The 87,231-nt window shown below is 70.9% G+C and carries 72 protein-coding genes, 8 tRNA genes and 1 other RNA gene (1 of these 81 only partly in view); 39 read left to right on the forward strand and 42 right to left on the reverse strand.

Translation table 11 applies throughout. The features are described 5' to 3' along the window. Positions 1-549, forward strand: partial view of an erythromycin esterase family protein gene (locus ACFVGS_RS15935; protein ID WP_385692746.1) — the 3' portion only. It extends 507 nt beyond the left edge of the window; the window shows 549 of its 1,056 coding nt (coding positions 508-1,056); its start codon lies beyond the left edge, outside the window; it ends in the stop codon at positions 547-549. Here ACFVGS_RS15935 and ACFVGS_RS15940 read toward each other — a convergent pair. Then, the gene (locus ACFVGS_RS15940) at positions 546-1,211 is read right to left on the reverse strand and encodes a TetR/AcrR family transcriptional regulator (protein ID WP_384407428.1); all 666 of its coding nucleotides are present in this window, start codon (positions 1,209-1,211) and stop codon (positions 546-548) included. The two genes, ACFVGS_RS15935 and ACFVGS_RS15940, sit on opposite strands and share 4 nt — an antisense overlap. 155 nt (positions 1,212-1,366) lie before the next feature. Here ACFVGS_RS15940 and wrbA point away from each other — a divergent pair, with 155 nt between their 5' ends. From wrbA to ACFVGS_RS15955, 3 genes are all read left to right on the forward strand, one after another. Continuing rightward, complete coding sequence (wrbA, locus tag ACFVGS_RS15945; RefSeq protein ID WP_384407426.1) at positions 1,367-1,978, forward strand: NAD(P)H:quinone oxidoreductase; 612 nt, start codon at positions 1,367-1,369, stop codon at positions 1,976-1,978. A 186-nt stretch (positions 1,979-2,164) separates the two neighbouring features. Then, entirely contained in the window at positions 2,165-3,616 is a 1,452-nt protein-coding gene (locus tag ACFVGS_RS15950; protein ID WP_385692747.1) for a rhodanese-like domain-containing protein, read from the forward strand. Continuing rightward, on the forward strand, positions 3,613-4,377 hold the full coding sequence (locus ACFVGS_RS15955; RefSeq protein ID WP_385692748.1) for a sulfite exporter TauE/SafE family protein: 765 nt from the start codon (positions 3,613-3,615) through the stop codon (positions 4,375-4,377). The genes ACFVGS_RS15950 and ACFVGS_RS15955 overlap by 4 nt, the downstream gene beginning before the upstream one ends. 29 nt (positions 4,378-4,406) lie before the next feature. Here ACFVGS_RS15955 and ACFVGS_RS15960 read toward each other — a convergent pair whose 3' ends face one another. Continuing rightward, complete coding sequence (locus ACFVGS_RS15960; RefSeq protein ID WP_384407421.1) at positions 4,407-4,694, reverse strand: metal-sensitive transcriptional regulator; 288 nt, start codon at positions 4,692-4,694, stop codon at positions 4,407-4,409. Between the two features lie 81 nt (positions 4,695-4,775). Between ACFVGS_RS15960 and ACFVGS_RS15965 the strand changes: the two genes are divergently transcribed. Continuing rightward, positions 4,776-5,372: a rhodanese-like domain-containing protein gene (locus tag ACFVGS_RS15965; RefSeq protein ID WP_385692749.1), complete on the forward strand. Its 597-nt coding sequence runs from the start codon at positions 4,776-4,778 to the stop codon at positions 5,370-5,372. A 23-nt stretch (positions 5,373-5,395) separates the two neighbouring features. Here the strand turns inward: ACFVGS_RS15965 and ACFVGS_RS15970 are convergent, their stop codons facing one another. The 7 genes from ACFVGS_RS15970 to ACFVGS_RS16000 form a co-directional block, all read right to left on the reverse strand. Then, complete coding sequence (locus tag ACFVGS_RS15970; protein WP_385692750.1) at positions 5,396-6,796, reverse strand: RNA polymerase sigma factor; 1,401 nt, start codon at positions 6,794-6,796, stop codon at positions 5,396-5,398. Beyond that, positions 6,793-7,239, reverse strand: coding sequence for a YciI family protein (locus ACFVGS_RS15975; protein WP_384407415.1), 447 nt, complete (start codon positions 7,237-7,239; stop codon positions 6,793-6,795). The genes ACFVGS_RS15970 and ACFVGS_RS15975 overlap by 4 nt, the downstream gene beginning before the upstream one ends. Positions 7,240-7,333: 94 nt before the next feature. Next, a complete protein-coding gene (locus tag ACFVGS_RS15980; protein WP_384407413.1) occupies positions 7,334-8,185 on the reverse strand; it encodes an ATP-grasp domain-containing protein in 852 nt (283 codons plus the stop codon). After that, the gene (locus ACFVGS_RS15985) at positions 8,182-9,381 is read right to left on the reverse strand and encodes a winged helix DNA-binding domain-containing protein (protein ID WP_384407411.1); all 1,200 of its coding nucleotides are present in this window, start codon (positions 9,379-9,381) and stop codon (positions 8,182-8,184) included. The genes ACFVGS_RS15980 and ACFVGS_RS15985 overlap by 4 nt, the downstream gene beginning before the upstream one ends. A 162-nt stretch (positions 9,382-9,543) precedes the next feature. Further along, positions 9,544-10,605: an aldo/keto reductase gene (locus ACFVGS_RS15990; RefSeq protein WP_384407409.1), complete on the reverse strand. Its 1,062-nt coding sequence runs from the start codon at positions 10,603-10,605 to the stop codon at positions 9,544-9,546. Positions 10,606-10,615: 10 nt separating this feature from the next. Continuing rightward, positions 10,616-11,674, reverse strand: coding sequence for an alpha/beta fold hydrolase (locus ACFVGS_RS15995; protein WP_385692751.1), 1,059 nt, complete (start codon positions 11,672-11,674; stop codon positions 10,616-10,618). 5 nt (positions 11,675-11,679) lie between these two features. Next, entirely contained in the window at positions 11,680-12,657 is a 978-nt protein-coding gene (locus ACFVGS_RS16000) for a DUF5937 family protein (protein WP_385692752.1), read from the reverse strand. A gap of 84 nt (positions 12,658-12,741) precedes the next feature. On the opposite strand from ACFVGS_RS16000, the gene ACFVGS_RS16005 reads away from it, so the two are divergent. Then, on the forward strand, positions 12,742-14,385 hold the full coding sequence (locus ACFVGS_RS16005) for an MFS transporter (protein WP_385692753.1): 1,644 nt from the start codon (positions 12,742-12,744) through the stop codon (positions 14,383-14,385). Here ACFVGS_RS16005 and ACFVGS_RS16010 read toward each other — a convergent pair. Further along, positions 14,327-14,977 carry a GNAT family N-acetyltransferase gene (locus ACFVGS_RS16010; RefSeq protein WP_385692754.1) on the reverse strand — a complete coding sequence of 217 codons (651 nt, stop codon included), beginning with the start codon at positions 14,975-14,977 and terminating at the stop codon, positions 14,327-14,329. The genes ACFVGS_RS16005 and ACFVGS_RS16010 overlap by 59 nt on opposite strands. Before the next feature lie 179 nt (positions 14,978-15,156). Between ACFVGS_RS16010 and ACFVGS_RS16015 the strand changes: the two genes are divergently transcribed. The 3 genes from ACFVGS_RS16015 to ACFVGS_RS16025 all read left to right on the forward strand — a co-directional run bounded on the left by ACFVGS_RS16015 (position 15,157) and on the right by ACFVGS_RS16025 (position 18,255). After that, on the forward strand, positions 15,157-15,474 hold the full coding sequence (locus ACFVGS_RS16015) for a hypothetical protein (RefSeq protein ID WP_384407397.1): 318 nt from the start codon (positions 15,157-15,159) through the stop codon (positions 15,472-15,474). A 158-nt stretch (positions 15,475-15,632) separates the two neighbouring features. Beyond that, positions 15,633-17,408: a hypothetical protein gene (locus ACFVGS_RS16020; RefSeq protein WP_385692755.1), complete on the forward strand. Its 1,776-nt coding sequence runs from the start codon at positions 15,633-15,635 to the stop codon at positions 17,406-17,408. Between the two features lie 286 nt (positions 17,409-17,694). Next, a complete protein-coding gene (locus ACFVGS_RS16025; protein ID WP_384407393.1) occupies positions 17,695-18,255 on the forward strand; it encodes a hypothetical protein in 561 nt (186 codons plus the stop codon). 240 nt (positions 18,256-18,495) lie between these two features. Here the strand turns inward: ACFVGS_RS16025 and ACFVGS_RS16030 are convergent, their stop codons facing one another. From ACFVGS_RS16030 to ACFVGS_RS16075, 10 genes are all read right to left on the reverse strand, one after another. Continuing rightward, entirely contained in the window at positions 18,496-21,699 is a 3,204-nt protein-coding gene (locus tag ACFVGS_RS16030) for a type I restriction endonuclease subunit R (protein WP_385692756.1), read from the reverse strand. A gap of 8 nt (positions 21,700-21,707) precedes the next feature. Further along, positions 21,708-22,940 carry a restriction endonuclease subunit S gene (locus ACFVGS_RS16035; protein ID WP_385692757.1) on the reverse strand — a complete coding sequence of 411 codons (1,233 nt, stop codon included), beginning with the start codon at positions 22,938-22,940 and terminating at the stop codon, positions 21,708-21,710. Next, positions 22,937-24,925, reverse strand: a complete 1,989-nt coding sequence (locus ACFVGS_RS16040; RefSeq protein ID WP_385692758.1) for an N-6 DNA methylase — start codon at positions 24,923-24,925, stop codon at positions 22,937-22,939. Before ACFVGS_RS16040 ends, ACFVGS_RS16035 begins: the two co-directional genes overlap by 4 nt. A 185-nt stretch (positions 24,926-25,110) precedes the next feature. Next, entirely contained in the window at positions 25,111-25,638 is a 528-nt protein-coding gene (locus ACFVGS_RS16045; RefSeq protein WP_385692759.1) for an ATP-binding protein, read from the reverse strand. Between the two features lie 119 nt (positions 25,639-25,757). Beyond that, positions 25,758-26,495 carry a class I SAM-dependent methyltransferase gene (locus ACFVGS_RS16050; RefSeq protein ID WP_385692760.1) on the reverse strand — a complete coding sequence of 246 codons (738 nt, stop codon included), beginning with the start codon at positions 26,493-26,495 and terminating at the stop codon, positions 25,758-25,760. 63 nt (positions 26,496-26,558) lie between these two features. Continuing rightward, positions 26,559-27,953: a hypothetical protein gene (locus ACFVGS_RS16055; protein ID WP_385692761.1), complete on the reverse strand. Its 1,395-nt coding sequence runs from the start codon at positions 27,951-27,953 to the stop codon at positions 26,559-26,561. 2 nt (positions 27,954-27,955) lie between these two features. Continuing rightward, positions 27,956-28,720: a hypothetical protein gene (locus ACFVGS_RS16060; RefSeq protein ID WP_385692762.1), complete on the reverse strand. Its 765-nt coding sequence runs from the start codon at positions 28,718-28,720 to the stop codon at positions 27,956-27,958. Positions 28,721-28,759: 39 nt separating this feature from the next. Next, a complete protein-coding gene (locus tag ACFVGS_RS16065) occupies positions 28,760-29,344 on the reverse strand; it encodes a hypothetical protein (protein ID WP_385692763.1) in 585 nt (194 codons plus the stop codon). A 158-nt stretch (positions 29,345-29,502) separates the two neighbouring features. Continuing rightward, positions 29,503-29,802, reverse strand: coding sequence for a hypothetical protein (locus tag ACFVGS_RS16070; RefSeq protein WP_385692764.1), 300 nt, complete (start codon positions 29,800-29,802; stop codon positions 29,503-29,505). A gap of 80 nt (positions 29,803-29,882) precedes the next feature. After that, the gene (locus ACFVGS_RS16075; RefSeq protein ID WP_071268218.1) at positions 29,883-30,392 is read right to left on the reverse strand and encodes a nucleoside-diphosphate kinase; all 510 of its coding nucleotides are present in this window, start codon (positions 30,390-30,392) and stop codon (positions 29,883-29,885) included. Between the two features lie 407 nt (positions 30,393-30,799). Between ACFVGS_RS16075 and ACFVGS_RS16080 the strand changes: the two genes are divergently transcribed. The 3 genes from ACFVGS_RS16080 to ACFVGS_RS16090 are packed head-to-tail and all read left to right on the forward strand — an operon-like array spanning position 30,800 to position 32,857. Beyond that, on the forward strand, positions 30,800-31,459 hold the full coding sequence (locus ACFVGS_RS16080; RefSeq protein ID WP_385692765.1) for an NUDIX hydrolase: 660 nt from the start codon (positions 30,800-30,802) through the stop codon (positions 31,457-31,459). After that, positions 31,456-31,869 (forward strand): NUDIX hydrolase, encoded by a 414-nt coding sequence (locus ACFVGS_RS16085; protein ID WP_385692766.1) that lies wholly within the window; start codon positions 31,456-31,458, stop codon positions 31,867-31,869. Before ACFVGS_RS16080 ends, ACFVGS_RS16085 begins: the two co-directional genes overlap by 4 nt. A gap of 19 nt (positions 31,870-31,888) precedes the next feature. Further along, entirely contained in the window at positions 31,889-32,857 is a 969-nt protein-coding gene (locus ACFVGS_RS16090) for an FAD-dependent oxidoreductase (RefSeq protein ID WP_385692767.1), read from the forward strand. Positions 32,858-33,138: 281 nt separating this feature from the next. Here ACFVGS_RS16090 and ACFVGS_RS16095 read toward each other — a convergent pair whose 3' ends face one another. The 5 genes from ACFVGS_RS16095 to ACFVGS_RS16115 form a co-directional block, all read right to left on the reverse strand. After that, on the reverse strand, positions 33,139-33,534 hold the full coding sequence (locus tag ACFVGS_RS16095) for a hypothetical protein (RefSeq protein WP_385692768.1): 396 nt from the start codon (positions 33,532-33,534) through the stop codon (positions 33,139-33,141). A gap of 221 nt (positions 33,535-33,755) precedes the next feature. Beyond that, positions 33,756-35,462, reverse strand: coding sequence for a relaxase/mobilization nuclease domain-containing protein (locus ACFVGS_RS16100; RefSeq protein WP_385692769.1), 1,707 nt, complete (start codon positions 35,460-35,462; stop codon positions 33,756-33,758). Next, entirely contained in the window at positions 35,459-36,073 is a 615-nt protein-coding gene (locus tag ACFVGS_RS16105; RefSeq protein ID WP_385692770.1) for a plasmid mobilization protein, read from the reverse strand. The genes ACFVGS_RS16100 and ACFVGS_RS16105 overlap by 4 nt, the downstream gene beginning before the upstream one ends. A gap of 202 nt (positions 36,074-36,275) precedes the next feature. Continuing rightward, a complete protein-coding gene (locus ACFVGS_RS16110) occupies positions 36,276-37,565 on the reverse strand; it encodes a hypothetical protein (protein ID WP_385692771.1) in 1,290 nt (429 codons plus the stop codon). A 250-nt stretch (positions 37,566-37,815) separates the two neighbouring features. Beyond that, positions 37,816-39,273 carry a DnaB-like helicase N-terminal domain-containing protein gene (locus ACFVGS_RS16115; RefSeq protein ID WP_385692772.1) on the reverse strand — a complete coding sequence of 486 codons (1,458 nt, stop codon included), beginning with the start codon at positions 39,271-39,273 and terminating at the stop codon, positions 37,816-37,818. Positions 39,274-39,652: 379 nt separating this feature from the next. Here ACFVGS_RS16115 and ACFVGS_RS16120 point away from each other — a divergent pair, with 379 nt between their 5' ends. From ACFVGS_RS16120 to ACFVGS_RS16130, 3 genes are all read left to right on the forward strand, one after another. Beyond that, positions 39,653-40,273 carry a helix-turn-helix domain-containing protein gene (locus tag ACFVGS_RS16120; protein ID WP_385692773.1) on the forward strand — a complete coding sequence of 207 codons (621 nt, stop codon included), beginning with the start codon at positions 39,653-39,655 and terminating at the stop codon, positions 40,271-40,273. Positions 40,274-40,397: 124 nt separating this feature from the next. Then, positions 40,398-40,694, forward strand: a complete 297-nt coding sequence (locus ACFVGS_RS16125; protein WP_385692774.1) for a helix-turn-helix domain-containing protein — start codon at positions 40,398-40,400, stop codon at positions 40,692-40,694. Next, complete coding sequence (locus ACFVGS_RS16130; protein ID WP_385692775.1) at positions 40,691-42,457, forward strand: tyrosine-type recombinase/integrase; 1,767 nt, start codon at positions 40,691-40,693, stop codon at positions 42,455-42,457. The genes ACFVGS_RS16125 and ACFVGS_RS16130 overlap by 4 nt, the downstream gene beginning before the upstream one ends. A gap of 165 nt (positions 42,458-42,622) precedes the next feature. On the opposite strand, the gene ACFVGS_RS16135 is transcribed toward ACFVGS_RS16130, so the two are convergent. Together ACFVGS_RS16135 and ACFVGS_RS16140 are read right to left on the reverse strand one after the other, a co-directional pair. After that, complete coding sequence (locus tag ACFVGS_RS16135; RefSeq protein WP_385692776.1) at positions 42,623-44,254, reverse strand: hypothetical protein; 1,632 nt, start codon at positions 44,252-44,254, stop codon at positions 42,623-42,625. A gap of 20 nt (positions 44,255-44,274) precedes the next feature. Beyond that, a complete protein-coding gene (locus tag ACFVGS_RS16140) occupies positions 44,275-47,892 on the reverse strand; it encodes an AAA domain-containing protein (protein WP_385692777.1) in 3,618 nt (1,205 codons plus the stop codon). A gap of 281 nt (positions 47,893-48,173) precedes the next feature. Here ACFVGS_RS16140 and ACFVGS_RS16145 point away from each other — a divergent pair, with 281 nt between their 5' ends. Both ACFVGS_RS16145 and ACFVGS_RS16150 read left to right on the forward strand, forming a co-directional pair. Further along, positions 48,174-48,605, forward strand: coding sequence for a hypothetical protein (locus ACFVGS_RS16145; RefSeq protein ID WP_385692778.1), 432 nt, complete (start codon positions 48,174-48,176; stop codon positions 48,603-48,605). Between the two features lie 33 nt (positions 48,606-48,638). Beyond that, positions 48,639-49,436: a hypothetical protein gene (locus tag ACFVGS_RS16150; RefSeq protein WP_385692779.1), complete on the forward strand. Its 798-nt coding sequence runs from the start codon at positions 48,639-48,641 to the stop codon at positions 49,434-49,436. Positions 49,437-49,524: 88 nt separating this feature from the next. Here ACFVGS_RS16150 and ACFVGS_RS16155 read toward each other — a convergent pair. Further along, a tRNA-Ser gene (locus tag ACFVGS_RS16155) sits at positions 49,525-49,612 on the reverse strand. Between the two features lie 130 nt (positions 49,613-49,742). On the opposite strand from ACFVGS_RS16155, the gene ffs reads away from it, so the two are divergent. The 6 genes from ffs to ACFVGS_RS16185 all read left to right on the forward strand — a co-directional run bounded on the left by ffs (position 49,743) and on the right by ACFVGS_RS16185 (position 58,350). Beyond that, positions 49,743-49,841: signal recognition particle sRNA small type (ffs, locus tag ACFVGS_RS16160), an RNA gene on the forward strand. A gap of 107 nt (positions 49,842-49,948) precedes the next feature. Further along, the gene (locus ACFVGS_RS16165) at positions 49,949-52,075 is read left to right on the forward strand and encodes a DNA polymerase III subunit gamma and tau (RefSeq protein WP_385692780.1); all 2,127 of its coding nucleotides are present in this window, start codon (positions 49,949-49,951) and stop codon (positions 52,073-52,075) included. Between the two features lie 61 nt (positions 52,076-52,136). After that, positions 52,137-53,387: a phosphoribosylamine--glycine ligase gene (gene purD, locus ACFVGS_RS16170; protein ID WP_385692781.1), complete on the forward strand. Its 1,251-nt coding sequence runs from the start codon at positions 52,137-52,139 to the stop codon at positions 53,385-53,387. A 248-nt stretch (positions 53,388-53,635) separates the two neighbouring features. Next, a complete protein-coding gene (locus ACFVGS_RS16175; protein ID WP_385692782.1) occupies positions 53,636-55,621 on the forward strand; it encodes a hypothetical protein in 1,986 nt (661 codons plus the stop codon). A gap of 222 nt (positions 55,622-55,843) precedes the next feature. Then, positions 55,844-57,304, forward strand: a complete 1,461-nt coding sequence (locus tag ACFVGS_RS16180) for a N,N-dimethylformamidase beta subunit family domain-containing protein (RefSeq protein ID WP_385692783.1) — start codon at positions 55,844-55,846, stop codon at positions 57,302-57,304. 134 nt (positions 57,305-57,438) lie between these two features. Beyond that, complete coding sequence (locus ACFVGS_RS16185; RefSeq protein ID WP_384407383.1) at positions 57,439-58,350, forward strand: phosphoribosylaminoimidazolesuccinocarboxamide synthase; 912 nt, start codon at positions 57,439-57,441, stop codon at positions 58,348-58,350. Positions 58,351-58,394: 44 nt separating this feature from the next. On the opposite strand, the gene ACFVGS_RS16190 is transcribed toward ACFVGS_RS16185, so the two are convergent. The 4 genes from ACFVGS_RS16190 to ACFVGS_RS16205 form a co-directional block, all read right to left on the reverse strand. Further along, positions 58,395-58,470: transfer RNA gene (locus tag ACFVGS_RS16190), tRNA-Gly, on the reverse strand. 185 nt (positions 58,471-58,655) lie between these two features. Continuing rightward, a tRNA-Gly gene (locus ACFVGS_RS16195) sits at positions 58,656-58,728 on the reverse strand. A gap of 80 nt (positions 58,729-58,808) precedes the next feature. Further along, positions 58,809-58,880: transfer RNA gene (locus ACFVGS_RS16200), tRNA-Gly, on the reverse strand. 86 nt (positions 58,881-58,966) lie between these two features. Further along, positions 58,967-59,311, reverse strand: a complete 345-nt coding sequence (locus ACFVGS_RS16205; protein WP_384407381.1) for an Lsr2 family protein — start codon at positions 59,309-59,311, stop codon at positions 58,967-58,969. A gap of 327 nt (positions 59,312-59,638) precedes the next feature. Between ACFVGS_RS16205 and purS the strand changes: the two genes are divergently transcribed. From purS to purL, 3 genes are read left to right on the forward strand one after another with little or no spacing between them, the layout of a single operon-like run. Then, complete coding sequence (gene purS / locus ACFVGS_RS16210) at positions 59,639-59,884, forward strand: phosphoribosylformylglycinamidine synthase subunit PurS (RefSeq protein ID WP_009996980.1); 246 nt, start codon at positions 59,639-59,641, stop codon at positions 59,882-59,884. After that, positions 59,881-60,561, forward strand: a complete 681-nt coding sequence (purQ, locus tag ACFVGS_RS16215) for a phosphoribosylformylglycinamidine synthase subunit PurQ (RefSeq protein WP_384407379.1) — start codon at positions 59,881-59,883, stop codon at positions 60,559-60,561. The genes purS and purQ overlap by 4 nt, the downstream gene beginning before the upstream one ends. After that, entirely contained in the window at positions 60,561-62,834 is a 2,274-nt protein-coding gene (gene purL, locus ACFVGS_RS16220; RefSeq protein ID WP_384407377.1) for a phosphoribosylformylglycinamidine synthase subunit PurL, read from the forward strand. The genes purQ and purL overlap by 1 nt, the downstream gene beginning before the upstream one ends. 83 nt (positions 62,835-62,917) lie before the next feature. On the opposite strand, the gene ACFVGS_RS16225 is transcribed toward purL, so the two are convergent. Beyond that, positions 62,918-63,328 (reverse strand): nuclear transport factor 2 family protein, encoded by a 411-nt coding sequence (locus ACFVGS_RS16225; RefSeq protein WP_384407375.1) that lies wholly within the window; start codon positions 63,326-63,328, stop codon positions 62,918-62,920. A gap of 66 nt (positions 63,329-63,394) precedes the next feature. Here ACFVGS_RS16225 and ACFVGS_RS16230 point away from each other — a divergent pair, with 66 nt between their 5' ends. Together ACFVGS_RS16230 and ACFVGS_RS16235 are read left to right on the forward strand one after the other, a co-directional pair. Then, on the forward strand, positions 63,395-64,186 hold the full coding sequence (locus ACFVGS_RS16230; protein WP_384407374.1) for a sterol carrier family protein: 792 nt from the start codon (positions 63,395-63,397) through the stop codon (positions 64,184-64,186). 180 nt (positions 64,187-64,366) lie between these two features. Further along, the gene (locus ACFVGS_RS16235; protein WP_385692784.1) at positions 64,367-65,191 is read left to right on the forward strand and encodes an META domain-containing protein; all 825 of its coding nucleotides are present in this window, start codon (positions 64,367-64,369) and stop codon (positions 65,189-65,191) included. Between the two features lie 53 nt (positions 65,192-65,244). Here ACFVGS_RS16235 and ACFVGS_RS16240 read toward each other — a convergent pair whose 3' ends face one another. Both ACFVGS_RS16240 and ACFVGS_RS16245 read right to left on the reverse strand, forming a co-directional pair. Beyond that, entirely contained in the window at positions 65,245-66,687 is a 1,443-nt protein-coding gene (locus tag ACFVGS_RS16240) for a sulfatase (RefSeq protein WP_385692785.1), read from the reverse strand. A gap of 120 nt (positions 66,688-66,807) precedes the next feature. Continuing rightward, positions 66,808-66,906 (reverse strand): putative leader peptide, encoded by a 99-nt coding sequence (locus ACFVGS_RS16245; protein ID WP_385692786.1) that lies wholly within the window; start codon positions 66,904-66,906, stop codon positions 66,808-66,810. Between the two features lie 276 nt (positions 66,907-67,182). Here ACFVGS_RS16245 and purF point away from each other — a divergent pair, with 276 nt between their 5' ends. Together purF and purM are read left to right on the forward strand one after the other, a co-directional pair. Beyond that, positions 67,183-68,709 carry an amidophosphoribosyltransferase gene (gene purF / locus ACFVGS_RS16250; RefSeq protein ID WP_385692787.1) on the forward strand — a complete coding sequence of 509 codons (1,527 nt, stop codon included), beginning with the start codon at positions 67,183-67,185 and terminating at the stop codon, positions 68,707-68,709. 74 nt (positions 68,710-68,783) lie between these two features. Further along, positions 68,784-69,863, forward strand: coding sequence for a phosphoribosylformylglycinamidine cyclo-ligase (gene purM, locus ACFVGS_RS16255; RefSeq protein WP_385692788.1), 1,080 nt, complete (start codon positions 68,784-68,786; stop codon positions 69,861-69,863). Between the two features lie 147 nt (positions 69,864-70,010). Here purM and ACFVGS_RS16260 read toward each other — a convergent pair whose 3' ends face one another. Together ACFVGS_RS16260 and ACFVGS_RS16265 are read right to left on the reverse strand one after the other, a co-directional pair. Beyond that, complete coding sequence (locus tag ACFVGS_RS16260; RefSeq protein WP_384407362.1) at positions 70,011-70,265, reverse strand: DUF3073 domain-containing protein; 255 nt, start codon at positions 70,263-70,265, stop codon at positions 70,011-70,013. Between the two features lie 288 nt (positions 70,266-70,553). Continuing rightward, a complete protein-coding gene (locus tag ACFVGS_RS16265) occupies positions 70,554-71,642 on the reverse strand; it encodes a Leu/Phe/Val dehydrogenase (RefSeq protein WP_384407360.1) in 1,089 nt (362 codons plus the stop codon). A gap of 153 nt (positions 71,643-71,795) precedes the next feature. Between ACFVGS_RS16265 and ACFVGS_RS16270 the strand changes: the two genes are divergently transcribed. Together ACFVGS_RS16270 and bldC are read left to right on the forward strand one after the other, a co-directional pair. After that, positions 71,796-72,647, forward strand: a complete 852-nt coding sequence (locus ACFVGS_RS16270; protein ID WP_384407358.1) for a hypothetical protein — start codon at positions 71,796-71,798, stop codon at positions 72,645-72,647. Between the two features lie 545 nt (positions 72,648-73,192). Continuing rightward, positions 73,193-73,399 carry a developmental transcriptional regulator BldC gene (gene bldC / locus ACFVGS_RS16275; protein WP_003949541.1) on the forward strand — a complete coding sequence of 69 codons (207 nt, stop codon included), beginning with the start codon at positions 73,193-73,195 and terminating at the stop codon, positions 73,397-73,399. A gap of 490 nt (positions 73,400-73,889) precedes the next feature. On the opposite strand, the gene ACFVGS_RS16280 is transcribed toward bldC, so the two are convergent. Together ACFVGS_RS16280 and hrpA are read right to left on the reverse strand one after the other, a co-directional pair. Continuing rightward, positions 73,890-73,966, reverse strand: a tRNA-Asp gene (locus ACFVGS_RS16280). A gap of 71 nt (positions 73,967-74,037) precedes the next feature. Next, complete coding sequence (hrpA, locus tag ACFVGS_RS16285) at positions 74,038-78,024, reverse strand: ATP-dependent RNA helicase HrpA (protein ID WP_384407356.1); 3,987 nt, start codon at positions 78,022-78,024, stop codon at positions 74,038-74,040. Between the two features lie 129 nt (positions 78,025-78,153). Between hrpA and ACFVGS_RS16290 the strand changes: the two genes are divergently transcribed. From ACFVGS_RS16290 to ACFVGS_RS16300, 3 genes are read left to right on the forward strand one after another with little or no spacing between them, the layout of a single operon-like run. After that, positions 78,154-78,597, forward strand: a complete 444-nt coding sequence (locus tag ACFVGS_RS16290) for a hypothetical protein (RefSeq protein ID WP_385692789.1) — start codon at positions 78,154-78,156, stop codon at positions 78,595-78,597. Between the two features lie 58 nt (positions 78,598-78,655). Further along, on the forward strand, positions 78,656-79,549 hold the full coding sequence (locus ACFVGS_RS16295; protein WP_385692790.1) for a DsbA family protein: 894 nt from the start codon (positions 78,656-78,658) through the stop codon (positions 79,547-79,549). Beyond that, positions 79,546-80,376 carry a cytochrome c biogenesis CcdA family protein gene (locus tag ACFVGS_RS16300; RefSeq protein ID WP_385692791.1) on the forward strand — a complete coding sequence of 277 codons (831 nt, stop codon included), beginning with the start codon at positions 79,546-79,548 and terminating at the stop codon, positions 80,374-80,376. Before ACFVGS_RS16295 ends, ACFVGS_RS16300 begins: the two co-directional genes overlap by 4 nt. A 124-nt stretch (positions 80,377-80,500) precedes the next feature. On the opposite strand, the gene ACFVGS_RS16305 is transcribed toward ACFVGS_RS16300, so the two are convergent. From ACFVGS_RS16305 to ACFVGS_RS16315, 3 genes are all read right to left on the reverse strand, one after another. Further along, positions 80,501-80,574, reverse strand: a tRNA-Phe gene (locus ACFVGS_RS16305). Between the two features lie 22 nt (positions 80,575-80,596). Further along, positions 80,597-80,670, reverse strand: a tRNA-Asp gene (locus tag ACFVGS_RS16310). 39 nt (positions 80,671-80,709) lie between these two features. After that, positions 80,710-80,782 (reverse strand) — tRNA-Glu (locus tag ACFVGS_RS16315). Between the two features lie 105 nt (positions 80,783-80,887). Here ACFVGS_RS16315 and ACFVGS_RS16320 point away from each other — a divergent pair. From ACFVGS_RS16320 to ACFVGS_RS16335, 4 genes are all read left to right on the forward strand, one after another. Continuing rightward, complete coding sequence (locus ACFVGS_RS16320) at positions 80,888-81,238, forward strand: metallopeptidase family protein (protein ID WP_267245427.1); 351 nt, start codon at positions 80,888-80,890, stop codon at positions 81,236-81,238. A 261-nt stretch (positions 81,239-81,499) separates the two neighbouring features. Continuing rightward, positions 81,500-82,024 (forward strand): hypothetical protein, encoded by a 525-nt coding sequence (locus ACFVGS_RS16325; RefSeq protein WP_384407348.1) that lies wholly within the window; start codon positions 81,500-81,502, stop codon positions 82,022-82,024. Between the two features lie 200 nt (positions 82,025-82,224). Then, positions 82,225-84,522, forward strand: coding sequence for a DEAD/DEAH box helicase (locus ACFVGS_RS16330; protein ID WP_385692792.1), 2,298 nt, complete (start codon positions 82,225-82,227; stop codon positions 84,520-84,522). A gap of 127 nt (positions 84,523-84,649) precedes the next feature. Continuing rightward, positions 84,650-87,231, forward strand: a 2,582-nt coding sequence (locus ACFVGS_RS16335) for a hypothetical protein (protein ID WP_385692793.1), incomplete at its 3' end; no start/stop codon positions are given.

Below are 87,231 nucleotides of genomic sequence, written 5' to 3' on the forward strand. Positions count from 1 at the left end.
CGGATCCTGGCGCGCGCGGTGGACGTGGTCAGCGCGCCCCGGCCGGAGCTGTTCCGGGTCAGGGACGGCCACATGGCGGACGCGGTCGGCGAGCTGATCGCCGCCGATCCCGGTGCGCGGATCGCGCTGTGGGCCCACAACGGCCATGTGGCCGTACGGGGCCGGTCGCTCGGTGCCCAGCTGCGCGAGCGGTACGGCTCCGCGTACTACGCACTCGGCCTGTTCTTCGGCGAGGGCGCCTTCCGAGCCCGCCGGATGTGGCCCGGCCCGTGGGGGCCGCGTCTGAAGCGGCCCTCGCCGGTGGCCGTCAACCGGATCGGCCCCCCGCCGCCCGGCTCCTTGGAGGCCCTGCTCGCGGAGCGCGGCGCCCACGTGCGGGACCTGCGGAGCGCGGCCGAGCTCTGGTTGTGGGAGCCCCTGCCGTCCCGCTCGTACGGCGCGTACGTCTCCCGTGGTGTCTACCGTCGCAACGTCACGCCGACGGTGCCGGCGGAGGAGTACGACGGCCTGGCGTACGTCCCGGTGTCGACGCCGTCCGTGCCGTACTAGTGCGTCTGCAGGCTCAGCAACTGCCGTATGCCCGCCTTCAGTTCGTCCGCCGAGATGCGCTGCTCCTGGGAGAGGTGGTGCATCAGGCTGGGGGAGAACGGGGCCAGGAGGAGGTGGGCGAGGAGGGGGGCGTTGGCGGTGGGGCGGGTCTGGGAGACGAGGAGGGTGAGGTGGGTGTGCATCGCGAGGTACGCGCCGCTGGTGTAGCGCGCGCTGGGGGCCGCCGTCTGCGCGGCGAGCAGGATCTCGCGCTGCTCGACCACCCGGTCGACGAGCGCGTCCAGGAACGCGTCGAGCCGCTGCGCGGCGGGCGCGCCGGGGCCGAGCGGCGGCGGGCCGCTCAGATACGCCTCCTGGAACTGCCGCTCCCGGTCGTCGAGCAGCGCCCACAGCAGCTGCGAGACGTCACCGAAGCGCCGGTACACCGTGCCGACGCCGATGCCGCTGGCGTGGGCGACCTGGTTCATGGTGACGGCCTCGGGGCCCCGCTCGGCGACGATCCGGGCGGCGGCGTCGAGGATCTTGCGCCGGTTGCGGGCGGCGTCGGCGCGCTCGGGCGCGGGACCGCCGACGGTCGGCAGGAGGTTGAGCAGCGGCGAGGGCGCGGCGGGCGTCGCCGGTGTCGGGCCGCCGCTCTCGGCCTGCCGTTTCGTCGTGCTCATCCGTCGCTCCCTGCCTTCCTCGCGCGTCCCCCTCGCATCGGTCCCTGACCTGAGCATACCTGCACCCCTTGCGAACCGGATAGCTGTCCGTTTAGCCTGGGGAACGTTGAAGCGGAAAGTAATCCGGTTACAGGACGCCTTCAGGAGGGCTCGTCATGTCCGTCAAGGTCGCCGTCATCTACTACTCGGCCACGGGGAACGTCCACCAGCTCGCCCAGGCCGTCGCCGAGGGCGCCGAGAAGGCCGGCGCCGAGGTGCGGCTCCGCCGGGTGCCCGAGCTCGCTCCCGACACCGCCATCGACTCCAACCCCGCCTGGCGCGCCCACGTCGACGCCACCGCCGAGACCGTCGAGGTCGCGACCCTGGACGACCTGGAGTGGGCGGACGCCTACGCGCTCGGCTCGCCGACCCGTTTCGGCAACGTCGCCGCCCAGCTGAAGCAGTTCATCGACACCTCCGGCGGCCTCTGGAACCAGGGCGTCATGGCCGACAAGCCCGCCACCGCCTTCACCAGCGCGTACAACACCCACGGCGGCAACGAGTCCACCCTGCTCGCGCTCTACAACACCTTCCACCACTGGGGTTCGGTCATCGTCTCGCCCGGCTTCACCGACCAGTCCGTCTACGCGGCCGGCGGCAACCCCTACGGCACCGCCCACCCCGGCGCCAACGGCGAGCCGGACGAGAAGGTCCTCGCCGCCGCCCGCTACCAGGGCGAGCGCCTGACGAAGATCGCCAAGCGCCTGAAGGGCCTCGCGGTCGACTGACGTCGGCGATTCCGATCGGCCGGCTGCCTGAGTACCCCCGGGGAAGATACCCCCGGGGGTACTTCTGTTAGGGTCGTCCGTATACCCCGGGGGGTAAATTCCCGAGGCCGGAGGTTCCTGAGGTCCCGAGGTTTTCGGGGTTCCTGGAGTTCTCGGTGCCTCGGAGTTCCTGGAAGGAGTACGGGCGTGTTCTTCGTGGACACCGTCGAAGTGCCGGGCCTCGGCAACCGCAGCTACCTCGCGGGCGGCCCCACGACCGCCGTCGTCGTGGACCCGCCGCGCGACATCGACCGGGTGATCGCCGCCGCCGCGCTGCGCGGAGTGCGGATCTCCCACGTCGTCGAGACACACGTGCACAACGACTACGTGAGCGGCGGCCACGAGCTCGCCAGGATCACCGGCGCCGTGTACGTCGTGCCGGCCGCCGCGCCCGTCTCGTACGAGCGGCTGCCCGTGGCCGACGGCGACACCCTCGCCGTCGGCGAAGGCCTCGTCCTGCGGGCCGTCGCCACGCCCGGCCACACGCCGCACCACACCGCGTACGTCCTGGAGGAGGGCGGCGAACCCGTCGCCGTCTTCACCGGTGGCTCCCTGCTCGTCGGCACCGTCGGCCGCCCCGACCTGGTCGAACCCCGGCTCACCGCCTCCCTGGCGCGCGCCCAGCACGCCTCCGCGCACCGGCTCGCGGCCGAACTGCCCGACGCCACCACCGTCCTGCCCACCCACGGCTTCGGCAGCATGTGCGCCGCCGCCAGGTCCGGGAACGGAGCGGGCAGCCCAGGAGGCGCTGGCGGTCCGGGCGGTCCGGGCAGCACTGGAGGCACGGGCGGCCCGGGCGGTTCAGGCAGCCCGGGCGGCGCGACCACGATCGGCGAGCAGGCGGCCGTCAACGAGGCCTTCGCCAAGGACGTCGACACCTTCGTCGCCGACCTGCTCGCCGGCCTCGACGACATCCCCGCCTACTACGCCCACATGGGCCCGCTCAACTCCGAGGGCCCCGCGCCCGTCGACCTCACGCCGCCCGCCGTCGCGGACGCGGACGAGATCGCCGCGCGCCTCGCGGCCGGCGAGTGGGTGGTCGACCTGCGCAGCCGGGTCGCCTTCGCGGAGGGCCACGTGGCCGGCTCGTACAACATCGAGGCCGGCGAAGGACCCGGCGGGCAGCTCGCCGTGCTCCTCGCCTGGCTGATTCCCTGGGGCAGGCCCGTCACCCTGCTCGCCGACTCGCCCGAGCGACTGGCCAGGGCCCAGCGCGAACTGGTCCGGGTCGGCATCGACCGGCCCGCCGCGGCGGCGACCGGCACGCCGGAGGAGTGGGTACCGGAGGGCGAGCGGCCGGCGAGCTTCCGCCGCGCGGTCTTCGCGGACCTCGCCTCCGAACTGCCGCACAGAGCTGTGTTGTTGGACGTGCGGCGCGCCTCCGAGCGGGCCTCGGCCGGTCACGTCGAGGGTTCCCGGCACATCCCGCTGCACGAACTGCGTTCCCGGATGCGGGAGATACCGTCCGGCGTTCCGGTCTGGGTGCACTGCGCGGGCGGTCTGCGCGCGTCCGTCGCCGCGTCGCTGCTGGCCGCGGCCGGTCGCGAGGTCGTCGCCGTCGACGACTCCTTCGCGAACGCGCCGGTCACCGGCCGATGACCCTCGCCCTCGCCCTCGCCGCCGGTGCCGGGGCGGTGGTCGGGCTCGCGCTGGGCGCGCTCGGTGGCGGCGGCAGTGTGCTCGCCGTGCCCGCGCTGGTCTGTCTGCTCGGACTCACCCCGGCCGCCGCCACGACGGCGAGCCTGCTGATCGTGCTCGGCACGTCCGCGACCGCGCTGTACGGGCATGCCCGCGACGGCCAGGTCCGGTGGCGTACGGGAGCGCTGTTCGCCGCGGCCGGTGTCCTGCCGGCCGCGGCGGGCGGGCTGCTCTCGGCCCGGCTGCCGGAACCGCTGCTCACCCTCGGGTTCGCGGCGGTGGCGGCGGTCGCGGCGGTACGGATGGTCCGCCGGGCCCCGGCAGGGGAGGGCGAGCGGCGGGTACGTCGCTCGGGTCCTGCGGTCGCGGGCGCCGGGGCCGGGCTGGGTGCCGTGACCGGGGTGCTCGGCGTGGGCGGCGGGTTCCTGACCGTGCCGGCGCTCGTCCAGGTCGTCGGACTGCGGATGCGCCCGGCGGTCGGGACCAGCCTGCTGGTCGTCGCCGTCAACGCGCTGGTCGCGCTGCTGGCCCGCGCCGGCGCCGCGGGAAGCGCCGTACCGGTGGACTGGGCGGTCGTCGCCCCGTTCGCGGGAGCGGCGGTCCTCGCCGCCTGGGACGGCCGCCGCCTGGCCTCCCGCGTCCCGGGGGACACCCTGCGCCGGGCCTTCGGTCTCGTCCTTCTCGCGACCACGGCCGCGATGCTGGCCGACCTGGCGGTCTGAGGGCGGCGACCCCTGTGGGCGGAGGGGGATCAGGCCAGCGAGAGGAAGAGCTTCTCGAGCCGGGCCCGCATCTGCTCCGTGTCCTCGCCGCTCTTGCGCCCGTTCTCCACATCCGTGAGGCACTGCTGGAGACCGGTCGCGATGATCGCGAACCCGGCCCGGTCGAGGGCGCGGGAAGCGGCGGCCAGCTGGGTCACGACCTCCTCGCAGTCGCGGCCCTCCTCGATCATCCGGATGACGCCGGAGATCTGCCCCTGGGCCCGGCGCAGCCGGTTCAGCACGGCCTTCAGCTCGGCGCCCGCGAGATCCAGTTCCACAACCACTCCTCAGCAGATACCCCAGGGGGTAATTTACTCCCCGTCGTGGGGTCCCGTCGAAGACCAAGGATGACACCTGCCATGACCGCGCCCGCCTCCCTCGACGCCGCCCAGACCCTCGCCCGCCTGGGCGAACTCACCGTCGTCGACGTCCGCAGCCCCGCCGAGTACGCGGGCGGCCACCTGCCCGGCGCCCTCAACGTGCCCCTCGACCGCCTGGACCGGGCCGTGCCCGCGCTCAAGGAGGCGGCGGCCCGCGGCGAGCTCCTTCTCGTGTGCCAGTCCGGCAACCGCTCCCGCACCGCCTGCGAGCGGCTCGCCGCCCACGGCATTCCGGCGCTCGACCTGGCCGGCGGCACCAGCGGCTGGGCGGCCCAGGGCCACGCCCTCGACCGCCCGGCCGGTGCCCCGGCCCGCCCGCCCTGGGCCATGGACCGCCAGGTCCGCCTCGCCGCCGGCTCCCTCGTCCTCCTCGGCCTGCTCCTCGCCCTCCTCGTCCACCCCGCCTTCCAGCTCCTCTCCGCCGCCGTCGCCGCGGGCCTCGTCTTCTCGGCCCTCACCAACACCTGCGGCATGGCCGCCGTCCTCGCGAGGCTCCCGCACAACCGCACGACCTCGTGCCCGACGGACGAGGAATCCACCCTGAACGCGACGCTGGCCCGACTCCGGCAGGGCTGACCGCCGTCACACGAGGGCCGGCGTCACGGATCGAGCCCCGCCGCGCGCGTCTGGAGGTAGCGGCGTTCCGGGAGGCTGCGGGTCGTGCGGGCGGCGGTGCGGTAGGCGTCGGCGGCGGCCTTGCGGGCGCCGGTGCGTTCGAGGAGGTGGGCGCGGACGGCGGGGAGGCGGTGGGAGTCGGGGAAGCGGGGCTCCAGGGCCGCCAGGGCGGCCAGGCCCGCCTCCGGGCCCTCGGTCATCGCGAGGGCGACGACCCGGCCCAGCTCCGCCATCGGGTCCTGGGTCTTCGTCAGGAGGACGTCGTAGAGGGCGAGGATCTGGGGCCAGTCGGTGGTGTCCGGGCCCGAGGCCTCGTCGTGGAGGGCCGCGATCGCCGCCTGGAGCTGGTACGGGCCGGGCGGGCCCTCCGTCAGGGCCTCCTCCACCAGCGCGGTGCCCTCGGCGATCGCCGTCCGGTCCCAGAGCGTGCGGTCCTGCCGGTCGAGCGGGACCAGCTCGCCGTCCGGTCCCGTACGGGCCGCGCTGCGGGCCTCCGTCAGCAGCATGAGCGCGAGCAGGCCCGTCACCGCGCCCTCGCGCGGCAGCAGCCGGCGGGCCGCCCGGGTCAGCCGGATCGCCTCGCGGGCCAGCTCGGCGCGGTGGAGCGCGGGCCCGGAACTGGCGGTGTAGCCCTCGTTGAAGATCAGGTAGAGGACCTGGAGGACGGAGACGAGCCGGGCATCACGGTCCTCCGGGCCGGGAGGACGCAAGCCGGGGGGACGCAAGCCGGGAGGGTGGCCGCTGGGAGGGCGGTCGCCGGGAGGCGGGGCGCCGGGCGCATGGAGGCCGGGCGCGTGGTCGCCGCGAGGCCGGGTGCCGGACGCGTGGTTGCCGGGAGGCGGGGCGCCGGGCGCGTGGTCGTCGGGCGGGGGGTCGCACGGTGGGTGGAAGGGGTGGTCCGAGCCGGCCGCGCGTAGCTTTGCCTTCGCGCGGCTGATCCGCTGCGCGACCGTCGCCTCCGGCACCATGAACGCGCGGGCGATCTCCGCCGTCGTCAGGCCGCCCACCGCACGCAGCGTCAGCGCGATCCGGCCCGCCGGCGGCAGCACCGGGTCGCAGCACAGGAAGAGCAGCGTCAGCGTGTCGTCCTCGGCCGGCGCGGCCCGCACCTCGCGCGGTTCGAGCCTGACCGCCCGCTCCTCCCGGCGCGCCCGCGCCGCCTCCGCCCGCAGCGCGTCCGTCAGCCGCCGCGACGCCACCCGGATCAGCCAGCCGCGCGGATTGGCCGGTACGCCGTCCCGCGGCCACTGCTCGGCGGCGGCGAGCAGCGCCTCCTGCACGGCCTCCTCGGCGTCGTCGAAGTGCCCGTACCGGCGCACGAGCGCGCCGAGGACCTGCGGCGCGTGCCGGCGCAGCAGGTCCTCGACGGCGTACGCGGAGCTCACACCCCGCCCCCCGCGAGCTCGCCCGAGCCCAGGTCGCTGCCGCCGGCCTCGTCGATCGGGCGGATCACCACGGGGTAGACCGGCGCCCCGGCCGGCTGCGGGCACTGCGCGACCCGCGCCGCGATCTCCGTGACCCGCTCCAGGCTGGCGCAGTCGAGCACCCAGTACCCCGCCAGCACTTCCTTCGTCTCCCCGTACGGCCCGTCGGTGACGACCGGCCGCCCTTCGGCGTCGGCGGTCACGAACCGGGTCCTGGCGGGCTCGACGAGCCCCTGGCCGTCGATGAACTCGCCGGTCTCCGCGAGATCGTCGTTGATGTTGTTCATGTACGAGAACATCGCCCTGAGTTCCTGCTCGCTCCAGGCCGGGCTGTGGTCCGAGGCCTTGCCGTTCATGGCGTCGTAGTCGGCCTGCGCGCCCTGCACCATCACCAGGTACTTCATGACGTCCTCCATCTTCGGTGACCACGGCCCCCGAGCGGGGCCTTCTACAGGGGACGTCGGAGCAGGGCCGCGTTTCTCGACACCTCGCCGGAGGTCACCGGTTCGGACGCGCCCGAAGGTACGAACGGTCCCGCTCGGCGACCCGCCCGCGCGGGCCCGCCGCCCGCAGGACGACATCGAGGACGGCACCCGGATCCGCGGCGTAGCAGTGGGCGAACCACGCCATGTTCGCCTCCACCACCGCCCAGCCGTCCGCATGCGTCGGGCTGCCTTCGAGGAGGCCCACGTCCACCACCACCCCGCTCGGCAGCGTGTCGCCCACCGCCGCGAGCAGTTCCTCGCCGAAGCGCCGGGCGTCCGGCGCGAGCGGGCCCGGTTCGAGGCGGCCGTACACGGCGTACCGGCTGCCCGTGACCACCTGCCCGTCGAGCACGAAGAGCCGGTACTCGGCCGAGAACGTCACCGGGTCCGAGACCAGCACCGGGGTGTGCGGCGACACACTGCCCCGGACGGCCTCGAAGCCGGCCGCGCCGTCCGCGTACACCGCCGCCGGGAAGGACTTGTCCGACGGCGGCTTCAGGAACACCGGCCGGAACACCTCCCGGTACACCGAGGAGAAGGTCTCCAGCGTGATCCGCCGCCGGGTGAACTCCGGCGGCAGCGCCGCCGGCCAGCCGTCCGAAGGCTCCAGGAGCCCGAGCCCCAGCGGCTCCGCGACCCGGTCGGCGAGCCGCGGCCCGCCGTGCCAGTGGACGGCCTCGCCCGGGCGTACGACGCTCTCCGGCGGGCCGTTCAACACCCGGGACGTCATGCCGCGGCGGCTGGCGACCCCGGCGAGGAGAACTGCGGTGGAGGTGTGCGCCGCGGACAGCAGCAACACGTCTCCGTCCCGGGCCTCGCTCGCCCGTATGCCGGTTTCACGGTTCGTACCGGTTGCGCGGGTCATGAAGCCGAGAGCTCCTTCTCCAGCGGGGTGCGGAAGCGGGGCGTGATCCGCGTGTCGCCGACCCAGTCGGCCAGGCGCCCGGCCTCCTCCGCGATCCGGAAGTCGTCCACGTCCCCGTCGCCGTCCGTGAGGCGCCGCCACACGATCTCACCGTTCGGCCGCTGCGCCCAGCCGCCGACGATCCGGCCGTTCCACCACACCGTCGGGCCGATGTTGCCGCTGCGGTCGAAGAGGGCGGGGCGGAGGTCCGGCTCCAGGTACCAGTCGCGGGACTGCCAGCCCATCGCCGTCGGGTCCAGGGCCGGGAGGAGCGCCGCCCACGGCTCGCCCGCCTCCTCCGGCCGTACGGGGTCGAGGTCGTCCGGCAGCACGTGGCCCACGCCCTCCGCGAGCCCCACCGGCACCGCGCCCACCGCCGCCAGGGCGCGCCGCACGTCCGACACCTTCCAGCCGGTCCACCACTTCAGGTCGGCCTCGGTCGCCGGACCGTACGCGGCCAGCCAGTGCCGTACGAGCTCCGCCTGCGCGCCGTCCCGCGCGACCTCCGCGTGCGGCGGGACCGCCGCCCAGCGGAACCGGCTCGACGTCCAGCCGCCCTGCGGCCGGCCCCGGGCGATCCGGCCCTCCATGCCGAGGACGCGCAGCACCCGGCTGCCGACCGGCTGCGGACCTTCCTGGTTGGTGCCCACCCCGTACACGTACTTCTCCCGCAGCCTCGGTACGGCGGTGCCGAGTTCGGCGCCCGTCGCCTCGCCGCGCGCCGCCAGCTCGGCGAGCACCCGGCGCTCGGTCTCCGCGAGCCAGGCCTCGTCGTGGTCGCTGCCCGCCGCCAAGTGTTTGATCAGGAGGGTGCGTTCGCGGGCGGAGGCGGCGTCCGTGGTGGAGGAGTGGACGACGGCGGCGAGCGCGGAGGGCACCACGAACAGGGTGTGCCGCATGCCGTGCATCCGGGTCAGCGTCCGCTCCTCGTACAGCGCCCGCTCGACCTCGGCGACGGGGTCCCGGTCCGCGGTGAGCCGCGCGCCCGCCGCCAGGAACACCGTCGCCGCGTCCGTGGCGTGCAGCGCCACCAGCGCACCGGCCACCTGTTCCGCCGTGGCCGCCCGCACGCCCGCGCCGAGCCGGTGCCGCAGCGCGAGTCGTGCCCTGCGCTCCTCGGGGCCGATGGTTCTCGTGTGCGTCCGCGTGTCAGCCATGCGCCCCAGTGTTGCGCCCTGTCGATGCTCCCGCCCGTGCGTCTCGCTCATGCGCCTCGTTCACGGGTCTCATCCATGCGTCTCGCGCACGCGTCTCGCGCACGCGTCCTCCCCTGCGGTCAGGCATGACCTCACGCGTCCGGGAAGTCCGGCACCCTGCCGTCAGTCCGCCGCCGCGCGCTCCCCCGTCGGCCGGCGGCGCAGGGTCGGGTCGGTGAGGGCGGCGGGCCGCCAGACGCCGTCCGGCGGGTAGACGTTCGTGCCCGGCGGCACGATCTCGTCGATCCGGTCGAGGACCTGATCCGTCAGGGTCAGCGAGGCACCCTTCAGCAGGCCCTCCAGCTGCTCCATCGTGCGCGGCCCGAGGATCACCGACGTGACCGCCGGGTGGGCGGTGACGAACGCGATCGCCAGCTCGGGCAGCGTGCAGCCGATCTCCTCGGCGAGCGCGACGAGCTCCTCGACGGCGTCCAGCTTGGCCTGGTTCACGGGCAGCGACGGGTCGAAGCGGTGCGGGTGGAGCGCGGCCCGGCCGCTGGTCATGTCGATGTCCCGGCCCTTGCGGTACCTGCCGGTGAGGAAGCCGGACGCCAGCGGCGACCAGGTCAGCACGCCCATCCCGTACCGCTGCGCGACCGGCAGCACGGAGGTCTCGACGCCGCGCGCGAGCAGCGAGTACGGCGGCTGCTCGCTGCGGAAGCGGCGCAGGCCGCGCCGCTCGGCGACGGCGTGCGCCTCGACGATCTCCTCGGCGGGGAAGGTCGAGCAGCCGAAGGCCCGGATCTTGCCCTGGGAGACCAGGTCGCCGAGGACGTCGAGGGTCTCCTCGATGTCGGTGCGGTGGTCGGGCCGGTGGACCTGGTAGAGGTCGATCCATTCGGTGCCGAGCCGCTTGAGGCTGTTCTCGACGGCCCGGGTGATCCAACGGCGCGAGGTGCCGCCCCTGTTGGGGCCTTCACCGCCGACCGGGAAGTACACCTTGGTGGCGAGCACGGTCTCGTCCCGGCGGCGCGGGTCGCGCAGCGCCTTTCCCACGATCTCCTCCGACTCGCCCGCCGAGTACATGTCGGCGGTGTCGACGAAGTTGATCCCCTGGTCGAGGGCGGCGTGGATGATCCGTACGGAGTCCTGGTGGTCGGGGTTGCCGACCGCTCCGAACATCATCGTGCCCAGGCAGTACGTACTGACTTCGATCCCGGTCCCGCCGAGTACCCGATAGCGCATGCGCCGCACCTTAGGGGTTGGAGTCCACTCCAGCGCAAGGGAGTTCGGCGAGGAATCCGGAGATCAGGAGGTGGAGGACCTCGGGCTGCTCCAGGTGCAGGTCGTGGCCGGTGCCGGGTACGCAGACCCCGCGGAGTTCCGGGAGCCGGCGGGCCATCTCGTCGTACTCCTCGTCGGGGATGATGCCTCGCTGCCCGAGGACGGCGAGTACGGGGACGGGCGGCCGTGCGTCGCTGATCGCGTCCCACTCCTCCCACCAGGCGCGGCCGGCGTTCTCGGCGAGCGAGGCGACCATCACCTCGGGGTCGAACCGGGGCCACAGGCCGCCGTCCCGCTCCTCCAGTCCGTCCGCCCAGCCTTCCCCTACGGGACCGCCACCGAGGTACGCGACGGCCGCCTCCCGCGACGGGAACGGCACCGGCCATGCCCTGAGCCATCCGCCGATCTGCTCCAGGACACCCGGCTCGGCCCCGCCGGGCCCGGCCTCGACGAGCACGGCTCCGGCGAGCGGGACCCGGGGACGCTCCGCTTGGGCGGCGTGGGAGGCGGCGACCGGCCCGGCGGCGTGGGACGCGGCGATCGGCCCGGCGGCCTGGGAGGCGGCGGTGAGCAGGGCGGCGTGCCCGCCGTACGACTGGCCGACCAACACGACGTCCGACAGGCCGAGTTCGGCGATGACGGCGAGGACGTCGGCGACGTACGCGGCGCGCGAGACGTTCTGCGGGTGCCGCTCGCTCGCGCCGTGCCCGCGCTGGTCGAGGGCGACGACCCGGTGCCCGTCGGCGCGCAGACGCCGGGCGATGCCGTCCCATTCTCCGGCGTGTCCGGCGAGCCCGTGCAGCAGCAGGAGGGACCGCTGTCCGCCGGCGCAGCCGCCCTCGCCGGCCGCGCCGCCCTCGGGGTGACCGGCGCTCCCGCCGTTTCCGACGTTTCCGCCGCTCCCGCCGTTCCCGCCGCCCCAGTCGCGCAGAGAGAGCCGTACGCCGTCCTCGCGTACGAGGGTGCGCTCGATCCAGGCCGGGGCCTCATCCGCATCCCGTTCGGGCAGGTCTTCAGTCGTCTCGGTCATGCGGGTCACAGTGCCTCCAGCTCGGGGCAGAGCAGCGCGTCGGCGACGGCGGTGCGGGCGTAGAGGACGGACCGGCCGCTGCGGTGGGCGGTCACCAGGCCGGCGTTCCTGAGGGCGGTGAGGTGCTGGGACACGGCGGCCGCCGACAGACCGAAGGCGGCGGCGAGCCGGGTGGTCGAGGCCGGAGTGTCCAGCTCGGCGAGGAGCAGCGCGCGGGAACGCCCGAGGACGCCGGCGACGGCGTCGGTGGCCGTGCTCGTGGTGCGTGGCTGCCACAGGTTGCCGATGCCCCGTGCCGGATAGGCGAGCTGGGGCGGATCGGGCGCGACCGAGCGGGTCAGGACCTTCGGCCACGCGAACGCCGACGGGACGAGCAGCAGCCCGGAACCCGCCTCGTCGCGTGTGAGCGCGCAGGCCCGCCGTACCAGCCGCAGGGTGCCGTCGTCCCACCGTACGGTCTCGTGGAGTTCGCTGAGCACGCGCGCGGAGCCGTGCTCGGCGACCTGGCGGGCCCGGTGGAAGACGTCGGCTTCCAGGAGACTGCGGATGCGGGCCCAGTAGGGGGCGAGGGCGAGTTCCCAGTAGGTGAGGATCTCGTCGCAGAGCCGGTCGAGGTCGATGTCGTCGCCGCCGAGGCGGGTGGTGGTTCCGAGCGTCGCCAGGTCGTGGAGGAGGTTCTCGCGCGGGGTGCGGCGGATGGCCTCGAGCTCGCTTTCCAGGGTGGGGAAGGGACCTTGGGGCGTGGGGTTGAGGCAGTCGGCGAGGTAGCCGTGGGCGGGGATGAGCGCGGCGAGCCGCCCCCGGTCGAGCCCGGCGCGCAGGAAACGGGGCCGCACCTGCGCGACCCAGCCGCGGTGGATGGCCGGAGAGCGGTCGTCGCCGGCGCGGAGCAGCCGGAAGCTGGTGACGACCTCCCACATGGGGGAGACGGCGAAGCGGGTCTGGGCGAGGTCGGCGGCGGAGAAACTGAGCCCTGAGTCCATCGCGTACCCCCTGTGTTCGGCGAACGGATTCGGCTGGAGCTTAATCATTGGAGGGTGGGAAGGGCGCGGCAGCAAGCTCACCGCATGCCCTCGAAGCCCACGGGCGGCCCCGCCGCCGATCCCACGAAGCCCGCCGCGCCGACGAAGTCCGCCGGGTCGGCCAAGCCGACCGAGCCCACGAAGCCGGCCGGGTCGGCCAAGTCGACCGAGCCCGGGAAGCCGGCCGGGTCGGCCAAGTCGACCGAGCCCACGAAGCCCACCGCGCCAACGAGCTCGCCCGAGTCCGCCAAGTCCCGCCCCTCCGCCCGCCTTTCCTCCCTCCTCCCGTCCTCCTTCAGAAACCTCCCGTCCGTCGTCTGGACGATCTTCGCGGGCGCGGTGATCAACCGTCTCGGCTTCCTGGTCACCCCGTTCCTCGTCTTCTTCCTCGCCTCGCGCGGTGTGACCGGCACCGACACCACCTACGTCCTGGGCGCGCTCGGCGCCGGCAACCTCCTCGGTCCGGCCGTGGGCGGCGTCCTCGCCGACCGCATCGGCCGCCGCCCCACGATGCTCGTCGGCCTGACCGGCTCGGCGGCGGCGCAGGGCGCGCTGTTCCTGGCTCCCGGCGTGTGGACGATGGCAGCCGCCGCGCTGCTGATCAGCGCCACCGGCATGACGGTGTCCCCGGCCGCGTACGCGCTGATGGCGGACGCCGTCGACGCGGAGCGCCGGCAGCGCGCGTACGCCCTGTTCGGCTGGGGAGTGAACATCGGCACGGCGGTCGCGGGCGTCCTCGGCGGCTTCCTGGCCGCACACGGCTACTGGCTGCTGTTCGCGGTCGACGCCGGTTCGATGCTGCTGTACGCGGTGGTCGTCGCCACGCGCCTGCAGGAACCGCCGCGCGCGCCGCGGCCCGCGGACGACGGCATCGGCTACGGCGTGGTCCTGCGCGACCGCCTCGCCGTCCTGCTCCTGCCGGTCCTCGGCGTGCAGCTCTTCGTGTACTCCCTCACCGAGGTCGCGCTGCCGCTGGCGATCCGCGACAGCGGCCTCTCGCCCGCGGTGTACGGCACGATGGCGGCCCTCAACGCGATCCTGGTCGTCGCCCTCCAGCCCTTCACCACGGCGCGGCTCGCCCGCCTGCCGCAGCTCACGGTGCAGGTCGTGGGCAGTGTGCTGATCGCCCTCGGGGTGGCCCTGACGGGACTGGCGGACGGGATCGTCGGCTTCGCGTTCTCGGTCGTCGTCTGGTCGCTGGGGGAGGTGGTGGTCGCCGGCATCGGCGCCGCGCTCGTCGCGAACCTGGCCCCGTCCCACGCCCGCGGCCGCTACCAGGGCGCCTTCAGCTGGACCTGGGGCGTCGCCCGTTTCGCCTCCCTGACCCTGGGCGTCACGGTCTACACCGGCCTCGGCGCCGCCGCCCTCTGGTGGTCCGCCCTCGCGGCAGGCCTCGCCGCGTCGGCGGCGCTGCTGGCCCTGAGCGCCCGCGTGACCGAGCGATCGGCGACGGCGACGGCGGTGGCGGTGGCGACGGAGTCAGCGGCCGCCGCCGCGACGGCGACGACGGCGTCCGGTGACCGAGCGGGTGGCGACCGCGTCAGCGAGGCCTCACCCGTCAACGACCGCGTCAGCGAGGCCTCACCCGTCAACGACCGCGACAGCGAGGCCTCACCTGTCAACGACCGCGTCAGCGAGGCCACTTCGCCTGCGGCCCCTTCGTCCGCAGCGCGTTCAGCCGCTGTCTGAGGTGCTCGCGGCAGGTCGGCCATTCCTCGTCCGTCACCGAGAAGACGGCCGAGTCGCGGAGGCGGCCTTCCTCGCCGGGGGCGGAGGAGGGGGACCAGTTGCGCAGGACGCCCTCGAAATGGGCGCCGGTCTTGGCGATGGCCGCGCGGGAACGGCCGTTGCGGGCATCGGTCTTGAGGTCGAGGCGGGCGACGCGCCAGTGCTCGAAGGCGTACGCGAACAGGAGGTACTTCGCCTCGGTGTTCAGGCCGGTGCCCTGCGCCGACGCCGCCAGCCAGGTGAAGCCGACCTCGATCGCCTGGAGGCCGTCGCCGGAGGGCGTCAGGCGCGGGTCCCAGTAGGAGGTGACGCCGACCGCGCGGCCGGTGGGCCGGTGGATCTGGGCGTACGGCGCGAGGGTGCCGGCGGCGGCACGTCCCAGCTGGGTGTCGATGTACGCGCCGATCTCGGCGGGCTCGGGGACCCACGTGTAGGCGTACGTGTCGCGGTCCTCAGCCACGGCGGCCGCGAGGTCCGCGGCGTGATGGCCGCCCAGCGGTTCGAGGCGCACCAGGTCGCCTTCCAGGACCGGCCCTGTGAGCACGAACGCCATCGCTGTGTCCCCCGTCTCGCGGACCGGGCGACCCGCCGGCCATCCGATCCCTTTGATCCGTCGATCCATCGAGCCTTTGATCTTTCGATCTGAGTGTCGAGCGCAGGGTGGCAGAGCGGTCCGCCGCGTGTCGCGCGAATTCCGCCGCCGTGCCCGTGCGATGCTCCTACGCTCCTTCCGTGACCGAGAACGAGATCAAACTCAAGGCCATCGCCGCACTGACGGCGCTGCGCGGCGGAGTCGACGAGAGCCTCGTCTCGGACCTCCTGGGCGAGGTGATCCCGGGGCAGTTCGCGGTACCGGCCGGGGCGACCGCCGAGGAGGCCGGCCTCGCGGTCCTCGCCCAGCTCTCCGAGCCCCTGAGCGCCCTCGTCAACGGCTTCATCCTGGCCTTCGAGGCCGTGGCCGACGCCCATGACGCCTCGGGTGCCGAGCCGGCGACCGAGCCGATCCTCCAGGAGCTCGCCCTCCGCCTGGCCAGCGACAACTTCGGCTGACCGGAGGTACCGCACCGGCGTCGCCCGCACTGATCGGGTGAAGGCGAGGTGTCGTCGCACGGACGCGGCCGGGCGCGCCCGCATGGTGAGCGCGTCGACCGGAGCCGTCGGCGCCCGTGCCGCCGGTCCGGTCGCGCCCCGTGAGAGGAGCGCGCATCGTGCGAAGAACCGGGTCCGTCGCCAGGGCCCTCACCCTGCTCGTCGCCGCGGCGGCCCTCGCCGCATCCGCCCTGTCCCTGCCCGTCCCCTCCGCCGCGCACGCCGACGGCGCGGGGGCCCGGGGCGACGGCGCGTGGGGCGACGACGCGCGGGACATCCGTACGGGGCCGCCCGGCACTCCCGTCACCTGGGGCAGCAACAGCAGGGGTCAGCTCGGCGACGGCAACACCTCCGGTTCGGGTGCCGTCCCCGGCAGGGTCTGCGGGAACGCCACGTGCACCACCGCGCTCGGCAGGATCGTGCAGGTCGCGGCCGCCGGATGGCACAGCCTCGGTGTCCTCGAGGACGGCAGCGTCGTGGCCTGGGGCCACAACGCGTCCGGCCAGCTGGGGGACGGCACCGACACCGACCGCACCACGCCGGTCCGGGTCTGCGCGATCGGGGAGCCCGCGCCGTGCGCGAGGCATCTGAAGGGGGTCGTGGCGGTCGCCGCGGGCGTGGTCCACAGCATGGCGCTGCTGACCGACGGAACCGTCGTCTCCTGGGGCAACAACGCGTACGGCCAGCTCGGCGACGGCACCGCCGTGAACCACCGGACGAGCCCTGTCCGGGTGTGCGCCGTCAACGCGACCGCGCCGTGCACGACGCACCTGAGCGGGGTCACCGCCCTGGCCGCGGGCTACCAGCACTCGCTGGCGGTCCTGGCCGACGGCACGGCCGCCGCCTGGGGCCTCAACACCGACGGCCAGCTCGGTGACGCCAGTACGCAGGACCGCACGGTCCCCGTGCCGGTGTCCGGGCTGACCGAGGTGGTGTCCGTGGCGGGCGGCGTGTATCACAGCGTCGCGGTACGCGCGGACGGCACCGTGCGCGCGTGGGGTGCGGGCGACGCCCTGGGCGACGGCGTGGGCGCGCGGTCCACCGTGCCGGTGCAGGTGTGCGCGGTCGGCCAGACCGTGCCGTGCACGTCGTTCCTGACGGGAGTGAAGGGCGTGGCCGCCGGGGCGTACCACAGCCTCGCCGCCAGGACCGACGGCACCGCCGTCGCCTGGGGCGACAACAACTGGGGCGCGATCGGCGACGGGACCGGCCTCGACCGGAAGGTCCCGGCGCAGGTGTGCGCGCCCGGCGGCTGCGCCACGAAGCTGACCGGCGTCACCCAGGTCGCCGCGGGCGTCGCCGGCGCGCACAGCCTCGCGCTGCGGGACGACGGCACGGTACGGGCCTGGGGCCTCAACGAGTCGGGCCAGCTCGGCGACGGCACGCGGACCACCAGCAACCTCCCGGTCCGGGTGTGCGCCTCGGGCCAGACCGCGCCGTGCACCCGGCTGCTCGAAGGGGTCACGTCCCTCGCGGGCGGCGACGTCCACACGGTGGCGCTGTCGGTGCGGTCGGCCGACCTCGCGGCGTCGATCGCGGCGAGCCCGGAGCCGGTGGCGAACGGCGGAACCCTCACGTACACGATCCGCGTGCACAACTACGGCCCGACCACGGCGGAGAACGTCGTCCTCACCGACCGTCTGCCCGGGACGGTCCGCTACGTGAGCGCCGCGACGACGTCCGGTCACTGCGACACCCCGCCGCCCGGCACGACGGACACGGTGACCTGCCACTTCGGCAGCCTGGGCGGGGGCGGCTCCGCGGCGGTCTCGCTCGCGGTGAAGGTCCGCACGACGGCCGGGGCGACCCTCGTCAACGGCGTCTCGGCGACGAGCGACACACCGGACCCGAGACTGACGAACAACACGGCGACGATCAGCACACCGGTGACCTGAAACCACACGTGAACACCATCCGGCCGAGTTCATCCAGCCCTCCCCGACCGTCCCTCCCGGACCATCCCTCCCGGACCATCCCGCCCCGACCGTCCCTCCCGGACCGTCCCTCCCCGCCGTCCCCCTCCGGCCGCCCCTCCCGGCTCTCTCCCAGCTGCCCCGCCCAGCGGTCTCTCCTGGCTGTCCCTCCCGACCGTCCCTCCCCGGAGTGATCACCGGTGTGATCAGGAGCGACCGCCGGTGCGCCTGCGTGAACGGGCACGGCGCGGCTGCCGAGGATGCGCCCATGCGCCTCTCCTCGTCTCTCCCGCGCCGTGTCCTCGTACCGTTCGTCGCGGCCATCGCCCTGCTGTCCACCGCGGCCGCTGCCGCGGCCGACACCGCCGAAGCCTGCGGCTCGGTCATCACCGCCCCGCTCGCCCCGCCGGTCTCCGCCGACGACCCGTGTCCCAGCACGGACCCGGTCGTGTGCCGCATCCGCGTGATGCCGATGGACGAGAAGGTGGAGGCCCAGCGGACCCGGATCCGCTACCACGGGCTCCTGGAGTCCATGCACCGCACGGAGGCCGACATGCGCGCGGCCGGCGCCACGGACGAGGAGATCGCCCGCGAGCTCGTCGACATGCGCAACCAGGCGAAGGAGATCACGCGCGCGGGCATGACGCCGGAGGAGGTCCGGGTCCTGGAGGAGCGCAACAAGGCCAAGTACGGCAACCCCCTCGGCCCGACGGCCGACCAGCTGTACGCGAAGTACGGCTCCTGGGACCAGGTCGCCTCGGCCGCGATGCGCACCAGCTACGCCGTCGACCGCGAACTGAGCCTCGAGTACCGCCCCTGCCCCGTATGAGAAAGCAACTCTCGAAAAGCCGAAGGGCCGGACCGCTTTCACGGTCCGGCCCTTCGGGCTGGCGGAGGATACGAGATTCGAACTCGTGAGGGGTTGCCCCCAACACGCTTTCCAAATGTTCGTATGGGGGTTCGGAGCAGGCCGTACCCGTCCTGACCTGCGGCGGAGCGTTCGGAGTGGCCCCGTCCGGACAGGTCCGGACGGGGGTGAATGCAACCAGAACTGCAACCGACCGAGTGCTCAGACTCCTTGTTTCGGATCTTCCGGCCCGGCCTCCGGCTCCGTGCGTGCGCGCCGGGACTGGTAGAGGTAGGCACCGATCAGCCGAATGAGCTCTTCGGCTCGTTCACTCTCGCCGGTCAGCGCGCCAGTCAGTTTCCCGAAGGCCCCCTCGTTGAGCACGGCTGCATCGGTAAGGGCCTCACGCAGGTTGGGGGAGATGAGGAACTGGTCCTGCGCGTTGTTGTCGATCTGCTCGGCGATCCGCGGGTCCTCCTCAGCCATCCCGGCCGCGGCCGTGACGAAGCCGCCGATCTGCGGGTCCGCGAATTCGCCGCCGAACAGGCTGTTGATCTTGGCGATCACTTCCGACAGCAGCACTTGCTGCGGATCACGGGCCACAGCGGTACCGATTCCAGTGACGCCTCGCAGTCCCGGCGTCTCCTGGTCGCCGGACAGGGCTATGGCCGCCTTCCCCTGGTCAATGTGCCGCACCCGCTTGAGGACTATCCCGGACAGGTCCACATCGGCGCGTGGATCGTCGACCGCGAGGAGGCGCACCAGCTGGCGCAGGAACTCGGCGAGCTTCTCCAGGTCGGTGGTCGCGTAGTCGACGACCTGAGACATGAAGTCGTAGAGGCGGACGTAGGAGCCGCAGTCCTTGCGGAAGGTCCGCAGTTCGTTCAGTGCCTCACTGTCGTCCCTCTCGGTTGCGTCGGCCCATCGATTGGTGAACTCGTCGCGGGCCGGCGCGATCGCCGCCGTCAGCGCCGAGTGCCGCTGCTGACCCCACCAGGCTTCGGCGTAGCGTTCTACGTCGGCTCGGGTGTAGATGCCGGGCTGGGCGAGCTTCATGGCGAGCTGGTGGACGAGGTTGGGGTCGGTGGCAGTCTCGACATGGGCCTCGGTGTAGTACTGCAGGAACGCTTTCTGGATGTCAACGGGGTTGTTGACGAAGTCGAGGACGAACGTCTGGTCCTTCGCCTCGCCAGACGGGGCACGGTAGGTGCGGTTGAGGCGGGAGAGTGTCTGGACGGCGTGGACGTCGGGGAGCGGCTTGTCGACGTACATCGCGCACAGCAGCGGCTGGTCAAAGCCGGTCTGGAACTTCTCCGCTACCAGCATCAGCCGGTGGTCGGGGCGACGGAACTCGCGGGCGAGATCGGACCCGAGGCCCGGGTTCAGGGACGCTTCGGTAGCGTTCTCCAAGCCGTAATCCTCGTCGGTGATGTCTCCAGAGAAGGCGACAACCGTCTTGAGCTTGTAACCCTTAGCGCGGATGTACTTGTCGGTTTCGATCTTGTAGCGGGCGGCTGCGTGGCGCGAAGAGGTGACGATCATGGCCTTGGCCTGGCCGTCCAGGAGGTGTGCGACGTTGGCCCGGAAGTGCTCGACGATAATCCCGACCTTCTGCCCGATGTTGGACGGGTGAAGGTTCTTGAACCGCATGATTTGCTTCGTCGCGACCTTCGGGTCCACCAGTTGACCCTCGTCGTCGCTGCTGATCGTGGTAACGATGCCCTCGGCGCTGCGTTCTTCGATCTCGAAGGCGGTTTTGTACGTCTGGTAGCCACGCAGGACGTCGAGGATGAACCCCTCCTCGATGGCTTGCCGCATCGTGTACACGTCAAATGACTCGGGCGTGCCATCGGCGCCGGGGCGCCCGAACAGGGTCTTCGTTTTGTGCTTCGGTGTGGCGGTGAACGCAAGGAACGACACGTTCGGTGACACGGCTCGGGCAGCCGTCTCCGCAGAGATCTGCTGCTCGCGCTGGGCGCGCTCATCATCGGCGGAGAGGAGCTCGTTGACGACGTCCTGGGCGTCCACCACCTCGTCCTCGTCTACCTGCCCACCCTCGGTGAGGACCTTCTTCAGGGCGTTGGCTGTCTTGCCGGACTGGGAAGTGTGAGCCTCATCGACGATGACGGCGAATGCTTTGTCGCTGAGCGTCGTGTCGATCAGGCCCTTAACGTAGGGGAACGTCTGGATCGTGACCACGACGACCAGCGCAGGCCCGGTCAGCGCGTCGAGTAGGGCCCGGGACTTCGAACCGCCGGAGCGGCGCACCGCGGCGGAATCGATGACGGCCACCGAGTCGCCGGAGTCGTCGACCTGGCTGACGGCATCCTGGAGCTGCCGGTCGAGGACCTTGCGGTCGGAGACGATCAGGACCTTGTCGAAGATCTTCCGATTGACCCCATCGTGTAGCTGGGCGAGGTTGTGCGCGGTCCAGGCGATCGTGTTGGTTTTACCCGAGCCAGCCGAGTGCTCGATCAGGTACCGCCGGCCCGGACCGCCAGAGCGGGCCTCGTCAACGATCCGCTGTACCGCACGCCACTGGTGGTATCGGGGGAACAACAGCGTCGTCGACCGCTTGATCTTCCCGGTGGCCGGGTCCTCGTCCTCGTCCTTGCGCAGGAACATCAGCGCGCCGAGGATGTGGAGCCAGTTGTGCCGTTCGAGGACCTCCTCCCATAGGTAGGAAGTGGCCGCGCCGTTTGGGTTTGATGGGTTGCCCTTTGCACCGTTGGCGTGGCCCCGGTTGAACGGCAGGAAGTGGGTCTTGTCGCCGGCCAGCTTTGTGGTCATCCAGACTTCGTCGTCGTCGACGGCAAAGTGAACCAGGGCGCGAGTGCCGAAGCCGAGGAGCGGCTGGCCCTTCGGCTGCCGGTCCTGCTTGTACTGCTTGACTGCGGTGCGCCACTCCTGCTTGAAGAACGACTTGAGCTCCAGTGTCGCCACCGGCAGCCCATTCACGAAGAACACCAGGTCTATTGACCGGTTGTCACCGCGTGCCGACGAGTAGTGCACCTGACGCGCCACTCGCAGTCGCACCGACTGGTACGCCTTCGTCACCGTGGGATTCAGGGCCGTTGCTGGCGCGAACTGGCACATTCGGAAGTGCGCTGTCGCACCGCGGGTGTGAGAGAACCTCCGTCGCAGCACGTTGAGGGTGCCGCCGCCCGAGCCCATAGGAACGTCCAGGCGTGCCACGAGCGCGTCGAGTAGAGCCTCCTTGTCGGCCTGCTCGGTCGGGGTGCCAGCCTTGACGACCTTCTCGTACTCCTTGGGCTGCGTCGTCTGCAACCACCAGTGCACGTCCTCCGGCCACAGGGCGCGCTTGGCGTCATAGCCGTCGTCGGACGAGCTGTACTCCCAGCTGTGGGCCGCCAGGTACTCGGCGATCTCGGTCTCGAACGCCTCTTCACGAGTCTGATCCGACACAGCCATCATCAGCCTGCCTTCTGGAAAGTACGCGCGTCGATCTGACCGCCGACTGCGGCCGTAATCAGCGCGGCACGCCGTTCCTTGGTGAACATGATGTGCTCTCGTGCCTTAGCAATGAGAGAATCGACCCGCTCTGTAGCGGCCGCTACCTCAGCCAACAACTGGTGCTGCTTGTGGACTGGCGGCATGGCTAGTCGCAGGGCCCGTAGGTCGCCTACGGTCAAGCCACCTTTTGTAGCGCCATTTTCACTACTGATGCGACGCAGGTATTCGTAGTTCGAGCGTAGGCTCCACAAGAGGTACTCGGGCACCCAGTAGCGCTTGTCAGGCTCGATGTACGCAAGATGCTGGTTGATGGTGGACTCGATCCGGAGGATCGTCGCCGCACCTCGGGTCTTACCTTGCCCGGTGAGCGCAACCAGAATTGATCCAGGTGACACGATTGGCAGATGGCACTCAAGGACAGCCGCTTTGGTTACGCGCCGCGAAGGCTCGCGGACCTCTGGCAGGTTCACCACAGATGAGTTGACCCACGGAACCTCACCGTCAACCCAGTAGCGGTCCTCGCTACTCCGTGGGGTTGATCCGTTCCCCATGCGCGTTCGACGGTGAAGCTTGTCAGGCGGATTCCCGTCTTCCTCAGCACGAGAGAGGATCTCAGAGACCACAACGCTCCGGCGCTCGCGGAGCAGCGCCACGAACTCCTCCTGCTTGGAGACCAAAGCGTCGATCTGTCCAGTCTCGCGGTCCAGGAAATCAGCAATAGCCCGCTGCTCAACGAGGGCAGGCGCGGGGACCTCGAATTTTGACACCTTGTCGGCGGTGAAGTGAGGAATCGTGGCAGTGCTTGTGACGAGGTCGACCCGGCCACGCGTGAGTGCGTCTTGCAGCGCATAGTCGAGGAACCTTCCATCGGCACGCCCAGAGAGGGGACGCAGACGAATGATCGAGTTCTGAAAACCCCACCCTGGCAGATCCTCACGAACCACGGCTGATCGGCCGTAACCGGCACCACCTTCGACGATCACAACGTCGCCGCGTCGCAGGTCAAGGGCCCGCAGTTCGCTCGGATGGAACCACATCGGCTGCTCTGGCAGATTAATGATCTTCCCTTGAGGCTGGACGTGTGCCGCTCGCAGGTATGGGGCGGAAATATCAGACGGGCTCTTAGGGTCCGGCTGAACCATTTTCCCGAGTGTGACGCTCGCCAGCCGTTTCACTGGCAGAACAGTGCTCACGCCTCTACCTCTCGCAGCATCTCCATGATCTCGCCAACAACGCGGTTGAGATCAGCGTCGATTTTCGCCAATGGGCGGGGCGGAGTGAAGCGATAGAAATGACGGGTGAACGGGATCTCGTAGCCGGTCTTCGTCTTCTTGTCGACCCAGGCGTCAGGAACGTGTGGCTTGACCTCAGCCTCGAAGTAGGCGGCGATGGTCGTTTGAGCGGCATCGTGGGTTTTGGGATGGCCGCCCCAACCGAAGGGGATGTTTTCGGTGTCGCGCAGAGCCGGGTCGGGCTCAATTTCGCCCTTTTGTGGGCCGGAGGTGTAGCGACAGATGTCGGCTTCGTCATCGTGTTCGCCGATCGTCTGCCACAGCGTCTTCCGCTGAGCCGGGGTCAACGTGACTGAGCACTCACTCAGGTGCTTGCCGAGGTTCTGGAGGAACTCCTCCCTGTTGAGGTAGAGCTGCTCACCGAAGGAGGTGAGGGCCTCAACCAGGCCGGAAACCTTGCCAAGGGTTTTGTGCTCGGCCACGCCGGCGATCCGCTCAGTGGTGCACTGGAACTTGAGGCGCAGGGGACGCTCGACCGTGATCGTCCAGTAGGCGAAGTCACGGTTCTCGAAGATTTTCGAGATATCCGATGCCTCGTGGGAAGTGAACGCCTGCACGATCGCGGTGCGGGCGTCCTCAGAAATTTCGACGCGCTTGGAGCCGATCGACTTGCGCAGCTTGGAGCCGAGCCCGGTAGCGTCGATGAGTTGTACGGTGCCCTCGCGTTCGGCGGGCTTGGCGTTCGAGAGGATCCACAGGAAAGTCGGGATGCCGGTGTTGTAGAACATATCGTTCGGAAGAGCGACGATTGCCTCGACCAGGTCGTTCTCCAGCATGTGCCCACGGATGTTGGACGGTCCGGATTCCGCGCCGCCGGTGAAGAGCGGCGAACCGTTGAGGACGATGCCAGCCTTTCCGCCGCGCCCGTTCTCGTCCACGTCGCGCATCTTCGATGCAACGTGGAGGAGGAACAGCATTGCGGCGTCCCCTATCCCGGGCAGCCCTGGGGCGAAGCGTCCCTGGCCGCCGCGCTCGTGCTCGGCGGCTACCTCGGAAGCGATCGTCTTCCAGTCGGTACCGAACGGCGGGTTGGACAGGACGTAGTCGAACTTGTGGTCCTTGAATCGGTCCACGACGAGAGTGTCGCCTTGGCGGACGTTAGTCGGGTCCTGGCCCTTGATGAGCAGGTCGGCCTTGCAGATCGCGTAAGTGCGCGGATTGATCTCCTGGCCGAACAGGGCCGTTGAGGCGGACCGGTTCAGGTCATGGAGGTGCTCGTCGGCGACGGTCAGCATGCCGCCGGTGCCGACGGTAGGGTCATAGATGGAACGGACCTGGCCTCGGTCTCGCAGTGCCTCGGTGTCCTCGGCATAGACGAGGTCGACGAGGAGGCGGACAACATCGCGGGGTGTGTAGAACTGGCCCGCGCCGTCGTTGGCGGACTCGGCGAACTGGTAGATGAGGTTCTCGAACAGGTCGCCCATGTCCGCGTTCGAGACGGTCTCCGGGCTCAGGTCGATTCCCTGGAAGTGCTTGACGACCGGCGAGAGGCGGTCGCGGGAATCGAGGGTGCGTAGCACGTTCTCGAAGTCGAAGGATTTGAACACGTCCAGATTCGACGAGAAGCCAGAGACGTAGTCGATGAGGTTGGCCGCGAGATTGTTCGGATCCTGCAGAGCCTTCTTCAAGCTGTACTTACTGGTGGTCCAGAAGTTCAGCCCGGCATTGTCCAGGGTGCGCGTCTTGAGCTTCAGGTGGGTACGGCGCTGCTGATCACCTGGGTACTGTCTGATGATCTCAGCCATCGTCTCCCGGTGCGGTTCCATCACGCACTCCAGTCGGCGCAACACGGTGAACGGCAGGATCACCGAGCCGTACTCGGCTTCCTGGTAGGGGCCGCGCAGGGTGTCGGCGACGCTCCAAACGAATTGGCTGAGGACGCTCACGCAGGTCTTCTCCGGTCTAAGGCTCGGGCGCTTACAGCTCTGCTCGACGAGAGCCGTGTCGCGTTACCCGAACCCTATCCGCGACCGACACCAGGCGGAGCAATAGCCAACAGATGTGGGTTGGTGGTGGGCGAACAGGCGGCAGTGGTCATGACGTGTTCGACGAGGAGGTTGGAGGCGATTGGTTACAGCTCGCGTAGGCCGGTCAGGACTCGCCCGATGAGCATCGGGGCCGCCTGTTGGCCGCCGAAGCCTGGCTCACCCAGGCCGCTGCTGGGACGAGCGGGGACCTCCGCCCAGACGATCTTCCCGGGGTATGGCTGCGTGGGGGAGTAGCCCCAGCGGTTGGCCATGGTCTGGATGAGGACGAGTCCGCGGCCCCCGGTGGCGCCGGCGTTACCGGCGCGAGGTGCCGGCGGTCGCGGGTCGGGGTCACTGACCGCGAGGATGATGCCGCCGTCGGTGGGCCAGAGCATGAGCACGATCGTGCCGATGCCGACGGGATGAGCGGCCGCTTCAGACGTCTTCGCGGGGCGTGCGTGCTGGATCGCGTTGGTAGCCAGCTCCGAGACGAGCAGCCGGGCGACTTCGATGCCCTCGTCGGGGAAGTGCCAGCGCTGGAGGATGTCGACGGTGTGGCGGCGGGCCCAGGCGACGGCGTTGGGGGCGGCGGCGAGGGTAAGTTCGCTGATGGACGGGGGGACCTGGTTCATGCGGGTGGCTCCCTCGGCGGTGTGGCCGGGCGGGTGCGGGGCGCTGTGGTGTGGGTGGTGCCCGCGGGTCCGGGGCGGCTAGGGACGGGGCGTCCCGGACCCGCGGGCTGCTTGAGGGGCTACTTCGTGGCGACGACGTAGACGCTGCCCCAGCGGCGCTTCGGGTTGGCCATGGTGGGGTCGAAGGTCCAGGGTTCGACGGTGGTGAAGCCGGCCTCGGTGAAGAGCTGGACGAGCTTCTCGTGGTCGTAGGCCCACAGGTGCGGGGTGTACGTGGGGTCGTCGTCCTGGTCGCGGAAGACGAGGTTCACGAGGTCGAGCCGCGTGTTGATGTCACGGAGGCAGTCGCGCTTGGCGTACCAGCGCTCGATCGTCTCGTCCGAGGTGTCCAGGGGACCGGGGTACTGGCTCAGGGCGAAGGCGGCGTCGGGGACGCCGGTGATGATCCGGCCGTCCTGCGCGAGGACGCGGTGGGCCTCGCGGACGTAGTGCTTGGCCGAACGCGGGTAGTCGATGTGCTCCAGGAAGTGCTCGGAGAAGATCTCCTCGACGCTGTCGTCCTGGAGGGGTACGCCCTCACGGATGTCCCAGAGCAGGTCGGCCGGCGGGACGAGGTCGATGTTGAAGAAGCCGTCGATGCGGTGGGCCCCGCCGCCGATCTGGACCTTGGCGGGCTTGTCGTCGATGCGGCCGTTGGGCCATGCGCGCCGGCTGGCGTGGTGGTAGCGGTGGAGTTCGATCTCCTTGGCGGCGGCCCGGAGGATACGGGCGAGGCCGTGGCTGGTGGCGGGGTCGGCGAGGACGGAGGCGATCTGCTCGCCGAGGAGGTCGACCGAGGGCATGCCGGAGGGACTCATCACGGATCTCCTACGTGTGAGGTTGCTCGGGGTGGGGTGGGCCGCGAATGGCGGCGGCGGTGATCAGGCGGCGCTGGGCGCGGGGGCGGTCCACTGGTTGTTGCGCATGAGGGTGTACTTGATGTCCACCAGCCGCGGGGCGATGGTCAGCGCGAGCTCCTCGGCCGGGTGGAGGTGGCCGGCGTCGTCCTGCTCGGCGCGCCAGACGCGGTAGTCGAGGTTGGGGTAGGCCGGGTTGATGCCGATCTCGCCCTTGGGCATCGTGCCGTTGAACGGGGCGACGATGTCCATGTGGTTCCAGTAGTTCCAGGCTTGCAGCGCCTTGTGCTGGTCGAAGTAGAAGTAGAAGTCGGGGTAGCGGCCGAAGGTGCGCAGTTCCCGGTGGATGAGGTGGCCGAGGAGCGGTCCGAGCTGCGTGGCCAGGGAGTCGAACTCCCAGCGCGTGTGATGCCAGGCTTCGGGGGCGTCGCCGGGCGCGAAGAGGCGGGCGGCGACGAGGTAGCTGATCCGCTCGACCAGGTACGCGCTCGCGTGGCTGGTGTCGATGGTCGGGTCGACTCGGTGGATGAGCGCGGCGAGCTGCTTCGGACGGGGTCGGAACCTCGCGAGGTCGAACTTGCCGGCCATGGCGGGGAAGGAGGCGAACAGCATCTCCTTGTACAGCCAGTTGTTCAGCTCGCCGAGCTCGGCCAGGCGCCGGGTGTGGCGGGAGGCCGAGTGGAGCATCAGGTATTCGGCGACCGCTTCGAAGTACAGGTAGCCGAGGATCGGGAGGCGGGGGATCGTCTCGTCGAGCAGCTTGAGGAACGGCTCGGCGTCGACCTGGGTGCCCTGGTAAGCGACGGCGGCAGCGGTGGCGAGGAATGCGGCCGAGTTCTTGACCCGGCTGACGACGGTCTCGCGCAGCTGGTGCCGTTCGTTCTTGCTGAGCAGGTATTCGAGGTGGCTGTAGATCTGCAGGTGGATGAGGCCGAGGCGCAGGTAGTCCACGCCGGCGAGACCGCGATACGCCTGAAGCGGGGTGTCGATCTCGAAGATCAGCGGGGTGGGGACGCGATCGGTCACGCCGAGCTTGGCCAGGAAGGCCGGCGCTTCCTTGGTCAGGACGTAGGCGCCGAGGTTGTGCATGCGGAAGCCCTGGTCGGTCGCGGTGAGCGGCGCGCAGTAGATGCTTCCGACGAGGCAGCCGCCCGACGGGTAGAGGACTCCCTGCCGGCTGATCTCCTCCAGGGCGTGGGTGACGTGCAGCAGGTGCAGCTTGCCGTTTCCGCTTAGGGCCTCGAAGAGGGCGTTCTGCCGCAGGAGGTGGCCGTTCGGGGTCTCTTCGGCGAGACGTCGGTCCCAGCCCGCCGTCTGGGTGGCGAGCGGGTCGGTGTGGTCGGAGGGGCTGGGGATGAGGGTGGAGTCGAAGAAGGCGTGGGCGTCGGCCCACAGGTGGTAGGCGTCGAGGAAGTCCATGGTCAGACCAGGCCCTTCTCGGCGAGCGCGTAGCGGACGGCTGCGGTCCCGCTGGCCCCTGCGAGGTAGGCCCGCTCCGAGACCAGGACCAGGTCGAAGGCGAGGCCGCGCAGCTGGTTGAAGGCGGGCTCGCGGACGTACCGGGCGTCCGGCCACCACTTCAGTTTCGGCAGGCGGTAGCGGTCCAGGGCATCGGCGGCCTTGACCACGTCGGTGATGCGCTCGGCCCGGGCGTGGTCGGACTTGTCGTCTGCGGTGAACGCCTCGTACGGAATGTCGTGCAGTCGGACGGCGGTGGCCGCCTGCACGATCCGCCGGGGTGTGGCGGCGAGGCCGAAGTGGCCCCAGACGGTGTCGGCGTTCGCGGCGAGCCAGATGGCCGCGCGGGCGCCATGTCCGCGATCGTCCTGGTCGTGGCGCCGCTGGCAGTCGTGTACGGCGGCGGCGAGGATCGCCGTAGCGGCGTCGGCGTCGTCAAGGCCGTTCGTCTCGGCGAGGACGGCGGCGAGCGCCGCCGTCCTCATGGCGTGGCGGACGCCGTGGAGCGAGGTGTACAGGCGGGGGTCGGCCCACCACCGGGTGGGCAGTCCGCCGTGCGCGAGCAGCTCTTTCGACTGCGGGCGTACGGCGGGCTGCGGCGCCGGCGGGAGGTCGGGCCTGTGGTCGCTGATCCACGCGATGGTGGCGTGGTCCATGTGCTGGTGGAGCGGGAGCTGCCCTCGGGCAGCCAGGTCGATCAGACTTGCGGTCAACGGGGTCGTGCTCACTCGTGCCCACCCCCTTGGTGGTCTCCGCGGTGATGTTCCCTACCGGATCGGCGCGGCCTGCTGCTCGCGCTCCTTGCGTTCCTTCTCGGCGGCCTCGAAGGCGGCGGTGAAGTCGGCCAGCTCCTGCTCCGTCATCAAGGGCACGCCGAGCGCCGCGGCGACGTCCGTGATCTTGGCCTCGGCCTCGGCGCGGGCGGCGTCCGAGGCGCCGTCCTCCAGCAGGACCTCGAACTCGGCGTGGTAGCCCCACGCCTCGCTCCACTTGACCGCGATCTCGACGGCGTCGAGACGGAAGTTGTGACGGAAGTTGAACGCCTCGTGCATCGCCGCCTCGAACCCGAGGGCGTTGAACACCTTCACCGCGGCAGGAACGTCGGCCGGGGCGATGGCGAACTCGGTCTCCGCGAAGGCCGCACCCTGCCCGATCTTGCTCCCCTTGAGCGTGATCTTGGCGGTGCCGGCGGCGGTGTTGTCGGTGACCTTCAGGAGCTGGTCGGGCAGCACGTAGAAGTAGATGTGCTTGTCGTCGGGGCCCAGGTCCTCCCCGTCCGCCTTCAGGCGGGTGACCAGCTGGTCGTGAACCTCCTTGGTGAAGCGGGCGCGCATCTCGATCTCGACGGCCACGGTGCTGCTGCCTCCTCGTTTCAGGCATGGCGAAGCCAGCCGGACCCTGCCACGAGGGGGCTGTCCGGTCGGGCGATCGCTATGGGATTGGTGGTCGAGCGCGGGGCGATGCGGCCGATGCGGGTGCCGGCCGCATCACCCCGGTGGAGCGGCGGGTGTCAGCCGAGGGCGCCGAAGCGCTCCTCGACCACACCCGAGTGCAGGTACGTCGGCAGCTGAACGCCTCTCACCGACGTACGGCCGGTGGCGACCTGCTCCTCCGTCTCGCTGGGGAAGCCCTCCAGCAGACGCAAGCACTGCTGGGCCCACTCACGCGACGCGGGCCAGTCGCCCAGGTCACGGTGGCGCACGGCCAGGGCGTACGCGGTCTCGGTGGCGGCCCACCGGTCGGTCGCCAGCTCACGCTGGAAGATCGACTCCAGCTCGTCGGTGGAGGCCAGGCGGGTCTGGTTGGTCATGGTGCCCTCTCGGTTCAAACGGTCGTGCCCCAGTAGTGATCAACGCCCCGGCGTCCCCGCGGTGACGCCGTGACCCGCTGCTAGTACGTGTAGATCTCGGCCAGCGTCTTGTAGTCCTGCAGCTCGTCCTTGTCGAACCACAGCTCCACCTCCTGCTTGGCCTCCTCCGCGTTGCCGGAGGCATGCACGAGGTTCGCGACCGCCTTGCCCGAGGCGATGCTGGCCGCTGCGCTGTAGTGCGAGAAGTCGCCCCGCACCGTGCCGGCCGGAGCCTGGTTCGGGTACGTGCTGCCGACGATCTTGCGGACGGTGGCGATGGCATCGAAGCCCTCCAGCACCAGGGCGATGACGGGCCCCTGCTGCATGAACGTCGCCGTGACGTTGTAGACCTCCGACCCCAGTCGCTCTTCCAGGTCGAAGTAGTGCTTGCGGGTGAACTCCTCGTCCATCCACTTCATCTTGGTGCCGACGATCTTCAGCGCGGCGTCTTCGAATCGCGTGATGATCCTTCCTGCCAGGCCACGCGCCAGCGCATCGGGCTTGAGCAGGACGAGCGTGCGCTCGACAGTGTGTGCCTGAACCTCGGCCATTGACTCCCTTTCGCCTTGCTAGCAACCGAACATGACGGACGATCAGCCGTCATCTGCTGAGGTTACCGGCGCTGGCAGGGCGGTTCGGGCGTGCGGGCAATGCCCCAGACGGGCGAATGCCGGCCAAGGGGCGGCTGATCAGCCCATCGAGAGTCCCGATTCGGGCAACTTCTCTGTCTCCACTATCCGCTGGGGGTACGCACCTAGAATCTCCCTGTGGTCGTCTGGCGCTCTCGCGCCTCTCATACGCCTCCCAGGGACTGAGCCTTCGACGGGCGATTCCTTGGCCCCTGGTGACTTCGATTCTTCCGGGGCTCTTCCCGCGTGACCATGAAGTGCCAGTGCAGTGGGAGTGCACTTTCGGCGCGCGGATTCCTGCACCGGGGCGGCGACGAGGGGGCAGTCTTGTGGACGTGATCGAGCGCTGGAGCGGCCGGTACGCCTGCCTGCTGCAGTCCGCCCTACGGCTCGGCAACGAACAGTTCGCCGCTCACCTGGGCATCGCAGTGAGGACGGTGGCCGCCTGGCACTCCGACGCATCCGTCGTGCCTCGCAGGGAGATGCAGCAGCTCCTCGACACGGCCCATGAGCGGGCTCCTGAGGCTGCGCGACAGCGCTTCGCGCTCCTGTTGGCGAAGGAACGGGCCCCAGCGGACTCGACGCCGCCCGGCGCACAGGCGCTGCGGGTGGCCATCGCCGTGGTCGTCCGCGACAGCGATGTCCTCCTGGTGTGCCGACGGGACGACGACGCCGCTGGAATCACGTGGCAGTTCCCGGCCGGGGTCATCAAGCCGGGCAGCAAGGCGGAGACCACCACCGTACGGGAGACCTTGGACGAGACGGGTGTCCACTGCGCGGTCCGGCAGCACCTCGGGAACCGCCTTCACCCTGTGACCGGCGTGCTGTGCGAGTACTTCCTCTGCGAGTACCTGGCTGGCGAGGCCACGAACAGCGACGCGGCCGAGAACATCGACGTCATGTGGGTCCCCAGAAACGCGGTGCCTCGCTTCATCCCCGTCGATACGATCTTCCCACCCATCCTGGCCGTCCTGGAGGAGCAGACGTGACGAACCAGAACACGGACGAGCGCCCGGGCATCGCCGCCGCCATCGTCGTGAACGAGGGACGCGTGCTGATGGTGCGCCGCCGGGTCAGCGAGGGACAGCTCTCCTGGCAGTTCCCGGCCGGCGAGGTCGAGCCCGGCGAGGCCCGCGAGGACGCCGCTGTGCGGGAGACCCAGGAGGAGACCGGGCTGACCGTGGCGGCGGTGAAGCTCCTCGGCGAGCGCGTCCACCCGAAGACGGGCCGGCTGATGTCGTACACCGCGTGCGAAGTCCTGGACGGTACGGCCCACGTCGCCGACACCGAGGAGCTGGCCGAACTGGCCTGGGTCGCCCATGGCGAGATCCCGGAGTATGTGCCGTACGGACTGTTCGAGCCGGTGCAGGACTACCTCGACGCGACCCTGCTTTCCTGAACAGCCTCAGGTCGCGGTCATGAGCACCGAGGAGCGCCTTGTCGTCGTCGGGGCTGGGGTGGCAGGGCTCACCACCGCCGTCGTTCTCGCCGAGGCCGGAGCCTCGGTGCACGTGATCGCCGAGCAGGTGCCAGGCATCACCTCACTGGCGGCCGGGGCGATGTGGGGGCCGTACCTGGTCGAACCGAAGGACAAGGTCGACCAGTGGGGACAACGGTCCCTGGAGATCTTCCGCAAGCTGGCCGAGAACCCGTCCACGGGCGTCCGGCTCACCAGCGGCATCGAGGCGTCCCGCACGGCCGAGGCGCCACCAGACTGGGCCACCGCCCTGCCCGGCTTCCGGCCGTGTGAGCCGGCCGAACTGCCGGCCGGGTTCTCGGCCGGCTACCGGTTCACGGTGCCGCTGATCGACATGCCCACCTACCTCGACTACCTCCTGCGCCGGCTCGATGCCGCCGGGGGAACGGTCGAGCGGCGACGCCTGGCCTCGCTCGCGGACGTCGGCCCTGCTGCCGTGATTGTCAACGGCACGGGCCTCGGTGCCAAGGATCTGCTTCCGGACCATGACCTTCGGCCCATCCGCGGCCAGCACGTCGTCGTCACCAACCCGGGGCTGACCGAGTTCTTCTCCGAGGACACCGGCCTTTCACCGGACCTGCTGTGCTTCTACCCCCATGGCGACACCGTCGTCCTGGGCGGCACCGCCATCGACGGTGAAGGCGACCGCACGGCTGACGACACGGCGGCGGCCAACATCCTGGCCCGCTGCGCCGAGGTCGAACCCCGTCTCGCCGATGCCCGCGTCCTGGAGCACCGGATAGGCGCCCGGCCGACCCGCTCCGCAGTTCGCGTGGAGGCCGAGCGCTGGGAGGATGCCACCGTGGTTGTGCACAACTACGGGCATGGGGGTGCTGGCGTCACGCTCTCGTGGGGCTGCGCCGAAGAAGCCGCAAACCTCGTGGTCGCCGACGGGGGAGACCTGGGGTGAACGAACCGCCGACGAAGCCCTTCCTGTACGTCGTCGTCTGTGCCGCCGACATCGCGGGCGACAGCGGTCACGCCCTGTACGACCTCGTCGCCGTCGGGTTCAGGCTGGTCACTTAGGCCGCAGGCCCGGCCGTTGTTTCCGGTCGGGCCTGCGGCATATGTGGGGGCCCCAGGGGCAACGCTGACTGCGTGGCGTGCTGAGGCTGCTGGCGAGTGGGTGGAGTTGCGATGTTCCCTTGCGTGCCTGGAGTTTGTGGTGGGGACGCCGTTGGCGTGTGGCCGTCAGTCCTCTGCGTGTTCGGCGAGGTATTCGAGGGTGTCTTCCGCGGTGACGATGGGGAGCAGGCGCTCGTACTCGGCGTAGTCCTGGTCGGTCATGATGGCGACGGCGTCGCCGACCACGGAGCCCTCGGGGAGCTTGGCGAGGTACTTCAGGACCAGGTTGATGAAGGACTGCCGCATTGCGTCGACGTCGCGCAGCCAATCGGCCTCACGTCGCAACTGCGCCAGCCCGGCGGCCTGCTCTTCCGGAGTGATGGTGTTGAGCAGGAGGTGCTCGGCGCGGGTGAACGGCCGCCCGTCGCGGTGGTAGGGGCGCTGGGGATCGTCGAGGTGGCCGTACCAGTCGACGTCGGTGAAGAGGACGACGACGTCGGGGCGGATGGAGGTCTGGGGCATGGGCGGTTCCTTGGCAGAGTCGTGTGATCGGTTTGCGATGGTGAGCGGTTCGGGGCGGTGTCTGTGGGTGGGGCTCGGGGCATAGAGGTGCGTCTTCGCTCGGGAGGCATGGGCAACGGGGGAAGGGCTTTCGCTCCGGGGCGCGGGACGGCTGTTGATGGCTCTGGCCAATGGGTGGTCGGGGCCATCAGCCGGTGACGTCCCTTACCGGATTGCAGTGATCAGCGGCGTGGTGTGCGAGGCGTCGACGGTGCCGGCATCTGCCGAGCGGGGGCTGGCTGGCTGTTGGCAGGTGCGGCCCGGTGGGCTTCCGCTGCCGAGACGCCATAGGCGGGGAGGTCCGCGGTGCGGCGTAGGCGCCAGACGAGGACATCGCTGATGGAGGTGGCGCTGGTCAGTTCGCGGCGTCGGGTGGCCTCGCCAAGGAGGGCGGCCGGGTTGTAGCCGGCGGCCTGGGCGTCGGCGAGGGTGGCTGCGAGGGCCGGCCAGCCGGGTTCGGCGAGGATCCGGTCGGCCAGCTCGGGCAGGGCCTGGCGCACTGCGGCGGAGTGGTGGCGTTGCCACGACGGGGCCAGGCGTCGGCCCCGCTGGTGGAGCAGGGCCATGGGTTGGTTGGCGGCGGCCTGGTAGGCGGCGCGCAGGTGTTCGGCGGCCCGGTGGGCGGCCTCGGCCTGCTGGGCGTGCTGCTTCTTGGCGTGCCAGTTCGCGGCGGCGACGGCGAGGAAGATCAGCATGTCGAGCGCCATGGCCGTGGTGGCGCCGTCCTCTCCGCGGCCGAAGGCCGAGCCACTGTGGACGAGGTCGTGAGCGGCCTGGCGAAGGGCGCGGTCGTGGCCCCGTGCGGTGCGGACGTGGGAGCGGGAGGCGCGTTCGAATGCGGTGGCTGCTGCCTGGAGTTCGTAGCGGGTGTGGGCGGCGGAGGTTTGGGCGAGGGCGTCGAGGACTTCCCCGGTGGCGGCGATTTGCGCGGCGATGAGGCTGTCGTCGCCGTGGTCGATGACGAGCAGTGCCTGCCAGGCGGCGGTGGTCGCGCGTCGGCGTGCGGACGCGGGCCCGGTCGCCGGCGGCAGGACGGAAGGGGCGTTGTCGTGTGAGGTCTGGGTCCAGCGTTCGCGGATGCGGGGTAGGGAGAGGTCCGGGGCGAGCTTGGAGCCGGAGTAGAAGACGGGTTCGCCCTTGGCGTTGCGGTCGCCAGGGAGGGCGACGGTGTAGCCGAGGGTGTCGCCCGACGGTGCGACGCGCCGCCGGATGAGCAGGCCGGCTGCGGCGAGGCGGTCGAAGAACTCCTCCTCGCTCGCCGCACCGGCCACCGAGCGGCGCACCGTCTCGCGCAGTTCCTCGCGAGAGGTGCGCTGTCGGCCACGGCGGTCGGCTTTGTGGCGTTCGGCGCTGGTGGGCCGCTTGGCGGCGGTGCCGTCGCCGGTCTTCACACGGTGCAGGTCGTAGTCGACTTCGATCTGGCGGCATTCGGCCTGGGCGCGTTTGGCGGAGCGGTGGTGGTCAGGGCGACGGCCGTCTTCGCGGACGAGGGTGGCGATGAGGTGGATGTGATCGTCGGCGTGACGGACGGCTGCCCAGCGGCAGCCCGCGCCGTCACCGGGGTCGATGCCGGTGGCGGCGATGACGCGGCGGGCGATGTCGGCCCATTCGGTATCGGTGAGGGTGCGGTCGCCGGGGGCGGAGCGGACGGATGTGTGCCACACGTGGTTGTTGGGGCGGGTGTCTTCGGCGAGGAGGTACAGGGGTTCGTCCAGGAGCTGGGCCAGGCTGTCGAGCGTGGCGTTTGGGTCGCGGCCGGGGTCAGGGGCGAGGCCGTCGAAGGAGGCGACCAGGTGGGGATCGGTGTGCTCCTCGCGGCGGCCGGGGCCGTAGAGGTAGGCGAGGAGGCGGGTGGTGTTGCCGCCCTGCTTGTGGATGGAGGGGATCAAGCGGCGGCACCTTCACCGCGCGGGTTGGTCAGGCGGGTGGTGAGGTGGCGGATGTTGTCGGCGGCGTGGCGGACGGCATCGATGGTGGCGTCGAGGCCGTCCGGGTAGGCGCCTGTGTTGAGGGCGTGGGCGGCCTGGTTGAGGTTGTTGTTGGCGTACCCGAGCTGCCGCCGGAGCGCGAAGAGGGACGTCAGGGTGTCCTGTTGGGTGGCGATGGTGGCGGCGGTGCGGTCGAGGTCGCGGGCGGCTGCGAGGGCGGATTGGGCGAGGAAGCCGGCGATGCTCATGCCGACGGTCTCGGCGCCGGCGGCGATGGTCGCGTGCTCGCGTTCACTGAGGCGGACGCTGTGAGCTCGGCGTTGCTTGCGAGCGCGGATGCGGGGCTTGCCCCGGCGCCGCTTGTCCGGCTGCGGTCCGCCCTCGGTCGCAGCCCCTTCCTCCCGCGCCCCCTGGCGCGGGAGGAAGCCCGCCACCCCCGGGGCGGGTACGGGTTCGGACGCACCCTCTGCGGGGGAGTGTCCGAACCTCCAACTTGCTGCCCGGTTGGTGGCTGGGGTGGAGGTTGTCTGCTGCTGGTCGAGGGGCGTGGTGCGAGCGGGCTGATCGTGCACGGAAGTAGCTCCTGCTGGAGAGGCGGGTCGGGTGATGCGGACGAGGAGGCTGGTGGAAGGCGCGCCTCACTGCGGTGCGGGAGAAGGCACACGGGGCGGGTTGTTGCTGCGTGGGGCGAGCGCGCGGAAGGACGACGGACCAGCTGGAGCCGCTGGTCCGTAGGCCGCCGCTCTTGCGTTCCGTGGATGACCGGATATCCGGTCAGTCGGTGGACGCCCTTGTGTCGGCGTCCTGTTCTGCGAGGAGGAGTGCCCTGAGCTCGGTGAGCCGGTCCTCGGCGATGGTGAGGTCGGCGGCGCGTACGGCGTCCCGCAGGACGGCACGGGTGGCCTTTCCGCGCACGGCGATGGCCTGGCGGCCGATGGCGAGCAGCTCGTCCATTTCTGCGCCGGGAGGACGACCGTAGCGTTGCGTCAGGGGCCCGCCCGCCGCAGGGGACGGCGTCGCACCTCCAGGGGCGGGGTGCGTTTCGTGCAGAGGCAGCTGGGGTTGCACGGATGGCGACGACGCGACCGCGGGATGGGTGTCGGGGCCGGGGTGTTCCCTTTCCTCATCCTCGGGACCACTGTCGGCGCTCGATCGGCTGGGTGAGCGCTCCGGCTCGACAGGGGACGCGGGGCTCTGGGCCGGGCTGGGCTCGGTCCAGGGCGAAGGCAGCTCGATGGTCGCCAGCGCTACCGCATGGCGGCGGGCAGCGAGCTGCCGCAGGAGGTCCTGGCGCTGGCGGTCGTCGGTGCCCACTGCGGCCTGGGCGACAGCCCGCGACAACCGTCGTGCGATGCGCCGGCCTTGCCACCGGTCGTGCTTGTCCGGGGTGAGCTCGGCAAGGCGCGCGGCCAGGGCGACGGCCTTGAGGGTGGCGCGGTCGCGGGTGATCTGCGCGGCGTCCCGATCGCGCTCGGCTATCCCCAGACGGGAGAGAAGGCGTTCGCGTACCTCGCGGCCGGCCCTGGCCAGGATGCCGTGGGACGCGGCCTCCGGCTTGCGGAGACGCAGCTCGATGCCCATGGCCTCGTGCCAGAGCACCGCGGCCAGAACCGGGCCCACGAAGGCTCGCACCGTCCCGCCGACCAGGCCGGACTCGGCGTACGCGGGGATCACCTGCACGGTGGTGATCACCCAGGTCAGGGTCCCCGGCAAGCCGGTTGCCTGCTTGGGGCCGTGGAGGTTCTGCCGTGCCAGCAGCGCCGTGGCGAACAGGGCGAACTCCGCGGCGGCGAACATGGCGGCGCGTTCGGCTGTGCCGCCCATGTCCAGGTAGTCGGCGGCGAACCGCCAGCTGGTGTCGGCGCTGTAGGCGGTGCAGCCGATCGCGGCCAGCGCGGCGACGATGACCGCCGGCGATCCGGACTTTCGGCTGCCGACGGTTCGGCGCGTGCGCTGCTTCATCAGCCGCCTGATCAGCATCGCCGAACAGGCCAGCGCGAGGACGACGAGCGCGAGGGAAGCGGCGTTCCATTGCCCGAGTGCGGGCAGGGCGAACGGTGGCATGCAGGGGTCTCCAGAGACCCGCCGCGCCATGAGGGCGCGGGCGGGGATGAGGTGGGTGTGTGCCGAGGGCGCTTACGCTTCCCCCTCCCTAGAGAGGGGGAAGCGCGTAAGCGCTTTGGGGCGGAGGCGCCGTTCGAGGGCGCGTACGCGTTTGACCTGCTGTTTTGCTGATTCCGTACGCGGTGTAGGCGCTACGTAGGCGCTTCCCGGGTGGGCAGGCGCATACGGGTGCGCGTACGCGCTCGGAGGGTCAGGACACGATGGTCATGTGGCGGGCGGGGACGGCGGTCCAGCGGGTGGCCTGGCCTCCGCCGGCTCCGCCTCCGGCGCCGGTCTCCTGGGTGGCGTGGCCGCTCTTGGCGAGGGCCTCCAGGCGGCGCCTGGCCTTGGCGACGTCGGCCTGGCGGGGGTTGGCCTCGCCGGTGACCTGCTCGGCGAGCTGGCGGGCGGTCAGGCCGCTCGTGCCTGCCTGGCGGAGCAGGGTGAGGGGGTCGAGGTGGTCCTCGACGCGGGAGGTGCCGCGCTGGTGGTCGTGGGTGACCGGGAGCGGGCCGATCTCGTCGTTGATGGTCTTGAGGTGGTGGAGGTGGACGATCGGGTCGCCCGCCGCACCGGCGACGAAGAGGACGCTGCCCGCTCCGGCGGTGAACCAGGCGGAGCCGTAGACCTGGTCCAGGACGGGGCGCTGGCTGCGGGACGCGTCCTGTCCCTGCTTGCGCTGGTGGTGGAGTTCGAGGAGCTGGACGCCGTCGCGCAGGAGCTGCTGGCGGGCGTTGTTGTAGGCGAGGCCGGCCTCGTCGTCGGTGAGTTTGCCGACGACGTCCTTGAGGCTGTCGATCACCACGGTGTCGGCACCGTGCTCGGCCGCGAGCTCGGCGAGCAGCTGGGGCTCGGTGATCAGGGACGCGGGCAACGGGCCCGACCAGAAGACCAGGCGCTGGCGGAGGATCTTCTCGTCGACCGGCCGGATGATCCGGCTGAAGGCGCGGGCGAGCTGGCTGGGCCGGTCCGCGGCGATGTAGAGGACCTTCTCGCCCTCCTGCACGGGCATGTCCAGGACCTGGGCGATCAGGCCGATCCGGGCCAGCACCACCTGCTGCGCGATGGTGGACTTGCCGACTCCGGGCGGACCGACCAGCATCAGGCTCTCACCGGCGGCCCAGGCCGCTTTTCCCGGCATGCCCCAGATCGGCTCGGTGTTGGTGGCGGTCTCGGTGACGAAGGCCCAGCCGTCGAGCGCGTAGCGCTGCAGGCGCCCGCCCGTGCTCCGGCGGGTCCGGTCGGTGATCTCCTGGACCGAGGCGTTGAGCAGGTTCCGGACTTCCGCCGGGTCGGCGCCCTCGGCGGTGGCGCCCTGGAGGACGCGTACGGCCATGGCCTGCATGGCGCGCAGGTCGGCCTGCTGCCGGATGATCTCGGCGTAGTACTCCGCGCCCGCTCCGACCGCGGCCGCTGAGGCGAGGGTGTGAAGGTACGCCGCCCCGCCGACGCGGGCGAGGTCGCCCGTCCGCTGGAGCTGGTGACCCAGAGCGATGGGGTCGGTCGGCGCCTGCTGGCGGTGCAGGTCCAGCAGGGCGTGCCAGACAGTGGTGTGCGCCGGACGGTAGAAGTCGCCGGGCTCCACCAGGCGCCGTACTCGCTCGATGACCTCACTCTGGTGCATGCACGCCCCGAGCACCGCCATCTCGGCTTCCTCGTTGCGGGGCATGCTCACCGCCCCAGCGGTCGAAGGCGCTGGGGCGGACGGTCGGTCGAAGTGTGCGGCGAGGGGTGCGCTGCCAGGGCCGATGGCCGTAGGCTGGGACATGGATTCCCTCCCTGGAGTGCATATGGCCCTGGCAGGCCGCACTCCCGGTTGATCGTCTAGCGATGGGTGGTCGTGGGAGCCGTTTATGGCCTCCGGTGCGCTAACACCGGGGGCCGCTCCCATTTCCGGGCGCGTCAAGGACGCGGCCCGGCAGCAGAAGCATGTTCTGCACGCGGCGCACAGTCAAGCCCTGATTTTGAATCGTGGGCACACAGGTCTTGTGTGATTTTTGATCTGGTTGCGCTTGAACCTGTGTCGTGGCCGAGTTAGCGTGGTGGTTATGACGCAGAACGACTGGCAGGGGCGCCTCACGCAGCACGTGGCCGACGCGGTGCGCCACTATCGGAAGGAACGGGGTCTGAGCGCTCAGGCCCTCGCGGACGCCTGCGCCAAACTCGGATACGCCGTCCCGCGGACCTCGATCGCCAACCTGGAGAACGGGCGCCGTTCCGGGGTGGAGATCGCGGAACTGCTGGTTCTCGCCAAGGCTCTGGAGATCCCGCCGATCGCGCTGATGCTGCCCGTCGGCATGTCCGGCTCGGTCGAGGTCGTGCCGGGGGAGGAACTCCCGATCTGGGACGCCATCGCCTGGATCACTGGAGAAACCCTTCTCGGCAGCGAGCCGCAGCCGGGAACAGTGGCCGAGATCATCTACGAGCTGCGCATCCACGCGCAGGGCGTCAACCAGGTGCAGAAGGCGATCCAGTTCGCCGAGGAGACCCAGCGACACGGCCTCTACAGCGGGCAGCGCCTCAACGGCAAGGACATGCAGGAGAGCATTCAGGCCTACGCCCGCGAGAGCGCCGGCGACCTCCGTGAGTTCCGCGGAAAGCTCCGCGCCCGAGGCATCGAACCCCCGGCCCTCCCCGAGGACCTCAAGTTCCTCGACGAGCCCCAGTAACCCCCTCCGTCCTGTCTCACCAGCGGTGTTAGCGCGCCGCGAGCCAGGACCGCAGCCACCGGCTGCATGACCACCCATCACACGATCCCGCCGGAATGCCAGATCCGGCGAGGAGGAGTCCACCATGCACCGAAGCGGTCTTCCGCTTGCCCAGATAGCGCAGCTCCTCGACGTCCCCGAGGACGCCCTGCGCACCCTCATGGCCGAGCAGCGCTCGGCCGGCGACACCACCCTCGTTGCCCTCACCGTCTCGGAGGCCGCCCGCCGGATCGGCATCGGCCGCACCAAGCTGTACGAGTACGTTGCCTCCGGCGAGATCGCCTCCGTCAAGATCGGAAGCTTGCGCCGCATCCCAGCGGAGGCGGTGAACGACTTCCTGGCCCGCCGTCTGTCGGCGACCGACTTCGGGGCCGCCGCGTGACGCGAGCCTCCGCACCGAAGTCCCGCCAGCCCAATGGCGGCTCCTCGATCTTCCAGGGCAAGGACGGTCGTTGGCACGGCTACGTCACCGTCGGGGTCAAGGACGACGGCACCCCTGATCGGCGCCACGTCAACCGCAAGACTCGCCCCGAGGTCACCAAGGTCGTCCGCGAGCTGGAACGGCAGCGCGACAAGGGCGCCGTCCGCAAGGTCGGCCAGAGCTGGACGCTGGAGACGTGGCTGACGCACTGGGTGGAGAACATCGCAGCCGCGCACGTCTCGGAGAACACCATCGACGGCTACCGCGTCGCGGTGAACCACCACCTCATCCCCGGCCTCGGCGCCCACCGCCTGGAGAAGCTGCAACCCGAGCACCTGGAGCGCTTCTACAAGAAGATGCATGATTCCGGCAGCGCGGCCGGCACCGCCCACCAGGTCCACCGCACCGTACGCACCGCCCTCAACGAAGCGGTCCGCCGCGCCCACCTCACCGTCAACCCGGCCACGGTCGCCAAGGCCCCGCGCCTGGAAGAGGAGGAGGTCGAGCCGTACACGGTCGAGGAGGTCCAGCGCCTGCTCGCCGAGGCCGCCAAGCACCGCAACACCGCTCGCTGGGTCATCGCGCTCGCCCTGGGCCTGCGCCAAGGCGAGGTCCTCGGCATGCAGTGGGACGACGTCGACTTCGACCTCGGTGTTATCCGCGTACGTCGTGGTCGGCTGCGGCCCCGCTACAAGCACGGCTGCGGCGACCGCTGCGGACGCAAGCCCGGCTTCTGCCCCCAGAAGATCAACACCCGCCGCGAGACGAAGAACGCCAAGTCCCGCGCCGGTCAGCGCCCCATCGGCGTCCCCGACGAGCTCCTCCAGCTCTTGCGCCAGCACAAGGAGGAGCAGGCCCGCGAGCGAGCCCTTGCCCGCGACCTGTGGACAGAGAAGGGGTACGTGTTCACGTCGTCCACCGGCGAGCCCCTGAACCCGAACACCGACTACCACAAGTGGAAGGAGCTGCTGAAGGCCGCCGGCGTCCGCGATGCCCGCCTCCACGACGCCCGCCACACTGCGGCGACGGTCCTGCTCATCCTCGGCGTCCCGGACGCGGTCGTCGACTCCATCATGGGCTGGGAGCCTGGAAAGTCGGCCCGCATGCGCCGCCGCTACCAGCACTTGACCAGTCGCGTCCTGAAGGACACCGCCGCCAAGGTCGGCGGCCTCCTGTGGGGCACGGACCAGGCGGAGGGAAGCGGTGTGCCGGAGGCTGGCCAGAGCCCCGTCCCCGCCGAGCTGGTGGTGTACGTCGCCCGCCTCGGCGAGCGGCGCGTGCCCTTCCTCCACCGCGAGCACGCCGACGAGGTCGTCGCCCGGTGGAGCGAAGACTGGCCCGGCCACACCGCCGAGGTCGAGGAATGGGACCGCCGACGCTGGGAACACCAGAGCCCCGGCGGTGCGAGCGCCATCCGCGACCGGGTACCCGAGCGGGCCGTGGTCTTCCACGCCCGAGCTCTGTTCCTCCCCGGCGGGGAACGCACGGCAACCGGCGTGCCCGAACAGTGGTCGGTGTCGGCCTGGGAGTTCGAGACCGACCGCTACACCGACCGTGCCTCAGCCTGGCGCACCGCCCGCCGACCCGGCACGGCCCAGGAGGTCGAAGCCCAGGTGCGTGGCACGGACAAGGTCGCCGTGGAGGCGGCCTTCGCCGAGGCGTGTGCACAGGCTGTGGACCGCGCTCAGAACCCAGGAAAGTACGGCGACACTGACGAGTGGTGATGTAGGAGAACCCAATGTGCCCGTGCGGGTGCCGGATTTCCGTCCGGCACCCTCCTTAGGGGGGGGGAGATCAGTTCCCAGGGCTCCACGCGACTTCGTGGGCCGCCGCCCCTCGTGAGGAGCCCCAACGCCTCCGTGATGGCACAGCGACGTCGGAGACCACCCTTACGGCGCGGCCAAGGTATCCGGGCGGCGGATCACCGCCGAGATTCCGCGGAAGCCTGCAGCGAACCCACTCTCGTGTCGGCAAGCGCCGCCGACCCGCAGGGCACCGTCGTCGGAACCCTGCGCGACCCGTGCATGCTCGTCGTCCACGATCAGTTCGGCGAGGACTTGATCCTTCAAACGGTCGCCTCGGGCTTCGGAGACGGCGGTTTCGTCCTGGCAGCGGTCCGCCACGTGTCGCCAGCGGTCGGCGGAATCCGGATCACCGCTCCACGTCCACAGACCTGCTGCTGCCCGTGCCACTTGGGCCATGAACTCCGTTCCGCCCATGTGGGCGGAGTGTGGCCGCGCCGAGCCGGGTGACCCAACCCAGGCGTAGTTGCCGATGACCGCTTCGAGCGCTCCGTCCCTTCCGTCGAAGATCAGGAGGCTCGCACCGCTGCCCGTCCGTTCTTTCGCTGGCTTCAGGAGATCCCTGCCCAGCCGTTCTGCGGCGTGGTAGCCGATCCGGTGCAGCAGGTCGACGATGTCCTGTGGGTTGGTTCCCTCTTCCGTGTCGCCGTAGAGGACGTCCACCCGCACCCCGCGCGCCACCGCAGCCTGGATGACGTCGCCGAGCTTTGACAGGCTCTCCATATTCACCGTGGGTGAGGCGATCAGGACGTGGCTCGCCGCCTTGGCCAGTGCCTCGGCGAGCACGAGTTGGTGGGCCTCCTCACCGGACACATCCGAGAACAGGGTCGCTTCGGTCGACTGGTCTGTAGGACTGTCATCGCTGCTTCCGAAAGGCTCGCCGCCATAAAGCCATGGGAAAGAGACACTTGTCTGGGGTGCCGCTGCGGCACCGAGCGCGGCGGCCGGAGGCTTCCGCCCGGGGATGCTCAGCGGTGTCGGCCGGTGCCCGACACCGGTGGCCGGCATCCGAGCCTGTACCGGAGGTGCCACCTGCACGGCCGCCTGTGGCGTCGGCTGAACTTCCGGGGCGCTTTCCAACTCCTCCTTCCTGGCCTGTGCCGCCGCCAGAATCTCGGCTGACAGAGCCTGGTGCCAGCCCCGGGGAAGCCCCGTGATGGACCGGTCGACGAGGTCGACGCGCACGGGGAGGTAGCGATCGACTGTCACGAGCCTGGGCCGTCCGATGCTCCGCACCCATTCGCCGCTGGCTCGGGGCAGTAGCTTCTGGATCTGGGACTCGTCCAGCGCGTTGCGCACGATGCGCAGGGGTGTGGACGGGTTGAGGTCCGGCCGTGCCTCCTGCTTCGAGACGGTCAGTACTTCACCGCGCCTGGCCAGCTGTCCTGCTGTGCGATCGAAAACCACCGTGCAGGGCGCGGCCGGAGCCACGACGACTGATGCTGGGTCCTTGCCGGACGAGCATGCCTGCTGCCCTTCGTCGGTGAGGACGAAAGTGGCCTCCCGGCCGCTGGTGACGGCGACCCATCCTGCACCGACCAGGGTCACCACGGCTTCGACCATCAGCCGTTCGTGGACACGGAAGGTGTCGCACAGAGAGGTCAGGGTCGCGCCCTGGTTGGGGGCGACACCTGCCTGAGTGGCGATCTCCTCCAGAACCCGCCGCTCCAGACGGCTGTACGGGCGGCCCCGGGCCACGCTGAAGTTGACGCTGAACATGCTTACAGGTACTAGGACGATCACGAGTACTCCCTGAGGTCAGCCGGGATGCGTACAGCCCTGCCATCCAGGAACCATTCGTCGAGCAGGGTGACGATCTTCTTGAAGGACCACAGGGGCTGGGACTCGTCCTCGAGACGTACTGCCTGCACCTGGTGGAGGAAGAAGTCCCAGGACCCGACGAGGATCAGCAGGCGCTCCGCCCGCGAGAGGAGCACGTTCATCCGGCCTGGGTCGTCGAGGAAACCCAGGCCGTGGCCGATCTCCTTCTCGTTGTTGCGGACCAGGCTGATGGCGACGACGTCTGCCTGGTTGCCCTGGAAGGAGTCGACGGTGTGGGCGGGGAACCGGTTGCTGCTGTTCGCTTCGGCTTTGAGACCTAGCTGGACCTGCAGTCCGGCTGGTAGGGGCGTATCCCGCAACTGCTGGCTGAGCAGGTTCACCTGCCGGGAGTATGGGGCCAGCACCGCGAGCTTGCCCTGACACCCGCCGTCCGGCCCGAGGGCCCGGAGGAAGTTGGCGAGCGCGAGAGCCTCCGACGGATTGGTGTACTTCGACTGGCCGCTGTTCGGTCCGACCTCGCGCGTGGCGGCATCGTTGCGGCACCACGGCACGTCGAGCCAGACCACGGCACGGTCACGGATGCCGGCCGGGGTGTGGAAACCGTGACGCACCCGCTCGACTGGTTCGCCCTTCTGGTTCAGGGTGCGGTTCATCAATCGCCCCTGGTAGTAAGCCTCGGAGATCAGCCGGCCGATGTCCGGGTGCATGCGGTGCTGGCCGATCAACTGCCCCGCGGACGCTCCCTTCGCCTCTGTGTCAGTGACGAGACGGTCCGCACCTGTGGCCACGGCGCAGTACTCGTACAGACGGTGGAAGGTCCTCAGCCATTCCTTGGAGTACTCGCGAAACTCGTCCCGGTCCGCCTGGCTGCGGCGCTCCCAGGAGTCGAGCCATTCCTGGTCGAGCATGCCGGACGCCCGTACTTTGAGGCGGCCGAGGGTGTGCGCCACCGGATCGAGCTTGTCGATTCCTTTGTGGTAGTCCTCGTACCGGTAGGGATCCAGCTGCTTGTGGTCACCGATCAGCAGCCAGCGATGACCTGCCTGCAGCGGCAGCGCGAGGTCGAACGCGTGTGCCTTGCCCGCCTCCTCGACGATCGACCAGTCGAACGCCTGACCAGCCGCGAGGGCGACCAGGTCGCCGGCGCTGGTGGTGCAGTACGTGAGGTTCGCGCCACGTTTGACCAGCTCGACGAAGTCCGACGACCGGGGGCCGAGGTCCCCCTGCTCCTGCATCATATTGATCTCACTGACCATGGCCTTCGCGTCCTCCAGCCAGGCGAGCTGCACCTCGCTGGGCGAACTCATGGCTTCGAGCTGGGAGATGCTGCGCTGGAGCACCTGCCTGGCCACGCCCTCGACGCCGTCCTCCGGCAGGGTGGTTCCGGCCTTATGCGGACCCCGCAGCCGGATCTGCAGTGGCCTGTCAGCTTCGGGTACGTCCTGGAACGCCTCACCCACCTTCGACCTGAGCACGTCGACGGCTCCGTGGGCCTGGGCCGTGACCAGCACCTGGACGACGGGATCCTCTGTGATGATCTCGCGCAGCAGCCAGGCGACGAGGGTGGTCTTGCCCGTGCCGGGCGGCCCTTGCAGCGTGTAGATGGGCCGTACCCGGAGGATGTCCTCGATACTCGCCCGTTTGGGCTCGTCGACTCGTTCGTGGTCGAGTTCGACGGGAAGCTCGGAGGCACCGGTGTCCATGCGGACGTGGCTCGGGCTGGCCAGCGAGCGCAGAAGGTATCCATGCTGGTCGAGGGCATCGATGGCCTTCTTGCGACGCCGGAACAGACTGATCTGCCCAGGCATGCCGGCGCTGCGGAGGAACCCCTCCTTCTCCAGCTTCACCCGACCTTTGCTTAGGCCCGGCCGGCTGAGTGTGATGCACTCGGTCGTCTGGTCTATGGCGTCGACCTGCCACACGTTGCCGTCGTCGTCGGACTGGGGGTCCCGGGGCGGGAGCTTCAAGCGGGCGCCGTCGCGGGCTCCCGACAGGATGACCTTGCGGTCGCTGCCCCGTACCTCCTTCTGCAGGAAGTCGATCAAGTCCACGCGGAACGGCTCGAAGACTTCGTGTCCTTCGGGGCGCGCGCGCTCCTTGACCACGGCCCACTCCACGCCGTCCTTCAGCCACGGGCCGCGGACGACTTCGTACGGGAAGATCTGTGAGTCGAGGAGGAGCAGTTCGATTTGGTTGCTCACGCGGACGAACTCGTGGAAGCGGCTTAGCTCGCGTGAGACCTGCGCACTGCGATCGATCTTCGGTAGCGCGAGCTCCCACGATGTGGCGTTCTGCGCGATCGTACGGTCGCGGGCCACCTCATCCCTGGCATAGGCGAACACGCGGCCAGGCGGGAGTTCCCGGAAGCTGTCGTCGCCCTCGCTGTAGACCAGTGGCTGGGCGGACCGGCAGTCCGCGACCTGCCAGCTGGACGTGCCGTCCTTCCCCCGATAAGTCGTGATCTTTAGGCTGAGCCTGCCGCCGACGAGGATGAAGTATGGCTTGTTAGGGACGGCGTACAGAAGCGGCTTCTGCAGGTCCTGGCGGACGAACTCGCAAGCCTCCTTTCGGTGGATCGGATCCCCAGGGATAAAGGTCCCCATGGGGTCGAGTCGCAGGTGGTCACGCAGCCCGCTGTCCATCAGGTGATCGATGAACTCCGGCCGCCGCAGATCGAGGGCCAGGACGTACTGAGCGTCCTCCTGCTGGGTGCGCAGGGGGTTCGCCAGGGCCCGTGTGATGTCCTGGATCCGGCCGATGATGTCGTACGGCGCGGTCAGGCGCTCCAGCGGGTCTTCGGCGACAAGGTCCAGCAGCAGCTTGCGTTCGGCCTCGGTCAGCTCGTGCTTGGCGGTGTCGATGGTCTTGAGCACCCGTGCGTGACGCTCGGTCGGGGGATTGGCGGTGAAGCGTTCAAGGTCGAGGAGCAGCCGTGCGCAGAGAATGCCGAAGGCGAACCAGTCGTCGTCCTGACGCCAGGCAGTTACGCCTCCCGCGCTGCGCTCGGGTGGAACCGGCCAGCCGACAGGGGGCTGGGTCCCCACCGGACGACCCAGCTTGACGGACCACTCGAAGCCGCCGAGTCGGAGGGACTCGGCACCGAGGTCCTCGTCGAAGAAGAGGGAGTCGAGGTCCACACCCCGGTGCAGGACCTGTCGCTCGTGCAGCAGGTTCAGCCCTGTGGCCACGCGCCGTAAGGCGCTCCACAACTGTTCGCGTGCGGCTGTCCCGCGGTTCGAGAGCCATGGGTAGCGAGCCCGGCGCGGCAGCGCGGTGGCGACGCGCTCGTAGCCTGGTGCCTCCAGGACCATGACGAAGCAGTTGTGTTCCCGGTCGAGGCCGGCGTCCTTCAGCACGACGAGGGCGTCGTCAGCCCTCGGGCTGCTTGCGACCTTGTATAGGGTGCGCAGTTCCTGGTCCCACAGGGCGCGCTGCACCCTGTCCGGTTGCTCACCCTCGTACGTCCACGTCTTGAGCAGGTACGTGTAGCCGTCGCTGAAAGCCTCCCAGACCTGGGATTCGCCATCACCTGTGTGCGGACCCGCGGTGATTTCGTACCTGTTCTGCAGAAGCAACGTCCCGATTGTGGGAGCCGTCATCCATCCACCTTCACGAGCCGGGGAGCGGGTGAGCAGACACTACGGGCGGCCTTACCTGGCCGCGCGGATGAAGCGTGATCCTACTCACGCTCGCGGAACCACTGCGGCTGGTTTCGGACATGCGCACGCACAACTCGGGCGTGATCGAGGCAGCGCCCGCTCGATACCTCCCGGCGATTCGGTAGTGCAGCGCCGCTGCTAACTCCTCTAACCGCGCACCCTGTTGGAGTGTCAGTGGTCCTTCCTATGGTGGGGAGATGGCAAATGGGGTGTGGCACACCGGATATGGCATAGAGATCAATCTGTCCCTGCCCGACCTCGGTCACCCGGACCGTCCCGATCTGCTCCAGGAGATCACCGCCAGCGTCTCCGAGCGTGACCCGCAACTGCTCGAATGCCTGGCGCACCACGAGAAGCGCGAGTGCCTGTCGGAGTCGGGCGGGAAGTCGCCCTGGATGTTCATCCGCCGGGGGCGCGTGGGCGGTCGGCGACCGCTCGTCGCCTCGCACCTGCCGATCACGCACAAGGCGACTCCGGCGGAGAGCGCCCAGCACAAGGCCACCAAGGAACGGATCGTCGAGACCGCCGGGCGGTACGGCCTGGATGCCGAGGCCGAGGTTCCCATCGGCAACCGGCGCAGCGTCTCGGACGCCGTCGTCGCCGGGCCCGGCGGCATACGGATCGGCTGAGAGATCCAGTACCACCACCTCAGTCCCAGCAGCGTGCACCGGCGCTCGGTCAACGCCAGGGAGTACGGCATCACCCCGCTCTGGGTGGCGAAGGACCGGACGGCTTCCCTGATCGACCGGGCTCCCTGGGCGCGGGTCGACGACATGCCGTGGAAGGACATCGCGGAGGGCAAGGAGATGGTGATCCGCGGCGGGTACCGGCACCTCGAAGTCTGGAAGTGCGTAGCGAGCAGCGAGCGCCACTGTCTCGTCAGCGAGGGTGCCGGCCACTGTGGCGCGATTCACGCGGACTGGTTCGTGCCCGCACTGTGCCTCCCGGAGAAGAAGCCGGTCTTCATCGAGGACCTAGTCCTGCAGAGCGCGACGGGCGAGAGCGTCCCGGTCTACGTGCCCAACCGAGGAAGCGGCCGCGCCGGCCGGCACATGTGGGTGTCGGCCGAGGACCGCGCGCTGTGGCAGGAGCTCATCGGTGAGAAGACGCCTCTCCCTGCGGCCCCGGTCGAAGAGGAGGACGACCTGATCACCTTCGCCGAGCGGGAGATCGACCGTAACTGTCGAGCGGGCGAGGAGGGCTGGTTCGTCAGCGATGGCCGGCCTGTTCGTGATCTCGACCAGCCGACCGGCGGCTTCACGCTTCCCCGCATGCCGGTCCAGCGCTCCCGCAACCCGATGCGGATCACCACCGTGGAACGCGCCGCAGCCTCCGCCGCGCTGGGATGCCCGCCGTGGGAGCTCGGTCTGTGCGCCGGCTGCGGCCAGATGATGCGGCGCTACGGGCGGAACGCCGCCATGTACTGCAACGTGTGCCGGTCCGTCCTCAACGGGCGGTAGACGGGAACTGCAACCAAAACTGCAACCAGCGAACGACGAAGGTCCCGGCCGCTATGCGGTCGGGACCTTCGTTTCGGCTGGTCAGCCGTGGCGGAGGATACGAGATTCGAACTCGTGAGGGGTTGCCCCCAACACGCTTTCCAAGCGTGCGCCCTAGGCCTCTAGGCGAATCCTCCGTGGAGAACATTACATGACCGGAGAGGGTGCTCGCGCACGTGATCCGGGGTGGGTGGTGGAGCGGAGGGTGGGGGAAGGGCGCAGGTGGGTGAGGGGGGACGAGTGGGGGCCGGGATCGGGTACTCTGGGCGGAGCCCCTCACGTGGCGCTATCTGACTGAACTCCCCCAGGGCCGGAAGGCAGCAAGGGTAGGTCGGCTCTGGCGGGTGCGTGAGGGGCGCTTGCGTTCCCGGGCCGGTGCCCGGTCGGCGGGCGGTCCGCTAGGTGTTCCTCGGTGTTCCTTGGCGTTCCGTGCCGTTCCCGGGTTGTCAGTGGGCGCCTATAACCTCGTATACGTGTCGTCTCTCGCGCTGTACCGCCGCTACCGCCCCGAGTCCTTCGCCGAGGTCATCGGGCAGGAGCATGTCACCGACCCGTTGCAGCAGGCGCTGCGGAACAACCGGGTCAATCACGCGTACCTGTTCAGCGGGCCCCGCGGCTGCGGCAAGACGACCAGTGCGCGGATCCTCGCGCGGTGTCTGAACTGTGAGAAGGGTCCCACGCCCACGCCCTGCGGCGAGTGCCAGTCCTGTCGGGACCTCGCGCGGAACGGGCCGGGGTCGATCGACGTCATCGAGATCGACGCGGCGTCCCACGGTGGCGTGGACGACGCCCGTGACCTGCGCGAGAAGGCCTTCTTCGGGCCCGCCTCCAGCCGCTACAAGATCTACATCATCGACGAGGCGCACATGGTCACCTCGGCGGGCTTCAACGCCCTGCTGAAGGTGGTCGAGGAGCCGCCGGAGCATCTGAAGTTCATCTTCGCGACGACCGAGCCCGAGAAGGTCATCGGCACCATCCGGTCGCGTACGCACCACTACCCCTTCCGGCTCGTGCCGCCCGGCACCCTGCGGGAGTACCTGGGCGAGGTCTGCGGCCGCGAGGGCATCCCCGTGGAGGACGGGGTGCTGCCGCTGGTCGTGCGTGCCGGTGCCGGGTCCGTGCGTGACTCGATGTCCGTGATGGACCAGCTGCTCGCCGGTGCCGCCGACGACGGTGTGACGTATGCCATGGCGACGTCCCTGCTCGGCTACACGGACGGGTCCCTGCTCGACTCGGTCGTGGACGCCTTCGCCGCCGGCGACGGCGCCGCCGCCTTCGAGGTCGTGGACCGGGTGATCGAGGGCGGCAACGACCCGCGCCGCTTCGTCGCCGACCTTCTGGAGCGGCTGCGCGACCTCGTGATCCTGGCGGCCGTTCCCGACGCCGCCGAGAAGGGTCTGGTCGACGCGCCGGTCGACGTCATCGAGCGCATGCAGGCGCAGGCCTCCGTGTTCGGGGCCGCCGAGCTCAGCCGGGCCGCGGACCTGGTCAACGCCGGTCTCACCGAGATGCGCGGCGCGACCTCGCCGCGGCTCCAGCTGGAGCTGATCTGCGCGCGGGTGCTGCTGCCCGCCGCCTTCGACGACGAGCGGTCGATGCAGGCGCGCCTCGACCGGCTGGAGCGCGGGGCCGCCGCGGCGCCGCCCGCCGCCGTCTTCACCACCACGTCGCCCGCGCCGCAGATGGGGTACGTGCCCGGTGCCGAGGCGCATGTGCCGCCGCCCGTGTCCGCTCCGGCGCAGCCCCAGCACCAGCCGCAGCCCGTCCAGCAGGCTCCGGCCCCCGCGGCCGTGCAGCAGCCGGCTCCCGCTCCCGCCGCCGAGGGCCCCCGGCCCGGCGCCTGGCCCGGGGCCGCCCGGCCCGGCGGCGGTGCGCCCGGTGCCTGGCCCGGTGCGTCGGCTCCCGCGCCGCAGCAGGCCCACGCCCCCGCGGTCCCGCAGGCCCCGGCTCCGGCCGCCCCGCAGGCCCCCGCCGCTGCCGCCGCCCCCGGCGGCATGGCCGCGGGCGCAGGCCAGGTGCGCAACATGTGGCCGCAGATCCTCGAGGCGGTCAAGAACCGGCGCCGCTTCACCTGGATCCTGCTCTCGCAGAACGCGCAGGTCGCCGGCTTCGACGGCACCACCCTGCAGCTCGGCTTCCTCAACGCCGGCGCCCGCGACAACTTCGCGAGCAGCGGCAGCGAGGACGTCCTGAAGGCCGCCCTGGCCGAGCAGTTCAACGTGCACTGGCGGATCGAGGCGATCATCGATCCCTCGGGCGGCGCCAGCCCGCCGCCCGCCGCCGGCGGCTTCGGCGGCCGCCCGGCCGCGCCCGCTCCCGCCCAGGCGTTCGCCCCGGCCCCGCAGGCCGCCGCGCCCGCACCCGCGCCCGTACAGGCGGCGCCGCAGGCTCCGGCCCCCGCGCCCGTGCAGCCGCCGCAGCCGCCTGTGCAGCAGGCGCCCGCCCCGGTCCACACGCCGCAGGCGCCGCCCCCGGTCGCGCCCGAGGACGACGTGCCCGAGGAGGACGACCCGGACCTCGTGGACTCCGCGCTGTCCGGGCACGAGCTCATCGTGCGCGAGCTCGGGGCCACCGTCCTGGAGGAATACACGAACGAGTAGGGGCGTCCCGCTCAGCGGCCCGCACAAAGATCACGGGCGCCCGCGGGCTACCCTGGCTGGCGTGAAGGTCCTCGTCATCGGCGGCGGCGCCCGCGAACACGCCCTGTGCCGCTCCCTCTCCCTCGATCCCGACGTCACCGCTCTGCACTGCGCGCCCGGCAACGCCGGGATCGCCGAGGTCGCCGAGCTCCACCCCGTCGACCAGCTCGACGGCGCCGCCGTCGCCGCGCTCGCGACCGAGCTCGGCGCCGAGCTCGTCGTCGTCGGCCCGGAGGCCCCGCTCGTCGCGGGTGTCGCCGACGCCGTCCGCGCGGCCGGCATCCCGGTCTTCGGCCCCTCCCAGGAGGCCGCCCAGCTGGAAGGCTCCAAGGCCTTCGCCAAGGACGTCATGGCCGCGGCCGGCGTGCCGACCGCCCGCAGCTACGTCTGCACCACCCCGGAGGAGATCGACGAGGCACTCGACGCCTTCGGCGCTCCGTACGTCGTGAAGGACGACGGTCTCGCGGCCGGCAAGGGCGTGGTGGTGACCGAGGACCTGGAGCAGGCCCGGGCGCACGCCCTCGCCTGCGACCGCGTCGTGATCGAGGAGTACCTGGACGGCCCCGAGGTCTCCCTCTTCGCCATCACCGACGGCGTCACCGTCCTCCCGCTGCAGCCCGCGCAGGACTTCAAGCGCGCGCTCGACGGCGACGAGGGCCCGAACACCGGCGGAATGGGCGCCTACTCGCCGCTGCCGTGGGCCGACCCCAAGCTGGTCGACGAGGTCATGGAGACCGTCCTGCTGCCGACGGTCGACGAGCTGCGCCGCCGGGGCACCCCGTTCTCCGGCCTGCTGTACGCGGGTCTCGCGCTCACCAGCCGGGGCGTCCGGGTCATCGAGTTCAACGCGCGCTTCGGCGACCCGGAGACGCAGGTCGTCCTGGCCCGCCTCAGGACCCCGCTGGGCGGCGTCCTCCTGAACGCCGCCAACGGCACCCTCGCCGACCAGGCGCCGCTCGCCTGGCGCGACGAGGCCGCCGTCACCGTGGTCGTCGCCTCCCACAACTACCCGGGCACCCCGCGCACCGGCGACCCGATCGAGGGTCTGGCCGAGGTCGCGGAGCAGGACGCGCCGCACGCGTACGTGCTCCACGCCGGTACGAAGCGGGACGGCGACACCGTCCTGAGCGCGGGCGGCCGGGTGCTCTCGGTCACCGCCACCGGAACGGACCTGGCCGAGGCCCGCGAGCGTGCCTACGCGGCGGTCGGCCGCATCCGTCTTGACGGCTCGCAGCACCGTACGGACATCGCGCTGAAGGCCTCCGGGGCCTGAGCGCGGCGGAAAGAGGCGCGGCCGCGCAGTGAACCGCACGGCCGCGCCACCGTCATCACCTTTGCCCAAAGCCATTCCATCGGGTGACGACTCGCCCATCTGGATGACGCCCGCCGAAGCCCCAACTAGGGTGCGGCGAAAGCGTTCCGGCACTTGGCCCACCGACATTGCGATGTCAGTGCCGGGTGCCACAGTGGGGGAGTGAGCAACACCGCCACGGGCAGTCCCGACCAGGGCAGGAGGGGGTGATGTACGGCGTGACCGGTACGGGTTCAGCGGCCGGCGACGAGCTCGGCGCGCGCGCCGCGCGCGCCCGGGCCCTCGCGGTGCTCCGCGTGCGCGGCAGGGCACTCGGCCTCGCGGTGCTTCCCGCCGCCGTCGCCGTCGTCCTGTACGCGGGCGGGATCACCGGCCACATGACCGGCTCCGGCTGGGACGCCGCCCGCTGGGTGGTGACCGTCCTCGCCGTGGTCGTGCTGCTCGTCGCGGCGGCCGTCGCGACGGTCGTCGCCCGCTCCGAGCCGGCCGTGACGCCGACGGTCGAGCTCGCCGAGAGCGCGGCCCCCGACCTCTACCGGCTGGTGCGCGACCTCGCCGACCGGCTCGGCGTTCCCGCGCCCTCCGCGATAGCCCTGACGCCCGACTGCGACAGCTGGCTCGAGGACCGCTCCCACCCCACGCACCGCCGGCACGCCGCCGGCGAGGCGCCCGTCCTCGTCATCGGCTCGCCCTTCCTCTGGTGGATGCGGGTCGGAGAGCTGCGCGCGGTCCTCGCCCCGGTCGTCGCCGGCACGGGACCGGCGGCGCACCCCGACATAGCGGCCGCCCGCCGCTTCGTCCGCGGTCTCGACGCGGCCGTCGCCGTGCCCCGGCGCCCCGGCCTCGACCCGGTCCGCAGGCTCGGCGCGCTGGGCGTCGGCCGGCTGGCCGGGATCATGCTGAAGGGCTGCCGCGGCCATGCCGCCGAAATGGAGCGCGGCGTCGCCGCGGCCGGCTCCGAGCGCGCCCAGGCCGTGGACTACGGGGTGCGGATCGTCGCCCAGGAGCAGGTCGGTCTGGCCTATGCGGGCTGGGACCGGCTGCTCACCCGCGTGGCGCTGCCCGCCTGGCGGATGGGCCGCTGGCCCGCGCGCCTCGACGCGGGCGTGGTCTCGGCGCTCACAGAGCTGTCCCGTCGCGACCGGCTCGCCGACGGCTTCACCTCGCGGCTCGGGGAGCGGCCCGCCTGTGACCTCCTGGAGGAGCCGGGCGCGGTCGACGAGGCGGCCTCGCTGCTCGCCGCCCGGCTCTTCCACGGCGCTCCGGCCGAGCCGAGCGCGGACTGGGCCCCGGTGGAGTGGAGCGAGTACGCGGAGGAGGTCGTCGACCGCAAGTGGCGCGCCGACGCGGCCCGCCTCCACCAGGTCCTGGACCGGCTGGGCCTGAGCACCCCGCCCAGCCCCGCACCGTCGGGCGCCGCCGCCGACGCCCCGACCCTCGCCCGGATCATGGCCCACCTCACGACGGGCCCCATGGACACCAGCGCCGACGGGAGCGAAGGCGAGGGCGAGGGTGAGGGCGCATCCCCGCCCCCGACGACCCGGCCGTCGCCGTCGGAGGAAGCCGCCACGGAAGCACCGACGGAAGCCGCCTCGGGGGTGTCGGAGGAAGCCGCCACGGAGGCACCGACGGAAGCCCCCGCCGAAGCCGCCGCGGAAGCACCGACGCAAGCGGCCGCCGGGGTGTCGGCGGAAGCCGCCACGGAGGCACCGACGCAAGCCCCTGCGGAAGCGCCGGGGGAAGCCCCCGCGGAAGCACCGACGCAAGCCCCCGCGGAAGCCGCCACGGAAGCACCGACCCAAGCCCCCGCGGATGCGCCGGCGGAAGCCGCCGACGCCCTCGCCGCCGCGCTCACCGCGCAGACGGCGCGCGAGGAAGGGCTGCGACCGGCCGCGCCGGCCGCCGAGGGGCCCGACGGGCCGCTGCCGCTGTTCCCGCTCCAGCCGCCCCGCACCGGTCGCGACCTGCTCGCCGACCACGTCGCCGCGATGGTCTGCTGCGCCGCCGTGGACTCGGCGGACGCGGCTCCGGGCCTCGACTGGCTGGACGGCCCGGCCCTGTTCGTACGGGGCGAGCGGAGTACCGATCTCGCGCCCGCCGTGCTGTGCCTGGTCGAGGACGGCGACCCACGGCCGCTGCGCGCCTGGCTGACCAGGACCGGGGTCCGCCCGGAGAAGCCCGTCCGCCTGGTGTGACGGCGGGCCCCGGGCCCGTCCCGGCGCGCCGCCGCCGGCCTCGCCACCCGGAGGGCCGTCTTCCACTCTCGTCAATTCACGACGAACGGTGACGGAGTGGGTGCGTTATGTGATGTGCTGGAGACCGGCACTGACAGAGGCACCATCAGCAGGCAGACACCAGAGGCACTGACCAGCCGACCAGCCGAACAGCCGACCGGGGGAGTCGAGGGAGGGCGCGACATGGGGGCGGAGCAGATCAGGCGGTGGGAGTCGGGCGCGCTCGCCCACGCCGTCTCGGATCCCTTCGGCCAGGGCCCGCTGCCCTGGCTGCGCGGCTCCGAGAACTATTTCGACGACACCGGCCAGATGGTGCCGTGGTACGCGGACGAGACACTGGCCCGCGGCGGTGCCGGCGGCCCCCGTACCGCCGACGACGTGCGCGGCCAGATCAAGGGCTTCGCGTCCGACGGGGCGGTGGCGCCCGGTGAGGCGATCGACTTCCACATCACCGTGGACCCGCCGCAGCAGTTCTCGGTCGACGTCTACCGCATCGGGCACTACGGCGGGGACGGCGCCGCCAAGATCACCACGAGTCCGCGGCTGTCCGGGATCGTCCAGCCGGCCCCGCTGGCCGCCGACCGGACCGTCTCCTGCCACCACTGGTGGCAGTCCTGGCGGCTGCAGATCCCCTCGTACTGGTCGATCGGAGCGTACGTCGCCGTGCTCACCACGGCCGGCGGCTACCGCTCCCACATCCCCTTCACCGTGCGCGACAGCCATCCGGCGGACCTGCTGCTCGTCCTGCCGGACGTGACCTGGCAGGCGTACAACCTCTATCCGGAGGACGGCCGCACCGGCGCCAGCCTCTACCACGCGTGGGACGAGGAGGGGCGGCTGCTCGGCGAGGAGGAGGCGGCCGTCACCGTCTCCTTCGACCGCCCGTACGCGGGCGCGGGCCTGCCGCTGCACGTCGGGCACGCCTACGACTTCATCCGCTGGGCCGAGCGCTACGGCTACGACCTGGCGTACGCGGAGACCCGTGACCTGCACGCGGGCCGGGTGGATCCCAGCCGCTACCGGGGCCTGGTGTTCCCGGGGCACGACGAGTACTGGTCGGTCCCCATGCGCCGGACCGCCGAGCTCGCCCGCGACCAGGGCACCTCGCTGGTCTTCCTGTCCGCCAACACCATGTACTGGCAGGTGGACCTGGCGCCCTCGCCGTCCGGTGCCCCGGACCGGCTCCTGACCTGCCGCAAGCGCCGCGGCCCGGGCCGCCCGGCGCTCTGGCGCGAGGTCGACCGGCCCGAGCAGCAGCTGCTCGGCATCCAGTACGCGGGCCGGGTGCCCGAACCGCACCCGCTGGTCGTACGGAACGCGGACCACTGGCTCTGGGAGGCCACCGGCGCGGGCGAGGGCGACGAGATCCCGGGCCTGGTCGCGGGCGAGGCCGACCGTTACTTCCCGCGCACCGCGCTGCCCGAGCACCAGGGCCGCATCCTGCTCGCCCACTCGCCCTACCGGGACAGCGAGGGCGTGCGGCGGCACCAGGAGACGAGCCTCTACCGGGCCCCGTCCGGCGCCTGGGTCTTCGCCTCCGGCACCTTCGCCTGGTCGCCGGCGCTCGACCGGCCCGGCCATGTCGACACCCGTGTCCAGCGCGCCACCGCGAACCTCCTCGACCGCATCTGCAAGAGGGACTGAGCGCGGCCCGGGCGGGGGCCCGGCGGAGAGCCGGCAGGCGGACTGAGCGGGGCGTCACAGGGCCCGGCGGCCGGATGCCGGCCCCGGTGAGGGAGAATCGGACACGCTCCTGGATCAACCTACGCGGAGGAACCGTGTCCGGATTCGTAGAAAAGCCCGAACCCGTCCAGGTCCCGGGCCTCACCCATCTCCACACGGGCAAGGTTCGCGACCTGTACCGCAACGAGGCGGGCGACCTCGTCATGGTGGCGAGCGACCGCATGTCCGCGTACGACTGGGTGCTGCCCACCGAGATCCCCGACAAGGGCCGGGTGCTCACCCAGCTCTCGCTGTGGTGGTTCGACCGGCTCGCCGACCTGGCCCCGAACCACGTCCTGTCGACCGAACTCCCGGCCGGCGCGCCCGCCGACTGGGCCGGCCGCACGCTGATCTGCAAGTCCCTGAACATGGTTCCGGTCGAGTGCGTGGCCCGCGGCTACCTCACGGGTTCCGGCCTGGTCGAGTACGAGGAGTCCCGCACCGTCTGCGGTCTCGCGCTGCCCGAGGGCCTGACCGACGGCTCCGAGCTGCCCGCGCCGATCTTCACCCCGGCGACGAAGGCCGCCGTCGGCGACCACGACGAGAACGTCGCGTACGAGGAGGTGGCCCGCCAGGTCGGCGCCGAGACGGCCGCCGTGCTGCGCCAGATGACCCTCGCCGTCTACAGCCGGGCCCGGGACATCGCCCGCGAGCGCGGGATCATCCTGGCCGACACCAAGTTCGAATTCGGCTTCGAGTCCACCCCGGAGGGCGAGCGCCTGGTCCTCGCCGACGAGGTCCTCACCCCGGACTCCTCCCGCTTCTGGCCGGCCGACCAGTGGCAGCCGGGCCGTGCCCAGCCCTCGTACGACAAGCAGTTCGTGCGGGACTGGCTGACGTCGCCGGCCTCCGGCTGGGACCGCAAGAGCGAGCAGCCGCCGCCGGCGCTGCCGCAGGAGGTCGTGGAGCGGACCCGCGCCAAGTACGTGGAGGCGTACGAGCTGCTCACCGGCAACCGCTGGTCCTGAGACAACGAGAAAGCCCCCGGTCGGATCGACCGGGGGCTTCTTCATGGAGCGGACGACGAGATTCGAACTCGCGACCCTCACCTTGGCAAGGTGATGCTCTACCAACTGAGCCACGTCCGCATGCGCCGTAGCGCGCTGCTAACTATACACAGGATTGCGGGGGCGAATCACACCGTTTCCCGGCCCGCGCCCTGTGGCCGTCGCCACAGGGACGGATGGGGTGCATCGAAGGGCGGGGAAAGCCGATGGGCCGAGGGGATACGACGAAGGCCCCGGTTCCTGAGAACCGGGGCCTTCGCTCCCTGAGCGGACGACGAGATTCGAACTCGCGACCCTCACCTTGGCAAGGTGATGCTCTACCAACTGAGCCACGTCCGCATGCCTCCGACCGGCTTTCACCGGGCGGTGCGAGCACCACTCTACCTGATCCACCGGAGTGGTCCGTCATCGTGATGCAGAGCGGGTGACAGGGATCGCACACTGCGCCTTCCCCCTGGAAGGGGGCTGTTCTGCTACTGAACTACACCCGCACGCTGCGTGGGACTCGGCTTTGCGGCCTCGCCCCTCGGCGTGATCCAGACTCTAGCGGATCATGGGGGGTGCATGGCAAATCGGCTCAGCCGGCGGCCCGGAAGGCCTCGTAGACCCGCTTGGGGATGCGGCCGCGGGCCGGCACGTCGAGCTTGTTGGACTGGGCCCAGGCGCGTACGGCGGCCGGGTCGGGCTCGAGGGTGGTGTGCTTGTAGTCGCCGTCGACCGGCTTGCCGCTCTTTCTGTGACCTGCCGCACTCACCTTGCGGCCCGCGGCCAGGTACGGGGCGAGGACCTTGCGCAGTTTCTTTGCATTGGCGGGATTCAGGTCGATCTCGTACATCTTCCCGTCCAGGCCGAACGCGACCGTTTCCGCCGCTTCTCCGCCGTCGATGTCGTCGAAGAGAGTGACCACTACTCGCTGAGCCACGGATATCGGTCCTTTCCTGCGGATCGCCGTGTCGTCTGAGGGGTCGACACCGCCCTGACGTGCGACGATGCCGATACGACGGCCACCCGGGGGCAATATTGCGTTCCTCTGTATTCCTTTGTACAGCGGTGGGTGTCGCATTGTGAAGCCCAGGCAATTGTTTCCGCGTGTCACGGTCGGCGGGCGGTGGCGGGCAGTATTCCGCTTGAATTAACCGGCGTGGTGTTTCGGTGCGCTTTGTAGGATCCTTCAGACTTCTACTCGCGTAGATTTTGGAGGCAGGTACGCTGAGGGAACCGCCCACGCAACACACCACCGGGAGTGCCAGTGGCACGCGTCGTAGTCGACGTCATGCTCAAGCCGGAGATCCTCGACCCGCAGGGACAGGCGGTGCAGCGTGCACTGCCCCGCCTCGGATTCGACGGGATCGCCGACGTCCGCCAGGGGAAGCGCTTCGAGCTGGAGGTGGAGGGGCCGGTCGACGAGGCCGCCCTCGCCCGCATCCATGAGATGGCCGAAACCTTCCTTGCCAACACCGTGATCGAAGACTTCATCGTGAAGGTGGAGTCGTGACCGCACGCATCGGCGTCGTCACGTTCCCCGGAACGCTCGACGACCGGGACGCGCTGCGCGCCGCCCGCCTCGCGGGCGCCGAGCCCGTCCCGCTGTGGCACCGCGACAAGGACCTCAAGCAGGTCGACGCGGTGGTCCTCGCGGGCGGCTTCTCCTACGGCGACTACCTGCGGGCCGGAGCCATCTCCCGCTTCTCGCCGGTGATGGAGACGATCATCGAGCAGGCGAAGGCGGGCATGCCCGTCCTCGGCATCTGCAACGGCTTCCAGATCCTCACCGAAGCCCACCTGCTGCCGGGCGCCATGCTGCGCAACAACCACCTCCACTTCATCTGCCGCGACCAGAAGCTGCGGGTGGAGAACGCGGAGACCGCCTGGACCTCGGACTACCACCAGGGTCAGGAGATCGAGGTCCCGCTCAAGAACATGGACGGCCGGTACGTCGCCGACGAGCGCACGCTCGACGAGCTGGAGGCCGAGGGGCGGGTGGCCTTCCGCTACCTGGACATGAACCCCAACGGCTCGCTGCGCGACATCGCGGGCATCACCAACGCCGCGGGCAACGTCGTCGGCCTCATGCCGCACCCCGAGCACGCCGTCGAGCCGCTGGTCGGCACCGGCAAGACCGACGGACTCGGTTTCTTCACCTCGATCCTCAAGAAGCTGGTCAACGCCTGATGAGCCTCGACACCGTCAAGCACGCGAGCGAGACGCCGGACAGCGAGCAGCCCTGGAAGGAGCTCGGCCTCAAGGAGGACGAGTACGCGCGCATCCGCGAGATCCTCGGCCGCCGTCCCACCGGCGCCGAGCTCGCCATGTACTCCGTCATGTGGTCCGAGCACTGCTCGTACAAGAGCAGCAAGGTCCACCTGAAGCAGTTCGGCGAGAAGGCCCCCGAGAACGACGCCATGCTCGTCGGCATCGGCGAGAACGCGGGCGTCGTCGACGTCGGCCAGGGCTACGCGGTCACCTTCAAGGTCGAGTCGCACAACCACCCGAGCTACATCGAGCCCTACCAGGGCGCGGCCACCGGCGTCGGCGGCATCGTCCGCGACATCCTCGCCATGGGTGCCCGCCCGGTCGCCGTGGTCGACCCGCTGCGCTTCGGCGCCGCCGACCACCCCGACACCAAGCGCGTGCTGCCCGGTGTCGTCGCCGGCATCGGCGGCTACGGCAACTGCCTGGGCCTGCCCAACATCGGCGGCGAGGTCGTCTTCGACTCCTGCTACCAGGGCAACCCGCTGGTCAACGCCGGCTGCATCGGCGTCATGAAGCACGAGGACATCCACCTCGCCAAGGCCTCCGGCCCCGGCAACAAGGTCATCCTCTACGGCGCCCGCACCGGCGGCGACGGCATCGGCGGCGTCTCGGTCCTCGCGTCCGAGACCTTCGACGCTGCGTCTGATAGTGCCGATGGCACGGGCAAGCCCAAGAAGCGCCCCGCCGTCCAGGTCGGCGACCCGTTCCAGGAGAAGCTCCTCATCGAGTGCACCCTGGAGATCTTCAAGGAGAAGCTGGTCGCGGGCATCCAGGACCTCGGCGGCGCCGGTCTGTCCTGCGCCACCTCCGAGCTGGCCTCGGCCGGCTCCGGCGGCATGCGGGTCGAGCTCGACACCGTGCCGCTGCGCGACGCGACGCTCTCGCCGGAGGAGATCCTCATGAGCGAGTCGCAGGAGCGCATGTGCGCGATCGTCGAGCCGCAGCACGTCGACCGCTTCATGGAGATCTGCGAGAAGTGGGACGTCACCGCCACCGTCATCGGTGAGGTCACGGACGGCGACCACCTGGAGATCTACTGGCACGGCGAGCTGATCGTGGACGTGCCCCCGGGCACCGTCGCCCACGAGGGCCCGACCTACCACCGGCCGTACGAGCGCCCGGTGTGGCAGGACGCCCTCCAGGCCGACGACGCCGGCAAGCTGGCCCGCCCGCAGGACGGCGCCGAGCTGAAGGACCAGGTCCTCAGGCTGGTCGGCTCCCCGAACCAGGCCTCCAAGGCGTGGATCACCGACCAGTACGACCGCTTCGTGCAGGGCAACACCGTGCTCGCCCAGCCCGAGGACGCCGGCATGGTCCGGATCGACGAGGAGTCGAACCTGGGCGTGGCCATGGCGACCGACGGCAACGGCCGGTACGCCAAGCTCGACCCGTACACCGGTGCGCAGCTCGCGCTGGCGGAGGCGTACCGCAACGTCGCCGCCTCCGGCGCCAAGCCGCTCGCCATCTCGGACTGCCTGAACTTCGGTTCGCCCGAGGACCCGGCGGTCATGTGGCAGTTCGCCGAGGCCACCCGTGGTCTCGCGGACGGCTGCCTCGCGCTCGGCACCCCGGTCACCGGCGGCAACGTGTCGCTGTACAACCAGACCGGTGACGTCGCCATCCACCCGACGCCCGTCGTGGCCGTCCTCGGTGTGATCGACGACGTCAACCGCCGTACCCCGATCGCCTTCGCGGAAGAGGGCCAGCTCCTCTACCTGCTCGGCGACACCAAGGAGGAGTTCGGCGGCTCGGCCTGGTCCGAGGTGATCCACCAGCACCTCGGCGGCATGCCGCCGGCCGTGGACCTCGACCGGGAGAAGCTGCTCGGCGAGATCCTCATCTCGGCCTCGCGCGACGGCATGATCGACGCGGCCCACGACCTGTCCGACGGCGGACTCGTCCAGGCGGTCGTCGAGTCCTGCCTGCGCGGCGGCAACGGCGCGCGCCTGGTCGTGCCCGAGGGCCTGGACGCGTTCACCTTCCTCTTCAGCGAGTCGGCCGGCCGTGCGGTCGTGTCCGTCCCGCGCAGCGAGGAGCTCCGCTTCACCGACATGTGCGGTGCGCGGGGCCTGCCGGCGACCCGGATCGGTGTCGTCGACGGGGACGCGGTCGAGGTGCAGGGCGAGTTCAGTGCCTCCCTGGAGGAGCTGCGCGCCGTGCACGAGGCGACGATCCCGGGCCTGCTGGCCTGACGTCCTGCCGTACGGAGTACGGGGTACGAAGTACGGAGACGAGCCCCCGCCCTTCCCGGGCGGGGGCTTCGCCGCGTGCGGAGTCAGTCGGCCGATCCCCAGAACGCGTCCGACTCGACGATGTCCGCGACGCACTCGTCGATGTCGGAGACCTTGTCGCCGATGATCGTGAAGAAGAGCCCGCCCTCCATCTCGATGCCCCGGTCACCCCGGTCGCCGTGCCACTTGTGGACGGACATGACGTGGCCCCTGCCGTCCGGGTAGACGCCCTTCAGCTCGACGCGGAAGGTGCCGCCCGTCAGCTCCATGAGCTTGCCGTAGTGGGCGAGAACGTTGTCCCTGCCCTTGAAGTGCCCGGACATCTGGCTCTCGCCGGGCGAGTGATGGGTGCAGTCGCCGGTCAGGAGGGAGGCGAGCGTCTCCGTGTCACCGGTGCTGAACGCTTCGTAGCCCCGGCGCACCAGAGCCGCGTCGGGGTGCTCGTGATGGGTCATGGCCCCGCCACTGCCTTTCGTGAGCGGACGTCCCCCTCCCTCAAGTCTCGGGGCTAGCCTCTGCCCATGCCACCTGCCAAGAAGCGCGCCAGAAGCTACGACTCCGCCAAGATCCGCGCCGCCGTGTCCGCCCAGTTCCGGCATGTCGCCGACGCCGTGACCGGGCTGGCGCCCGACCAGCTGGACCGTCCGACGGGTCTGGGGGCGTGGACGGTGGCCGACCTCGCCGCGCACGTCGCGTGGATCGCGGACTCGCTGGCCGGCTCGCTCGGCCGCCCGCCGGCCGCCAAGGGCGAACTCCTGCCGCACCAGTGGCCCTTCACCACCGTCGCGCTGTCCGGGAGGATCGCCGACGCGGCCCGCGAGACGCTCACCGGGGCGCCGCTGCCCGAGCTCTACGAGCGGGCCGGCAGCCGGCTCGCGGAGGCGCTCGCCACGCACGACGACGACCGGGTGCTCGACCTGTGGATCGGGCCCATGCGGCTCGGTGACTTCCTGGTCACCCGCACCGTCGAACTCGTCGTCCACACCGACGACCTGAACCGGGCCGCGGGCCTCGACGTTCCCCTCGACCGGCAGGCGCTCGCCGCCTGCACGCGGCTGCTCGCGGACGCCCTCGCCGAGAAGGCGCCCGGCGGGGCGGTGGAGATGCGGGTGCCGCCGTTCGCCGTGGTGCAGTGCGTCGAGGGCCCGCGGCACACCCGCGGCACCCCGCCCAACGTGGTCGAGACGGACCCGCTGACCTGGATCCGGCTCGCGACCGGGCGGACCGACTGGGCGACGGAGCTGGACGCGGCGCGGGTCAGCGCCAGCGGCGAGCGGGCCGACCTGTCCGCGCTGCTGCCGCTGATGGCCTGACGGGCCACGGGCCACGGGCAGGGGGCCCCGAGCCGGCGCCGCGGCCCGGCGCCACGGCCAAGGGCACGGCCCCGGCCACGCGCGACGGTCGGCCGCCCGCCGCTCGGCGACCCGCCGCTCGGCCGCCCGACGGTCGGCGGCCCGGCGGAACCGTCTCGCCGGGCGGCCCGTCCCATCGGCATGCTGCAGAAGCCGCGCGTACTCGCCGCCGCCGCCGTCACCGCTCTCGTCGCCCTGCTCGCCGCGTGCGGCGCGGAGGGCGGCACCGGCCCAGGCGCCGGTGCCGACACGGACACCCCCGACCTGCCCCTGGCCGGCAGTCACTGGACGATCGCCGCGGTCACGGTCGACGGCACCCGGTCCGTCGCGCCGCCCGGCGCGCGCCTGGAGATCGAGGAGAACGGCCGCGCACGGGGCAACAGCGGCTGCAACCGCTTCGGCGCCGCCGTCGCCGTGAACGGCGACACGCTGACCGTCTCCTCGCACGAGGTCACCATGATCGGCTGTCCCGCCGACCGCGACCGCTTCGAACGGGCGCTGCTGAAGGCCTTCACCGGCAGGCTGACGGGCAGGCTCCAGGAGAAGGGCCTCACGCTGGCGTCGTCCGACGGCCGCAGGACCATGGAGCTGGTCGCCGAGTCGGGCTCCCCGCTGGTCGGCACGACCTGGACGGTGGACGCGCTGCTCAGCGGGGACACGGCCGCTTCGCTGCCGGCGGGCTCGGAGGGCAAGGCGAAGCTGACCTTCGGCAAGGACGGCAGGCTCACCGGCCGCCTGGGCTGCAACCGGGTCTCCGCTCCCGCGAAGATCACGGAGAAGACGATCACCCTCGGGGCGATCGCGACGACCCGGATGATCTGCACGGGCCCGGAGATGGACCTGGAGACCAAGCTGTACGACGCCCTCGACGGCCCCCTCACCTACCGGCTGGACCACCGCACCCTGACCGTCACGGACGTGGACGGCCAGGGCTTCACGGCCCGCGCGGAAACGGTCGAGGGCTAGGCCGCAGACGCCGCGGCCTATCCGGCCCTGATCCGAAAGAAACGGCCTGGGCGCTAGCTGCCGTACGGGAGGAGTCCGGCGTCCGTGCGTTCCCACGAGGCCTTCAGCTCGGCGAGCCGCGCCTGCTCGTACGGGGCCCGGTCGGCCTGTTCACGGGCGTCGTCGGCGAGGTTGAACAGCTGGTCGCGGCCGCTCTTGCCGCGGTAGTACTTCCAGTCGCCGCGGCGCAGCGCCCGCTCGCCGCGCACCCGCCAGAACAGGTCGCGCTCGGGCACGTCCTCGCCGCGCAGGAGGTGTCCGGCGAGGCTGGTGCCGTCGAGCGGGTAGGCGGGGTGGGGGCGGGCGCCGCCCAGTTCGAGGAGGGTGGCGGTCCAGTCGGGCGAGAAGACGGGCAGGTCGCTGACCTGGCCGCCGTCGATCCGGGCGGGCCAGCGCAGGATCGACGGGACGCGGATGCCGCCCTCCTGGAGGGAGCCCTTGTTGCCGGCGAGCGGCCAGTTGTAGGAGAAGCGTTCGCCGCCGTTGTCGCTGCCGAAGAAGACGAGGGTGTCGCGCTCGCGGCCCGCCCGCTTCAGCGCGGCGAGGACCGTCCCCACGGAGCGGTCGAGGTCCTCGACCATCTCCTTGTACTTCTCAATGGAGCCGCCGTCCTGGTGCCACAGGGCGGAGCGGTCGCCGGCCTTGATCCGGCGGACGATCTCGGCGCTCGCCTCCTCGTCGCCGTCGGCGATCCACGGCCAGTGGGGGGTGGTGAAGTTCAGGTTGAGGAGGAAGGGCCGGTCGTGGTCGCGGCTCACGTACTCGCTCGCCCGCTCGGTGAGGATGCGCGTGTAGTAGCGCAGGTCCTTGTACGTGGCGTCGCCCTCGTAGAGGTCGTACTCGCCGCCGAGGCCGAGCTTGGAGTAGTACTCCAGGGCGCCGCCGAAGTTGCCGAAGAACTCGTCCCAGCCGGAGCGGGTGGGGGAGTAGTCGGGCAGGTAGCCGCAGTGCCACTTGCCGATGAGCGCGGTGGTGTAGCCGGCGTCGCGCAGCCGGGAGGCGAGCGTGGGGTGGGTGGGGTCCAGGCCGACGGACTTGTCGGCGATGGGTTCGGCGAGTCCGCCCTTGGTGCGGCCCGGGTAGCGGCCGGTGTAGAGGCTGAACCGGGTGGGGGAGCAGGTGGCGGAGCCGGAGTAGGCGTTCGTGAAGCGGAGTCCCTGGCGCGCGAGCCGGTCCAGGTGCGGGGTGCGGATGTGCGGGGAGCCGTAGGAGGAGAGGTCGGCCCAGCCGAGGTCGTCGCCGAGGATGAAGAGGATGTGGGGCCGCTTGGAGTGGCGTCCGGGCGCGGCGCGGAACGGCCGCTCCTCGGCAGAGGCAGAGGCAGAGGCGGCGCCGTCGGCCGGGGCGGCGGCAGTGGGAGCGGCGGAAGCGGTGGGTGCCGAGGCGCCGAGGGCGACTCCTGCGGCGGCGCCGACGGCGGCACCGCCGAGGGCACGCCGGGACAGGGGCGTGGACATACGGGTCTCCTGGTGGGAATGCAGCGTGGGACGCCGGAGGAAGCCGGCGTGTGATGCCTGCGCGAAGGCGGCGGGAAGGGCGCGAGGGCTGAGAAGCCGGGCGCCTCACGAGAAGAGGGTTCAGGCGCGGCGACAGATCGCGCTCGCGACACGGGCCAGGTCCACGTGCCGGCGCGCCACAAGGGTGACCGAGAGGTCGACGTCGCTGACGGGCTGCATGATCGGCAAGCCTGGCGGAGGGCCGCCGGGGGTGTCAACGACCGTTCCGCACCGTGGACTCCGTCACATCCCGACCGTTCGCCCCGTACCGTACGAGCGTCCGCTCGGTACGGCTCGGATCTTGGCTACCGACCGGTAACCCTTGGGGGCCTTGCTTTGTGGGCTCCGACAAGGAACCAAGGATCAGTTCGTGCGATCCTACGGGCCGCCGGGAGGGCCTATCACGCCCCGTCCGCGAATTCGGACCGATGGTCGATCTCGCCTACACTCGGTGGCGTGCCACGCGGAGACGGTCGACTCAATCACGATCTGCTCCCCGGTGAGAAAGGCCCCCAGGACGCTTGTGGCGTCTTCGGTGTCTGGGCTCCGGGTGAAGAGGTCGCAAAGCTCTCGTACTTCGGGCTCTACGCCCTCCAGCATCGGGGCCAGGAATCCGCGGGAATCGCGGTAAGCAACGGCTCCCAGATCCTCGTCTTCAAGGACATGGGCCTCGTGTCCCAGGTCTTCGACGAGACTTCTCTCGGTTCCCTCCAGGGTCATATCGCGGTCGGTCACGCCCGCTACTCGACCACCGGAGCCTCCGTGTGGGAGAACGCGCAGCCGACGTTCCGGGCGACCGCCCACGGCTCCATCGCGCTCGGCCACAACGGCAACCTGGTGAACACGGCGCAGCTGGCCGAGATGGTCGCCGACCTCCCCAAGAAGGAGGGCCGCACCAACCGGGTCGCCGCCACCAACGACACCGACCTGGTCACCGCGCTGCTCGCGGGCCAGGTGGCCGAGGACGGCACGCCGCTCACCATCGAGCAGGCCGCCACGAAGATCCTCCCCGACGTCAAGGGCGCCTTCTCCCTCGTCTTCATGGACGAGCACACCCTCTACGCGGCCCGTGACCCGCAGGGCATCCGCCCGCTGGTGCTCGGCCGTCTCGAGCGCGGCTGGGTCGTCGCCTCCGAGAGCGCCGCCCTCGACATCTGCGGTGCGACCTTCGTCCGCGAGGTCGAGCCGGGCGAGCTGATCGCCATCGACGAGAACGGCATCCGCACCTCGCGATTCGCGGAAGCGAAGCCCAAGGGCTGTGTCTTCGAGTACGTGTACCTGGCCCGCCCCGACACCGACATCGCCGGCCGGAACGTGTACCTCTCCCGCGTGGAGATGGGCCGCCGGCTCGCCAAGGAGGCCCCCGTCGAGGCCGACCTGGTGATAGCGACGCCGGAGTCCGGCACCCCGGCCGCGATCGGCTACGCGGAGGCCTCCGGCATCCCGTTCGGCGCCGGCCTGGTCAAGAACGCCTACGTCGGCCGGACCTTCATCCAGCCCTCGCAGACCATCCGCCAGCTGGGCATCCGGCTGAAGCTGAACCCCCTCCGGGAAGTCATCAAGGGCAAGCGCCTCGTGGTCGTCGACGACTCGATCGTCCGCGGCAACACCCAGCGCGCGCTGGTCCGGATGCTCCGCGAGGCCGGCGCCGCCGAGGTCCACATCCGGATCTCCTCGCCGCCGGTGAAGTGGCCCTGCTTCTTCGGCATCGACTTCGCCACCCGCGCGGAGCTGATCGCCAACGGCATGTCGGTCGAGGAGATCGGCAGGTCGCTCGGTGCGGACTCGCTCTCGTACATCTCGCTCGACGGGATGATCGAGGCGACCACCATCCAGAAGCCCAACCTGTGCCGCGCCTGCTTCGACGGCGAGTACCCGATGGAGCTTCCGGACCCGGAGCTGCTGGGCAAGCAGCTCCTGGAGACCGAGCTGGCCGCCGGCCCCGCCGCCACCGCGGCCGCCGACGCCCTGCGCCGCCCGTAAGACCCCCGTCGCTCGCGCCGCGACCCGCGGCGCGAGCGGTACGAGCAGCACGACGACACGAAAGCTCTGAAGCCATGTCTCAGCACCCCCCTGCCGAGGGCGGCGCCAGCTACGCCTCCGCGGGCGTCGACATCGAAGCGGGCGACCGCGCCGTCGAGCTCATGAAGGAGTGGGTGAAGAAGACCCAGCGCCCCGAGGTCCTCGGCGGCCTCGGCGGCTTCGCCGGCCTCTTCGACGCCTCCGCCCTCAAGCGCTACGAGCGTCCGCTGCTCGCCTCGGCCACCGACGGCGTCGGCACGAAGGTCGACATCGCCCGCCAGATGGGCGTGTACGACACCATCGGCCACGACCTGGTCGCCATGGTCATGGACGACATCGTCGTCTGCGGCGCCGAGCCGCTCTTCATGACCGACTACATCTGCGTCGGCAAGGTCCACCCCGAGCGGGTCGCCGCCATCGTCAAGGGCATCGCCGAGGGCTGCGTCCTGGCCGGCTGCGCCCTGGTCGGCGGCGAGACCGCCGAGCACCCGGGCCTGCTCGGCCCGGACGACTTCGACGTCGCCGGCGCGGGCACCGGTGTCGTGGAGCACGACCGCCTGCTCGGCGCGGATCGCATCCGTACGGGTGACGCCGTCATCGCCATGGCGTCCTCGGGTCTTCACTCCAACGGGTACTCGCTCGTCCGCCACGTGGTCTTCGACCGGGCCGGCATGACCCTCGACCAGCAGGTCGAGGAGTTCGGCCGGACCCTGGGCGAGGAGCTCCTGGAGCCCACCAAGATCTACTCGCTGGACTGCCTCGCGCTCACCCGGACGACCGAGGTGCACGCCTTCAGCCACATCACGGGCGGCGGCCTCGCCGCCAACCTGGCCCGGGTGATCCCGGACGGTCTGCACGCCGTCGTGGACCGCTCGACCTGGGCGCCCGGCGCCGTCTTCGACCTCGTCGGCAAGGCCGGCCGGGTCGAGCGCCTGGAGCTGGAGAAGACCCTGAACATGGGCGTCGGCATGATGGCCGTGGTGCCCGCCGACTCCGTGGACGCGGCCCTCACCACCCTGGCCGACCGCGGCGTCGAGTCCTGGGTCGCCGGTGAGATCACCGAGCGCGGCGACAGGGAGACCGGCGCGGAGCTGGTCGGCGACTACGCGAGCTAGGAAGCCGCAGAACCTACGAAGGAGCGCCTCTCCGAGGGGCGCTCCTTCGGCGTTTCCGCCAAGGGCCCGCCCCGACCGCCCGTCCGTACCCGGACAGCGCAGAAACCCGGTCCGGGTACCCCGGACCGGGTTTCGACGTTCAGAAGGTCAAGCGCGACGCTGGGAGGACGCCGGACCGGACTCGTCGTCCTCGTCCTCGTCGTCCGTGTTGTAGAGATCCGCGTACTGCGCGTACGGGTCGTCTTCCTCGTCGTCGTCCTCGAACGGCTCGCCATTCGGCGGCTGGCTCGAAGTCGATGCGCCCAGCTCGCTGGCCAGACGCGACAGGTCAGTCCCGCCGCTGCTGTACTTCAGCTGGCGGGCGACCTTGGTCTGCTTGGCCTTTGCCCGGCCGCGCCCCATGGCTCGACCCCCTCGGTGACGGGGCTCTCTGGCCCCAGAGTCTTGACACGCGTTCATGATCCGAAACGGACTCTCGAAGAGAGACCGGTCCGTAGGGCTTCAACGGTACCTGTTTCCGTCGGTCTACGGTACGCCGTGCGCATCACATACCCCGGTACAGAACCATGGAGGTGCCCTGTCCTCGCTGGTCAATCGCGATTTTAACCTCTTCTTGAGGTCCGACCCGCCGATCGGCGTGAGCGAAGTCTCGCGAATCGCTCGCCGATCGGCGGACCGTTCCTGTCAAGCTCAGGCCCCGCGGGCCTCCGCCATGCGCTGCTCGGCGATCCGGTCGGCCGCGGCGGCCGGCGGAATGCCGTCGGACTTCGCACGTGCGAAGATCTCGAGAGTGGTGTCGAAGATCTTCGTGGCCTTGGCCTTGCAGCGGTCGAAGTCGAAGCCGTGGAGCTCGTCGGCGACCTGGATCACACCACCGGCGTTGACCACGTAGTCGGGCGCGTAGAGGATGCCGCGCTCCACGAGGTCCTTCTCGATGCCGGGGTGGGCCAGCTGGTTGTTGGCCGCGCCGCAGACGATGGCCGCGGTGAGGAACGGCACGGTCTCCTCGCTCAGCGCGCCGCCCAGGGCGCACGGGGCGTAGACGTCCAGGCCCTCGGTGCGGATCAGGGCGTCGGTGTCGGCGGCGACGGTGACCTGCGGGAACTTCTCGGTGATCCGGCGCACCGACTCCTCGCGGACATCGGTGATCACGACCTCGGCGCCGTCGGCGACCAGGTGCTCGACCAGGTAGTGGCCGACCTTGCCGACGCCCGCGACGCCGACCTTGCGGCCGCGCAGCGTGGGGTCGCCCCACAGGTGCTGCGCGGAGGCGCGCATGCCCTGGAAGACGCCGAAGGCGGTGAGGACGGAGGAGTCGCCGGCGCCGCCGTTCTCGGGCGAGCGGCCGGTGGTCCAGCGGTTGGTCCGGGCGACGACGTCCATGTCGGCGACGTAGGTGCCGACGTCGCACGCGGTGACGTAGCGGCCGCCGAGGGAGGCGACGAAGCGTCCGTAGGCGAGGAGCAGTTCCTCGGTCTTGATCTTCTCGGGGTCGCCGATGATGACGGCCTTGCCGCCGCCGTGGTCCAGGCCGGCCATGGCGTTCTTGTACGACATGCCGCGGGAGAGGTTCAGCGCGTCGGCGATCGCCTCGGCCTCGGTGGCGTACGGGTAGAAGCGGGTGCCGCCGAGGGCGGGGCCCAGGGCGGTGTTGTGGAGAGCGATGACGGCCTTGAGGCCGGTGGCGCGGTCCTGGCACAGCACGATCTGCTCGTGGCCGCCCTGCTCCGAGTGGAACAGGGTGTGCAGTACATCAGGAACGCCGGTCACATCGGTCACGGTGGTGACTCCCAAAACGAAGCGGCGGAAGGTCCCCCCTGCGGGTGGGGGTGGGACCAGGTCGGGAGCAGGGTAAGTCCTACCTGGCCGTAGCAGGGAAGCAGTGCCGAGGATCACCCCCTCGCGGAGTACGGGCGTGGAAGGATTTGCGACATGTCGGTCCCCTCCTCGGTGCTCGTCCCCTATGCCGCGTATCTGCGGGTGTACGAGCCGCTGGCCGCGTTTCCGGAGCCGGAGCGGGGCCACTGGGCCCGCTACGCGCGCCGCGCGGACATCCCGGGCGCGCAGGACGAACTGCGGCGCTCGCTGGCCGACCTGGTGCCGGTGCCGCCGGTCCCGGTGCCCGTGCACGAGAGCGCGGACGCGTTCGTGGCGACGGTGGACGGGGTGGTCCTGGTCTGTCCCTGGCGGACCCGGCTGCGCGCCTGGCTGGCGATGGAGGACCTTGTGGGCGGGACGCTGCCGGCGCCGGTCCTGGACGCGATGGTGCCGCCGGTGGTGCGGGACCAGGCCGTGGCGGACCACGAGAGGTGGCTGGAGCGGAATCCGGACGCGCGGCCGTGGATCCGCGGCGCGGTGTGGCGGGTGCCGCTGAGCTGGTTCGCGGTGTTCTCGGACGAGGAGCGGGAGTACGCGCCGGGGGACCGGGCGGCGGGGGACGCGCCGGTGCTGCGCTACCGGACGCCGATGGTGCAGGCGCGGCGGCGGCTGGCGCGGGCCCTGAAGACGCTGCGGGGCGCCATCGCGGAGGGCCCGATGACGGAGAGCCTGGTCGGGGTGGGGCGCTGGCTCGAGGACTTCCATCCGCGGGCGCTGGTGGAGCTGGACTACGGCGGTCTGGTGCACGCGGTCGGCGCGGAGACGCTGGCGGCGGACCGGTCGGCGGCGGACGTGGCCGAGGGCATCGCCGCGCTGCGGGACGGCGACGGGGCGGGCGCGGAGGAGGCGTACGGGCGGCTCGCGGAGCGGTGGCGGGCGATCCGCAACCTGCAGTTCGCCAACTGACCATCGACAGGACATGTCCACCTGATGTAAATGATCTTCATCGCTGGACACCAGTTCGGGTCCTTGGTGTGCTCTCGTGGGGCCATTGGTGCGTGTGGTGCAGGACGTAGGTCCCGATCCGGGCCTTTGGCTCAAGCGTGACGGACAGCACTTAACGCACCCTTGCGCCCATCGCCCACCCTCGTGCCAAAATAGGACAAGGAGTCCGGGGAGGGTTCCTTCCGTCCAAGTAAGGACGGAAAGCTCGACATTGCACTCTATGGGGGGTCTGAGGACTCCTGATCGCTCTGTGACTGATCGTCACAGTGGCGTGACTGTCCGTTATGGCATGGTCCATCGACTTCCGCCGCTGATGAACACCTGCGAGGGCAATTCCATCGGTTTGGCCGACGTGGCTGGACGGATGGTGTAGTTGTAGTGCCGAGGACAAGCCGTTCGTCCTATAACCGACTCGACCCGCTTCTGCCATTTCGGGCAAGGCGGGTCAAGGTGCAGAATTTAGAGGAAAGAACCGAGAAGGTTCGGTTCTCCCGAGGAGGCCGCTCATGACCGCTCGCACCCCTGATGCCGAGCCGCTGCTGACCCCTGCCGAGGTTGCCACGATGTTCCGCGTGGACCCGAAGACGGTGACCCGTTGGGCCAAGGCCGGCAAGCTCACGTCCATCCGCACCCTGGGTGGACACCGCCGGTACCGCGAGGCCGAGGTCCGCGCCCTGCTGGCGGGCATTCCGCAGCAGCGCAGCGAGGCCTGAGGCGCCCGCGACACACGCGACACCCCGTAACACCGGGCACTTTCCGGGTCCCCCAACCCGGTTCGCCCCACCCCAAAGCTCTGCCGACGCGTGACCTGCCCCAACAGGTTCCCCGTCTTCGATCGCGCTGGACTCCGCCGGGTCCAGCGCGATCTTTTTGTGCCTCCCGCCTCCCGCGAAGCACTCGCCGCGCACCCGTCGCGCACTCACCGCGTACTCACCGCGCACCCGCCACGCCTCCGCCGCGTACCCGCGTAGACCTGGTGCAATTGCACATATTAAATCGGGGGCATGTAGGAAGGGTGTAAGTGAGACAGTTTCTGAAACTGATTCAGTGACACCCGTCACATCACGCGACTCTTGCCACCGAACAGCCTTCCACCTCCGGAGAGTTCACCAACCCGGCGTTGGTCACCCGTTGGTGGGACCTTGGTCCCTCGTCGGAGGGAACGCAAGAAGGCCCGCACCGAACGGTGCGGGCCTTCTTCGCTGGCGATCCTGACGGGACTTGAACCCGCGACCTCCACCTTGACAGGGTGGCGAGCTAACCAACTGCTCCACAGGACCTTCGCAGCCGCTGTTGCGTGGCTGCGAGGAAAACTGTACAGCAGGTCAGCGGTCTGGTCGAACCGGGGCCGCTAGCGGGCCGGCTGCGGCACGGCCGCGTCGATCGCCTTCACGATCCGCTTGTCCGAGACCGGGTACGCCGTGCCCAGCGCGTGCGCGAAGTAGCTGACGCGCAGCTCCTCCACCATCCACCGGATGTCCGTGACCGAGGACGGCACCGGGCGGCCCTTCGGGAGCTGTTCGAGCAGCCACGCGTACTCGTCCAGCATCTCGTGGACCTTCTCCATCCGGGTGGTGTCCCGCTGCACGCCCGTCGGCATCTGCTGCAGCCGCCGGTCCACCGCCACCAGGTACCGCATCAGGTCCGGCAGCCGCTTCAGACCGGTACGGGTGACGAAGCCGGCCGGCACCAGCCAGGACAGCTGCTCCCGCACGTCCTGGAGGTTCGGCAGCAGGGCCGGGCTGCTCGTCGCCTTCAGGCGCCGCTCGCAGGCCTGCCAGGCCGCCAGGACCTGCTGCACCTGGCCCACCGTCCGTACGGTCAGCTCCACGAGGTCGGCGCGCACCCTGTCGTACAGCTTCCGGAACGACTCCTCGTCCCACGCAGGCCCGCCGTGGTCCGCGATCAGCTTGTCGGCCGCGGCGGTCGCACAGTCCTCGAACAGGGCCTGGACGGAGCCGTGCGGGTTCGCCGACAGGGCGAGCTTCTGCTGGTTGGTGAGCCTGTCCGAGGCGAACTTCGCCGGGTTCACCGGGACGCCCAGCATGATCAGCTTCCGGGTGCCCCGCCACATCGCCTGCGCCTGCTCGGCCTCCGAGTCGAAGAGCCGCACGGCGACGCTGTCGCCCTCGTCCACCAGCGCCGGGTACGCCTTGACCGGCTGGCCGGCCCGCTTGGTCTCGAAGACCTTCGTGAGCGTGCCGATCGTCCAGTCCTTCAGCCCCGTGCGCTCCAGGGACGGCCCGGAGCCGTCCGGGCCCGCCGTGGCCGCCTTGGCGGCCTTGGAGAGGGCCTGGCGGGCCTTGGGGCGCAGACGGAGCCTGAGCGTCTCCAGGTCCTTGTCCTCGGCCAGCTTGCGGCGCCGCTCGTCGACGATCCGGAAGGTGATCTTGAGGTGCTCGGGCACCTTCGCCCAGTCGAAGTCCTCCGCCGTCAGCGGGACGCCGACCATCCGCTGGAGCTCGCGGGCGAGCGCGGTGGTCAGCGGCTCCTGCACGGGCACGACCGAGTCCAGGAAGCGGCTCGCGAAGTTCGGCGCGGGCACGTAGTGGCGGCGGATCGGCTTGGGAAGCGACCGGATCAGCTCCGTGACGACCTCCTCGCGCAGACCCGGGATCTGCCAGTCGAAGCCCTCGTCGGTGACCTGGTTGAGCACCTGGAGCGGCACGTGGACGGTCACGCCGTCCGCGTCCGCACCGGGCTCGAACTGGTACGTCACCCGGAACTTCAGCGCGCCCTGCCGCCACGAGTCCGGGTAGTCGGCCTTGGTGACCGCGCCCGCCTTCTCGTTGATCAGCATCTCGCGCTCGAAGTCAAGGAACTCCGGCTCCTCGTGCCGCTTGTGCTTCCACCACGAGTCGAAGTGGGCCCCCGACACGACGTGTTCGGGCACCCGCTTGTCGTAGAAGTCGAACAGCGTCTCGTCGTCCACGAGGATGTCGCGGCGCCGGGCGCGGTGCTCCAACTCCTCCACCTCGGTGAGGAGTTTGCGGTTGTCGGCGAAGAACTTGTGGTGGGTGCGCCAGTCGCCCTCGACGAGCGCGTTGCGGATGAACAGGTCGCGGGAGACCTCGGGATCGATCCGCCCGTAGTTCACCTTGCGGTCGGCGACGATCGGCACGCCGTACAGCGTCACCTTCTCGAAGGCCATCACGGCCGCCTGGTCCTTCTCCCAGTGCGGCTCGCTGTACGTCTTCTTCACCAGGTGCTCGGCCAGCGGCTCGATCCACTCGGGCTCGATCCGCGCGTTGACCCGCGCCCACAGCCGGGAGGTCTCCACCAGCTCGGCGGACATGACCATGCGCGGCGGCTTCCTGAAGAGCGCGGAGCCCGGGAAGATCGCGAACTTGGCGTTGCGGGCGCCCAGGTACTCGTTCCGGGTGCCCTCGCGCCGGCCGTCCTTCGCGCCGCCGTCCTTGGCGTCCTTCACGTCCTTGAGGCCGATGTGGGACAGCAGGCCGGACAGGAGGGAGACGTGGATCGACTGCTCCGGAGCGTCCTCTTCGTTGAGGTGTATCCCCATCTGCTTGGCGACCGTCCGCAGCTGCGCGTAGATGTCCTGCCACTCGCGGATCCGGAGGAAGTTCAGGTACTCCTGCTTGCACATCCGGCGGAAGGAGCTGGAACCGCGCTCCTTCTGCTGCTCGCGGATGTAGCGCCACAGGTTGAGGAAGGCGAGGAAGTCGCTGGTCTCGTCCTTGAAGCGGGCGTGCATCTGGTCGGCCTGCGCCTGCTTCTCGGCCGGCCGCTCGCGCGGGTCCTGGATGGACAGCGCCGCCGCGATGACCATGACCTCCCGCACGCAGCCGTTCTTGTCGGCCTCCAGGACCATGCGGGCCAGGCGCGGGTCGACGGGCAGCTGGGACAGCTTCCGGCCCTGCTGGGTGAGCCGCTTCTTCGGGTCCTTCTGGGCGGGGTCCAGCGCGCCCAGCTCCTGGAGGAGCTGCACGCCGTCCCGGATGTTGCGGTGGTCCGGCGGGTCGATGAACGGGAACTTCTCGATGTCGCCGAGACCGGCCGCGGTCATCTGGAGGATGACGGAGGCCAGATTCGTCCGGAGGATCTCCGCGTCCGTGAACTCGGGACGGGTGAGGAAGTCGTCCTCCGAGTACAGACGGATGCAGATGCCGTCCGACGTACGGCCGCAGCGGCCCTTGCGCTGGTTGGCGCTGGCCTGGCTGATCGGTTCGATCGGGAGGCGCTGCACCTTGGTGCGGTGCGAGTAGCGCGAGACGCGGGCGGTGCCCGGGTCGATCACGTACTTGATGCCGGGGACGGTGAGGGAGGTCTCGGCGACGTTCGTCGCGAGGACGATCCGGCGGCCGGAGTGGGCCTGGAAGACCCGGTGCTGCTCGGCGTGCGACAGCCGCGCGTACAGCGGCAGGATCTCCGTGTTGAACAGCTTCTTCTTGGTCAGCGCGTCCGCCGTGTCGCGGATCTCGCGCTCGCCGGAGAGGAAGACCAGGATGTCGCCCGGTCCCTCCTTCTGGAGCTCGTCGACGGCGTCGCAGATCGCGGTGATCTGGTCGCGGTCGGCCTCGTCGGAGTCCTCCTCCAGGAGGGGCCGGTAGCGGACCTCGACGGGATACGTACGCCCGCTGACCTCGACGATGGGCGCGTCGCCGAAGTGGCGGGAGAAGCGCTCCGGGTCGATGGTCGCCGAGGTGATCACGACCTTGAGGTCGGGGCGCTTCGGCAGCAGCTGGGCCAGGTAGCCGAGCAGGAAGTCGATGTTGAGGGACCGCTCGTGGGCCTCGTCGATGATGATCGTGTCGTACGCGCGAAGCTCGCGGTCCGTCTGGATCTCGGCGAGCAGGATGCCGTCCGTCATCAGCTTGACGAAGGTCTCGTCCTGGTTGACCTGGTCGGTGAACCGGACCTTCCAGCCGACCGCCTCGCCCAGGGGCGTCTTCAGCTCCTCGGCCACGCGCTCGGCGACCGTGCGGGCGGCGATCCGGCGCGGCTGGGTGTGACCGATCATGCCCCGGACGCCCCGGCCCAGCTCCAGACAGATCTTCGGGATCTGCGTGGTCTTTCCGGAACCGGTCTCACCGGCGACGATCACGACCTGGTGGTCGCGTATCGCCTCGGCGATCTCGTCCTTCTTCTGGGAGACGGGCAGCTGCTCGGGGTACGTGACCGCGGGCACGCGTGCGGCGCGCGCGTCGACCCGCTCCTTGGCCTTGCCGGCCTCGGCTGCGATCTCGTCCAGGACGGCCTCGCGGGCCTCGGGCTTGCGGATGCGGCGGGCGCCTTCGAGACGGCGGCCGAGCCGGTGGGAGTCCCGCAGCGAGACCTCGGCCAGGACGGACTGGAGGGCGGCGAAGGAAGTAGACATACGGAATCCAGGATCGCACCTGCGGCCGAGAAGCGGCGAACCGATTTACGAGCGGTTCGAGGGGCGGGCCCGGTGCCGCTGCGTAGTATTTCGGGCACACCGACCGACACCGCCCCGAAAGGTTTCCGCATGGCCTCCGGCACCCTGCGCGCGACGGCGGTGCTCGCCGCGCTCGTGGGTCTCGTGCTGGGCCTGCTGGTCTGCGGGGCGGCCGCCGGCGCTCCTTCGGGTGCTCCCGCCGGCGCTTCCGCGGGTGCTCCTGCGGGGCGGGCGGTGCAGGCGGGGCACGAGGTACGGGCGGGGGATGCGCCCGTCGCCGCGACGGCGCCCGCCCCGACGGCGCCCGCCGGGCCGGGCTGCGGCCAGGGCCACGGCGAGGAAGAGGGGGCCGCGACTCCCGCCGTACCGCCGCGCCCGCACGGCTTCGGCGAGCTGCTGCCCGCGCTGGCGGGGGAGCGTACGCCGTGCGGCGGCTGGGGCGCGGACCAGGACCTGGCGGACGCGGTGCCGGGCCCGGAGCCTCCGGAGCTCGTACCGCCGTCACCGGTGGAGCTGTCGGTCCTGAGGGTCTAGACGGGCACCTGCTCTCGCCGCCCGTCCTCTTCTCCTCCGTCCTCAGGAGCGCTTCCGCATGCCCACGCCCAAGCCCACCTCCGCGTCCAAGCCCACCTCCGCCTCCGCGTCCAGGCCCAGGCCCGCGTCCGAGCCCGGGTCCCGTCCGAGGTCGAAGTCCGTCGTCATCGTCGCCGGTGTGGCCCTGGCGGCCACGCTGCTCGGTCTCGTCTCGTACGCGACCACCAAGCCGTCCTCGCCCTCCGGGACCTCCGGGAACTCCGTGGCCGAGGTCTCCGTGGACCCGTCCGCCGGCGTCTATCCCGAGCTGGAGGCCTACGCCCGTCGCGACGCTTCCGACAAGCTGGCCCTCGGCCGGGCGGACGCGCCCGTCGTCCTGATCGAGTACGCCGACTTCAAGTGCGGCTACTGCGGCAAGTTCGCCCGGGACACCGAGCCCGAGCTGGTGAAGAAGTACGTGGACGCCGGCACCCTGCGCATCGAATGGCGCAACTTCCCGATCTTCGGCGAGGAGTCGGAGGCGGCGGCCCGGGCCTCGTGGGCGGCCGGGCAGCAGGGCCGTTTCTGGGAGTTCCACAAGGCCGCGTACGCGCCGGGCGCCAAGGAGAAGGGCTTCGGCAAGGAACGCCTGACCGCCCTCGCGAAGGAGGCGGGCGTCGCCGACCTGGCGCGCTTCGCGCGGGACGCGGACAGCGCGGCCGCGCGGGAGGCGGTCAGCAAGGACCAGGAGCAGGGCTACTCGCTCGGTGCGACGTCCACCCCGTCCTTCCTGGTCAACGGCCGTCCGATCGCGGGAGCCCAGCCGATCGAGGCCTTCACGGAGGCCATCGACGCGGCGGCGAGGGCGGCGAAGTCGTCGAAGTCGTCGAAGCCCTCGGAGTCCCCGGAGCCGGCGCGGCCCTCGGCCCCCTCGGCGCCCTCGACCCCGGAGACCGGCGGGGCCGGGCGGTGACCTCGGGCATCGGCTACTTCGCGGCCTTCCTCGGCGGGCTGCTCGCGCTGCTCAGCCCGTGCAGCGCCCTGCTGCTGCCCGCCTTCTTCGCGTACTCGATGGAGACGCGGGCGAAGCTGGTGGCCACGACCGGGATCTTCTACGCGGGCCTGGCGACCACCCTCGTCCCGCTGGGCGCGGCCGGCTCCTTCGCCGGGCGGCTCTTCTACGGCCACCGGGACCTGCTGGTCACCCTCGGCGGCTGGACGATCGTGGTCCTGGGCGTGCTGCAAATCCTCGGCCTCGGCTTCGCGTCCCGCCGGATGAGCGAGGCCAGTGGCCGGATCCGGCCCACGACCGCGCTCTCCGTCTACGCCCTGGGCCTGGTCTACGGCCTGGCCGGCTTCTGCGCGGGCCCCATCCTCGGCAGCGTCCTCACGGTGGCCGCGCTCAGCGGCAGCCCGGCCTACGGGGGCCTGCTCCTGGCGGTGTACGCGCTCGGCATGGCCGTGCCGCTGTTCGTCCTCGCGCTGCTCTGGGAGCGTCACGAGCTGGGGCGCAGGCGCTGGCTGCGCGGCCGCCCGGTCCGCATCGGGCGCTTCGAGGCCCACTCGACCTCGCTGCTCTCGGGCTTCTTCTTCGTCCTCCTCGGCACTCTCTTCCTGGTCTTCGACGGCACGACGGCCCTGCCGGGCCTGCTGTCGGTCGACGATTCCTTCGCGGTGGAGGAGCGGGTGGCCTCCCTGGGACGGTCCGTCCCGGACTGGGCGCTGCTCGTGGCCGTCGTCGCGGCGGTGGGCGCGGTCCTCGCGTGGCGCGCCCGGCGGGGCGGCCGGGAGGAGGGCTAGGGGAGGCGGTCGGCCGGCCGTTACGGGAGGAGCTCGGTGCGCGGGCTCCTCCCCGTACGCACTGCTCCGTACGCGCGGAAGCACGAAGAAGGCCCCGTTCTTTCGAACGGGGCCTTCCTCTTTGTGGCTGGGGCCGGGGTCGAACCGGCGACCTATCGCTTTTCAGGCGATCGCTCGTACCAACTGAGCTACCCAGCCACGAGACCGTTTCCGGTCTCAGCGATCCTGACGGGACTTGAACCCGCGACCTCCACCTTGACAGGGTGGCGAGCTAACCAACTGCTCCACAGGACCATGCAGCGTGCGAGAACTAGTCTCGCACACGGTTGTGCGTGCCCCCAACGGGATTCGAACCCGTGCTACCGCCTTGAAAGGGCGGCGTCCTGGGCCACTAGACGATGAGGGCTAAGGGCCCACCTGGGCGCTTCTCAGCGCGTCGGGGACGTGAGAAGCATATGGGATGGCAGGCGGTATCGCCAAAACGGTTTCCTGCGGAGGGAGAATGGGCGGCGTGCTGGAGATGACGCGCGAGGAGTTCGAGGAGCTTGTCGCCGAAGCCCTGGACCGCATTCCGCCGGAACTGACCCGGCTGATGGACAACGTCGCCGTGTTCGTCGAGGACGAGCCGACCGCCGACGATCCCGAGCTGCTCGGCCTCTACGAGGGAACGCCGCTGACCGACCGGGGCGAGTGGTACGCCGGGGTGCTCCCGGACCGGATCACCATCTACCGGGGGCCGACGCTGCGGATGTGCGAGTCGCGCGAGGACGTGGTCGCGGAGACCGAGATCACCGTGGTCCACGAGATCGCCCACCACTTCGGCATCGACGACGAACGGCTGCACGCCCTCGGATACGGCTGACGGATACGGCTGAGCCCTGCCGGCAGCGGCCGGGCGGCGGCCAGGCAGCGGCCGGGCCACGGCCAGGCGTCGGCATCACGGGCGTGTCTCTTGCGGCGCCAAGGGAGTTGGGCAGGGCAACGCGTTCGAACCGGGTCCGCGTCCGTTTCCTGTTCCTGCCTGTCGTGTCCTGGAGGTGCCTCCGTGCGCCATTTGCCCACCCCCGTGAGATGGGCCGCCACCGCGTTGGCGGTCGCCGCCTGTGCGGGCCTGAGCGGCTGTATGAGTGTGAGCGACGACGGGGCGAAGCCGGCGCCCAGCACCTCGGCGGGCAAGCGCGGCGCGGCGGCCGGTGCCGGCGACGACGGCGGGCTCACCGGCGGGCACGGCGGGAGCGGCTACGACCGCACGGGCCGCAGCGGGCCCGATCCCGACGGCGAGGGCACGGAGACGCCCGTGCCGAGCGGTTCGCCGTCCGTCTCGGCCAAGCCGTCCGGCGCGGCCGGTCCCGCGGGCCCCGGCGGCTCGCCGAAGCCGCAGGAGCCGCCGGGCGGCGAGCCCGGCGACGGGAACGGCACGGACGGCGGTTCCGGAGCGCCGGGTGGCGAGACCACGCCACCGGTGGACCCGACGCCCTCGCCGAGCCAGGAGCCGAGCCCCACGCAGGAGCCGACGCCCGAACCGACGGTCTCGGAGACGCCCACGACGACGCCCGGCGCGGACACCCACATGGGGGCCATGCGGGCCGCCGACCGGCCCGGCGGGCCGGCCGAGCCGGACGCATCACCGCAGGCCGGGCCGGTGTGACGCAGCACGGTTTGCCTTGGGCGGGGGAGAGTGCGTATGGTGGTAGATCGTTTGATCCCATTTGCCCGGCGCCAAGACCGAAGAGCGCCGTGACTGGCGCGTACTCTCCCTTGCCGTGGCTGACCGCATTGAGGCGGTCGTAGTGCGAAACACGGAGTTGACGGGCGCGTGCCGAGACTCCGGAAGGTTTCGCATTTCGCATGTCCATTTTCAGTTCTGATCACGCCGTCCTGCCCGAGAACGACGAGATCCTCGACGTCGTCGAGGTCGTCGAGGCCGACGTCGTGACGACCAGCGTCGAGCCCTTCGAGGCCGACGCGTCGTCCGCCGACGAGACCTCCGCCGACGAGGCCCCCGAGACCCCCGAGCTCACCTTCGGTGACCTGGGCCTCCCCGAGGGCGTCGTGCGCAAGCTCGCCCAGAACGGCGTGACCACGCCCTTCCCGATCCAGGCCGCGACCATCCCGGACGCCCTGGCCGGCAAGGACATCCTCGGCCGTGGCCGTACCGGCTCCGGCAAGACCCTCTCCTTCGGCCTCCCGCTGCTCGCCACCCTGGCCGGCGGCGAGACCGAGAAGAAGAAGCCCCGCGGCGTCATCCTCACCCCGACCCGTGAGCTCGCGATGCAGGTCGCGGACGCCCTCCAGCCGTACGGCGACGTGCTCGGCCTCCGTATGAAGGTCGTCTGCGGCGGTACGTCCATGGGCAACCAGATCTACGCCCTGGAGCGCGGCGTCGACATCCTCGTCGCCACCCCGGGCCGACTGCGCGACATCATCAACCGCGGCGCCTGCTCCCTGGAGCAGGTCCAGGTCGCCGTCCTCGACGAGGCCGACCAGATGGCCGACCTGGGCTTCCTGCCCGAGGTCACCGAGCTCCTCGACCAGGTCCCGACGGGCGGCCAGCGCCTGCTCTTCTCGGCCACCCTCGAGAACGAGATCGACACCCTGGTCAAGCGCTACCTGGTGAACCCGATCACGCACGAGGTCGACCCGTCCGCCGGTGCCGTCACGACGATGACCCACCACGTCCTGGTCGTGAAGCCCAAGGACAAGGCTCCGGTCACCGCCGCCATCGCCGCCCGCAAGGGCCGCACCATCATCTTCGTCCGCACCCAGCTGGGCGCCGACCGCGTCGCCGAGCAGCTGCGCGACTCCGGCGTGAAGGCCGACGCGCTGCACGGCGGCATGACCCAGGGCGCCCGTACGCGCACCCTGGCCGACTTCAAGGACGGTTACGTCAACGTCCTCGTCGCCACCGACGTCGCCGCCCGCGGCATCCACGTCGACGGCATCGACCTGGTCCTCAACGTGGACCCGGCCGGCGACCACAAGGACTACCTGCACCGCTCGGGCCGTACCGCCCGCGCCGGCCGCTCCGGTGTCGTGGTCTCCCTGGCCCTGCCGCACCAGCGCCGCCAGATCTTCCGCCTGATGGAGGACGCGGGCGTGGACGCCTCGCGCCACATCGTCGGCGGCGCCGGCGCCTTCGACCCCGAGGTCGCCGAGATCACCGGTGCCCGTTCGCTGACCGAGGTCCAGGCCGACTCCGCGAACAACGCCGCCAAGCAGGCCGAGCGCGAGGTCGCCGACCTGACCAAGCAGCTGGAGCGCCTGCAGCGCCGCGCCGTCGAGCTCCGCGAGGAGGCCGACCGCCTGGTCGCCCGCGCCGCCCGCGAGCGCGGTGAGGACCCGGAGGCCGCCGTCGCCGAGGTGACCGAGGCCGCCGAGGCCGAGCTCGCCGCCGCCGCTGCCGCCGCCGAGGCGGAGCGGGCCCGCGAGGAGCGCCGCGCCGCCGAGCGCCGCGAGGAGCGCCGGGACGACCGTCCGTTCAACCGTGGCGGTCGTGACGACCGCGGCGACCGCGGTGACCGTGGCGGCTTCCGCCGGGACGACCGCCGGGACAACGACCGTCCGTTCAACAGTGACCGTCGTGACGACCGTGGTGGCTTCGAGCGTCGTGACGACCGCGGTGACCGCGGTGACCGCGGTGACCGTGGCGACCGTGGTGGCTTCCGCCGGGACAACGACCGTCCGTCGTTCCGTCGTGACGACCGTCGTGACGACCGCGGTGGCTTCGAGCGTCGTGACGACCGCGGGGACCGTGGCGACCGTGGCGGCTTCCGCCGGGACGACCGCCGGGACAACGACCGTCCGTTCAACCGTGACCGTCGTGACGACCGTGGTGGCTTCGAGCGCCGTGACGACCGCGGTGACCGCGGTGACCGTGGTGGCTTCCGCCGGGACAACGACCGTCCCTCGGGCGGCTTCCGCCGCGACAACGACCGTGGCGGCTTCCGCCGCGACGACCGCCCCTCCGCCGGCCACCGTGGCAGCGACCGTCCGTTCAACCGTGACCGTCGTGACGACCGTCCGTCGGGTGGCTTCCGGCGCGACGACCACCGTCCGTCGGGCGGCGGCTTCCGCCGTGACGACCACCGCCCGTCCGGCGGCGGCTTCCGCCGTGACGACAAGCCGCGCTGGAAGCGCAACGGCTGACATCCACTCTGCTGAAGCCCGGCTTCGGCAACCGCAGTTCGAACGCCCGCGTCCCCTGTTCAGGGGGATGCGGGCGTTCCGCTGTATTGTCAGCCTTTTGTGTGTTTCATGGGGGGTTCAAGAGAAATTGAGGCGCCATCAGCCTGCCCGGACCAGTGTCGTCGCCGTCATCACGGCACTCGGCCTCACCACCGGGCTCATATCGGCCACCGCGACGGCCGCGTTCGCCGACGAGCCGCCGGCCCCGGCGGGACTGACCATCCCGGCCGAGCTCGCCGGTGACCCGAACGCCGCCGTGCTCCAGCAGGCCGGGGAGACCGGCTTCCTGACCGGCACCATGCAGGCCGGTTTCCACTGGACCTCGTACGCCGACGGCACAGCGAAGCCCGTTCCGCTGCCGGCCGGCTACAAGACCGTGTACGGCACGGGCGGCGACATCGTGAACTTCGTCGGCGACGGGCGCACGGTGCTCCAGCGGGACATGCGGGACGGCACCGAGCGGACGATCACGGTGCCCGAGGGCGAGACCCTCTACAACACCTTCGCCGACGTCGTGATCACGGAGAAGACCGACTTCAGCGGCAGGACGACCGCCCTGTACCTCCAGTCCTGGCGGGACGGCCGGCTCACCACCCGCACCTTCCCGGCCGCCGGTACGAGCGAGGTGGGCATCGCCGGCTGGGACCGGGACGCGATCTACCTGTCGAAGACCTACGGCTCGTACACGGACGACTGGCGGTGGACCGACGTCTACCGCGTCGACCGCGACGGGAACGCCACCCTGACCAAGCTCGCGGACGTCTCCGTCGAGGCGGGCGCCGAGCACGTCGCCCAGTGGCACCCGGACGGCAGGCTCACGGTCTGGAAGAAGTCGGACCTCTCGAAGCCCGTCCACACCCTGTCCGTCGAGGGCGAGGGCCCCGGCAAGCTGCTCGGCACGGTAGGCGACCAGGTCCTGATCGCCCGCCCGCTGCCCGGCTCCGGCAGCCCCACGTACGCGTCGCTCCGCTGGCGCGTCGTCGCCGTGCCGTTCACCGGCGGCGAGGAGAGGACCGTCCTGGAGCGGGCCACCGCCATGCCGGACTTCCTGTCCGACGGCACCATGCTGATCGGCCGCGCCGACACCGGCGAGGGCACCGGCCAGGGCGTGTACGCGATCAAGCCCGGTGGCTCGGACGGCACGGGCACCCTCGCCGTCAGCAAGATCGCCGACGCCCCGGCGGTACCCACCGCGACCACCCGTCTCGCCCTCGCCCAGGGCCGGTTGAGCACCATCGGCCGGCTGCCGACGCTCGACGGCCCCGAGGCGCGGCTGCGGACCCAGGACCTCTCCGTGACCGGCACCCCGGAGGCCGGGGCACGCAAGGACCGGGGCGCCGACGCGAAGCAGTTCCCCGGCGGCTGCGCCCCGGCCGCCGACTGCCCGGTACCGGTCGCCACCGGTGACGGCCGGCTGGTCTACCGCAAGAAGGACGGCGCGGGACTCGCGGTCGTCGACGCCGAGGGGCTGCTGCCGGGCCGTACGGTCACGGACCTGAAGGTACGGAACGACGCCGGCGCGCCTCTCGCGGTCTCCGGCCGTTACGCCGCCGCCCGGACCGACGACGGCCGGACCCGGGTCTTCGACCTGGACACCGGCGCCAACGTCCGTACGGGCGCGGTGAACCAGCCGTTCGCGCTCTCCGGCGGCACCCTGTGGACCGCCGCGTCCACCGCTTCCACCGACCCGTCCACCGTCGCGAGCGCGGTGGACGTCCGCACCGGCCGTTCGCTCGGCACGGCCGAGGTCGCCGACTGCGCCGTCGACTCGCTGCAGGCGGCGGGCACGTCGTTGTACTGGCACTGCGGGAACGGGAAGTCGGGCGTGTACGACACGGCCGCCACGTCGTCCGTGCCGCTGCCCGACCACACCTCCGCCCTCCTCGCCGACGGCTACGTCGCCTGGCTGAAGGACGGCGAGCTCCGCACCACCGACCTGCGCGGGACGGCCGGCACCCGGGTGATCGGCACGCCGCGCGGCACCGCGCCGGGCAAGGACTGGACCGTGGACCGGTTCGGCGGCCAGGTCGCGTACGTGGACGCCGACGAGGCCGTCCACGTGGTGCCGACCGGCGGCGACGGCTCGCCGCTGACGTCGCCCGACGCCGACACGCCGACCGCCGTGGACGCGCGCGAGGGCGCGTGGAAGCCGCGCTGGTGGCTGTCGGAGCCGGCCGCGTCCTGGCGGCTGACGCTGGTCCACCGGGCCACCGGCACCGTCGCACGCACCCTGTCCGGCGGGGAGACCCGCGGGCTGATCGGCGCGGCCTGGGACGGCCGTGACGAGAGCGGCCGGCCCGCCGTCAGCGGCGCGTACACCTGGCAGCTCTCGGCGAAGCCCGCCGACGGCTCCGGGGCCGAGCTGCAGCTGCGCGGCGACGTCCTGCTGGGCGGCGGCGCGCTCGCGGAGCACGGCACGTACAAGCCGGTCACGCCGGCCCGCCTCATGGACACGCGTTCCGGCCTGGGCGTCCGCAAGGGCAAGCTCGGCGCGGGCGAGACCGTCAGCCTGGCCGTTCCCCAGCCGGGGGCGACGGCGGTGGTCCTGAACGTGACGGCGACGGCTCCGACGGCGGGAAGCTTCGTGTCGGTCTACCCGTACGGCACCCAGCGCACGGCGGCGTCGAACCTCAACTTCACGGCGGGCCAGACGGTCCCGAACCTGGTGGT

Origin of the sequence: Streptomyces sp. NPDC127114 (genome assembly GCF_042677525.1) — a bacterium.
Classification (GTDB): Bacteria; Actinomycetota; Actinomycetes; order Streptomycetales; family Streptomycetaceae; genus Streptomyces.

Coding starts and splice junctions, on each gene's coding strand:
- ACFVGS_RS16045 (WP_385692759.1), bottom strand. CDS start 25,638: ATGAACCAGGTCCCCCCGTCCATCAGCGAACTTACCCTCGCCGCCGCC.
- ACFVGS_RS16115 (WP_385692772.1), bottom strand. CDS start 39,273: ATGCCCCGCAACGAGGAAGCCGAGATGGCGGTGCTCGGGGCGTGCATG.
- ACFVGS_RS16110 (WP_385692771.1), bottom strand. CDS start 37,565: ATGCCACCGTTCGCCCTGCCCGCACTCGGGCAATGGAACGCCGCTTCC.
- ACFVGS_RS16000 (WP_385692752.1), bottom strand. CDS start 12,657: ATGGACTCAGGGCTCAGTTTCTCCGCCGCCGACCTCGCCCAGACCCGC.
- ACFVGS_RS16025 (WP_384407393.1), top strand. CDS start 17,695: ATGCGCCTCTCCTCGTCTCTCCCGCGCCGTGTCCTCGTACCGTTCGTC.
- ACFVGS_RS16010 (WP_385692754.1), bottom strand. CDS start 14,977: ATGGCGTTCGTGCTCACAGGGCCGGTCCTGGAAGGCGACCTGGTGCGC.
- ACFVGS_RS16120 (WP_385692773.1), top strand. CDS start 39,653: ATGACGCAGAACGACTGGCAGGGGCGCCTCACGCAGCACGTGGCCGAC.
- ACFVGS_RS16005 (WP_385692753.1), top strand. CDS start 12,742: ATGCCCTCGAAGCCCACGGGCGGCCCCGCCGCCGATCCCACGAAGCCC.
- ACFVGS_RS16095 (WP_385692768.1), bottom strand. CDS start 33,534: ATGCCCCAGACCTCCATCCGCCCCGACGTCGTCGTCCTCTTCACCGAC.
- ACFVGS_RS16325 (WP_384407348.1), top strand. CDS start 81,500: ATGAGTGTGAGCGACGACGGGGCGAAGCCGGCGCCCAGCACCTCGGCG.
- ACFVGS_RS16260 (WP_384407362.1), bottom strand. CDS start 70,265: ATGGGGCGCGGCCGGGCAAAGGCCAAGCAGACCAAGGTCGCCCGCCAG.
- ACFVGS_RS16125 (WP_385692774.1), top strand. CDS start 40,398: ATGCACCGAAGCGGTCTTCCGCTTGCCCAGATAGCGCAGCTCCTCGAC.
- ACFVGS_RS16240 (WP_385692785.1), bottom strand. CDS start 66,687: ATGTCCACGCCCCTGTCCCGGCGTGCCCTCGGCGGTGCCGCCGTCGGC.
- ACFVGS_RS16245 (WP_385692786.1), bottom strand. CDS start 66,906: ATGCAGCCCGTCAGCGACGTCGACCTCTCGGTCACCCTTGTGGCGCGC.
- ACFVGS_RS16070 (WP_385692764.1), bottom strand. CDS start 29,802: ATGACCAACCAGACCCGCCTGGCCTCCACCGACGAGCTGGAGTCGATC.
- ACFVGS_RS15980 (WP_384407413.1), bottom strand. CDS start 8,185: ATGACCCGCGCAACCGGTACGAACCGTGAAACCGGCATACGGGCGAGC.
- bldC (WP_003949541.1), top strand. CDS start 73,193: ATGACCGCTCGCACCCCTGATGCCGAGCCGCTGCTGACCCCTGCCGAG.
- ACFVGS_RS16175 (WP_385692782.1), top strand. CDS start 53,636: ATGTACGGCGTGACCGGTACGGGTTCAGCGGCCGGCGACGAGCTCGGC.
- ACFVGS_RS16270 (WP_384407358.1), top strand. CDS start 71,796: ATGTCGGTCCCCTCCTCGGTGCTCGTCCCCTATGCCGCGTATCTGCGG.
- hrpA (WP_384407356.1), bottom strand. CDS start 78,024: ATGTCTACTTCCTTCGCCGCCCTCCAGTCCGTCCTGGCCGAGGTCTCG.
- ACFVGS_RS15975 (WP_384407415.1), bottom strand. CDS start 7,239: ATGAAGTACCTGGTGATGGTGCAGGGCGCGCAGGCCGACTACGACGCC.
- ACFVGS_RS16135 (WP_385692776.1), bottom strand. CDS start 44,254: ATGTTCAGCGTCAACTTCAGCGTGGCCCGGGGCCGCCCGTACAGCCGT.
- ACFVGS_RS15940 (WP_384407428.1), bottom strand. CDS start 1,211: ATGAGCACGACGAAACGGCAGGCCGAGAGCGGCGGCCCGACACCGGCG.
- ACFVGS_RS16055 (WP_385692761.1), bottom strand. CDS start 27,953: ATGGACTTCCTCGACGCCTACCACCTGTGGGCCGACGCCCACGCCTTC.
- ACFVGS_RS15965 (WP_385692749.1), top strand. CDS start 4,776: ATGACCGCGCCCGCCTCCCTCGACGCCGCCCAGACCCTCGCCCGCCTG.
- ACFVGS_RS16235 (WP_385692784.1), top strand. CDS start 64,367: ATGCTGCAGAAGCCGCGCGTACTCGCCGCCGCCGCCGTCACCGCTCTC.
- wrbA (WP_384407426.1), top strand. CDS start 1,367: ATGTCCGTCAAGGTCGCCGTCATCTACTACTCGGCCACGGGGAACGTC.
- ACFVGS_RS15955 (WP_385692748.1), top strand. CDS start 3,613: ATGACCCTCGCCCTCGCCCTCGCCGCCGGTGCCGGGGCGGTGGTCGGG.
- purM (WP_385692788.1), top strand. CDS start 68,784: ATGTCTCAGCACCCCCCTGCCGAGGGCGGCGCCAGCTACGCCTCCGCG.
- ACFVGS_RS15985 (WP_384407411.1), bottom strand. CDS start 9,381: ATGGCTGACACGCGGACGCACACGAGAACCATCGGCCCCGAGGAGCGC.
- ACFVGS_RS15995 (WP_385692751.1), bottom strand. CDS start 11,674: ATGACCGAGACGACTGAAGACCTGCCCGAACGGGATGCGGATGAGGCC.
- ACFVGS_RS16290 (WP_385692789.1), top strand. CDS start 78,154: ATGGCCTCCGGCACCCTGCGCGCGACGGCGGTGCTCGCCGCGCTCGTG.
- ACFVGS_RS15990 (WP_384407409.1), bottom strand. CDS start 10,605: ATGCGCTATCGGGTACTCGGCGGGACCGGGATCGAAGTCAGTACGTAC.
- ACFVGS_RS16180 (WP_385692783.1), top strand. CDS start 55,844: ATGGGGGCGGAGCAGATCAGGCGGTGGGAGTCGGGCGCGCTCGCCCAC.
- ACFVGS_RS16075 (WP_071268218.1), bottom strand. CDS start 30,392: ATGGCCGAGGTTCAGGCACACACTGTCGAGCGCACGCTCGTCCTGCTC.
- ACFVGS_RS16230 (WP_384407374.1), top strand. CDS start 63,395: ATGCCACCTGCCAAGAAGCGCGCCAGAAGCTACGACTCCGCCAAGATC.
- ACFVGS_RS16145 (WP_385692778.1), top strand. CDS start 48,174: ATGGCAAATGGGGTGTGGCACACCGGATATGGCATAGAGATCAATCTG.
- ACFVGS_RS16050 (WP_385692760.1), bottom strand. CDS start 26,495: ATGAGTCCCTCCGGCATGCCCTCGGTCGACCTCCTCGGCGAGCAGATC.
- ACFVGS_RS16225 (WP_384407375.1), bottom strand. CDS start 63,328: ATGACCCATCACGAGCACCCCGACGCGGCTCTGGTGCGCCGGGGCTAC.
- ACFVGS_RS16090 (WP_385692767.1), top strand. CDS start 31,889: ATGAGCACCGAGGAGCGCCTTGTCGTCGTCGGGGCTGGGGTGGCAGGG.
- ACFVGS_RS16295 (WP_385692790.1), top strand. CDS start 78,656: ATGCCCACGCCCAAGCCCACCTCCGCGTCCAAGCCCACCTCCGCCTCC.
- purL (WP_384407377.1), top strand. CDS start 60,561: ATGAGCCTCGACACCGTCAAGCACGCGAGCGAGACGCCGGACAGCGAG.
- ACFVGS_RS16330 (WP_385692792.1), top strand. CDS start 82,225: ATGTCCATTTTCAGTTCTGATCACGCCGTCCTGCCCGAGAACGACGAG.